Below are 115,343 nucleotides of genomic sequence, written 5' to 3'. Positions count from 1 at the left end.
TTATAGATTTAGTTCTCTGAAGCAGATAAGCTCTAATACAGCTTATGAGCGCCTTTTCACACAAGTACCACTTAATTAATTTATCCATTAATTGAAACAACGCTAAAGGTATTATTTGAATATTCGAGTATAGAAATACTGGAATTTTTTATTTCTTGTTCAATATTTCCTTTTTTCGAAAACTCATTTATTATAGTTTTTATTACAACGCCGTGAGTGACAAGTAAAATATTTTCGTTGTTACAACATTGAGATACGATTTCATTTAATCCGATCTCAATTCTTTTCCAGAATTCCGGATAATTCTCTGCATGTGAAAACGGATCTATTTTTTTTATGAAATTCATTACCTCTTCTAGGCTATGATTTTTATACAATGCAGTTGTATTATTACAACCACTATGTTGGAGTACTTTTTTATAAAAATCGTCTATATATTCTCCTTCAAAGCTACCAAAGAATACTTCTCTTAAATTGTTATTTTTGTGTATGTTCCTATTTTTGTTGTTTCTATTTTGTTCAAGGATTAATTTTGCAGTCTCTACTGTTCTTTCTAAATCACTTGTATATATATAGTGAAAAGGAACATTTTTTAGTCTTTTACCAGTCTTTGTTACTATTCTTTTGCCGTTTTCTGTTAGAGGACTATCAGTCCACCCCTGTAGCTTATTATACTTGTTTAAATAGGTTTCTCCATGTCTAACTAAAAACAATTTGATTTTTTTATTCATATGACCACCGTTCATAATGTAGTAAAAAAAGCATACTATTCTTCACATAAAAGGCAAAATAATGCTAATAAATTATTATTTTAAATCAAGCTAAAAATCAAGCCACCCAAGTATTCAGTGGCTTGATTTTATAATTATTGTTGTACTTTAACTAAAATCTTTGCTTGGCTCTTGTCGCTATCTAATAGTTTAAGACCGTCCTCCACGATTTGGTCTAAAGTAATTTTTTTAGTAACAACTTTTTTTACGTCAAGAACACCTGAAGCGATTAAAGCGATTACTTCAGGAAATATACTTCTATAAGCTAATGTGGAAGTAATGTTAGCTTCTTTAAAAGTCAATTGTAAAATATCTACTTTTACAGGTTCCGGAATGATAGAGAGCACCATTATCTCTCCACCTTTTTTCACTGATGATAATGCGTTTCCTAGCGTAATTTCAACACCTGCAGCTTCATATGCAACATCAACACCACCGTTAGATAATTTTAAAATTGTTTCTACGGCGTTTTCCTCAGCAGGATTGATTGTATGTGTAGCTCCCACCTCTTGCGCTTTAAGTAATCGCTCAGGAGACATATCGACCGCAAAAATATCAGTTGCACCTGCAGCTTTAGCAGCCATGATTGTTAACAATCCTATTGGTCCTACACCAAATACAGCAACTTTATCCCCTACTTTTAACTTGCTTTGCTTCACCGCATGCAAAGCAACGGCAGTCGGCTCAACAAGTGCACCTTCTTCAAGGGATACTTTTTCAGGGAGCTTGTGGAGCATATTCGGCATTAATACAACATATTCAGCAAACCCTCCGTTTGCATTTAATCCGATAAATCCAACGGAATTACATTTGTTATAATGATTCTCTTTACAATATTCACATTCTCCACAATAAATAAGCGGTTCAATTGCTACACGGTCACCAACCACAAAATCGGAAACTCCTTCCCCGACTTCTGTAATGACACCTGCAAATTCGTGCCCCAATGTAAGAGGCGCCATTTCACCTGAAACAGGATGAGGCTCATTCTGTTGAACACCTGCACCATGGTAAGCATGTAAATCACTTCCGCAAATACCTGCCCATTCAACTTTAACTTTAACCTTTCCAGGCTCAACTACAGGTTCATGTGTACTTTCAACACGCACGTCATACTTTCCGTACCATACTGCTGCTTTCATTGTGTAACATCCCCTTAGATTATTTATTTTTATAGTATGATTACACTAGGAAAAAATATTGAGTATAATATACCTATATACCTATTATAATATTGAAATATAGTTTAATAAATTTACTTTTAGTTATATTAATATAAGTTTAACTTAATGAAAGAGGGTATACGGATGAATATAGAACAATTAGTGCATATTGTAGAAGTTGCAAAAATGAAATCAATATCAAAAGCTTCGGAAACTCTCCATATTACTCAATCAGGGATTAGTCAGTCTATTTCTTCTCTAGAAAACGAATTAAATATTAAAATATTCAGGAGATCCCGAATAGGTACAGTACCTACTGAAGTTGGGAAGGAAATTATCCTTAAGGCTAATGACGTATTAAATAAAGTTAGAGAACTTAGAGAAGAAGCAGAAGGTCAACCAAATATAGTTACTGGTGAACTGCGTTTGGCAGGAATGCCAGGAGTAACACCTACACTTGTTAAAATAGCTGCTCAATTAAAAAGAAAATACAGAAATATTACAGTAGAAATTATTGAAAAAGGTTCCTTTGAAATTATGGAAGGATTTTTAGAGAATAATTTAGATGCAGGCTTTATAGCAATGAGCGAGAAAATGATTCAACAGAGGGTAGAATTTACTTTCGAATCAGTTATCGAAGGGAAGATCGTTCTTTGTGTTGGACGAGATTCCCCTCTTTCTAAAAAAAAATCGCTTACACCGGAAGAACTCAAAAATCAAACTTTTGTTTTATATCAAGACGATTATATAAATTGGTTTATACGTGACTTTTCTAATATTTATGGTGAGATTGATGTGCTATTTTCTACGAATAATGGAGATGCCATTGTTACTGCTCTTACAGAAGACATGGCAGTGACAATTGGACACGATTATTCATTTGCTAATCATCCGCTTGTCTTATCAGGAGAGCTTATTACGATTGATATTGAAAATTTTTCAGATCATGTTGTTTACTTTGGCTGGATCACCCAAAGTAATAGATCATTATCTTCAATTACTAAAGAAGCAATAGATAGATTTAACCAAGAATTATTTATTAATTATTTATACTAATGAAAGTATATTCGCTGTAGTATATATCTTGGCATCATACTTGTTTATTACGCCCTTTAAACGGCACCTGCTTGAGATCTGAATTCGATATTGTACCAGGCTCATGCCACCTTGATTCGTTTGCTATTTAATTGGATCTTGCTTTTTAAAAATCGTGTGTAAGGTTCGATGTCAAGATGTCATTGTAGCATAATTGGTACAGAAGGTAAGGATGTTTTAGCAATCCAATCCCGTAAGCTTGATGAAATTAACGACATCTTTCAATGGTACGAACCAAGAAAGAATGGTTATTGATGTGCGTTTAAAATAGTTATAAAGATTATTTAAAACTGGGCATGAAAGCGTAGGCTAAATCTTAATGCTTGAACAGGTAAAATGATTTGAAAGTTTAATGAACAATAAAAACCGACTAACCATGAAGGTAGTCGGTTTCATTATACGATCCATTGGATCGTGTTTCGATTAGGAGAGAAGCTTGTTGAAGCAAATCTCCTATAGTCTTAGAGCTTTAGTTCTCCCATTCGGATAAGCTCTACTACAGCTTGTGAGCGCCCCTTTACACCCAACTTTTGCATAGCATTTGAAATGTGGTTTCGGACGGTTTTCTCAGATATAAACAATTCCTGGGCAATTTCCTTTGTCGTTTTGTCCTGAACTAAGAGTTCAAATACTTCTCTCTCACGTTTTGTTAGTAATTGCTTTGGCTTGTAGTCGTTGTCCTTCAAATGTTAACCCCTCCTTGCTGTCATAGAGCTGCAGTATGAAGGGAATTATCTAGTCAATAATAGCTTATGAATCAAGAGGGAATCGGTGCGCACAAATGCTTGGTGAAAGTCATTTTCTTATCATTACTAGTAGATTAAAAAAAGCTTGTCAGGAGTCACGTGTTCCTATGCTCTTGAATAAATTACTCACAAAATGATCGTTTAAAAAATCAATTAGAATAGGGTTTGATCAATGCTTTAGCATTTACATCGGGATTGAATGTAACTTTATAGAAGAAAAACAATTTTTTTGTCTAAATTTGTGATAAAATATGCCTGTAGAGAGACTATGGGAGGTAGTGTGTTGGAAAACAATTTATCTAACGATGTTATAGCGACACTTGAAAAGCGACTTCGTCATATATCAGGGCAAATTAAACAAAACGGACGGAAAATCTTAAATAATTATCCAATTACTTCTCCTCAATTCATTGCACTTCAATGGCTGGTGGAAGAAGGGGAGTTAACGATAGGAGAGTTATCCAATAAAATTGGATTAGCTTTTAGTACCACGACAGATTTAGTTGATCGTATGGAAAAGAATGAATTAGTTGTCCGATTAAAAGATTTGAATGACCGACGAATCGTTCGGATACAAGTTTTGGAAAAAGGAAATAGTATTATAAAAGAGGTTATTGCAAAGCGTCAGGAATTTTTAGGAGAAGTACTGGAAAGTTTTTCAGAAAAACAAACGGAGCAATTAGATGAGCTGCTTCAAATGCTACACGAAGAGATGAAACATATACAACAGAAATAAAACAGAAGAAGAGGCGATTTAATTTGAAGCGGGCAATTGGAGTAATTGACTCCGGAGTAGGTGGATTAACAGTAGCGCACGAGCTTATGCGACAGCTTCCTAAAGAAAGACTAATTTACTTAGGAGACACATTACGCTGTCCTTATGGCCCTAGGTCAAAGAAAGAAATCGTTCAATTCACTTGGGAAATGGTTGATTTTCTCCTTGAAAAAGAAATAAAAATGCTAGTTATTGCTTGTAATACAGCGACGGCTTATACATTGGAAGAATTACAAAAGCAACTAAATATTCCGGTAATTGGTGTGATTCAGCCAGGCGCACGTGCAGCCATTAAAGTAACTAAAAATAATCGCATTGGTATAATTGGAACAGAAGGAACTATTCGTAGTCGTGCATACGCACAAGCATTAACAAGAATAAACGAACATATCATGGTAACTCCGTTAGCTTGCCCTTTATTTGTGCCAATGGTTGAACAAGGTATTTTAGCTGGTCAGCAGGCGTATGATATCGTTGAAAAAAGCCTAATCCCACTTAGGTCGAGTGAAATCGATACGTTGATTCTCGGCTGCACGCATTATCCATTAATTAAAGATATTATTCAGGAAGTATTAGGCTCTGAAGTTTCGCTCATTTCTTCAAGTGAAGAAACAGCAAGGGAAACGAGTATAATTCTTGAATGGAATCATTTATTAAATGATTCAGAAGAAGCACCAAAGCATCAATTTTACACAACCGGCGAATTAGACATATTCACTAAAATAACAGAAGAAATTTTTCATTCTAAAATCGAAAACTTACAAACCGTAATGATCGAAAAAGCGGTAATTTGTTAAACGGGAGCTTAGCTATATGTGGCTCCTGTTTGTTTTTAATTGATATAAAGAAAAGTTAAAAAACTCTCTTTTGACGAGAGTTCTTCTCGTAAATGATCGTCCATTAAAAGGAATGATTTATAAATAGTCGTTTTTCTCGTCAAGATTTATCTTCTCATTCTTCGCAAATTTGGTCTAATTTTACGATGGGCTCGTATATATAATAGTACAAACCATCGTAGGAGGGAATGACATGAAAAAGCGCGGAATATTGCTTTTGTTCCTAATTGGTATCGTTTCAGTTTTACTGACGGGATGCTTTAAAGGGGAGCAATCCATGGAAGAAATTGATCCACCGCAAAATGCAGAAGAAGTAGATAATATGGAGGAAGCAAATCAAACAAAGAAAACAAAAGAAGATGAAAAGGAAACGGATGATGAAGGAAAAACAGAAACAGTTGCCCGTCAGCTGTATTTAATGGATGTAAATGGGATGGTAGCACCTCAGACATTAGATTTACCTATACCGGATTCAAAAGAGGTAGCAAAGCAAGTATTAGAATATCTAGTAAAGGGAGGACCAGTAACCTCATTGCTTCCAAATGGATTTCAGGCTGTACTTCCAGAGGGAACAGAGATTCTTGGATTGCGCTTAGAAAAAGATGGAACAATGATTGTGGACGTTTCGGAAGACTTTAAAAATTATAAGGCAGAAGACGAGACGAAAATTCTCGAAGCAATGACCTTTACCTTAACTCAATTTGAAAATGTAGATCGAATTAAATTATGGATAAATGGTCATCCTCAAAGCGAGATGCCTGTGAATGGAACACCACTTACGGATGGTTACTCCCGAGCAAATGGAATTAATGTATTGAAAACAGATACCGTTGATTTAATTAATAGCAAGCCTGTCACGATGTACTACCCTGCTGAACATAACGAAAATCGATACTATGTTCCAATGACACAGCATGTCGATGTAACAGGGAAAGATATGTATCAAGCAATTGTCGAAGCGATGCTTGATGGACCTGGATACACAACAAATACGGTCCATGTGTTTAATACAGAAGCAGAACTAATTTCAGAACCAGTGTTAAGTGATGGTGTGCTTCAATTAAAATTTAATCAGCAAATTTTAAAGGATAAAGATAAAGCGGTGATTTCTGATGAAGTCATTGAAACAATTGTCCGGACCCTGACAGAACAACAACTAGTTGATGCGGTTGACATTAAAGTGGACAACATTGACAAACTTGTAAATGAAAATGGAGAAGCATATGAGGAACCGGTGTCTAAAAAATCATTTATTCCAAGTGAAAAATTATAAAGGAAATAGAGGCTGACTGCCTCTTCTTTTTTTTTAGGAAATTGTCTTGGAAATTTTTAAGATTATAGGGCGGAAAGGGTTTTGTTGGATGGATTTTTTTCGGCAATCGGACAAAAATATGGTAAGCTAGATGATGAAAATGTTAGGAGGAAGCGTTATGCGTAGTCAACAACGAAACAACAATAGTTTAAGACCAATTTCAATAACGACTAATTTTGTAAAACACCCAGAAGGCTCTGTCCTAATTCAGGTAGGAGATACAAAGGTTATTTGCAATGCAAGTATAGAAGATCGAGTGCCGCCTTTTTTACGAGGACAAGGTAAAGGCTGGATAACTGCAGAGTATTCTATGCTCCCTCGTGCTACCTCACAACGAAATATTAGAGAATCCTCAAAAGGGAAAGTTAGTGGGCGTACGATGGAGATTCAGCGATTGATCGGAAGGGCGCTTCGTTCTGTTGTGAACTTAGATATTATTGGTGAGCGAACAGTTTGGGTGGATTGTGATGTCATTCAAGCAGATGGTGGTACGAGAACCGCATCCATTACAGGTGCCTTTGTTGCTGTTGTGCTTGCTTTTGGAAAACTACTTAATGAGGGGAAAATAACGAAGATGCCTGTAACAGATTTTCTAGCTGCTATTTCGGTAGGTGTTCTTCCAGAAGGTACAGAAGTGCTAGATCTTGATTATGTAGAAGACTCGCAGGCATGTGTTGATATGAATATTGTTATGACTGGTGTGGGAGAGTTTGTTGAAATTCAAGGTACAGGTGAAGAAGCTACCTTTACATATAAGCAACTACAAGCAATGCTTCAGCTTGCAGAGGAAGGCATGAACGAAATTTTCACAATTCAAAAAGAAGCGGTAGGAGAATTAGCATCATATATTGCAAAGGGAAATGGTGATCCATCATGAAGTATGTTGTAATTGCTACAAAAAATAAAGGAAAAGTGATGGAATTCAATCAATTTTTTTCGGAATATGGCATAGATGTGAAGTCTTTATTGGATATGCCAAGTGTACCGGATATTGCAGAAACAGGTAGCACATTTCAGGAAAACGCAGCATTAAAGGCGGAAGAAATCGCTGCTAAATTAGGACAAGCGGTTCTAGCAGATGATTCAGGGCTTATCATTGATGCACTTGATGGCAGACCGGGAATCTTTTCAGCAAGATATGCAGGAGAGCCGAAAAACGATCAAGCCAACCTAGAAAAAGTGTTAAAAGAACTTGAAGGGGTGAGCTTGGAAAAACGGACTGCCCGTTTCATTTGTGTACTTGCTATAAGTGTACCAGGCAAGCAAACCGTTTTTCGTACAGGGTATTGTGAAGGGAAAATCGCCTTGGCTCCACAAGGAGAAAACGGCTTTGGCTACGATCCTATTTTTATTCCTGATGGATATGAAAAAACAATGGCCGAGCTCTCACCGGAAGAGAAGAATTCCATTAGTCATCGAAAAAATGCGATAGACCAGTTGGAAGATTGGGTACAATCACTTGTAAAGGAGGGATAGCTTGAATCAAGCACTGATTATTAGTGATAGTCATGGTATGACAAAAGAAGTGGATACGATTAAAAAAAGACATTCACTCGATCTAATGATTCACTGTGGAGACTCTGAATTAGACATGGATGCACCTATATTGGATAATTTTATTAAAGTAGGTGGGAACTGTGACTTTGATAGTCGGTATCCGAATGATCAATTTTTTACAGTTGGTGGGCTTTCCTTCTTTGTAACCCATGGCCATCTGTATGGAGTCAAAGAAGGATTGACTAGAATTTCTTATAAAGCAGATGAAATGGGCGCACAAGTTATTTGTTTTGGTCATACACATGTAGCTGGAGCCATTAAACAAGGGAATCAGCTTTTTATTAACCCTGGTAGTATTCGTCTTCCAAGGAGAAGGCAGGAAAGAACCTATGCAATCATCGAGTGGGATGAAGGGTTTCAGCATGTACAAGTATCCTTTTATGATATGGATGGTTCACTCGTTCCAGAAATGACTTATCAAACAACATTAAATGGAAATTAATAAACATCATGTCAGTGATTTATGGAAAAAGGATTCTGTTTATAGTTACAGGATCCTTTTCAAGTGTATAAACGAATGTAAATTTTGTTGTTGACAAAAAAAATCAAAGTGCATATAATAAATCTTGTGACCAAAAATGGTACATACATTTTACGGATTACAATGCGGGTGTAGTTTAGTGGTAAAACCTCAGCCACGAGCAAAGTATCCACCGAATAATCGACGAGTTGTTCCGAAGCATTTCCATCACTGAGTTAGCTAGCAGATGCAGGGACATGAATAGAGCGTTACAATTAAATAGGATTCAAAACATTATTATTAATGCGGGTGTAGTTTAGTGGTAAAACCTCAGCCTTCCAAGCTGATGTCGAGGGTTCGATTCCCTTCACCCGCTCCAATATGTCCCAGTAGCTCAGCTGGATAGAGCAACAGCCTTCTAAGCTGTGGGTCGCAGGTTCGAATCCTGCCTGGGACGTTAAACCAAACCTTTATGAACTTCGAGTTCATAAAGGTTTTTGTTTTATGCTGTTCTGATAAAAAATTTTCACACCACTTATACCCATTGGCAATCATGATAGTAATAAAAGTGATGGAGGAATATATAGAGTTGCATCAAAAATTTGATGTGGAAATTGGTACTTCGTTTAATATCACATGAAAAATAAGGGAGCGTTTAGCTCCCTCTTATTTTAAGGATGCGCTTTAGTTAAGGCTGAATTGTTGAGGGCTTACTAGTGGATAGTGAGATGTGAAATAAAAATAACTTAAAAATTAATATCCGTAACCTCCGCCGTAACCACCACCTACAAAGGCAGCACCTACGATAACTAAAAGAATGAAGAGAACAACAATTAAAGCAAAACCAGACCCAGCTCCGTATCCATAACCAGCACTCATACAAACACCTCCTTCCCTTTGATACAACATCCTATGAGAAATGTGTAAGTTCGTGTTGGCAGTTGTCATCATTATAAAAATTATCTGGTTTGCCTCGTGAAATTTAAAGGAGGGTTTCTATTAAAGAAGTCATTTTGATTTTCTTTCTGCCTTCATTACATATTTAATTCTGCAACGAGTAGTCAAAATTCGTAAAAAACAATTAGTGGATAATCACAGGAGAAACATAATAAAAGAAGTTACTTATTTCCCTCATTTGTTGGACTATTTTCAACCCTTCCCTTACTTGCTTTCGTAGTAACTAATCAACACTGTACCAATTATTATAGAAATAAGTCCGCCCAAACTAGAGGTTATTAGAGAAGATTCTTCTGGATAATACATTTTAAATAACTAATTATTACAATATAGATCCATCCAACTAAACGGATTATGGTTTATTTATTCATTTGGATGCATCCTCATGTTAGAAAAAAATGTGATGAAAGTAATAGCATGCGAATTAGTCCACTTATTTATTTGTCGAGATCATTCTTTACAAAGGGCGTGTTTTTAAGCTGCTCCTCTTGAATCTCTAGCTTTATTTTAATAGCGTTTAAATCTTTTAAAATAGCACGTGTATTAAACCAAGCCGCAATTGCCGCAATTGCCGCAATCATGGCTGCTAGCATCAAAGCATTAATTAAAATTACCAAAATATAACACCTCTTTTTACATGTAATTGTACCATATTTAATTAGCAAGCTTTCATATACGATGAAAAAATATAATTTCGAATTCAAAGCAAAAATGAAAAAAATGTGATAATATAAATATATTACGTTGATTCTTGAAAACAATTTACATATTTGCATATGATCTAAAGCTAGAGCGCTTGGAATGTTTAATGAGAAACCGAAATAAATGGTCTCTCATTTTTTATCTTTATCGTCATCTTTTTCTACATTTGAATATAAAATGTTTCACAGTAGCTGGAAGCGGGAATGTATACATTATGTTTTTTTACTTAACAATAAGAAGTGAAGGAGGGGAAATATGAAAAATGATACAGAAAATATCATCCTCTTTCCAAAATGGAGAGAGATACTAGAAGAAAAAGGCTTAAAAGCTTTAAAAGAAAAGCGTTATGAAGAAGCCTTAGAAGCGTTTGAAGAGCTCCTTGACTATGATGTTCAAGGTCATGAAATTATTATTGGGAAGCTCTTATGCTTGATGGAATTAGGAAAACATACGGAAGCCCAGCTTCTCTGTGAAGATGCAATGCATCAAAAGGACGATCATTATTTTCATTATGTACATATATATTTAACTATTTTATTTCAAACAAACCAATATGAATTGTTAATGGAGCAGGTCGAGCATGAACTTAAAGATAGAACACTTCCAGAAATCATGCGAGAACAGTTTCAACAGCTTTACACGATGAGTGAAAAAATGAAAGATGATATTCATATAGAAAAATCAAGCACGTACATAGATGATTTAATGGAAGCAATTGAAGCTAATGATTATAAAACACAATGGCGAACGATTAAGAAGCTGCAGGCACTTGGAGTAGTTCCAGCTTCAAAAGTTGTTGATTTACTGCATAAAGATGGAATGCATCCAGTGATTCAAACAGCTATTTTTCAATGGCTTCAAGCTGAAAAGTATCCTTATTTAGTCCATATACATAAGCTAGGAATGGAATTAGATGTGAAACCTATCGACATACCCGAAATTGAAGTACACCTAACAGTGAAGCAAGTGCTCTTTATAATAAGTAAATTGGAACAGTCGAATCCAACTCTCTATGAATTAATAGTTAGACTTCTTTATCGATATTTGTATGTGAAATATCCTTTTTTTCCTGCAAATGAAGATACACCACAAATAGCTAAGGCATTGGAAATATTAGGAGAGCAATATTTTATGGGGAAAGTGGAAGAAGAAATAAATCTAGATGATAGAACGCAAAAATATATAGAAGAAATTACAATATGCGAAAAACTATATTTAAGCATTATAGAAGACTAGGAAATCTTAACGATAAATGCTTGAAAGGCTTGTCAATTATGTTATAATGAAATGGTTGTAAATTTGAGTCTGCAGTGAAGATCCTTGAATGATATACAATGGATAAGAAGCGTATCATATTGGAGGCTTTTTTTCGATATGTATACATAGTGTTATTGCAGTAATCCTTGATGTTTAGCGCCATACCAAATCAGATTAGCTGATGACATGTGCAGCTGTTTATCGAAATAATAGTGTTGGAGGGAAATAGTTATGTCAGTAAAATGGGATAAAAAAGAAGGAAATGAAGGTGTTTTAACTTTTGAAGTTAGCGCCGAAGATTTTGAAGGTGCTTTGGATAAAGCATTTAAAAAAGTTGTGAAAAAAGTTCAAGTACCTGGATTCCGTAAAGGAAAGATTCCACGTAATATGTTTGAAAAGCGTTTTGGTGCAGAATCATTGTATCAAGATGCAATTGATATCGTTCTACCAGAAGCATACACGAAAGCTGTAGACGAAGCTGGAATTGAACCAGTCGACCAACCAGAAATCGATATTGATGATATCGAACGTGGAAAGAGTCTTGTATTCACAGCAACAGTAACAGTAAAGCCAGAAGTAAAGCTTGGTGATTATAAAGATCTTGAAGTAGAAAAACAAGATGTTACTGTGACAGATGAAGATGTAGACCATGAGCTAGAGCATCAACGTGAACGCTTTGCGGAGCTTGTTGTAAAAGAAGAAGGTGCTGTAGAACAAGGTGATACGGTAGTAATCGATTTTGAAGGGTTTATTGATGGAGAAGCTTTTGAGGGTGGAAAAGGTGAAAACCATTCATTAGAAATTGGTTCTGGTCAGTTTATCCCAGGCTTCGAAGATCAGCTTGTTGGTAAAACAGCTGGGGAAGATACTGAAGTGCAATTAACATTCCCAGAAGATTATCATGCAGAAGAATTTGCAGGTAAAGAAGCTACCTTCAAAGTGAAAATCCATGAAATCAAAATGAAAGAATTACCAGAGCTTGATGATGAATTTGCTAAAGATGTTGATGAGAACGTTGAATCGCTTGAAGAATTAAAGAGCAAGAAAAAAGAAGAGCTAGAAGCACAGAAGAAGCAAAATGCTGAAAATGCAACGCGCGAAACGTTAATTGAAAAAGCTACAGACAATGCTGAAGTAGAAATTCCTGAAGCAATGGTCGATACAGAGCTTGACCGTATGATGAAGGAGTTTGAACAACGCCTTCAAATGCAAGGGATGACAATGGATATGTATTTCCAGTTCTCAGGTCAAGATGAAGCGGCTTTAAAAGAGCAAATGAAAGACGATGCACAAAAACGTGTGAAAACAAATCTTGTACTTGAAGCAATTGCTGCAACTGAAAAGCTAGAAGCTTCTGAAGAAGATATAGATGCAGAGCTAGAAAAGATGGCAGGCATGTATAGTGTGGAAAAAGATCAGCTAGTTCAAATGCTTGGTGGTAATACGAATATGCTTAAAGAAGATCTTAAAGTTCAAAAATCAATTGAATTTTTAGTTGAGCATAGCAAAACTGTTTAATACGAATAAGTTTAGATTAAGTTGGAAATGGTAATGATAACAAGGTGCGAGTGAATCGCACCTTGTTTTGCACTATAAAACGTAAATGTGAATACGTTTGGCAACATTTTTCTCCATAAGTACATAGGATAATTTGTAGAATGAAAAACGAAATGGAATTATCCACCACGTCATACAATAAACAATACGGATGATTTGACTTTTGAAAAAACTCCTCCATAATAAAAACATAAAATAATAATTGAAAAGGATATAGAAACAAAATACACAGCTTTAAGAAGTATTTTGTTTTGTTTTCCATTTTTGTTTTGATATGATTACATTAAGCTATTCTAAATTGTTGGTTAAATGAAGATACACATTAGGGGTGAAAAGCGAATGTTTAAGTTTAATGAAGAAAAAGGACAATTAAAATGTTCATTTTGTGGAAAAAGCCAAGAACAGGTTCGTAAGCTAGTTGCTGGTCCAGGCGTTTATATATGTGATGAATGTATTGAGCTCTGTACAGAAATCGTAGAAGAAGAACTCGGAACAGAAGAAGAATCGGAATTTAAAGAAGTTCCAAAGCCAAAGGAAATTTGCGAAATTCTTGATGATTACGTTATTGGTCAAGAAAAAGCAAAGAAAAACTTATCTGTTGCTGTTTATAACCATTATAAGCGTATCAATTCAGTTAAGAATTCAGAAGATGTTGAGCTATCTAAAAGTAATATCGCAATGATTGGACCGACAGGAAGTGGGAAAACACTTCTCGCACAAACGCTTGCTCGGATTTTGAATGTTCCTTTTGCGATGGCTGATGCAACGTCATTGACAGAAGCTGGTTATGTAGGGGAGGATGTAGAAAATATTCTCTTAAAGCTTATTCAAGCTGCTGATTATGATGTTGAAAAAGCAGAAAAAGGAATTATTTACATTGATGAAATTGATAAAGTTGCGCGCAAGTCAGAAAATCCATCTATTACGCGAGATGTTTCTGGTGAAGGTGTACAGCAAGCTTTATTAAAAATATTAGAGGGAACGGTTGCAAGTGTGCCGCCTCAAGGTGGTCGAAAGCATCCACATCAAGAATTCATTCAGATTGATACAACAAATGTGCTCTTTATCTGTGGTGGTGCATTTGACGGTATCGAACAAATTATTAAGCGTCGTCTTGGTAAAAAAGTGATTGGTTTTGGAGCAAACACAGAAAACCAAGAAATGGACAAAGGCAAGCTTCTTTCAAAAGTATTACCGGAAGACCTTTTACGTTTCGGTCTTATTCCAGAATTTATTGGAAGATTGCCGGTAATTGGTAGCTTAGAGCCGCTAGATGAGGAAGCATTGGTAGAAATTTTAACAAAACCAAAAAATGCTTTAGTAAAACAATATGTAAAGCTATTTCAAATGGATGATGTTGAACTTGAATTTGAAGACGAAGCACTTGTTGAAATTGCTAAAAAGGCAATTGAACGAAAAACTGGTGCCAGAGGACTTCGGTCCATCATCGAAAGCATCATGCTCGATGTGATGTTTGAGCTTCCTTCACGAGATGATATTGAAAAATGTATTATTACGAAAGAAACAGTTACAGAGGAAGATGGAAGTCCGAAGCTTGTATTTAATGATGGAACCGTACAAAAAGGTAACGAAAAATTGCCAAAGGAAAGTGCATAATCGAATAAATATCGATTTTGGCATATGAGGACTGACTTGGCTTACTGAATCCTTCTAACTACAAGATGGAAGGCTATGTAACCCCTAGTCAGTCTTTTTCGTTATCTAAGATTATAGGATGATCAATCACGTCGAGATCTCTTAATGCAGAGTTTAGGAATAGCAACGAAGGTTATACTACGGATTAGATGCAACACCTGTTTTACTTTTGATACAATCGATTATACATACAGTCATGGAGGTACAATTATGCATAAAGATTCTAACCGTCTTCCTCTTCTTCCATTGCGAGGATTACTCGTTTTTCCAACGATGGTACTCCATTTAGATGTAGGACGAGATAAGTCAATTGCTGCTTTAGAAAAAGCAATGATGGAGGATCAGCGAATTTTCCTTGCTGCCCAAAAAAAAGTGAGCGTCGACGATCCGAAAAAAGAAGACATCTATCACGTTGGAACAATAGCAAAGGTTAATCAAATGTTAAAGCTCCCAAACGGTACAATTCGAGTACTCGTTGAAGGCTTGAATAGAGGGTCAATTGTTCAATATGTAGACGATGATGATTCGTTTTTAGTAGATATAGAAATAATGGAAGATATCGATGGAGATCCACATGAAGAGGAGGCGTTAATGCGTTCTCTATTAAGTCAATTTGAACAATATTTAAAGCTATCTCGAAAAATCACGCAGGAAACATTTGCAACTGTTTCAGATATTGAAGAACCAGGTAGACTTGCAGATATTGTAACATCACATCTTCCTTTAAAGCTGAAAGAAAAGCAAGAGCTGCTTGAAACGATCGCTATTGTTGAACGACTTCAAAAGCTAATAAAACTAATATCAAATGAACAAAAAGTTCTGGATTTAGAGAAGAAGATTGGACAACAAGTAAAAAGCTCAATTGAAAAAACACAAAAAGAATACTATTTACGGGAACAGCTTAAAGCAATACAAAATGAGCTAGGTGAAAAGGATGGCAAGAGTGGGGAAATCACCCAGTTAAGAGAGCGTATTGCACAATCTAATATGCCTGAACGCATATTAGAGGTTGCGTATAAAGAGCTTGAACGGTACGAAAGAATCCCACAAAGCTCCGGAGAGAGCGCTGTTATTCGCAATTATCTTGATTGGCTATTAGCATTGCCTTGGACTGAAAAGACAAAAGATAATATCCATATTGACCGTGCAAAAAAGATATTAGATAAGGATCATTATGGATTGGATAAAGTTAAAGAACGCATATTAGAATATTTGGCCGTACAAAAGCTAACGAATGCGATTAAAGGTCCAATTCTTTGTCTGGTAGGTCCTCCAGGTGTTGGAAAAACATCCTTAGCGAAATCGATTGCTTCATCAATTGAACGGAATTTCGTCCGCATTTCCCTTGGTGGTGTTCGAGATGAGGCAGAAATAAGAGGGCATCGAAGAACCTATATAGGAGCGATGCCAGGTAGAATAATTCAAGGTATGAAAAAAGCGAAGACGGTAAATCCAGTCTTTTTACTTGATGAAATTGATAAGATGGCGAACGATTTTCGCGGAGATCCTGCCTCTGCCATGCTAGAAGTATTAGATCCAGAGCAAAATAATAATTTTAGCGATCATTTTATTGAGGAGACATATGATCTTTCAAATGTGTTATTTATCGCTACAGCGAATTATGTAAATAACATTCCTCGCCCCTTATTGGATCGCATGGAGCTTATTTCTATTTCAGGATACACGGAAGTAGAAAAACTTCATATTGCCAAAGAGCATTTACTTCCAAAGCAGTTAAAAGAAAATGGCTTGAAAAAAGGTAATTTACAAATTAGAGACGAAGCGATTGTTGAATTAGTTCGAACGTATACGAGAGAAGCGGGGGTTCGTAATTTAGAAAGACAGATTGCTACCTTATGTAGAAAAGCCGCTAAGATTATTATCTCAGAGGATAAGAAACGAATTATTGTTACGAAAAAAACGTTAGAAGATTTGCTTGGAAAGCCTATTTACCGTTATGGTCAAATGGAGAAGGAAGATCAGATTGGAACAGCTACTGGCTTGGCATACACTGCTGCAGGAGGAGACACGCTTTCGATTGAAGTCTCTCATTACCCTGGAAAAGGGAAGCTCATTCTTACTGGTAAGCTTGGCGAAGTAATGCGTGAATCAGCTCAAGCTGCATTTAGCTATATTCGTTCTAGAGCAGAAGAGCTCAACGTGGACCCTGATTTTCATGAGAAATATGATATTCATATCCATGTGCCAGAAGGAGCAACACCAAAGGATGGTCCTTCTGCGGGAATTACGATGGCGACAGCACTTGTTTCTGCGCTAAGTGGACGAGCGGTTCGTAAGGATGTTGGAATGACAGGAGAAATAACCTTGCGTGGTCGAGTGCTCCCAATCGGAGGATTAAAAGAAAAATCGATGAGTGCACATCGAGCTGGGATTACAACAATTATTATTCCAAAAGAAAACGAGCGCGATATCGATGACATTCCAGCTAGTGTTCAGAACGATTTAACCTTTATTCCTGTGGATCATTTAGATGCCGTATTAAAACATGCATTGGTGGGGGAAAAATCATGAAAATAACAAGTGCAGAAATTATTATTAGTGCGGTTAGTCAAAAACAATATCCGAATGATCGCTTACCTGAAATCGCTTTAGCGGGTCGATCAAATGTTGGGAAATCCTCTTTTATTAATAAATTGATTACCCGCAAAAATCTTGCCAGAACATCATCAAAGCCAGGGAAAACACAGACGTTAAATTTTTATAAAATTAATGAACAATTTTATTTTGTAGATGTTCCTGGCTATGGCTATGCAAAGGTTTCTAAAAAGGAACGTGAAAAATGGGGCCATATGATGGAGGAATATTTCCAATTAAGAGAAACGTTAAAGGCTGTAGTACTTATTACAGACATACGCCATTCTCCTACTCGAGATGATATTCAAATGTATGAATTTGTGAAATACTTTGATCTTCCAGTAATTGTAGTTGGAACGAAGCTAGATAAAATTCCTAAAAATAAAAAAGCAAGTCATCTAAAGCGACTCATTAACGAGATGGGGATTCAAAAAGGAGATCCAGTCGTGTTATTTTCAGCTGAAACGGGAGAAGGAAAAGATGAGGCTTGGGGGCTAATCAAGCACTATTTATCTATTTCATAGGTATTCGTTATAAAATATGAATGATTAATTCTATAAAGCACGGCTCCTTCCATCGATAGTGGGAAGAGCTGTGCTTTTTGGTGATTCTATTCTACGAGTTCAGGTGTATCCGAGAGTAAATTGCACGATAATTAAGTATATTAGAGATATTATATCGACATCACGTATAAACTAGCTATAGGCATTAATATCAGAAAATACCAAATTAGTTAATTGGAAAGACTATTGCTATAATTTTTATAGACACATAATTTGTGTCTTTCGTTTTCAAAATATATGAAAAGATGGACAAGGAAAGGAAGAATTTCGATTGAAAAAACTGAATTTTTTGATACTTATCGCTTTATTTACGATTCTCCTGACGGCTTGTGGAGAGGAAAAAGACAAAGAGACAAGTGCGGAACAAGGTGAAAGTGATTATAATCTTGTGAAGGAAGGAAGCTTTACATTTGCTGCATCTGGTGAGTTTAAGCCGTTTAGCTATGTTGAAGCAGACGGTAAAATGACTGGGTTTGATATTGAAGTTGGCAATGCCATTGCAGAAGAGCTAGGACTTGATCCTGTTCAAAAAAGATATAAATTTTCTGCCATTGTAGAAGGTGTGAAAACAGGAAGGTTCGATGCTGCAGTTGCGAGTCATACGATTACACCTGAACGCTCCGAAAATGTCGATTTTTCCACCCCATATTATTATTCCGGTGCCCAAATCTTCGTTAGACCAGACAGTGACCTAGAGAAGTTGGACGATTTAGAAGGTCTAGAAATCGGACTATCTAAAGGCTCTACATATACCGAATATGCAGAGCAAGTAACAGATAATATTAAAACCTATGATAGTGATGTAGTAGCCCTTCAGGCATTAGAAAAAGGACATCATGATGCAGTTATTACCGATTTCCTGACAGGAAAAGAGGCAATCGCAAGTGGATTGAAAATAGAAGGAAAAGATTTAATTGAAAGAAGTGAACAAGCAGTTGCGGTCTCTAAAGATAATCCCGAGCTTCTAAAAGCAGTGAATGATGCACTAGAAACACTTCGAGAAGACGGAACACTGAAATCACTTAGTGAAAAATACTTTGATGCAGATATAACCGAAGAACCGAAATAAAGTTGTTCGTATATGAAAAAGTGGATACTGCCCTTTATCCAAGTGATGAAGGGCTATTTTAAACGGTTACTAGAATGATAACTATTCTCGGTATATCGTTGTTTAATTCATAGATACAGTAGGAGATGAATAATGTGTTTGAAGATTTTATTAGCTATTTTGGCCATTTATGGCAAACCTTTATTGACAGTAAGTGGCTATTTTTAGAAGCCACCCTTTTAACATTAAAATTGACTGCAATTTCTATTTTTATTGCTATTTTTATCGGATTATTATTTGCCTTGCTAAAGATCACTAAAATTAAGCTGTTTGTTTGGTTGGCAAATACGTATATCTTTGTCGTGCGAGGGACACCACTTATTGTGCAAATTTTTATATTCTATTATGGTTTATCCTATGGTCCATTGCAAATAAGTGGATTTTGGTCTGCGGTTCTAGGATTAGCATTCCATAACGGGGCATATATCGCAGAAATATTTCGAGGCTCCATTCAATCGATTGGTAACGGGCAAACAGAGGCAGGTCGTTCAATAGGAATGACAAGCTGGCAAACGATGAAGCGTATTGTATTGCCGCAAGCTTTTCGGCGCGCACTTCCCCCTCTTGGTAACCAATTTATAATCGGTTTAAAGGATTCCTCTTTGGCAGCATTTGTTGGATTAGCTGAGATATTTAATGTGTCAACAACAATGGGGTCAAATACGTTTGATTTTATGACCTGGCTATTAATTAGTGCAATCTATTATTTGCTTTTAGTTTTCCTATTAACGTTATTAGTAAGTTATACAGAGAAGAAACTAGCTGTAAGTGATTAAGGAGGACCTGGAAATGGAAAAGCAGAAGGAAATGATTCGCGTAGAAAAGCTGAATAAATATTTTGGTGATTTACACGTTTTAAAGGATATTAATCTAACCGTAGGAGAAAGTGATGTCGTTGTTTTAATCGGGGCTAGTGGATCTGGAAAAAGTACGTTACTTCGCTGCTTAAATTTTTTAGAGATTAAAACGAGTGGAACAATCCAAATCGAAGAAGAAACGGTTGAGCCTACCAAAACAAATTTAAATAAGATTCGTCAAAGGGTTGGGATGGTTTTTCAGCATTTTAATTTATTCCCACATAAAACCGTACTTCAGAATGTTATAGAAGGACCTATTCAAGTAAACAAAGTACCAAAAGCAACTGCGATTCAAGAAGGAAAGGAACTCTTGGAAAAGGTTGGCTTGTCTGATAAAGCCAATGTATATCCTTCTAAACTATCTGGTGGACAAAAACAGCGCGTTGCGATTGCAAGATCATTAGCAATGAAGCCGGATATTATGCTGTTTGATGAACCAACATCAGCGTTAGACCCTGAGTTAGTAGGAGAAGTGCTCACAACGATGAAGGAACTTGCCAATGAAGGAATGACTATGGTGGTTGTAACGCATGAGATGGGGTTTGCTCGTGAGGTAGGAGATTGGGTTGTGTATATGCATGATGGAAAAATTATTGAATATGGAAAACCAAACGAGTTATTTGATCAACCGAAAGAAGAAAGAACGCAAGAATTTCTAGGCTCTATTCTTTAAAATGAAATAAATCAAGCTCTTTAGCTTGATTTATTTCTTTTTTAATAAGTAAAGACCGACTATAATAAGTGCAATTGGCCAATATAACTCTATATAGGAAATGAGATCATATATCCAGTGAAACCATGCAGGTAGTTGGATTGAAAAAATAATCAAAAGAGACAAACCAACTAAAATAGCGCCAGGTAATAATCCCTCTTTCGTTTTGAAAAAACGCACGAAGAATGCAAGCCCAACAATTAATGGAAAGACAGCCCAATGATCAATCCAGAATGGGTAATGCTGAACCCCGTGAAAGTGAATACCGATTCCTAATAAAATTGTTCCAGGAAACAGATTATTATAATCTCTTGTTGAATAGCCATGCACTAAAAAGGCTATTCCCAAAATAATTAAAAGTGTTGGCCATGAATAGAAATCGGTAAATATTGGAATCTTTAATTGTCTCAGCAAGTAATAAACGCCAATGCCAATTAGCACATATGCTACAAAAATTTGCTGTTTTTTCATCGTATCCCCCGCTTAACTCCCTTTTAATAAGGTTTTCTTGCTTCCACAAACTGGTTGTGGTAGAGTTCCATTTAGAGTGTTATATACGATTAATCGTACCATATTGTTTCAATTTCTGTTCACATAATTTACATAGTGGACACAGTTGTTATGTTATAATTTATATAAATAAGTATTAGCATGCGATAAGGATGGTCTTGAACCTCTTCAAGATTTATTGGAGGAGATTAGGTGCATATTATAAAAGTGGGATTCAATCATAAAATAGCTCCAGTTGAAATAAGAGAAAAGATGACTTTTCCAGAAAACGAGCTTGCGAATGCAATAACTTCCTTGAATAACGAAAAAAGCGTATTGGAAAATGTTATTGTCTCTACTTGTAACCGTACGGAAATTTTTGCAGTTGTAGATCAGCTTCATACAGGTCGCTATTATATTAAGTCATTTTTAGAAAAATGGTTTCAAATGGAAAAGGAAAGCTTTGTCTCCTATTTACACATTGAAGAAAACGAGCATGCAATAGAGCATCTTTTTCAACTAGTTGCTGGACTCGATTCTATGGTTCTAGGAGAAACCCAAATTCTAGGACAAGTACGTGATGCCTTTTTAACTGCTCAACAAGCACAGGCAACAGGTACCATTTTTAATGAGTTATTTAAACAGGCGATTAGCTTCGCGAAGCGTGCGCATAGTGAAACAGCGATTGGAGAAAATGCAGTTTCCGTTAGCTATGCAGCGGTGGAGCTTGCGAAGAAAATCTTTGGCAAAATTCACGAAATGCATGTTGTTATTTTAGGTGCTGGAAAAATGGGAGAGTTGGCGGCAAAGAACTTACATGGATCTGGTGTGCATCGTATTACAGTTGTAAATCGCACGCTATCAAAGGCAGAAGAACTTGCCAAGACCTTTCATGGAAAAGCTGCTGCCATCACAGATTTGCAGCAAATATTAATCGATGCAGATATATTAATTAGCTCTACTGGATCAGATTCTGTTGTACTGTCAAAGGAAGAATTAGCACCAGTACAAAAAAAGCGGAAAGGCCGGCCACTATTTTTAGTGGATATAGCTGTTCCAAGGGACATTGATCCAACGATAGGTAGTTTAGACAATGTGTTTTTATACGATATCGATGATCTGCAGCATATTGTCGATGAAAATTTGGCCGCACGAGAAGCTGCAGCGATAAAGATAAAATCAATGATCGGTTTGGAATTAGAAGTGTTTAATAATTGGTTAACAACATTAGGGGTCGTTCCAGTTATTTCAGCATTACGGCAAAAGGCATTGACAATACAAGCAGAAACAATGAAGAGTATTGAACGCAAAATGCCTGACCTTACAGAACGTGAGAAGAAAGTGTTAAGCAAGCATACGAAAAGTATTATTAATCAATTGCTAAAAGATCCAATAACGCAGGCAAAGGAGCTTGCTGGAAAGGACGATCCTGAACAAGCCTTAGCTTTGTTTATTAATATTTTTGGAATTGAAAAAGAGGTTGCAGCAGAGAAAAATAAACACACAAAAAAAAATGAAAAAATGATTGAATCCAATCCGAATTCATCCTTTTCTTCTCTTGAAAGAATGCCAACGAATTAATGAAGAAAGGATTCTGTGAGTGGTTGTTATGAAGCTTGCATATGAAATGGTTATTGCGATATATGGCCTTAGCTTGATAGGTTATTTTATTGACTTTATTCAACATAACCGGAAGGTAAATCGAATTGCCTTCTGGTTACTTTGTATGGTTTGGATTATTCAAGCCGTTTTTTTATTTAGTGTGTTGATCAAAGAACAGCGCTTTCCTATTCAAACATTAACGGATAGTTTATTTTTTTATAGCTGGACACTTGTAACGTTTTCTTTAATTATTAATAAATTCTTCAGAATGCATTTTATTGTTTTGTTTACCAACTTATTCGGTTTCTTTATGCTGCTTCTCTATATTCTTTCGAGCGCAAAGCAAACGATGGGAAGTGGTGGAGTAGAATTAGTAAATGAAATTCTGGTGACGCATATTACACTTGCGGTCATCTCCTACAGTTTTTTTACATTATCGTTTATTTTTTCTTTGATATACATCATGCAATATCGTTTTTTAAAAAAGAAAAAAGGGTTAAAATGGATACGGAAGCTAGGCGATCTAAATCAGATGGATGATTATTCCTATAAATCTGTAACGATTGGTGTACCATTACTTTTGATTGGCCTCACCCTTGGAATTGTCTGGGCTCATGTATCAAATGATGAATTTTATTGGTTTGATATAAAGACGATTGGTTCTATTTTTCTTTTATTTGTGTATGCGGGTTATTTATTTTTACGTTTGGTTCGTGGTTATCAGGGGAAGACGATTGCCTTATATAATTCAGCAGCTTTCTTAATTTTACTAATTAATTTCTTTTTATTTAGCTTACTATCCAACTTTCACTTTTAATAAGGGGGCATTAATGTGCGAAAAATAATCGTTGGTACAAGAAAAAGTAATTTAGCAGTAACGCAAACAAATTGGGTAATTGATCAATTAAAAAAAGCTGGGGTTAACAATCCGTTTGAAGTAAAGAAGATTGTTACGAAAGGGGATAAAATTCTAGATGTTACGTTATCGAAGGTAGGCGGAAAAGGATTGTTTGTCAAAGAAATAGAACAAGCAATGTATGAAAAGGAGATTGATTTTGCAGTACATAGTATGAAGGATATGCCTGCTCTTATGCCAGAAGGTCTTATTATTTCCACCATTCCTGTTAGAGAAGATCATCGTGATGCGTTTATTTCAAACAACGATGTCCCCTTAAGGGAGCTTCCTGAAGGAGCAATTGTTGGGACGAGTAGTCTACGCAGAGGTGCACAGCTTCTTGCGTATCGACCTGATTTAGAGATTAAGTGGATTCGCGGAAATATTGAAACAAGAATTCGCAAATTAAAAGAAGAGGATTATGATGCCATTATTTTAGCTGTTTCAGGCTTAAAACGAGTGGGGTTAAGTGAATCATTGATTACGGAATACTTGGCACCTGAAATTTGTGTGCCAGCAGTAGGACAAGGCGCACTTGCTATTGAATGCCGGGAAGACGATAAAGAACTCATTGAGCTTCTCCGGGTTATTCATGATGAGGAAACTTGTAGAACAGTAACAGCCGAGCGGACCTTCCTGCATTTATTGGAGGGCGGCTGTCAAGTTCCAATTGGCGGGTATGCGTTTTTGGATAAGGATGAAATCGTATTAACAGCATTAGTTGGTACACCCGATGGAAAAACAATCTTAAAAGAGACCGTACGAGGAAATGATCCTGAAAAAGTGGGGCAAGAAGCTGCAGAGAAACTTATTGAACAAGGCGCAAAAACAATTGTAGAAAAGGTAAAAGCGGAGCTCGATAACGAATGACAGCTTTGCTAAAAGGAAAAAATATTTTAGTAACTCGTGAACGAAACCAAGCAAAGGAATTTTCTGCGAAGATAAAGCAGTGTGGTGGAAGCTCTTTTGAAGTACCTTTACTTTCAATCGAGTGTAAGGAAGATGCTTCTGTAAAACATTATCTCAATCAATTGCACGTATATAAATGGATTTTCTTTACAAGTGCGAATGGGGTTGATTGTTTTATCAAACTAGCTTTAATTCACGGTGTTTCGATTGATGCTTTAAAAACACTAAAAGTGGCAGTAGTCGGACATAAAACGGAGGAAGCAATACAAAGATATGGTATAACAGCTGATTTTATTCCTTCTGTGTATGATGCAGAGCATATGGCAACCGAGTTTTTGCAGAAGAAAGAGTGGACAGGACGTATACTGTTAGTTCGTGGCAACCGTTCGAGATTTGTATTACCACACGAGTTTTCGCATGCAGGAATCGCTTTTGACAATATAGAAGTATATGATACGACGATAAACACTCGTGTGAAGTCTGAGTTGAATCAACTATTACAAGATGTGCATTTCGACTTTCTTACTTTTACAAGTCCTTCTACGATTGATGCATTTATACAAATGATTGATTTAGACATGGAACAGTTCCGAGAACAACAATGTGTTTGTATTGGCACAACAACAGCAAAACAAGCAAAGGCTGTAGGATTTAAGCAAATATTAATACCAAAGGAATTTACTATAGAAGGCATGATAGCTTGTATGAATGATTACTTGAATGAAAGGATAGATTCTAATGAGTGAAACGATGGACTTTAAACGACATCGCAGACTAAGATCCTCTAATGCGATGCGAGCAATGGTACGAGAAAATACTGTAACAGCGGACGACTTTATCTATCCGTTATTTATTGTAGAAGGAACGAATAAAAAGAAGGAAGTTCCTTCGATGCCAGGTGTATACCATTTATCATTAGATTTGTTACCACAAGAAGTAAAAGAAATAGAGGCATTAGGAATAAACGCAATTATCTTATTTGGGGTACCAAATGAAAAGGACGAAGTTGGTACTGGTGCATATGCAGAAGAAGGGATTGTACAGCGAGCAACGCGTGTTGTAAAAGAAACAAGTCCTGAAATGCTAGTTGTTGCAGATACCTGTCTTTGTGAATATACATCCCATGGGCATTGTGGTGTTATTCATAATCATGATGTGGATAATGATGCTTCATTAGAATTGCTAGCAAAAACGGCTGTATCACAGGCGAAAGCGGGTGCAGATATTATTGCCCCGTCAAATATGATGGATGGGTTTGTTCAAGTTATACGACATGCATTGGATAAAGCAGGATTTAAGCATATTCCAATAATGTCTTATGCTGTTAAATACGCTTCTGCTTTTTATGGTCCATTTCGCGATGCAGCAGAAAGCACGCCGCAATTCGGAGATCGGAAGACATATCAGATGGATCCAGCTAATCGACGGGAAGCTTTGCGAGAAGCTACTTCAGACGTAGAGGAAGGCGCAGACTTTCTAATTATTAAGCCTGGTTTATCTTATTTAGATATTGTTCGCGATGTAAGGAACGATACGAATGTTCCGATTGTTGCTTACAACGTAAGTGGAGAATATTCGATGATTAAAGCAGCTGCTCAAAACGGATGGGTTGATGAGAAAGCATTAGTAATCGAAATGCTAACATCGATGAAGCGTGCTGGGGCAGATTTAATCATCACTTATTTTGCAAAAGATGTAGCGACATGGCTAACAGATAAATGATCTAAATATTGGGAGGGTATATTGTGAAGAGCTTTCAACAATCAATCAATGCGTACGAAAAAGCAGTAGATCTAATGCCTGGCGGGGTTAATTCTCCAGTGCGTGCTTTTAAATCAGTAGGAATGGCGCCTGTTTTTATGGATCATGGAAAAGGTTCAAAGATTTATGATATAGATGGTAATGAATATATTGACTATGTATTAAGCTGGGGACCATTAATTCTAGGACATGCCGATGAGCGTGTTGTACAAAAGCTAAAGGAAGTTGCTGAGAAGGGGACAAGCTTTGGAGCACCAACTACTTTGGAAAACGAAATAGCATCCCTTGTAATTGAACGCGTTCCATCTATTGAGATGATTCGCATGGTTAATTCAGGAACAGAAGCCACGATGAGTGCGTTACGATTAGCAAGAGGCTATACGGGAAGAGACAAAATCTTGAAATTCCAAGGGTGTTATCATGGGCATGGGGATTCATTACTTATTAAAGCAGGTTCTGGTGTGGCAACGCTTGGCTTGCCAGACAGTCCAGGAGTGCCACAATCAGTAGCAAGTCAAACGATTACTGTTCCATACAATGACATCGAGAGTGTAAAACTTGCTTTTGATAATTTTGGTTCAGAAATTGCAGCAGTAATTGTAGAACCGGTTGCTGGAAATATGGGTGTTGTTCCACCAACTGAAAACTTTCTCACCGGCTTAAGGGAGATTACCGAACAAAATGGAACATTACTCATTTTTGATGAAGTAATGACCGGCTTTAGAGTAGGCTATCATTGTGCACAAGGTTATTTTGGTGTCACGCCTGATCTTACGTGTTTAGGTAAAGTAATTGGAGGAGGACTTCCAGTAGGAGCTTATGGTGGTAAACGGGAAATAATGGAGAACATCGCGCCAACGGGAACGATTTACCAAGCTGGTACGCTCTCAGGAAATCCTCTGGCAATGACTGCTGGGTATGAAACATTAAAGGCATTAGAACATGCTTCATATGAAGAAATTAATTTAAAAGTCGATCGTTTAGTTGAAGGGTATCAACAAGCGGCTGCGAAATACGGTATTTCACTCCAAGTAAATCGTGCAGGCTCTATGGTTGGGATCTTTTTTGCAGATAACCCAGTTGTAAACTATGAAACAGCTGCAGCCTCTAATCTTGATTATTTTGGACAATATTATCGTTCCATGATTGAAGAAGGCGTATTTCTGCCGCCTTCTCAGTTTGAAGGTTTGTTTATGTCAACAGCTCATACCGATGAGGATATCGAGCGAACGATTAAAGCAGTTAATAAGACTTTCGCAAAACTAGCGAAATAAAGGAATAAACGAGTAGAGTAAAGCTGTTCAGAAACCGATATTACCCTTGGTATCTGGACAGCTATTTTTTGCTTTCTCTTTTGAAAAAGTAATTTTGGAAGGAACGAGGATGTTGAATTATTCCATATGATGTAACTGAGAAGAATTTTTTGAAAAAGAGATGGCTGTTATTTTCTCGTGATTCATGATAATGATTTTTTGTTCTAAAGCATATCCCCTTCAACTAGGTCATATAGATAAATAAGACAACGGGAGTAAAAATGATTTACATATGCTGAAGGGAGGAAGTCACTTGTCTAATGATCAAGCTATCTTTAGCTTTGAGTTAAACGAAACACTTTATTTTCAAAGAGGACAGGAAGTTGCAGAAATTGTTGGTATTTCATTAGATCCAGAAATATTAATCCAAACGTTTAATGAGTATATTTCTATACGTGGAGTTGTTGAACTACAAGGTGAATATAGAATGGAACCAATGTTTCAAGAAGCGGACGAATATGATGAAGTAGATGATTACGCTGTAAAACGATATGTAGAGAGAGTAGAAGAACAAGCGAATGATTTAGCTGTTTTCGCGCACCGCTTTCCCGTAGAGATTTCTGTGCCAACGTATCGTGTGGAGGATATTGAAAATGTAACAGTAAATATTGCAAGCTTTGATTATGAGATGCCGGATTATACGCAGTTAAGATTACAAGCTACAATTGATATTCATGGAATTAGTGATCGTGCGGATTTAAACACAACAGATACAGCGAAACAACAAGAAGCGGATCGTTTTTCAAAAGAAGAAAATGAAGAAGCCTTTTATATTGATATAAAAAAATCAGAGGAATCAGCATCATCGAGTTATGAATCTGAGTCTTCAACAAAGCATGATGAATCAAGCGAAAGTTCATCTTCTTCAAGTAATGCTGTCGAGTCAACTTCTGAAGAAGAATCAGGGCGTTGGAAAAAGAAGAAAACGCAAACATTAGCAGAGTTCTTTGGAAAGACGGAAGAAGTAGAATCATCATCGTCGGAATCAAGTGGGCAAATGTCATCTGAGGAGTCTTCAATGGAATCGTCATCTTCATGGTATGAGTCATCACGTGAAGCGCACAAGCATAGTGAGAAAGGAAAGGGGAGAAATAAAAGTAGTGTGCCAGATGAATCTATCGAAAGCAGTAGTGCGAGTAGATTTGCTGATTTAAGCTATCTTTCTGATATGATTCGAAATGATGAAGAACGGTATGCTAAAATGCGTCTATGTATTGTGCAAGAAAATGACACACTGGAAAGCATTGCAGAACGTTATCAAACGACTTCAATGCATATCGCTAAAAAGAATAGTTTAGAAGCGGACAGTGTGCAAGCTGGTCAGCTATTATATATTCCCATTCGAAAAAGGGAACGCTAAATAAAGTAGAATATGAAAAGAAAACTAATATTGTATGTATATACCCCTTGCCTATTAGGTCAAGGGGTAAATGAGTGAAATAGGGTGGTGACATATGGAAGCAATTAGAGAAGCATTGTTACATTATGGTATTGCCCCAATGGAGATCGATCAACGAACAAGTCGCATGTTTCGTATTTTTGATGGGAACAAGAGCTATGCATTAAAAAAAAGCAAGCTAAATGCTAATTCTCTTAAAAACTGGGAACATATATATCATTATGGGTATGCCAATGGATTATCCACTATTTTGCCCGTCTATTTAACAAAGGATCGTTCATTATTCGTAAAGATAAATGGTGACTATTACTATTTATCTCCATGGATACAGACGCGATATTTACGTAGTCGTCCAAAGGAAGTGTATCAAGCAATCGGAAAACTTCATTCAGCAACAAAACAGACGAAACCTTATTCTAAAGATGATTCCAAAGATAATATGCTGCAGGATTTTCGACAGTATGCAGCTTATTGCGTTACCTCCCAAAAAAAATTACTGTCAACTGTTGAGAAATTTGAGGCTTCTCATTTTATGTCCCCGTTTGAGCTTCAAGTGTGCACGCATTATCGTGATATGGAACGCTTATTTTTCTGGCTTCAAAAACGTATTGATCAATATCTTGAGGAACAACAAGAAAGGGACGATTACGTATATAGTATTATTCATGGTAACCTGCATAAGGATCATATCTTACAAGGAGAACAGCTTCAATTCATTAATTGGGAGCAAAGTCGATTGGAGCATCCTACGATAGACATTGCGACCTATATTCAAAGCCAAACAACGTATTATGATACAGATAATGATGAATTAATTTCCCATTTTCAATATTATACAGAAGAAAATCCATTAGCAAAACAAGATAAATATTTATTAGCGCTTTATTTATTACACCCTACTTCATATTTGCAATTGGTAGAGGATGATGTGAAGCAACGCTCTTCAGAAAGTATGATTTCACGTGTGCAGAAGCTAGAGAAAGTGTACCGACAGTTGCTTTTTGGCATTCAGTGGAATGAACAATTGGATGAAGAACTTATGCATCAAGATTTAGAAGAAATGGAAAGCTAAATCCATTCCAAGTAAAATGCGATAAATAAGCCGACAAGCAAACCAAGCAAGAACACATCTAATGTTGTCGGAAAAAATAATGTTCGGATTAATTGATAGATTAAAATTGGCAATGTACATGTTTCAATGACGATGAGACATTTTAATATCCAAGGTGGAAGGCGATAACGATAAAACCTAGCCATTGGAAGCTCCTCCCCTCACTGATTTTTATTGTTTTAATATGATATGTATGAAGCAGGCTTTTTCGTGAAAGAATAAAAAAGATATTGTAAATAAATCTATGTGTATTTTTATAAAGCCCCTTTAAAAATCCAGTTGCTTTTTTAGTCAGCATTCGATATGATAAATTAATAAGTGAAATGTAATGATAGGGAGTAGTACAATACGATGTCCTACAGAGAGGGGAACAGATGCTGGAAGTTTCCTAGGAAAAAGTCGGTTGGAAAGTCGCCCTTGATACAGCTGCTTTGAAATGATGAAGGAATTGTTCTTCACCAAATTAGAGGTAGCCGGACACAAGCGTCCGTTATCAAATTGAGTGTACAAAAATGTTTTATGTTTTTGTAAACAAAGGTGGTACCGCGGAGAAGCCCAAGTCTTTTCGTCCTTTATTTTTAAAGGATGAGAAGGCTTTTTTATTTTAATAATTGTACATTTCATTCAATAAATCATTTTAGGAGGAGAACGGATATGCAAGATGAAAAAAATAATACCTTACCATCCAAATATGACCCGAAAGAGGTAGAAAATGGCCGCTATCAATTTTGGCTAGACGGAAAATATTTTGAAGCAACAGGAGATAAGGAAAAAGAGCCATTTACGATTGTGATTCCCCCACCAAATGTAACAGGGAAGCTTCATCTTGGGCATGCATGGGATACAGCAATGCAGGATACAATTGCACGTATGAAAAGAATGCAAGGCTATGATGTACTATGGTTACCTGGTATGGACCATGCCGGAATAGCTACACAAGCAAAGGTAGAAGCTAAATTGAGAGAGCAAGGGAAAAGCCGCTACGATTTAGGGCGCGATAAATTCTTAGAAACGGTTTGGGAATGGAAGGAAGAATACGCGCAATTCATTCGCACGCAATGGGAAAAGCTTGGACTTGGACTTGATTATTCCAGAGAACGCTTTACGATGGATGAAGGATTATCAAATGCAGTACGAGAAGTGTTCGTCACCCTATATGAAAAAGGACTAATCTATCGTGGCGAGTATATTATCAATTGGGATCCAGCAACAAAAACAGCGCTATCCGATATTGAAGTAATATATGAGGAAGTACAAGGAAAGTTTTATCATATGCACTATCCAATTAAAGATAGTGACGAGACGATTGAAATTGCAACAACAAGGCCAGAGACAATGCTTGGAGATACAGCTGTAGCAGTTCATCCAAAAGATGAGCGTTACCAGCATTTAATTGGGAAGAAAGTAATCCTACCTATCGTTGGTCGAGAAATCGAAATTGTTGCAGATGATTATGTAGACATGGAGTTTGGTTCTGGTGCAGTAAAAATCACTCCTGCTCATGATCCGAACGATTTTGAAATTGGCAATCGTCATCAGCTTGCTCGTGTGCTTGTCATGCATGAAGATGGTACGATGAACAATAATGCGGGAAAATATGAAGGACTTGACCGTTTTGAATGTAGAAAGCAAATTGTCAAAGATCTTCAAAAAAGTGGTGTTCTATTTAAAATAGAAGATCATGTTCATCAGGTTGGTCATTCTGAACGTAGTGGGGCCGTTGTAGAGCCTTATTTGTCTACACAGTGGTTTGTTAAAATGCAACCATTAGCCCTTGAAGCGTTAGCTATGCAGAATACTGAAGACAAGGTGAATTTTGTTCCTGAACGCTTCGAGCGAACTTATTTTAATTGGATGGATAATATACGAGATTGGTGTATTTCCCGTCAGCTTTGGTGGGGACATCGAATACCAGCTTGGTATCACAAGGAAACTGGTGAAGTTTTTGTTGGCAGAGAAGCCCCAGAAGATATCGAGAATTGGCAGCAGGATGATGATGTACTTGATACATGGTTTTCATCGGCATTATGGCCATTTTCCACGATGGGCTGGCCAAATGAAGATGCACCAGATTTCAAACGACATTTTCCGACAGATGTGCTTGTGACAGGATACGATATTATCTTTTTCTGGGTAGCACGCATGATCTTTCAATCAAAGGAATTTACTGGGAAGAAACCATTTAAAGATGTTCTATTACATGGATTGATTCGTGATTCGGAAGGTAGAAAGATGAGTAAGTCGTTAGGAAATGGCGTCGATCCAATGGATGTCATTGATAAATACGGTGCAGACTCGTTACGATATTTTCTCCTTACCGGATCAACTCCAGGTCAGGACTTACGTTTTTATTGGGAAAAGGTAGAATCTACGTGGAACTTTGCCAATAAAGTATGGAACGCATCACGATTTTCTTTAATGAATATGGAAGGATTCTCTTATGAAGATATTGATCTTTCAGGAGAGCTTTCGCTGGCAGATAAGTGGATTCTTACACGATTAAATGAAACCATTGAGCATGTGACGAAGAACGCAACAAAGTATGATTTTGGAGAGGCGGGTCGTCAGCTTTATAACTTCATTTGGGATGAGTTATGTGATTGGTATATCGAAATGGCTAAAATTTCGTTATATGGAGAAGATGAAACAAGTAAGCAAACAACACGGTCTGTTCTGGCATATGTACTGGATCAAACAATGCGAATGCTTCATCCGTTTATGCCTTTTATTACAGAAGAAATTTGGCAACAGCTTCCACATGAAGGCGAATCAATTACCGTAGCTGGTTGGCCACAGGTGAAAGAAGAATTTCATGATCCCAAGGCTGCAGATGAAATGAGGCGTCTTGTTTCCATTATTAAATCAGTTCGTAATATTCGTTCTGAGGTTGATACACCAATGTCACGGGAGATCTCATTGCTTATCCAAGCAGAAAATGATGCTGTCGTTTCCGAGTTAGAAAGTGAACGTCATTATTTAGAACGATTCTGTAATACAGCTGAACTTAGCATTGCTACATCTATCGAAGCGCCAGAAAAAGCAATGACTGCGGTTGTTACCGGTGCAGAGTTATTTTTACCGTTAGAAGGCTTAATTGATTTCGGAAAAGAAATCGAACGGTTAGAAAAAGAGCTTGATAAATGGACGAAAGAAGTGGATCGCGTGCAGAAAAAGCTTGCCAATGCAGGCTTTGTTAAAAAAGCACCTGCTGCAGTTGTAGAAGAAGAAAGACAAAAGGAAAAAGATTATGTAGAAAAACAAGCAAAGGTAAAAGCTCGTTTGGATGAGCTTCGTAAGTAAAATAGTAGGGAAGGGACTTTGACCTTCTTCATTCCATCAGAAAATCGCCCTCGTTATTAGAATAAACGATTAGGGGCGATTTTTTTGTGTTTTAAATTTGCTTATCCATGGTGCGCTTTATAAAGGATAGATAGGTACGCAAAATATTAACATCACTAACAGCACTTAATGTTCTGGAGCCGACAACATCTTCAATTTCATTAAATAATAATTCGTCATTTTTACCAATTAAAAAGTCAATACCGACCATGCCAAAATCGAAGTGTGAAATAATTGGATTAATCATTGCGATTTCTTCTCTAGATAACGTGTACAAGCTAGCAGTACCGCCCAGCTTGTAATTCGCGCGAAAATCTAGACTGCTTTCTCGAAGAACGGCACCGATTATGTCTTTTCCTACAATAAAGACGCGTAAATCCTTTCCTTTCTGTACATTCGTTTGTTGAATGATCCATTCTTTTCCAACTAACGTCTTTAACTGCTGATCCCATTCAGCGATATTCTTTATTAAATAAACGTGCCTTCCACCTCGTCCAGCAACTTCTTTTATTACAAAAGGAAAGGGCATCGGAGGTTTTTCCTTTTGTAACATCTCCTTGGATACAAAGAAGGTATCAACCATAGGAATGCCGAGCTTACTAATCTCAAAATGGGTTAATCCTTTATGATTAGCTATTTTAGCGACCTTAGCAGAGTTGAAAACAGTGACTCCAAGTGATTCAAGAAATTCATTTAATAACGGTTCAACTGTACGAACAATAGCGATATCTGGAAGTTCTACACGTGTAGAATCAATAAATAATGCGCGTTCATTTTCAACTACACCAATTTGCATTGTTTCACGCAATACAAGGGTCAATTGAATATCCTGTTTTTTAGCTTCTTCTTTAAACCACTCGATATAAGCGTGATTATCAGCTGCATCCATTTTTTTATAAATTAGCCAAGCAGTATACATATAAATCTATCTCCTTAATGGGATATCGTTTCGAAAATATATTCCATGATTTTATCCGCTACATTAACACCGGTACAATCTAATAAATTGCGGATATGGGCATTCGAGTTAATTTCACATATGTAAGAAGCATCCTCTTTGCCAAATAATAAATCAACCCCTGCAAAATCCGCTCCGATTGCCTGTGAGCTTGCAATCGCTAGCTGCTTTTCCTTTTCACTAGGTGTATAAGGTTCCATCACGCCTCCAGCAGTAATGTTTGCTCGGAAGTCATCTTTAGCTATCCGCTTCATTGCAGCGACTACGCGATTTCCAACTACCTGTAAACGAATATCCTTGCCATAGCTTGTGGAAATAAATTCCTGAAACACAAAAGGTATTGTTTGCAACTGCTCCGTAATCTGTTCTAGCGCTCTCATCGATTCAATCAAGTATACTTGCTCTCCAAAAGAACCAAATGCCTCTTTGACAACCATTGGGAAGCCAAGCTGTTGTACAATAGTATCAAGCTTGAAGAAAGCTTTAGCATCATGCTGCAGAAATGCTTTTGGTGCAATGATTGTTTTCGGGATAGGGAGATTTTTGCTCGCTAACGCTTGATATGTAGCAATTTTATCATCACTCATTGCAATGGTTTGAGCACGATTAAACACTCGAATGCCGAGTAGCTCTAATTGCTTTGCTAGATAAATATCCTTATCTGTAAAAATAACATAATCTGGTTTTTCTAATGCTGCTTTTTGAAGTAGTTTGCTTTCTTTTCCATCAAGGAAGACAGAAAGATCATTATTTTTGATGATATAGGCCAAGCTTCCTTTCTTTTCTGCAGCTTGTTGTAGCATTTCGGCATAATCCTTGAATTTATTTCCACGTAAGTTTCCATTATATATTATCCATCCTGTTGGCTTCATTGTTAACTTCCTTTCTATATTTCTGCTCATCATAAATTTTAGGCTATATAACTCGAATGATTGAGCAGTTAACCTTTTTAAAGTGATTATGCTATACTTTCTTACATATTGAATGAAAAGAGTGACGATAATGCGTATGAATATTGATCAATTATCACAGTTTCTAAGACAAAGAGAAACACTTGGTATAAAACCTGGACTTGAAAGAGTGAATCGTTTATTAGCCTTGGTCGGAAATCCACAAAATAAGCTAGCTGCTGTTCACATTGCTGGTACAAATGGGAAAGGTTCAACTTTGCAATATATAAATGGAGCGCTACTTGCCAATGGCTACCAGGTTGGTATGTTTACTTCACCAAGTATGGAGGGACTTACCGGTCATATTTTACATAATGGTACCCCTATTTCAGAAACAACATTTTTATTTTTATTTGAGACATTATATCCAGCTATTCAAACGCTAGATAGAGAAAACATGCATCCTACCGTTTTTGAAATCATTACTGCTATGGCAATGCTGTATTTTGCAGATCACGTTGATTTAGCATTAATAGAAGCAGGAATGGGTGGAAGGGAAGATACGACAAATTGTTTTACTCCCGTGCTTTCCATTATAACAAATATTGCATTTGATCATACGGCTTTTCTTGGAGATTCGCTTGCGGAGATAGCTAGTCATAAAGCAGGAATTATTAAAACAAATAGACCTGTAATTACAGGAGAAATAAATGAGGAGGCTCTGCAAGTAATTGAAAACGAAGCGAATCAAAAGCAAGCGTCAATTTTCAGAATGGATAAAGAGTTTTCTTATTCGAATATAACGCAAGACGAACAGGAGCTGCGATTTTTCTGGGAATGTGAAAGTACGAGTACGTTAAAAACTACCGTAACAATTAAAAAGGGGGCATTTTATCAAGTGAATAATGCTTCCTTGGCATTAATGGCTTTGAAGCAATTACAAGCTTCCGGCATTCGCTTAGACTGGGATAACGCTGTGCAATCCTTTCATGAGTCATGTCTAAATGGAAGGTTTGAACATGTCTCTTGCAACCCGGATATTATAATAGATGGCGCCCATAATCCTGCGGGAATGCAAGCTTTCCTTCAAACTGTGGAAAGGCAATATGCTGCTACACCAAAGTGTCTGTTGTTTGCAGGATTCCGAGACAAGAATCTCCATGCGATGATTTCTGCCGCGCTTCCTTATTTTGATGAGATTACAATAACAACATTTGACCACAAACGAGCCGCATCATTGAGCGAATTACAAGAAGTTGTAAACGATCCCAAGATTCGATTTGTGGAAAATTGGCAGGAAGCGATTAACATCAATAACCCTCATGTCACACAATTTATTTGTGGTTCGTTGTATTTTATTAAAATAGTCAGAGAATTCTTGGTAAATAAATAGGACTTATGATATAGTTAAGTTATCATAAAGTTATGAACATTAGGTATAAAGTAATGTTTAAATAAGGATTCTAGGAAAGAGGGTAGCTGAAATGGTAGATAAATGGAAAATAAGTGCACTTTGGTTTGCTTGGCTTCTTTTTTGGCCGGCAATATTATGGGTTTCCTACCATTTCTATTTTATAAATTTGCAAGGTAATATCACTGATATTGCTTTATTTACATTTTTTATTATTGTTGTTGCCTTTTTTCCTTTAACAATTAATAGTGTTCCCATCTTTTTTATTAATGGAATTAGTATTGCTGTATTTCTAGCGTTTGGCTTATTCGTAGAAATTATCGTCACCTTAATTGCTGTTTTATTTGTTATTTTAAAGGTAGGTATTAAGAGGAAGGTCATATATCGTATACCATTGAATATGCTTCTGTTTAGTGCCGGTTCTTTACTTGCTGCCTCTGTTTATCAACTTTTAGGTGGTACGTATGCGCAATCTCAATATCAAAGTTATACTGAAATGATCGCGATTATCGTTTACGCCGTCATTATCGTTGCGTTTAACCATCTTTTTAGTTATCTAGTTCGGCGTTTTTTTTATCGGCAATCCGCACGTTTTTTTGACCGTGGTTTAAAGTGGGAGTTGTTTTCATTTCTACTAGTTATTCCTACTGGCTTCGCGCTTTATATACTTTATGAAGCGATTGGAATACGGGCCTTATTGTTCATTGGGATACCGTATATTAGCATATCCGTCATTTTGAAATTGCTATACTTTTATAAAGAAATAAACTATTACTTGAAGCGAACAGGAGATATTGGGCATCGGTTAGCGCGAAGGCTTGAAGAAAGAGAAGTATATGACGTGTTTCTTCGGGAAATCAAATCGGTACTCCCTTATGATACGGCTTATATTTATTTAGTTTCTAAGGATGAAGCTATGAAACTTGTTACATTTTCGCACAATGACCTTATGGAAGCTAGTGAAGCATTATCCCCGGATATGAAGGAGACATTTAGTAAGAAAACAATGGAAATGAAGCTTCCCTTAGTCTATCAATCAGAGAAGGATTGGAAAAATGAGGATATTCAAATATTTCCGTCTCATACGCAAAGTGTGTTATCAATGCCTATTCAATATGAAAAAGAAGTAATTGGTGTGTTTACCTGTATATCAACAAAAGAAAAAGAATATGAAAGCATGCATGTTAGAATTGCAGATATTTTATCAAACTATTTAGGAGTTGCTATTGAAAATGCTAAAAATTATGAAGTGACAAAAACGAGAAGCGAAAGAGATGCGCTTACGAAGCTATTCAATTATCGATATATGGAAAATGTTATGAAGCATAAAATTGAGGCAAGTTATTCGACTGATACTGGGAACGAATTTTCATTATTGCTTGTTGATTTGGATCACTTTAAACTGATTAACGATTCATACGGACACGAGGCAGGAAATGAAGTGCTTTGTCAAATTAGTAATCTACTAACAGCACATATCGATGCAAATGGAATTGTCGGGCGATATGGTGGAGAAGAATTTATGATTTTGTTATTAAATACAAAATCGAATGAAGCGATAAATATAGGTGAAACGGTACGAAAAACAATCGAGGCGACCCCTTTTTCTATTCAAAACCATTTGTTACCAGCAAAGAAGCCTTTAACAATTCAAGTTACTGCTAGTATTGGAGTTTCTAGTTTTCCATATCATGGTTTGATAGTAAGTGATCTTGTTCGACATGCAGATCGTGCACTTTATATTGGCGCAAAGAAGAAAGGTCGAAATCGTGTAGCATTTCTTTCGCACGATACGGAAGAGAATGTGTTCTGAACAAATCTTTTAAGAAGCGTGACAAATAGTGAGAAATTCCAAGAATGATTAGAATTTATGAAGAATAAAAAGGATACGAGTTTGACAATATTCCCCTTACTTTTTATATGCCCTATGCTAGAGTGAACTTTAAGACAAGCTAGGAAGTGAGGGGACTATAATGAATAGAAAAAAACCAGTAGTCGTAAAACTAAATCAAAAAGATGTTTTAAAAAATGCCAAAAATACGTTTGCTAAATTTCAAGGCGAATCGGATTCTACTGAAAATAATAAAGAGGTTCCGTCTTATATAAGAAAAAGCAGCAATAGAAAGCATCCCCCAAAAAAGAGAGCAAATAATAAAATCGTAAAACCTTTTTTGTTATCCGCGATATCTGCAGTAGCTGTAGGATTATTGCTAGGGTTTATTATGTTAAATATGTTCGGAAATATGGGAGAAAAACCATCAGCTGTCGAACAGCCGGCAGCGCTAACATCTGATTCAGATAATAAATCAAGAGATTCACAAAAAAAAGCAGTGAATCTAATAGATGCTAGCTTTGGTGAGATGAACGCATTTGTATTACAGGGTGGCGTCTTTTCTCAACAAGAAAATGCTGATGTGGTAAGAAAGCAATTTGAAAAATCGGGTTACCCAGCAATTAGCTGGAAAAAAGATACAAATTTTTATGTGCTTGTAGGCTTGGCAACGACGAAACAGGAGGCAAAAACGGTCGCAGACAGTATGAAAGAAAACGGATTTGAAACGTATATAAAAGCGTGGCAGGTTGAAGAAAAGGTACTGCAATTAACGACAGATGAAGACCAATGGCTGCAGTCCTTTTTCGAACATTGGGAGCAAACCGCTGCCTCTATTACTGATGATAATGTGAGTGTAGATAATTGGAATGCACTAATGGAACAGCAATTGAATAAGGGCTCTAAGCTGATATCATTACAGGAAAAAATCCAAGCTAAACAAGATAAGCTGAGTAAGCTTGATCAAAAAGGGTGGCAAGCATTTTTATTAGAACTTTGGAAGGAGTATGCTTCTATCCGTTCATCTTAATAATTGGCAGGTTACGAAATGACTTTTAGTTTATAGATAATGTTTTCTAGTAATAAAATGATTTCTCTAATAGGAAATCTATTTTTTTTTGCATTTTTAAATCGTACAACCATAATATCGGAGGTTGTCTGTCTTTCATTCCTTCGCTATGCTCGAGTTATCTTAAGAAAGGAGGGAATTAAATGAAAGCAGCTTCTATTATGATTAAAGATGTACCAAAAGAAGATCGACCGAGAGAAAGGTTCTTGAAATATGGACCGGATCATCTTAACAACCAAGAGTTACTTGCCATATTGCTTGGAAGTGGTACAAAGGAAGAATCTGTCATGACACTTGCGAATCGTGTACTCATGCATTTTGAAGGAATCAAGCTCCTTCAAAATGCAACGATTGAAGAATTAACAGCAATCAAAGGTATCGGAAGTGCAAAGGGGATTTTACTATTGTCTGCTTTAGAGCTAGGAAAGCGATTAAATCAATATAAGCCGATTGAACGTTATGTAATCCGTTCTCCTGAGGATGGGGCAAACTATGTGATGGAAGAACTACGTAGTTTAACACAGGAGCATTTTGTTGCTTTATTTTTAAATACGAAAAACCAAATTATTCATCAACAAACGATTTTCATCGGCAGCCTCAACGCCTCGATTGTACATCCACGCGAAGTATATCGTGAAGCAGTCAAACGATCCGCCGCATCAATTATTGTTGCCCATAATCACCCTTCCGGCGTGCGCCTGCAAGGTGCATAATTTTAGCGGTTTCATAAGAAATCTAGAACTCCTTACGATGTTCTATGGTCAGCATCTTACTTTACGAGGAAACTCTAATAGGGAACGAAGCATGATGTGAAAAGGGGAATAGACGATAAAGCTATCTATATCGATTCAGTTCTTCAGACCAAGTGATGTACGGTAAAAGCTATACTGCTTGAATCCTAGGCGAATGAGCGATGGGTGCGCCATTATCTACGATAGCTAACAGGTAATGAGGATAAAATGGAGACGTATCGTCTGAGCGTCCATGAAAGCTTTTGCTTTCTCATCCATAGTAAGGTTTATCCTTCAATTCTCTAATAGAGTAAACCGTCAAAAGGGATACCTAACCATCACGCAACTAAAATTATGGATAATGCAGGGATTACCTAAGTGCGAGTATTATAACATTTGTAGCATTGTTTTATGAACACTCCATAAGGTAACGGAGTCTCCATAGTACTCAACGTTTGCTTGTAATGAGTTTAGCATGGGGAAGGGAGACAGGCTGATGAGAACTTTAACTAGAAAGGAGTCATGAACATGGCAAAGAATCCATTTCACCAGTTAAACGTTATAAGGGAAGCCTCTCGAAAAGGTTACATCATTACAGATTGTTATCGTCTCATGTATCACAAGGCATTGTGGCTGAAAGTACACGAAAATTTATATGGAATAAAAGAGAGTAGCAAACGTTTTGATTTTCCATACATGCTGAAAATAGATGGACTCATTGAAAAATTAAAGGCTGGAATATTTCGCTTTAGTGCTGTAAATAATTGTGTGAAGTTAAAAGTGAACAAAAAAACAGCTGTCCTTAATGAAGTGATGTGGGAAAACGAGCTTGTAGGAGAAGGAATTCGCATCATACTAACAAATGTATATGATCCACTATTCTCGGAGCATGCACATGGAAGTAGAAGCGGCAGCGGAAGACATACAGCACTTTCTAGCATTAAAAACAATTGGAAAGAATTAAATTGGTGCTTGAAAGGGGAAATAACAGCTTTGCACGACCATTTGACCCCAGCAAAAGTGGTTCAAAGTATTGCAAAAAAAATCAATGATCGACGCTTTCTTCTTCTTATCCACAATGCAGTAGCAAATGGTGTGCTAAAGCAATCCAAAGCACCTGCAAATTTCGGTAGATCAATATATAATAAGAAACTCTACCTATTGCTAACCGACATTTTCCTAAGACAGTTCGATTGTTTTATTGAGAATCAATTTCTTAAAAGGGAAATGAAACAGTCAAACAACGCTCTGGAAATGGAATATGTGCGTTATCATAATCATTTTGTTATTGGTATTGCTGCTCATAAATACTTTTCCAAAAACACGAGCGAAACTATTCATCATTATTTAGAGAAGAAGCTTTGTATTCCTGCTAATTTACAGATCATTCATTTCGATAAATCCATTCCTTTTCTTGGTTTTCATCTTCGCCGTGAACAGAATAAAGGTCAAATGAAAAAACAACATCCGATAAAAAAGAAAAACACCACTCAAAGCATACGTTTAGAAATCCCGCAAAAGAAATTGCAGGAAGCCGCTAATAAACACAACTATGGAGATCTCATGCGGTATAAATGCACGCATCGCCCCAACCTCATCAACAAGTCAGAAGTCACCATCCTGCGCATGTATAATAAAGAATTATATGAAATAGCAGCCTATTATAGGTTGGCCGATAACTTCCATCAGTTAGATGGCTTCTTTTACTTTGCTCAATGCAGCTTTATTAAAACACTAGCTCATAAAAGGAGAACTACCTTTAGAAAGGTTATCTTAAGTACGAAAAGACATAGACAGGGAGCTATATGTATTGTAAGCAAGGATAAAGCGGGAAATAAATTAACTCACTCTTTTATAAAACGAAATAAATTATCTTTCGAATGAAGTGTAATACATGTTGGGAAGACGTATTGTAAGTAATGGACTTTGCACATTGTAAACAAAAATGAAATGTTTTAATTAGAGTGATCGGTATTTAGATACATGAAATGGATGGACAACGCTTCAGATAATAAATAATCGATGTACACATAAACTAAAAAGAGAGGTATCACTTGTTTCATCAGCTGGCGAGCCGTATACGCTGAAAGGTGTACGTACGGTTCTGAGGGGGGAGCAGTGGAACCTGCTTTAGCGATTAAGCAAGGCACATAGCTTCTACCCTACGACCCCACTCCATCTCAAGAAGATATTCACGTAACGCGACGTTTGGTTGATTCTGGAAAGATTATTGGAATTGAATTGTTAGATCATTTAATAATAGGAGATCGTAAATTTATATCATTAAAAGAAAAAGGATACCTATAAGTACTATCAATTTTATTACTTTTTTCGTATAATTAAATAGACAATCAAAATTAGGCGCCATTTTCGAATCGAGTTGAAATTGGCGCTTCTTAAGATTAGGATACAATAAGCGTATTTTTTAACAAAGTAGTACGTTTCAATAGCTTTTAAAAACGAATTAACCACCATTATTGAGGGAAGTAAAGTCGATTATAAAAAGCTACCCAATTTAGAGTTTATATATTTTGATGCAACTGGAGAGGAAGATTTTTTTGGGCAAATTTAGTTTTTCACAAGACCTAGGAATTGATCTAGGTACGGCAAATACACTTGTATTTGTGAAAGGAAAAGGTGTTGTAGTAAGAGAGCCATCTGTAGTGGCTAAAAATATTGAATCAAACGAAATTGAAGCAGTTGGTAGTTCTGCTCGAAATATGATTGGAAGAACACCAGGTAATATTTCTGTTATCCGCCCAATGAAGGATGGCGTAATCGCAGATTATGATACAACAGCTATTATGATGAAATATTATATTAATAAGGCAATGCGAAAGCGTTCGTTTTTTGCGAAAAAACCGAGTGTCATGATTTGTGTACCTTCAGGAATTACGATGGTTGAAGAAAGGGCAGTTATTGATGCTACAAAGCAAGCAGGAGCAAAGGATGCGTTTCCGATTGCAGAACCATTCGCAGCAGCAATTGGGGCAGGCTTACCAGTATGGGAACCTACTGGTAGTATGATTGTGGACATTGGTGGAGGAACGACTGAAGTCGCAGTAATTTCCTTAGGAGGAATTGTTACTAGTCAATCGATTCGAACAGCTGGTGACGATATGGACGAAGCAATTATCCAATATATTCGTAAAACGTATAATTTGATGATTGGAGAACGATCAGCAGAATCGATAAAAATGGAAATCGGTGCTGCGGGAGAAGTTTTAGAGGATGAAACAATCGAAATTCGTGGGCGAGATTTATTAACAGGTCTACCTAAAACAATAAGTATTACTGCTTCCGAAATCTCTACCGCATTACAAGATACAATTACAGCAATTATAGAATCTGTAAAAGCAACATTAGAAACAACACCACCTGAGCTTGCAGCGGATATTATGGATCGAGGAATCGTATTGTCTGGTGGTGGAGCGCTGTTGAAAAACTTAGATCGTGTAATTAGTCAAGAAACTAAGATGCCTGTGTTTGTCACTGAGAATCCATTAGAAAGCGTAGCAATAGGTACGGGTAAATCATTGGAATACATTCAGCATTTTCGGTCACATCCTAATGTATCCACACGCCCTACCATAGAATAGGTAGGTGTTTCGATGTCATTTTTTCGAAAAAAACGATTGTTTATTCTTTTAATGGGTTTTATCGTTCTTGTTGTTTTGATAGGCTTTTCCATGCAAAAACGCGGAGGACTAACTACGCCGGAGCAATTTATTAATGACGCAGTAGGATGGACACAAAGTGTTATTCAAGCACCTGTTAAACTAATTTCCTCTTTGATATCGAATATTGATGATATTAAAAATACGTATGATGAAAACCAATTATTGAAAGAAAAATTAGCTCAATATAAATCGTTGATTTATGAAGTGCAAGAGTTAAAGCAAGAGAATGAAGAATTAAGAAAAACAATTGATAAAACGAAATCCATTCGTGATTATAATCCAATTCAAGCAATTGTTATCTCACGTTCTCCTGAGCAATGGATGGATAAGGTAACAATTAATAAAGGAAAGCAGGATGGTGTAAAAGAAAACATGGCGGTCATCACGGCGGATGGAATGGTAGGTAAAATTAAAAAAGCATCTCAGTTCACATCTACGGTTCAACTGCTTACAGGTTTTGACCAATTTAACCGGATTTCAGCTACCATACCACGAAAAGATAACAAAAATATCGTTGGGATGATTGAGGAATTTGATGCAGAGAGCAACTCTCTTCTATTCCGGATTATTGAGGAATCAGATAAGGATATTAAAAAAGGTGAGATGGTTATATCCTCTGGAATGGGTGGGGTTTTTCCTTCCGGATTAGTTATCGGGACTGTGAAAGAGGTTATTCCTGATCAATACGGTCTAACACAGACAGCGCTTGTTCAACCAGCAGCGAATATGTATGAAATTGATAATGTAATTGTTGTTGATAGACAGCTTGTTGAAAAGAAAGAAAAGACAGAGAAAGAAGAGGATAAATAATGAAACGCTTATATATCCCTCTTATTCTGTTTTTGTTGTTAGTGTTAGAAGGCGTTGCGTTAGATTTTTTACCAACAACATTCTTTCACGCACATCTAATGGTTGTCCCACATTGGGTTTTGTTATTTTTAATATGTGTTGCAATGTTCTATGAACGAGAGAATGTGCATATTGCTACATTTTATGCTGTATTATTCGGAATGTTAATCGACATTGTGTATACAGATGTATTAGGTGTATATATGTTCATTTATGGAGTAGCAGTATATATTGTTCGTAGTTTAACAAAATATTTACATGCGAATTTTTATGTTGCTATCTTGTTCACGATTTTAATTGTTGGCATTGCAGACACAGCCATTTATATTATTTACACTGTTATTGGCATTACAGATATACAGTGGGACACATATGTGATTTATCGCCTATCTCCTTCTATAATAGCCAATATAATCTTTATGTGCTTGTTGTATCCGCTGGTAGTAAAACGGTTAAAAGTAGAGTAAATAGAAAACCTTTTAAAATGGTGTAAAGGATTGGTTAATAGCTCTGCTAGGATGAGGAATGATGAGGTGAATGCATGTTGCATGAAAAGAAGCAATTAATAACAATAAAGGGAACAAGAGAAGGTCTAACTTTCGTAATCGATGATTCCTGTTCATTTGAAGAGGCATATATTGAACTAGGTGAAAAGATGTCCATAAGCTTAAATCAAAAAGAAGAACCAATTGTACCGGTAGTTGTAAGATTAGGTAATCGTTATATACATAGCGAACAAAAAGAAAAAATTAAAAATTTAATCGAAGCGCAAAATCGATTTTCGGTCCAATCCTTTGAATCTGATGTAATAAGTAAGCAGGACGCGCTTTTATGGCAAGAAAATAGTACAATTAAAGTGGAAAATTGCATCGTTCGATCTGGACAAGTTTTAGAAGTGACAGGAGATTTGCTGTTAATCGGTGATGTTAACCCTGGTGGGAAGATAATGGCTACTGGAAATATATATATTCTTGGTAGTTTACAAGGAATTGGACATGCAGGTACGCTTGGAGATCGAAATGCAATTATTGCTGCATCTTATATGAAACCATCCCAGCTTAGAATTGCAGATTATATAAGTCGAGCACCAGATTATGAGTCAGAAGGTGTATTTATGGAATGTGGCTTCATTGATGAGAAACAAGATAAAATCATCATTGACCGACTTAGTGTGCTGTCGCATCGATTAAAAACGCTTAGCGGGTTCGAAAGGAGAATAAAAAATGGGTGAGGCTATTGTCATTACTTCTGGTAAGGGTGGGGTTGGAAAAACAACCACTACCGCAAATATTGGAACCGCTCTTGCATTATTGGACAAGAAGGTTTGTTTGATTGACACAGATATTGGTCTTCGTAATTTAGATGTAATTATGGGGTTAGAAAATCGGATTATCTATGATATTGTTGATGTTATTCAAGATCGATGCAAATTAAAGCAGGCATTAATTAAAGATAAACGATTTGATTTTCTATCACTTTTGCCAGCCGCACAGACTAGTGATAAATCTGCAGTAACAACAGATGGAATGAAAAAAATTGTTGCCGAATTAAAGCAAGAATATGATTATATTCTTATTGATTGTCCTGCTGGCATAGAACAAGGATTTCAAAACGCGGTGGCAGGAGCAGATAAAGCAATTGTTGTTACGACCCCAGAAAAATCGAGTGTTCGCGATGCTGATAGAATTATAGGCTTACTAGAAAAAGAAGAAATGGAACCACCTACCCTCATCATTAATCGTATTCGTAATCATATGATGAAGAATGGAGATATGCTTGATATTGATGAAATTGTACAAATTCTCTCGATTGATATCATCGGGATTGTAATGGACGATGATGAAGTAATTAAGGCTTCTAACCAAGGGGAACCTATTGCGATGCAGCCAAAGTCAAAAGCGTCGCTTAGCTATCGAAATATTGCGAGAAGAGTTCTAGGTGAAACTGTGCCACTTCAATCATTAGATACAGATGCAGGTATGTTTAGCAAAATGAAGAAGTTTTTTGGTATTCGATCATAGATTTATACTCATTCAAATGCTATTCTGTCTGAAAGCTTTTTCAAGCTATTCGGATGTAGAATAGCATTTTTTTATCTATCATACCGTTGTAAATACGCTAAAAGATTCATATCTCCTTTCTTCTTTTCATACACTTAGACAAAAGCGTAAAGAGGGATTGAGGCGAATGAACAGAGGGGTACAAAAAGTAAGGAAATCCATTACAAAGCGGAAAAAAATACGCAATTGGGAGCCATCTCCAAGAAGAACCGCCAATAATAGAAAAATCGTTTCTCCGATACCACAAGATGAAGAGAAGCACGGGTATTATAAAAGCTTTGTTGACAATACAGAACTGGGAAACCGAAGAAGTCAGCTTGTTACAGGGGTTGTGTTAAAGGGAATATTATCTGTCATGCTTTTTTTTGCAGTTGCCTTGTTGTGGCAAACTGATTCGGTACGTTTTTCTTCTCTTCAAAGCTGGACAAGCTATGCATTGACCGAAGAATTTCCATTTGCAAAAGTTAATCAATGGTATCGCACAACCTTTGGTAGCCCAATGGGGATTTCCCCTCAACAACAGCTTGTCAATTCAGGCGATAACCCACTTGCATCACAAGTAAGTGGGAATGTAAAAGAAACCTTTCAAGTAAATGGCAAGGGAATCCGAATTGCTCCAGAAAAATCCACAAATATATCATCGTTACGTGATGGTATTGTTATATTTGCTGGCCAAGATCGAAAAACAAATAAAACTGTCATCGTTCAACATGCAGACGATAGTAAGTCTATATATGGGAATTTAAGTAGTATAGATGTTCATTTATATCAATCGGTGGTTGCAAACCAACGAATAGGAAATTTTAAACCAACCGTAGGAAATGATTCGGTTTATATCGCAATCGAGAAAGACAAGCAATATATCGATCCGATTCAGGTGATAAAAGTTGATGACAGTCCGTAATATGCTTCCACCTATTCGTATTCATCCAATCCTCTATGTATTTATAGTAATATCGTTTGTTACGGGAACATTTATACAGCTGTTTATTATTCTTTCTATCGTTTTCATTCATGAAGCAGGACATTTTTTTGCAGCAAGATGGTTTCAATGGCGAGTCTCAGAGATTAAGCTATGGGTTTTTGGAGGTGTCATGCGAACGGACGAGCACAGTAATCGCCCATTGTATGAAGACATCATCGTGACAATCGCTGGTCCGTTACAGCATATTTTTATTTTCTTAGTTTGCGTTATGTGCACTTATTATCAACTTCTTTCACCGACAGTAGTAGAAATGATATTATTTTATAATGGAGTTATTTTACTATTTAACTTACTTCCAATCTGGCCATTAGATGGTGGCAAGCTTATTTTTTTTGTGTGTAGTCATTTTTTTGCTTACCGAAAAGCGCATCAGCTTATTGTTCAACTATCACTGTTATTATGTATGATTATGATGGTTGTAATTCTATTTGTTCTTCCGTTTAATTTAAGTGCATTTTTAGTATTTATCTTCTTATTTGTGGAAAATAAAACCGAATGGAAGCAACGTTTCTATGTGTTTATGCGATTTTTGATAAATCGTTATGAAGAGGATGCTTCTATTCATCGTGTTTTACCTATATCAGTAAACCATCAAGAAAATTTAATGGATGTTTTTCAGCAGTTTAAAAGAGGAAAAAAGCATTCCATCTACATCAACTATCCAAATAAGCGCCGAAAGATGATTGATGAAATGGATTGTTTAAGGTGTTACTTTCATGAAAAGGCACATGATAAAACAATCGGAGAGATAGCGAAGTATTTATAGAAATATTAAGAGGTTGGCTTGACACAACTATGTTTTTTATGATAACATCAATACGTTATTCATCGTAGCACCAGTGCTACAACCGCACAGATCAGGTGATAAACCATTGTGGTACCTGCATGGCGAGTCTTAGTTTATCAGGGAGGTGCAAACATGTACGCAATTATTGAAACAGGTGGCAAGCAAGTAAAGGTAGAAGAAGGTCAAGTAATTTACGTTGAAAAAGTTGCAGCTGATGAAAATGAATCAGTAACTTTTGACAAAGTGTTATTTGTTGGTGGAGATGATGTAAAAGTCGGTGCTCCATTTGTTGAAGGTGCAACTGTAACTGCTAAAGTAGAAAAACATGGCCGTCAAAAGAAGGTTATGGTTTACAAATTTAAGCCAAAGAAAAATTACCATCGCAAACAAGGTCATCGTCAGCCTTACACAAAGCTAATCATTGACAAGATTAATCTTTAAGTTTTGAGTGAAATAAATGATACATGTATCGATATTTCGTAAAGACAACCAAATAAGAGGCTTCGAGCTTTCAGGACATGCAGATAGTGGACCATACGGATATGATTTAGTTTGTGCTGCTGTATCTGCGGTTTCATTTGGTGCTGCAAATGCAGTTGAAGAGCTTTGTAACATTGATGAAAAAGATATAAAGGTTAAACAAGGCGGCAAAGGTGGATTTCTCCATATCATGCTCCCTATTGACCTAGATGATGATACTGCGAAGAAGGCTTCCTTATTACTGGAAGGTATGGTAGTTTCATTGAAAACAATCGAAAAAGAATATAGTAAGTATATAAAAATAAAGAATTAGGAGGTGACTCGGATGCTACGTTTAGACTTGCAGTTTTTTGCAACGAAAAAAGGTGTTGGTAGTACAAGAAACGGACGTGATTCTGAATCAAAGCGTCTTGGTGCGAAACGCGCAGATGGACAATTTGTAACTGGTGGATCCATTCTTTATCGTCAACGCGGAACGAAAATCTACCCAGGCGAGAATGTTGGACGTGGTGGTGATGACACACTTTTTGCTAAAATCGATGGTGTTGTTAAATTTGAGCGATATGGTCGCGATCGTAAAAAAGTAAGTGTTTATCCAGTTGCCAAAGAAGCTTAATATATCATAAAAAACTCCAGCCTTTCAATGGTTGGAGTTTTTTTATGGATCCGTTCGTATGGGTGAAGAATCCTTTTTAAGTTATTTTCGTATAAAGTGCCGTTCAACACAATTAATCGTAACTCATCATTGAATAGCATCTAAGATTACATGAAGTTATAGTTGTTTTCTGTTATAATTTTCTTCATAATGGAGGGAAAAAAATGGAGAGTAAAGATGTAATGATGTTACTCCGTCATATTCGACATGATGTGATGAATGATATGCAGGTTATCCAAGGCTATTTAAGTATGGGGAAATCTGATAAAGTACAATCTAAAATTACACGTGTGTTAGAACGATATGAAGAAGAACGGAAGCTGATGAATTTAAACACCCCTCATTTTGCACTTTGGTTAATCGGATTCAATGCAATGCATACGAATATTCGGTTAACGTATGAGATAGACGCCCAAGATATGAATCTTAATCGAATTGATAATGAGTTGGTTAAGCAATGTAATCAATTGTTTGAAGCGATTGAAGCATGTTGGGATCGAACACAGCTTCATGAGGCTGTGGTTCGTTTAAAAGGAGATAAGGTAAAACATAATATAGAGGTACAAATAGTTTTTGAACGTAAGACGGACTGTATTTCTGTACAAACATTGCTAGCAAACTATAATCAAGAAAACATTGGTTTGTTTGTGAATGAAGCAGGTAATGAATATCGATTTGTATTTAATAATTTGGATGTATAGGTGAGGTGAACAGCTATGTTTGTAGATCAGGTTAGTGTCTATGTAAAAGCCGGTGATGGAGGCAATGGTCTTGTCGCATATCGACGTGAGAAATATGTTCCAAAAGGCGGTCCGGCTGGAGGAGACGGCGGAAATGGTGGTGATGTCGTCTTTCAGGTTGATGAAGGTTTAAATACGCTAATGGATTTTCGTTATAATCGTCATTTTAAAGCAAAGCGTGGGGAAAATGGGATGAGTAAAAGCATGCATGGAAAAAATGCACACCCATTAATTATTCCTGTTCCACCAGGGACTACAGTTATTGATGAGGATACAAATGAGGTAATTGCTGATCTGACAACACATGGTCAAGAAGCAATTATTGCAAATGGAGGAAGAGGTGGTCGGGGAAATATCCGCTTTGCTACTCCAAGAAATCCCGCCCCTGATTTTGCCGAAAATGGAGAGCCAGGTCAAGAAAGAAATATTAAAGTAGAGCTAAAAGTAATTGCAGATGTTGGACTTGTAGGATTTCCGAGCGTTGGAAAGTCTACGTTTTTATCTGTTGTCAGTGCGGCAAAGCCGAAAATTGCGGATTATCATTTTACAACCTTGGCTCCTAACCTAGGTGTAGTAGAAACCGGCGATCAACGAAGCTTCGTTATGGCTGATCTACCTGGTCTTATTGAAGGTGCACATGAGGGTATTGGCCTTGGACACCAGTTTTTACGACATGTAGAACGGACGAGAGTAATTGTACATATCATTGATATGGCTGGAACAGAGGGAAGAGATCCCTATGAAGATTATGTTAAAATTAATCAAGAGCTAGAAGCGTATGATAAAAACTTACTTCAGCGCCCACAAGTAATTGCAGCGAATAAAATGGACATGCCTGGTGCAGATGAAAATTTAGTTCATTTTAAAGAGAAGCTGGAGAGTGACATTCCATTGTTCGCGATATCTGCAATAACAAAGAATGGGATTCGCGATCTTCTCTTTACTGTCGCCGATATGTTAGAGCAAATTCCAAAGCAAGAGCCTATTATCGATGATACAGAAGAAAAGGTTGTATATAAGTATGAGCGCCTAGAGGATGGATTCTCCATAACACGAGACCCAGATGGAGCTTATGTGCTTTCAGGTGTAAAGATTGAAAAATTATTTAAGATGACGGACTTTGCTAGAGATGAGGCTATTCAACGTTTTGCTAGACAAATGCGAGGTATGGGAGTAGATGATGCGCTACGCAAAAAAGGGGCAAAGGATGGAGATACGATCCGCCTGCTTGATTATGAATTTGAGTTTGTAGAATGATTATCTGCAATTGTAAAAGAGGGATACTGTGAAACGTCAGAGGGATGAATCGTTTTTTTTAGTACGAAGTGACGTGCTACCTGAATCAATGAAAAAAACAATTCAGGTAAAGGAAATGCTTGAACAAGGGAAGGCAAGTTCCGTCTATGAGGCAGTAAATAAGGTTGAACTATCAAGGAGCGCCTTTTATAAATATAAAGATACTGTCTTTCCTTTTCAGGCAATGGTGAAGGAAAAAATCATCACCCTATTTTTTCATTTAGAGGATCGATCTGGAACTTTATCGAAGCTTTTAAAATTAATTGCTGGGGCTGGATGTAACGTATTAACTATTCATCAAACAATCCCTATTTTTGGTAAGGCGAATGTTACCTTATCATTAGACGTTTCCATGATAAATGAAGACATAGAAAAAATGTTACATCGCCTAAAACAACTGGATTTCGTAACGCGAGTTGATATGCTTAGCTCAGGAGCATGAGCATGGTACATCGCACGATAATAATGGCAAGGTGTATAAAGGGAGAAGAGCAAGATGACGAAGCGAATAGGTTATTTAGGACCAAAAGGGACGTTTACAAAACTTGCAGTGGACGCAGCGTTCAATGGTGAAGATAAAAAAGCGTTTGACACTGTCCCCGCTTGTATTGATGCGGTTGATACCGGAGAAGTTGATATCGGTGTTGTTCCGCTGGAAAATGCAATTGAAGGTACTGTACATCTTACAGTGGATTATTTAGTCCATCAAGTAAGATTGCCAATTGTAGCAGAAATTGTTGTACCAATTCAACAACATTTAATATGCACACCTAACTTTAAAGGAACATTAAAAGATATTGAAGCGGTTTATTCGCATAGTCATGCGATTGCACAATGTCACCAATATATTCATCAAAATTTGCCAAACGCTGTATTACATGTTACTTCTTCCACTGGAAAAGCAGCGGAACTTGTATCCGTTAAAGAAGGAAACATCGCAGCGATAGGGAATAAGCTAGCAGCAAAAGAATATGGTTTATGTATTGTAAAAGAAAATATTCATGATTATCCAAATAACCATACACGATTTGCGGTGTTGACGAAAAATACGGAAGCCTTATCTATTCAACATCCTATTACAACAGAAAAAACGAGCTTACTTGTTACATTACCACGAGACTATGCAGGCGCATTACATCAAGTATTGTCTGCTTTTGCATGGAGGAAAATGAATCTATCTAAGATCGAATCTAGACCAATGAAGACTGGATTAGGAAATTACTTTTTTATTATTGATGTAGATGATCCATATGATGCTGTTCTTTTTCCAGGTGTTCAAGCAGAATTAGAAGCACTAGGTTGTAGTGTAACGATTTTGGGTACCTTTCCAGTTTATCATTTACAAGCAAACTCTTCTTCTTTATGAACGAATCTAATTTCACCTACTTCTTTTGAAGTGGGTGTTTTTTGATTTGCTTTTCAAAAGAATATGCATCACTTAAATAATCGTTCAACATTTATTGGGTGATTGCATATGTTGATATAGAGTTATTAGCCTACCTATCAGAAATGAAAGGAGTATCGAGGAAATGAAAATTCATATTGTGCAAAAAGGGGATACACTTTGGGATATCGCCCATAAATATGGCGTTAATTTTGAAGAATTAAAGCAGCTTAATTCCCAATTGTCGAGTCCAGACATGATTATGCCAGGAATGAAAATTAAGATCCCAAGCTCTGCAAAAACAGTTAAAAAAGAAGCATATCAACCTCCAAAAGCACAACAACCTTATAAAGAAATTTCACCAAAGCCAATGCCAGTTATCAAGGAGGACGATAAGATGAAAAAGAAAGAAGTGGTTAAGCCGATGCCAATGCCTCAGCCTCAAATGCCACCAGTACAAATGCATCCACAAATGATGCAAATGCCAATGATGGAACAAGAATTAACAAATTATACAACAATTAATCTCCCGCCATATCAAGAATCGAAGGAAGAAAAACCAGCAAAAACGAAGCCTGTGATGAAACCGGCTCCGCAGCCAATGCCTCAACCCACTCATTTAGTCCCGCTTTGCTGCTATGTTATGGATCCGTGTCATCCATCAGAACCGTTTGTTTTGATGGCGAATATGCAAGGAGGCTATCCTGGTCCTCAACAGCCAATGCCTCAGCAGTGGCAAGCACCACATATGGGTTGGGATATGGAATCCTCTAGTTCAAGTAGCTCTAGTACTAATATGCCAGTTAATCCAGCTAAAATGGGTTATTATGATGGCGGTGGGTACTATGGAGCAGATCCATATGCGGGAACATACTATGGTAATCCAGCGTTTCAGCAAGGCATTGCACCAGGATATCAAATGCCACCTGGTCCTGCTTACGGACAACAACCATATTCGCCAATGCCTAGTGCACCTTATCCAGCTTATCCAACACCACCTGGCTTTCCGATGTATCGTGATGAAGAGGATGAAGCAGGAAGTGAGTAATAGGTACAAAGGAGAGGAGATGACTCACCATCGTCTCTCTTCTTTTTTGCTCTCAGAAGGAGGTCTATCCGTACAATATGTACGAAAAATAAAACAACATGTATTTCACATCGAGACAGTAAATGAAAAAGAATATATTGTAAAGGCACATGCCAATAAGAAAAACGTTATGCAACAATGGGATTTCTTTCGGCAAGTAAGCAACCCACATATCGTTCCGTTTATTTTTTTCCCTAATGGGAAAAGAACAATATCCTTGCAGCCATTCACTTGGACGTTATCTCCATTTATACGGGGAAAAAAGCTACGCTATGCGAAAGCCTCTGATCGACAAGAAGCATTAGAGACAGTACAAAAGTTTCATGCTCAAGCTTCTGGCATCTTTATAGAAAAGCGCTTAAAACGTAGACTTTTGTTTGAAAGATGGTATGATAGGTTATTATCCTTTCAAAAGACAGCGCATTTGTTTGCTGAAAATGGCTATACAGCTTTGTATAAAGATATTGTAATAACTGCGGAGCACTTTTTTAAAAAAAATATGCGGTTTCCATGGAAAACAATGCAACAAGAAGCAGAGCAAAAAGGACAGTGGATTCATGGGGATGTTGCATCACATAACTTTATTCATACAAGGAAAACAACTTGTTTAATTGATTATGACTTACTGCAAGCTAGTCCACATATTTTTGACTTCATTCAACTTGGACAACGGTTTTTACCATTTTTAAATTGGGATCTATCTGCGTTAATTTCCTATCACATGGTGGATGAGGAGGCTATTCCAAAGTGGCTCTGTGCGATTGCGATTCCTAGTGATGTCATGCGAGAATGGATGTATTTTCTCCCGGAAGCAACAGATGATAAGCTGAAAACATACCTCGAAGAAATGGAGCAGGATTGGGAAGCACGTAAAAACTTTTTTAGAAAAACGGAAAAAATGGTAAAATCAATGTGATGGATGAAGAAATTATCCGATAATAATAAAGGAATTTTAGTTGCATACTGGAGGAATATTCATGAAAAAAACAGTGGAAAAATTAACAAGTTGGTTAAAAGATCAAGTCGATGGAGCAGGAATGAAAGGGTTAATCGTAGGTGTTAGTGGCGGTTTAGACTCGGCAGTGGTAGCTTATTTAATTAAGCGAGCATTCCCCGATAACTCCATTGGTGTTATTATGCCATTAAATAGTAATCCTTCTGGAATGGAGCATGCGCAGAAAGTTATTGATGGTTGCGGTATTGAAGGAGTAACGATTGATTTAACGGCTGCACACAAGCAATTGCTAGGAACAATTCAGGAGAAGCTTCAGGACAATATAATAGAACATAATCGTCGATTAGCAGATGCGAATTTACGTGCCCGCTTACGAATGAGTACATTATATACAGTTGCTACGAATTTTAATTATTTAGTTGTTGGAACAGATAATGCTGCGGAGTGGTATACCGGTTACTTTACAAAATATGGTGATGGTGGCGTTGATTTATTACCGCTAAAAGAGTTTACAAAAGGCGAAGTTCGCGAGCTTGCATCTTACTTAGGCGTTCCGGATGAAATTATTCAAAAGCAGCCAAGTGCCGATCTATGGGAAGGGCAAACAGATGAAGAAGAGATGGGGATTTCGTATGATACGATTGACGCTTTCTTACAAGGCAAACAAATATCACAGCAAGAAAGAACGGTTATTGAACGGATGCATCAACGTACGGAACATAAACGATCTCCATTACCATATTTTTCTCGGACAAATTAAATAGCTAGCACGATTAAATCAACCTCCCTTAACCAAACTAATCGTTAAGGGAGGTTTTGGTCATGCTGAAACTGCAAAGTATGATTTGGATGACGCTCGTAATCACCGTGTTAGTTGCATGTGACGGGGATACAAGTGTGAAGAAGACAAAAGAAAATGATAGCGAAGCAGCTCCTATACATTACGAAACTGAGCAAGAGCAACAAGAAAGGTTAGGCTCACATCAGTCTGATAAACATGAAAGAGACGCTTATCCACAACAAGAAGAGAAGTCGCTAAATGGAGGAGATCGGACAGGGTCATATACGGATAAGTACACGACTGAGGATGGAGTAAGAGTGGCGGACCACTTGATGAATATGAAAGAAGTAAAAGTTGCACAAGTTGCAATTACAAAGGATAAAGTAATCGTTGCTGTTCGATTAGCAGAAGGTGTTGATCCAACTATTCAAAAAAATATAGAGCGCGAGGTATCTAAATTTATCTCCGATAAACCCATTGTTATTTATACAGATGACAACCATTGGGATCGGATACGAAATATGAATTCACGTTTTAAGTAAACTTTGGATCATTGTTCCGTTCTTATACGTGGCGGGCTGTTCTTCTTTATGTAGACTAGAAGTTTTGATATAGTAGAAGTGGAAATTTGAAGAGAGGAGAATGTCCAGTGGCTGGTCATTCTAAGTGGAAAAATATTCAAAGAAGAAAGAATGCGCAGGATGCTAAAAAAGGAAAAGTATTTATGCGGCACGCAAAGATTATATACATTGCCGCTAAAGAAGGTGGCGGAGATATTGAAACAAATGCCGCTTTAAGAACGGCTGTTGAAAAAGCAAAAGCCGATAACATGCCAAACGATAATATAGAGCGGGCAATAAAAAAAGCAACAGGAACACTTGACGGAGTAAGCTATGAAGAGATCACTTATGAGGGCTATGGACCAGGTGGTGTAGCAGTCATCGTTCATGTGCTCACCGATAATCGGAATCGAACAGCAGCAGAAATCCGCCACGCGTTCAAGAAAAACGATGGCAACCTAGGGGAAAATGGAAGTGTTTCCTTTATGTTTGACCGAAAAGGATATATGTTGATATTAGATGAAGAACACAAGTATGAAGAAGATGATATTTCATTGGATGCAATTGAAGCTGGCGCAGATGATGTTGTTGTGGAGGATGGGGCCTATGAAATCCTAACAGCTCCTGAAGATTTTAAAGAAGTTCGCGAATTTATGGAAGCGAAAGGCTATGTATTAGAAGAAGCAGAGGTTACATTAATTCCGCAAACCTATACATCGGTATCAGAAGATCAGGAACAAAAAATGGATCAGCTTATAGATATGCTTGAAAATGATGAAGACGTACAGGATGTATATCATAACTTAAAAGAAAACGAATAGATAGATGTGGTTGGGACAAAAAGGTGTTTAACTGATAACAACCGAATGAAGCCGTATCCAAAGTATAGAAAACGGCAAGGCTATTTTAAGCTATAATGCAATTATTTGGATGTTGAGTGAGAAGCTACCGTTTTGTCCGAACCATTTTCTTTGTCGTCTCAATGGTTATAGTGGTTGGATTTTATACGGATATAAAGAAAATGTGATAAAATGAGGGAAGGTTTAAAAGAGGAGAATTGTAAATGATAGCATATGTAAAAGGAAAGTGTACTGCGATAGAGGATGAAGCAGTAATAGTAGAAATGGCTGGCATTGGGTATGAAATTATATGTGCCAACCCTTTTATTTTTCAAGCATCTTTAAATAAAGAGATACAAATTCAAACCTATTATCATGTTCGCGAAGATGCCCATCTATTGTACGGGTTTAAAAATAAAGATGAAAAATTTCTATTTACGAAATTAATTTCAGTTTCGGGTATTGGACCTAAAAGTGCGTTAGCGATGATGGCTACTGTTGATATTCCAGAATTTGTTGCTGCTGTTGAACGAGAAGATGACAAGTTCCTATCCCAATTTCCTGGCGTTGGTAAAAAAACAGCTCGACAAATTATTCTAGATTTAAAAGGAAAGCTAACGACTACATTTTCAATTAGTCAAGATCAAGGACATGCATCATCACCGCTTGTATCAACAGCGAAAGAATTTAATGAAGCAAAAGAAGCGCTACTTGCACTTGGATATACCGATAGGGAGATTAAAGCAATTATGCCACAGCTTCCGAAGGATCAAATACATAGCACGGATGAACTTGTTCGCAAAGCATTAGCTTTGTTAATGAAAAAGTAATAAAGGGGGGATATTATGGATGAACGGATGGTTACAGGTGAGTTGCAGGCGGAGGATTCTGTTGTAGAGCTTAGCCTCCGTCCTACAACTTTAACTCAGTATATCGGTCAGGACAAGGTAAAGGAAAACCTTGAAATATTTATTCAGGCCGCAAAAATGCGTGAAGAACCATTAGATCATGTATTATTATACGGTCCCCCAGGACTAGGGAAAACGACACTTGCTGCGATAATAGCCAATGAAATGGGCGTTCAGTTTCGATCAACTTCTGGACCCGCCATTGATCGTGCTGGAGATTTAGCAGCAATTCTATCGTCACTTGAACCAGGAGACGTTCTGTTTATTGATGAGGTGCATCGTTTACCAAGAACAGTGGAAGAAGTATTATATTCTGCCATGGAGGACTTTTTTATCGATATTGTGATTGGAACAGGGCCGAGTGCGCGTTCGGTTCGTATAGATTTGCCACCTTTCACGCTCGTTGGGGCAACTACACGTGCAGGGCTATTATCAGCTCCTTTGCGTGATCGATTTGGTGTGCTAAGCAGACTGGAATTTTATGAAAAGCAGCACCTTTGTGCGATTGTAGAGCGCACTGCAGAAATATTTGATACTGCGATTAAAGAAGATGCTGCAATGGAAGTAGCAAGAAGGTCTCGAGGTACACCACGAATAGCGAATCGCTTGTTAAAACGAATTCGTGATATATCACAAGTTAGCGGAGAAAAGGTAATTAGTATGGATACAACGATACGTGCTTTACATATGCTTCAGGTAGATGATGAGGGATTAGATCATATCGATCACAAGCTACTAAAGGGTATCATTGACGGTTTTCAAGGTGGACCTGTAGGATTAGAAACCATTGCAGCAACGATTGGCGAAGAATCTCAAACAATAGAAGATGTATATGAGCCTTATTTATTACAAATTGGTTTCATCCAACGTACACCACGTGGCAGAGTCGTTACACCGAAAGCATATGCACATTTTGGCTTGAAAGGGAATGATGAGGGATGAATCCAGGAAAATGGCTAATGATAACCGGAGTAATTCTTCTTATCATAGGTTTTGTTTGGACTTTTATAGGTCGGTTGCCAGGGGACATTAGCTTTAAAAAAGGAAACTTTTCCTTTTATTTTCCGATTATGACTTCGATTGTAGTCAGTATTATTTTGTCGCTTATTTTTTTTCTTATTGGTAAATTTCGTTAAGGACATGGAAGGAAGTTAGAGGTAAAAATGAATGTAGAAGATTTTGATTTTGAATTACCAGCTGAGTTAATCGCACAAACTCCACTTGCAGACAGAGCTTCTTCAAGGCTTCTCGTTCTGAACAAAGAGACAAAGCAAATAGAACATAAGCGATTCCCCAGTATAAAGGATTATTTAAAAAAGGGAGATTGTCTTGTGTTAAATGATACGAGAGTACTTCCTGCTCGTTTATATGGGATGAAAGAAGATACTGGTGCTAAAATAGAAATATTATTATTACATCAAGAAGAAAATGATCGTTGGGAAGTACTTGCAAAGCCGGCACGAAAAATTAAAGAAGGAACCGTATTAACGTTTGGTGATGGAAAACTAAAAGCAACATGCACGCGTATGTTAGAACATGGTGGACGTATTTTAGAATTTTCATATGAAGGAATTTTTTATGAAATATTAGACGAGCTCGGAGAAATGCCGTTACCTCCATATATCAAAGAACAATTACCAGAAAAAGAACGGTACCAAACCGTTTATGCAAAGGAGGAAGGCTCTGCTGCTGCTCCTACTGCTGGCCTTCACTTTACACAACAATTACTTCATGAAATTGAAGAAATGGGAGTAACCATTGTCTTTATTACGCTTCATGTTGGATTAGGGACCTTTCGACCAGTAAGTGTAGAAGATATCGAAGCACATGCGATGCATTCAGAATTTTATCATATGACAGCGGAAACCGCTGATACATTGAATAAAATCAAAGAAAATGGTGGTAGAATAATATCTGTAGGGACAACATCCACCCGTACATTAGAAACGATAGCAAGAGATAATCAAGGTCGTTTTAGAGCTACTAGTGGTTGGACGGACATTTTTATTTATCCACCCTTTCATTTTAAAGCAATCGACGGGTTAATTACTAATTTCCATTTGCCGAAATCAACCTTGGTAATGTTAGTTAGTGCGCTAGCAGGAAGAGAACCAGTCTTAACAGCATATCGACAAGCTGTCGAAGAACGCTATCGATTTTTCAGCTTTGGCGATGCAATGCTAATCATTTAGAAGAGGAACGATTAGAAATGACACCGATAAAATATGAATTAATTAAAACATGTAAACAAACGGGAGCGCGATTGGGGAAGGTAACGACACCACACGGTACCTTTGAAACTCCGATTTTTATGCCAGTAGGTACATTAGCAACGGTTAAAACAATGAGTCCAGATGATTTACATTCTATGAATGCTAAAATCATTCTTTCGAACACCTACCATTTATGGCTCCGCCCTGGAGAGGATATTGTACAAGAAGCTGGTGGCCTTCATAAATTTATGAATTGGGATGGCCCTATTTTAACGGATTCTGGGGGATTTCAGGTTTTTAGCTTAAGTGATATGCGTGAAATAAAAGAAGAAGGTGTTCACTTCCGAAATCATCTAAATGGAGAAAAGCTATTCCTTTCACCAGAGAAAGCAATGCACATTCAAAATGCGCTCGGATCAGATATTATGATGGCGTTTGATGAGTGTCCACCATATCCTGCTACTTACGAATATATGAAAAGCTCTGTAGAAAGAACTTCTCGATGGGCAGAGAGATGTTTAGAGGCTCACCAGCGCAAATCAGATCAAGGATTGTTCGGCATAATTCAAGGTGGAGAATATGAAGCACTTCGAAAACAAAGTGCATCTGATCTCATTTCCTTAGATTTTCCAGGCTATGCTATTGGAGGGTTATCTGTTGGCGAACCAAAAGAAGTAATGAATCGAGTGCTTGAATTTACAACTCCGTTAATGCCGAATGATAAGCCGCGGTACTTAATGGGAGTAGGATCACCAGATTCGTTGATTGATGGTGCGATTCGTGGTGTAGATATGTTTGATTGCGTGCTTCCGACCCGTATTGCACGAAATGGGACATGTATGACTTCTAATGGAAGACTAGTTGTTCGAAATGCAAAATACGCCCGTGATTTTACACCAATTGATGAAAATTGTGATTGTCATGTGTGCAAAAACTATTCACGTGCATATATTAGACACTTAATAAAATGCAATGAAACATTCGGTTTTAGACTTACTACTTATCATAACCTCTATTTTCTGTTAAAATTAATGGAGCAAGTACGAGAAGCTATACGCGAAGATCGACTTGGTGACTTTAAAGAAGCATTCTTTGAACAATATGGGTTAAATAAACCGAATGCGAAAAACTTTTAATGAAAGGAGTGAATTAAATGGAATTTTTAGGACCATTACTTCCGATTATCCTAATGTTTGTTATTTTTTACTTCTTGTTGATTCGTCCGCAACAAAAGCGACAAAAACAAGTAAGACAAATGCAGGATAGTCTTCAAAAAGGTGATTCTGTTGTAACAATTGGTGGTTTTCATGGTGTGATTCATTCAATCGATGAAAGCACTGTTGTGATTCAAGCTGGTGACGGTACAAAGCTTACATATGATCGTTCAGCAATTAGAGAAGTTACAACTGCATAATAATGTAAAAAGCGGCTGTCCAAATGACAGTCGCTTTCTTTTGCTTGCTATTTGTTTGCAGAGGTTAGCATGTTTACACCAAAAACGCCTCCGATAAGTGCTGCTAATACATAACCAGCATGATGAAGGGATTGCTCCATTGAAAATGCTTGCTGATAGCCTAAGTATTGCACGAGAAATGTAAATAAGGTAAATCCTAATCCAGTAAATGTCCCCATAAACCAGCCTTTTTCTTTTCCTTTCATTCCAGCAATAAAACCTCCAATAAATAATACAAGTAATCCAATTGATAACGTAATCCAAGAAAGTGTTGGTTCATTAAGCGAAGTAAAGCGCAGAATTGTTGCTAAAATAATGCTTGTAAAAAGAATGAGTGAAAATATTGCAGTCCAGCCGTACAAAAGTCCAATAAACTGTTGTCTCATGTTTTTCTCCCCCTATGATTGTCCTTTTATTACATCCTATTCGGAAACAAATTTTTTAGACGAGTTTCCTAAAAAATAACTATACCCACTTTTGGATAAAGGGAATTTGTTTTAATTCTTCTCTTGTAATAAAGCGCAGTGCAAATAGAAATAGTAAGTACATAAATGATAAAAGGATAAATATGAAACTAAGCAGAAATACATTTGCTTCTCCTTGTATAAAAATATTTCGGATAAGATTGCCAGATCCCCACGTAAGCAATAAAAGAAGAATCATTTTCCCTATATCGATGAATGGAATAGAAAATGATAGAATTTTATTCAAGGAAGCAAGGTGAAGTAGGGTTACAAGAATGACACCGATAGACATAGCAATTGCTACCCCCATAATTCCAAAATTTTCATTAGATGCTAATACGATTAAGATAACGAATTTAAATACATTTCCGATTAAGCTGTTCCACATTGCTGGTTTTGCTAAATCAAGCGCTTGTAATGCTGCTTGTAGTGGCGATTGAATGTAAAGCAATAGAAAAAAAGGAGCCATTAATACTAAGAACCTGCTAGCATTTGCTGTGCCGTACATTAGGCTTAAGATTTCATTTGAAAATAGGGTAAGAATGATAGTTGCAATTGCTCCTGATGCAAATGATATTCGAATTGCTTGATGTATGCGATAATGTATTAATTTATGGTTGGCCATCGCATCTGCTTCAGATATAGAAGGTACGAGCGCAATTGATAATGATTGTGTTATAAAAGTAGGTAGGAATAGTAATGGTAGAACATATCCTGTTAATTCACCATATTGCTTCGTTGCTAGCGTTGTTGAAATGCCTGATATTGCTAAGCATTGCGCGACAACAATTGGTTCTAAAAAATGAGATATCGATCCAATCATGCGACTGCCTGTACTAGGCAAAGCAATAGAGAACAATTCCTTTAATGTCTCCTTGCTTGTCTTTAAATAAGAAAAAAATCGATAGCGAATCTTAATGGTTTTCTTTCGCTTAAATTGATAAATCATGTATAATAGTGAAACAAATTCGCCAAGGATAACACTAAACATGGCACCAGCTGCCGCAAACTCAATACCATACGGTAAGAATAGATTTACAAATAACGCTACACATGAAATACGAACGATCTGCTCAATAACGAGCGAATAGCTTTGTGGCTTCATATTTTGTTTTCCTTGGAAATAACCTCGTAGAATAGAAGAGATGGCAACAATGGGAACGATTGGACTAATTGCTAGTAGTGGATAAAGTGTGCGTTCATCTGTTAATAAATGCTGTGCGATAAAAGGCGCACCAATCATCATAAGCCCTGTGAAAAACAAACTAGATATGCCGGTAACAATTAAGGAAACGATTAAAATTTGTTTTATTTTTGCTCGATCATTTCTTGCTTCTGCTTCTGCAATTCTTTTTGAAATGGCTACCGGAAGTCCAAGCTGTGTCAGCGTCATAATTAAGAATAGGGTTGGTAGTGCCATCATATAAAGGCCAACCCCCTCTTCTCCCATAAGGCGAGCTACAACAAGTCGGTTAATAAAGCCTAGAAACCGTGTGATCATCCCAGCAGCTATTAATATAAGTGTACCTTGTAAAAAAGTTTGTTTAGACACATCGACAACCTGCCTTCTCAAAAAAGAAATTTTCATATACAATGATATATATGCAATAGAGTGGGCCAAGCATGACAAGTTGTCAGATAGAAGGGATATTTTTGCAGGAGGGAACGTCTTGGAATTAATTCGCACAGTTGAGGATTGGAAACTAAAAATAGAACCAGCGCTTGCAAGCAAAGTGAGTGAATTGCAGTTAATGGGCTATAAAGAAGCGACAAATGAGAATGTTTGGGATTGTCTAAGACAGAAGGTTTGGAAGGGTAATCCTGAAAAAAGATTATATGAAGCAGTTCAGGACGTGTTTCACCTTAGCTCTAATATTTATATGAGTTATTTGACAGTTTCCGCATATCAGGATGAAAATGATTTATTTGCTTCAATCGCCGCTTTAACTGGTGAAGTACAAGCATAAATGAATGTATAATTCGAATTGTTGTTTAGTTGAGGGAGGAAATAACGAAATGAAAAACAGAGGCAGAATCATTGCCTTTTTTCTAATCGTTTTATTGTTCGCAGGAACGATTGGAACAACGGTAAAAGGAATTGTAAAAGATATTAACCTTGGACTCGATCTTCAAGGTGGCTTTGAAATTTTGTATGAAGTCGAACCAGTTGATAAAAGCCAGGAGACAAATAGAAAGCTATTGGAAGCAACGGTTCAAACCTTAAATGATCGTGTGAATCGACTTGGAATTAGTGAAGCGAGTATCGACATTGAAGGGGAGGATCGAATCCGTGTACAGCTTGCTGGTGTAGAAAACCAACAGCAGGCAAGGGAAATGCTGGCAACGTCTGCACGTTTATCTTTTCGCGATGTAGATGATAAACAGCTCTTAGATGGTTCTGATATTAAAGAAGGAAGTGCCAAACAGGATTTTCATCCAGATACAAATCAACCAATTGTAACGTTACAGTTGAAGGATGCTTCTAAATTTGCTGATGTTACGAGCAAAGTAAAAACAATGAATCCAAACCTGTTAGTCATATGGATGGATTATCAGGAAGGTGATTCTTTTACTGCGGAATCAGATAAAGAAGAGCCAAAATACATATCAGCTCCTTCAGTAAATCAAACCTTAAATACTACAAATGTCATGATTGAAGGTAATTTCACTGTAGATGAAGCGAAATATATGGCAGATATCATTAACTCAGGTTCATTACCTGTGAATATGAAGGAGCTTTATTCTACTTCAGTTGGGGCACAATTTGGTGAACAAGCATTAAATAAAACGGTTTTTGCAGGCTATATAGGCGTAGGACTTGTCTTTTTGTTTATGCTGTTCGTTTACCGTTTTCCGGGCTTGATTGCCACAATTAATTTAAGTATCTATATTTATCTTATTCTTCTTGTATTTACATTAATGAATGGGGTATTGACCCTACCAGGAATAGCTGCATTAATTCTAGGGGTTGGTATGGCAGTAGATGCGAACGTCATTACTTTTGAACGAATTAAAGAAGAAATCAGAGCTGGAAAATCTATTCCGGCAGCATTTAAAGCAGGTACAAAAAATTCATTGTCAACGATTTTTGATGCGAATATTACAACGCTTTTAGCGGCGATAATTTTGTTCGCGTTTGGAACAAGCTCTGTAAAGGGTTTTGCAACGATGCTAATTGTTTCCATTATACTAAGCTTCATTACCGCGGTATATGGAACACGATTACTTCTATTGCTATGGATTAAACAGCCTTTCTTTAAAAGGCGTCCAGCATGGTTTGGTGTTAAGCAAACCGACATTCGAGATATCGCCGAAAAAGAAGAAGAGGAAGCAACATTTAGGAATCGAAAAGTGAATGTAGTGCAGCACCGGAAAAAGTTTTTTATCGGTTCACTTATTATGGTGATTGTTGGAATTGTGTCCTTGCTTCTTTTCCAATTAAATCCTGGAATTGATTTTACGAGTGGCTCTCGTATTGAAGTGATGTCGGAAACTAGTTTAACAACAGAACAAGTTAAAGATAATCTCGATGAGCTAGGTATAAAAGCGAAGTCAATCGTTATATCTGGTGATAATAACGATCGGGCAGTTACCCGTTTTGATAAGGTGTTATCTGAAGATAAAATAAAGGAAGTTGAAAATTATTTTAGTGAGAAATATGGTGTTGCTCCAAGTGTGAGTGTCGTCTCACCAGTTGTAGGAGAAGAGCTGGTAAAGAATGCATTATACGCTGTTGGTATTGCGACAATAGGGATGATTTTATACGTGACGATGCGGTTTGAGTTTTATTTTGCAATTACCGCGATTATTGCATTGTTACACGACGCATTTTTCGTCCTTGTCGTCTTTAGTATCTTTAGAATAGAGTTTGACATAACCATTGTCGCTGCAATCCTCACGATTGTCGGATATTCGATTAACGATACAATTGTTACGTTTGATCGAATAAGAGAGAATTTAAGAAAGAAAAAACGTGTTAAATCTGCGAAAGAATTAGCTCGAATTGTGAATAACAGCTTAATACAAACCTTTACAAGAAGTATTAATACGTCATTTACAACGATGCTCGCAGTATTAGCATTTCTATTCTTAGGCGCACAATCAATTACAGGCTTTGCAATTGCACTAGCTGTTGGGTTATTAGTCGGAACATATTCTTCCTTATTCCTAGCTTCACAGCTGTGGTTAGTATGGAGAGGCAAGATGATCAAGGATAAGCCGGTCGATTTCACGAAAAAGAAGCGAGTTGATGGGCCACAAGTATAGTTTGAACAACGCCTAATCGTTATTTACATAACCTCCGTTGCAGGTAGCAAAGGAGGTTATGCTTATTTTTACAGCGAAGTGGGTAATAATTTAGTAGAGTAGATTGGAGGTTAACCTATGAAGGGACAAACGTATGTTGTATTTGCCATTGTGTTCATCATTATTATATCTATTTTTGCAGTAACCAATGTTTCACCAGTTAAAGTGAATTATTTATTTTGGACTGCAGAATCCCCACTGATATTAGTTATTTTATTTTCAGTTCTTATGGGGGTGCTCATAACTGCCACAGTAGGTATGGTAAAGGTTTTTCGTTTACAACGAGATATTAAAATACAAAGAACAGAAAATCAAAAATTGCATAGAACCTTGCTTGATAATGGACTTGAAGCGGAGAGCATTAACGAGCAGACCAACAAAGAATAGCTATCAATAAGCATAATTTCAAGAAAATGTATTTGCCGCCCCTGATCCTGTTTTGTATAATGAATAGGTCAGGGGTGAACGTATGTTACATAGTAAAACTAAATGGAAAATTAACGATCATATCGAGGAACATATGCATTGGAATGATATTAAAGCATCAGTTCCTCCGATCATAAAGGATTTGTTAATACAACGAGGGATAACGAACGAACAGGAAGCATTACAGTTTTTATCCCCAAATATAGATCAGTTGCATCATCCAGAAGGATTTGACGCAATAGAGAAAGCAGCAGCTCGGGTACACCAAGCAATAGAGAATAAAGAAAAAATTCTCGTTTTTGGTGATTATGATGCGGATGGAGTGAGCTCGACAACTGTTCTCTTACATGCATTAGAGGAGCTTGAAGCAAGCTGTGATTTCTATATACCGAATCGGTTTACAGAAGGCTATGGTCCAAATGAAGAAGCATTTCGTGTCGCTGCTCAAAATGGGTATTCATTAATTATTACGGTTGACACTGGAATTGCATCTGTTCATGAGGCAGAACTAGCTAATGAACTTGGAATTGATTTGATTATTACCGATCACCATGAACCACAAGAAACGTTGCCAAATGCCTTCGCAATTATTCACCCGAAGTGTTCGCCGAACTATCCATTTAAGGAGCTTGCTGGAGTTGGCGTTGCGTTTAAATTTGCACAGTATATACTAGGCTATTTCCCAGAACACTTATTGGATCTTGTTGCTATTGGGACAATCGCTGATCTTGTTCCATTAGTTGGAGAAAATCGTATATTTGCTTATTATGGGTTAAAAAAACTAGCAAATACAAAAAGAGCAGGCTTAATGGCGTTAAAGCAGCAATGTAAGCTTACAAATGAAGTGACTGAAGAGGACGTTGGTTTTTTAATAGGCCCACGCTTAAATGCTGTTGGAAGATTACAAGATGCTGATTTAGCAGTGGAACTACTTTTAGCAGATAATGAAGAAGTAGCTTTGGAGCTTGCTGAAAGGATTGATCAGTTAAATCAAAAGCGTCAGCAAATTGTATCAGAAATAGTAACCGAAGTGGAAGAAATGGTCGATCTTCAAACAACGACAGGCATTATTGTCATTGCTAATAAAGGCTGGAATGAAGGTGTCCTTGGTATCGTTGCATCTCGATTAGTACGAAAGTATGATCGACCTGCAATTGTACTTGCAATTAATGAGGAAACTGGAACAGCAAAAGGATCTGCCCGTAGTATTCCTGCGTTCGATTTGTTTCAAAATTGTATGAAAGTGAAAGATCTTTTTGTCCGATTTGGTGGGCATGCACAAGCAGCTGGGATGACCCTTGAATTGGACAAAGTGTCAGAGCTACGAACAGCATTAAATCATCTTGTTATGGACCAATTAACAGAAGAAGACTTTAAACAAGAATTAGAAATAAGTAAGCAGCTTGCAGTAACAGATATGAGTGAATCTCTCATTCAAGAAATAGGAAAGCTAGCACCATTTGGAATGGGAAATCCAAAACCACGATTTCTTATTCAACAGGTTCCGGTAGATGCTCGACAGCTAGGAAATAATAAGAAGCATTTAAAGCTTCAATTTAAACAAGCGGATACAGTAGTAGAAGGTATTGGTTTTGGACTAGGTGAATTATATTCGTTTATCACACCGAAAACAGAGGTGTCTGTTGCTGGCGAATTACGAATAAATGAGTGGAATGGGTTTAAGAAGCTGCAAATCGTGATGGAGGATATTCAAATTAATGATTGGCAATTGTTTGACCATCGCGGGAAGAAAAATGTAGATCTACAATCATTTAAAGGATTTGAATCAAGTGCGGTCCTAGCGAATGACATAGATAATGTAAGGAAGGACTTGGGATCCAATATTCCAGTTATCTCCTATGACTCTGATCTAGATGCTTTACAAAAAGTAAATACGCTATTTATTGTTGATCTTCCACCAGCGTTACCAATGCTTGGAGATTATCTCACGCAATTAAGTCCTGTTAACATCCATGTTTGTTTTCAATTGGAGGAAAGCATGTATATGGCTCGTTTTCCTTCGAGAGAGGACTTTAAATGGTACTATGCACAAATATGGAAACAAAAGACGATTGATTTAAAACAAGACATTCGAAAAATCATGGCTGCTAAGAAATGGACGAAGAATGATATTATTTTTATGTCAAAAGTGTTTTCTGAGCTTGAATTTGTTAAAATAGATAATGGTGTGGTGACATTTATGCCAACATCAAACAAAAAGGACTTACATGAATCATGGACCTACCACCAACGGTTAACTCGTGCGAAGGTGGAGGAAACACTTTATTATTCAACCTATGAGCAACTAAAAGATTGGGTAGGACAATTTATTGATTTGGAAGGTTCCAAGGAGGAAAAGGCAAATGGATTACAAGCAATACATTAAGATTGTTCAAGATTGGCCAAAGGAAGGCATCGAATTTAAAGATATAACTCCTTTAATGGATAATGGAAAAGCATTTAAATCTGCTGTAGATGAAATTGTTGAATTTGCGAAAGAAAAAGATATTGATCTTGTAGTAGGACCAGAGGCAAGAGGCTTTATTATAGGCTGTCCTGTTTCCTATGCATTGGAGGTTGGATTTGCCCCTGTACGTAAAGAAGGAAAGCTTCCAAGAGAAGTAATCAAAGTGGACTATGGCTTAGAGTATGGAGAAAATGTATTAACAATACATAAGGATGCAATTAAGCCTGGTCAGCGGGTATTAATTACAGATGATTTACTTGCAACTGGTGGGACGATTGAAGCGACTATTAACCTAGTTGAGCAGCTTGGTGGGGTAGTGGCAGGCTGTGCATTTTTAATTGAGCTTTCTTATTTAGACGGAATGGAAAAACTAAAAAACTATGAAGTACTTGCTTTAATGAAATACGAGTAATAGTGAAAAGTGTAATGCAAGGGTCTGGCGTGTTTTATCCTAAAATTCGTCAGACCCATTATATTCGTGGATTTTAATGTTTTTTACTTTACTTTTAGCGAAAAATTTTCGATACTATAAGGTATATTCTTTTTTTATTCTCTCCAACAAATTAGGTGATTGAATGGCTAACGATAACATATTAACAATAGATACGATTTTAGAAGAAGCAGGACAATATCTTGTGGAAGATGATATTGCATTTATTCGACGTGCTTATCTTTTTGCAAAAGATGCACATGCAGATCAATTCCGAAAATCAGGAGAAGCATATATTATTCATCCTGTGCAAGTAGCTGGAATACTTGTTGGACTGAAAATGGACCCAGTCACAATTGCCGGCGGTTTTTTACATGACGTTGTAGAGGACACGGAAGTAACGCTTGAGCAGCTTGAGGAAGTATTTAATCGTGAAGTTGCCATGCTTGTTGATGGTGTAACAAAGCTCGGAAAGATTAAATATAAGTCCAAGGAAGCACTACAAGCTGAAAATCACCGTAAAATGTTTGTAGCGATGGCAAAAGATATCCGTGTAATTTTAATAAAACTAGCAGATCGCTTGCATAACATGCGTACATTAAAGCATCTCCCCCCAGAAAAACAACGCCGAATTGCCAATGAAACGTTGGAAATATTCGCTCCCTTAGCGCACCGTCTAGGGATATCTACAATAAAGTGGGAGCTAGAGGATACGGCACTTCGATATTTAAATCCACAGCAATATTACCGCATCGTTCAATTAATGAAGCAAAAGCGTAATGAGCGTGAATCATATATTGAAGAGGTTATGAACGAAATTCAAAACCAATTAAAAGAAGTAAAGATTACGGCAGATATATCAGGAAGACCAAAGCATATTTATAGCATTTATCGAAAAATGGCGAAACAGAACAAACAGTTTAACGAAATTTATGATTTGTTAGCTGTTCGGGTTATGGTGAATAGTATTAAGGATTGTTATGCAGTATTAGGTATTATTCATACATGCTGGAAACCAATGCCTGGAAGATTCAAAGACTATATTGCGATGCCTAAGCCTAATCTTTACCAATCATTGCATACAACGGTTATTGGTCCAAAAGGAGACCCGTTAGAGGTTCAAATTCGAACGAATGATATGCACGAAATCGCAGAATATGGAATCGCTGCGCACTGGGCATATAAAGAAGGAAAACAAGTAAGTAAGGATAAAAAGTCATTCGAAGAAAAACTAACATGGTTCCGTGAAATTTTAGAATGGCAGAATGAAACCCATGATGCAGAAGAATTTATGGAATCGCTAAAATTGGATCTGTTTTCTGATATGGTCTATGTGTTCACACCTAAAGGAGATGTAATTGAGCTTCCTTCTGGGTCCATTCCGCTTGATTTTGCCTATCGAATTCATACTGAAATAGGGAATCAAACAATCGGAGCTAAAATAAATGGAAAGATGGAGCCACTAGATTATAAGTTGAAAAACGGCGATATTATTGAGGTTTTGACTTCAAAGCACTCTTACGGTCCTTCACAGGATTGGTTGAAGATTACGAAAACATCACAAGCAAAAAATAAAATAAAAGCGTTTTTTAAAAAACAGCGGCGAGACGAAAATATCTCTAAAGGGAAGGATTTAGTGGATAAGGAAATTCGTGCGCTTGGAATCGAGCCAAAAGAGGCTTTAACAAATGACAATATTCAACGTGTAAACGAAAAATTCAATTTTTCAAATGAAGAAGATATGTATGCAGCAGTTGGCTATCAAGGAATTACAGCTGCATTGATTGCTACTCGTTTAACGGAAAAAATAAGACGCTCAAAGCAGCAGGAACAGGATCTTGCGCAAACAATTGAAGAAGCAAAAAGTGAAGTAAAAGAAAAGAAAAAAGCGCATCGCGGTGATTCTGGAGTTAGGGTTGCGGGCATTGAAAATCTGTTAGTAAGACTTTCAAAATGCTGTAATCCAGTCCCTGGGGATGAAATTGTTGGTTATATTACGAAAGGAAGAGGCGTTTCTGTTCATCGGGCCGATTGTCCCAATGTGCAAACAGATGAAGCGAAAGAACGCTATTTGCATGTTGAGTGGGAAAGTCATCCGATGGACCAAAAGCAATACCATGTTGATCTTGAAATAACAGGATATGATCGCCGGGGGTTGCTTAACGAGGTGCTCCAATCTGTTAATGAAGCAAAAACAAATATAACGCATGTTAACGGAAGATCCGATCGAAATAAAATGGCAGTAATTCAAATAACAATTTTAATCCATAATACAGAGCATTTGCGCAAAATAGTAGAACGGCTAAAACAAATAAAAGATGTATATACGGTAACGCGAACCGTACAATAAACCCATTTGTTTTAAAAAGCAGATGAAAAATCATTGAAGGTGGAAGTTAGATGAAAGCAGTAATTCAACGAGCAAGTAATGCGTCAGTAACGGTTGACAATCAAATTATCGGGGCAATTGATAACGGGTATGTCATTCTCTTAGGTGTAACGCATGAAGATTCGATGGAGGATGTCGCATATCTCGTTCAAAAAATTGTTCATTTACGGATATTTGAAGATGAAGAAGGTAAAATGAACTGGTCTCTAAAGGATGTAAATGGCGCGGTGTTATCTGTTTCACAGTTTACATTGTATGCAGATACGCGCAAGGGACGCAGACCTAGTTTCGTTAAATCTGCTCGACCTGAAATGGCTGAAACACTTTATGAGCAATTTAATGACCAATTAAAAGCAGAAGGAATACATGTAGAAACTGGGGAGTTTGGTGCGATGATGGATGTACAGTTCACTAATGTTGGTCCTGTTACCATCATTATTGACTCGAAGGATAAATAACCTGTTATGGAAAGAACATTGAAGTAGGAATCATTTATAATATAGGTTGAACAAGAAAAAGGAACTATTTTTAGTTGATAGCTGCTAGAAATTAGAAAAGGCATAGTCGTAAAAATTGCGGCTATGCCTTTTTGATGTGAATACAATTTTAATTGAATCTCACCTGCTAAAATATCGTTCTAATCCACTTACAATTCCTTTTACGAGCTTTTTTTGATATGCGTTTGTTTGTAACAGCTGTTCCTTTTCAGGATTAGAAATAAAGCCAAGCTCTAGTAAAATTGCCGGTTTCAAATTTTGACGTAATACTTGAAAATCAGCAAATGCAGTGCCTCGATCCTTTGCTGTAGTTTCATTTATTAGTTCTTTTTGAACAAAGGAAGCTAACGCTTGGTTTTGCGTATGATAGAAATAGGTGCCTATCCCTGTAACAGAAGGAGCCTCGGGGAAGCTGTTATAATGGAGGCTAATAAACGCATCTGTATTCATGATATTAGAAAGGCTTGTCCTGCTTGCAAGCGAAATGTATTCATCCCTTGATCTCACAAGAATTACCTCTGCTCCAAGAGTCGTTAACTCTTGCGCTAATTCCTGTGCTGTTCGCATTGTCATGCTTTTTTCGATAGAGTCCTTTGCCCCTAACGCACCAACATCTCTTCCACCATGCCCCGCATCAATAATGATCACTTTATTTTTTAATCCTTTTGAAGAATGAAAACTAGTCTCCTCAACTAATGCTTTATGTAAATAACCTTCTCCGTTTTCACCTTTTACTTTTAACCATTCCTCTTGCTCGTCGATAACCTTCAATTTCGTTCCTTTATCAACAAAATAATTGATTTCCGATGTGGTAGATGGTGCTTCTCTAATTTGCGTATGGTCATAGATAACATTAATTTCATTTGATTGCATGTCTTGGTTAGTTGGAGCATTCGCTTTTTTCTCCGGTTGTATTGTTGTGTATTCTTTTGTGACCCAGCCTGTCTTTTCAGCAAGCTGAATTTCAATCCATTCACCATCTTCATTTAGGATGGTGTATTTCTCATTGGTATGTACTTTCGTTATGACTTCAAATTGCGTTCCAGGGCCTTCTCGGACATTGAGATGATCCGTCATTATGATGGCTTCATCGGCATAGACTGTTGTACTAAATAAGGAAGCAATTAAACCGATTAATAGCACTGACCACAAATTTATTTTACGAGCCATTGCACCACTCCTAAATTTTTTTCGAAACAAAATATTTCTCCCTTTATTTTAATAAAAACAATTGATTAAGGCAAAGCTAGATAGAAAAAGGGAGAGAATGAATATGCGATATCATGAAAAACAGTGGGCAACAAATGCAAACCAAGATATTTTTCAAGTTGATTTTCATCGGTTTATAGAGCTTTATGGAGATGCTACCCATATGGAAATTGCTGAAGAGCTTGGAATTTCTTTAGGTGAGGTAAAAGCATTAAAGAAAAAACTCAATCGTGCTTGACTTTATCCCCATTTCCAATTATTATAGTATTCATTCATAATTAAATAAACGAAAATATCCGATGATGGAAAAAGTAGTTGGTTGTCATTAGTCTAGAGAGAAAATGTCGTGGCTGAAAGCATTTTTACTTTATGCACCAATGAAGGACGTTCCTGAGGATCTATATTGAACCATTTAAAGTAGATATAGACGAGTTGCAGGCGTTAACTGTGTAAAAGAGGGTGCATTTTTTTCGTGCATCAATCAGGGTGGCAACGCGGGTAACTCCCGTCCCTTATATATTATATATAAGGGACGGGAGTTTTTTAATTGGTAGTATTTTTCTTGCCGCTTATTCGATAATCATTATTATTATTTATTACATTTATACAGAATGGATCAATTGGAGGGATTGAAATGATTATAAAGGCTCCTAGAGGAACTGCAGACATATTACCAATAGAAGCTAAAAGATGGCAATATGTAGAAGATCAAATTAAGAAGGTATGTGAAAGGTACCATTATGATGAAATTCGAACGCCAGTATTCGAACATACCGAAGTTTTTCAGCGTGGGGTAGGGGATTCTACGGATATTGTCCAAAAAGAAATGTACACCTTCGAGGATAGAGGTGGAAGAAGTCTCACGTTACGTCCAGAAGGAACTGCTGCTGTAACGAGAGCCTTTGTTCAAAATAAATTATATGGTGATCCGAGTCAGCCTGTGAAGCTATATTATTTTATGCCGATGTTTCGTTATGAAAGGCCACAACAGGGTAGGATGAGACAGTTAAATCAATTTGGTGTGGAAGTATTAGGAAGTGCCGACCCTGCCGTTGATGCAGAAGTCATTGATCTTGCTATGACCTGTTATCAAGAACTTGGCCTTCGTTCTTTAAAACTCGTTATAAATACGTTAGGGGATAAAGAAAGCAGAGCAGCATATCGCCAAGCATTAATTGATTATTTCGCACCTGTAAAAGAAGAACTGTGTCAGGATTGTCAGAGCCGATTAAATCAAAATCCGATGCGAGTCCTTGATTGTAAAACGGATCGTAATCATCCAGCAATGGAAAATGCCCCATCGATCTTGGATTATTTAAACGAAGAAAGTAAACAGTATTTCGAACAAGTAAAAACATACTTAACAATGATGGGGATTGCTTATGAGGTTGATCCAAATCTTGTGCGTGGACTTGATTATTATAATCATACAGCATTTGAAATTATGAGTGAGGCAGAAGGATTTGGCGCAATTACTACATTAGCCGGTGGTGGAAGATACAATGGTCTCGTGGAAGAGCTTGGAGGACCAAGTACTCCTGGTATCGGTTTTGGAATGGGAATAGAGCGCTTATTAATGGCTTTAGAAGCAGAGAAGAAGGATATTCCAGTAGACGAATCCTTGGATTGCTTCGTCGTTACAATGGGAGATGAAGCAGCTAAGCAGGCTGTATTGCTTGTTCATGAATTGCGTACACATGGAATTCAAGTCGATAAGGATTACCAAGGAAGAAAAGTGAAAGCACAGTTTAAAGCTGCAGATCGATATAAAGCAAAGTATGTACTCGTGCTTGGCGATGAAGAGTTAGAGATGCAAGTGATTAATTTAAAGGATATGGATACAGGGGATCAGATTCAAGTACCATTAACAGAATTAGCTGTTATTATGCAGGAAAAGCTTCAAGGAGGAAAATAAGATGAGTGAACGCGTATTTGCGGGGACATTGGGAATAGAGAATATTAGTAAAACAGTGCTTTTAAAAGGTTGGGTTCAAAAAAGAAGAGACCTAGGTGGACTGATCTTCATTGATCTACGTGACAAATCAGGAATTGTTCAGATCGTATTCAATCCTGAAGTTTCAAAGCAAGCACTAGAAATAGCCGAAATGGTTCGAACAGAGTTTGTAATAGAAGTAAGTGGAAATGTTGTTGCGCGCGATAATGCAACGGTTAATCCGCATATGCAAACAGGAAAAATTGAAGTTATAGCAACGGATATTACGGTCTTAAATAAATCAAAAAATCCTCCATTTCTAATTCAAGATGACACAGATGTATCTGAGGATTTACGATTAAAATATCGTTATATGGATTTACGAAGAAATGTTCTACAAGAAACATTTAAGCTAAGACATCAAGTTACCCAAGAAGTTCGTACGTTCCTAAATAACAATGCGTTTCTAGAAATGGAAACGCCGATATTAACAAAAAGCACACCAGAAGGAGCACGTGATTATCTTGTTCCAAGCAGGGTTCATCCTGGCGAGTTTTATGCGTTGCCGCAATCTCCACAGTTATTTAAGCAGTTAATCATGATGAGTGGATTTGAGCGCTATTATCAAATTGCCCGTTGTTTTCGGGATGAGGATCTTCGTGCAGATCGCCAGCCAGAATTCACACAAATTGATATTGAGACATCCTTTATGACAAGCGATGAAATCATGGAAATGACAGAAAAAATGATGCAGCAGGTTATGAAAAATGTAAAAGGAATTGATCTTACATTGCCATTACCTCGGATGAAGTATGATGATGCCATGGCAAGATTTGGTTCTGATAAGCCGGATACACGGTTTGCGATGGAATTAATTCATGTTTCGGATATCGTAGCACAGTCATCGTTTAAAGTATTTCAAAACGCGGTAGAAAATGGAGGGGAAGTAGCGCTTTTAAACGTAAAAGGTCAAGCTGCTAGCTTTTCTCGCAAGGATATTGATAAGTTAACAGATTATGTAAAAATATACGGTGCGCAAGGTCTTGCATGGCTCAAAGTAGAAGGATCAGAGTTAAAAGGCTCAATTGCAAAGTTCTTATCAGAAGAAGAAGCAATCGCGATAAAAGAAAAAGCAGAGGCAACGGATGGAGATTTATTGTTGTTTGTTGCAGATAAAACAGCAGTTGTCTACGATAGCCTTGGTGCACTTCGATTAAAGCTAGGAAAAGATTTGAATTTAATCGATCATTCGAAATTTAATTTTCTTTGGGTTACAGATTGGCCATTATTTGAATATGATGAAGAGGCAGGCAGATATTCAGCAGCACATCACCCGTTTACGATGCCAGCTGAAGATGATATGGATAAGTTAAGAAGCGCGCCACAAACAGTACGGGCTGTCGCATATGATCTTGTATTGAATGGTTATGAGCTCGGTGGCGGTTCTCTCCGTATTTATAAGAAAGAGCAACAGGATACAATGTTTGAAGTGCTTGGATTTACGAAAGAAGCTGCACGAGCACAATTTGGTTTCTTATTAGATGCATTAGAATATGGAGCTCCTCCTCATGGTGGTATCGCTTTAGGATTAGATCGTATTATCATGTTATTAGCAGGAAGATCTAACTTACGCGATACGATACTGTTCCCGAAAACAGCATCTGCTTCAGATCCATTAACAGAAGCACCAAGTAAGGTTAGTGAGGACCAGCTTGAGGATCTCTCGATAAGACTAGCTAAAGAAAATATGCTAAACCAATAAAAATGTTAGGAAACTGTAAATTTTGTAACTTATACTTCACATGTAGGGATATTGAAATACTGTTCTCGCTATGTTAAAATTAATTTACAATATTAAACAATTATTTTGTTGAAAAATCAATCCTGATATGTTCGTCTATTTCCATCGTTTTGACCGAACATTTCTATATTTGGGAGCTCCACTTGTTTTTATATGACGTGCAGGCCTCGATTGGGCACAAGAGGAAGCACAACATGTAAAACAGAGCACCCACCTGCCGAGAGCGGGATCAAAACAATACAGTAGACGGCATTATTGGGATTGATTTTACATAGCAGAACAATTATTAAGGGCTTCCCTTTCGTTTCTTCTTTAAACGATGGGAAGCCCTGTTTGTTAGTTACCTGAGCTTTGTGCTAATTGCTCTAAGTTACCGTTTTTATCCATTTTAAATGCAGGGGCTTGAAAGCTATCATGGTCATCAAGCACCGTCATTTTTCTAGCTCGATCCATAATTTGGACAAATACTTGATAGTCTTCTTGAATTGTTTGGAGTCGATACTCTGTTTCTTTTAGTTGGTTTTCAAGTGCATACACTTTGTTTTTGAGCTTCTCATTTTCTCGCTTTGTTTGTTCGAGCGTTATTTTTGATTGATTAGAAGCATAGTAATCTTTTTTTAGGTGAGTTAAAAAATGAATCACAGAGTCTAGTGAAATAGAACTTTCTTCTATCGGATTTTTCTCCGTGTTATCCAAATTCGCTGGCAATGCTAGCACTGGCTGTGTTTTACTCGTCTGCTTCCCATGTGTTTGCAACGCTCGTTTTTTCTCTTTTCGTTGTCTTTTGGCAAGATCAATGGCATTTTCATACTTTTTTCTAATCTCTGCATTCCAACGAAACCCGCAAGCTGCAGAAGTTCGGTTTAATTTATCTCCCACTTCTTCGAATGCATTTAATTGTGTACTTCCATCACGAATGTGACGCAAAACGGTTTCAGCTAATAGTAGGTCGTCTTCATGTGACCATGCATCTTGTCTTACTTTAGCCATTAAGTTTCAGCTCCCTTTCCATATCAGCATTTTATGTCTATGAATGTTGAATAAAAAGTCTTGTAGCCTTTCTTTTTATGGAATTAGACTTTTTCACCTAGACAAATGTTTATATTAGCTTTGCCGATAGAAGGGAGAATTATACTAGCTTCCTTGTAATTTTAAAGATACTTTAATGTGATTGATCATTTTTTAGTTTTTCATACACTTGTTTAAATGCTTTTTCAAATTTCCCGTTGCTTTTCGGATGATAATACTGTTTATGCTTTATCGTATCAGGCAAGTATTGCTGTTTCACCCACCCATTTTCCGCATTATGCGGATACTGATATTCTATTCCTCTGCCTAGTTCGGAAGCACCTTTATAGTGTGCGTCCTTTAAATGATTCGGAATATCTCCACTTTTACCTTTACGAATATCTGAAAGTGCGGCATCAAGCGCTTTATAAGCTGTATTAGATTTTGGTGATAAACACAATTCCACAATCGCAACAGCAAGGGGAATGCGTGCTTCCGGAAATCCAATTCGTTCAGCTGCTTGAACAGCAGCGACTGCCCGCGGACCTGCCTGTGGATTCGCAACACCAATATCCTCGTAGGCAGTAACAATCATTCTTCTTGCAATACTATCTAAATCTCCTGCTTCAATTAATCTTCCTAAATAGTGAAGTGCCGCATCTACATCACTACCACGAATAGATTTTTGAAATGCAGATAATACGTCATAGTGAGCGTCTCCGTCTTTATCATGTGAAAAGCTCTTTTTTTGCATGCATGTTTCGGCGATTTCAAGTGAAATATCGATTGAATCAAGCTCGTTTTTAGGTGTTGAATAGACAGCGAGCTCGAGACCATTTAATGCCGATCGCAAATCCCCATTCGATGCAAAAGCAAAGTGGTTAAGTGCATCTTCTGCTAAGTTAATATGGACATTACCTAATCCTTCTGTTACATTTTCCATTGCACGATAAAGTGCAAGCTTTACTTCTTCTGTTGTTAAAGGATGTAATTCAAATAAATGGCATCTGCTGCGTATTGCCGGATTAATCGAATGATACGGATTGCTCGTAGTACAACCGATTAGTGTAATTAAATTACTTTCTAGATGTGGTAGTAAAAAGTCCTGTTTTGCTTTGTCTAACCGATGTACTTCATCGAGAATTAAGACGAGGTGCCCGGTCATTTTCGCTTCTGCAACGATTATTTCCATATCTTTCTTTTTATCTACAACTGCATTTAGCATTTTAACAGGTAATTGAAGACTTTTTGCTAGGGCGGTTGCCATTGACGTTTTCCCTGTACCAGGCGGACCAAATAAGATCATTGATGCTAATCGTTCTGCTTGAACCATTCTGGATAATATTTTTCCTTCGCCAACAAGATGCTTTTGACCAATAATTTCTTTTATGTGGGAAGGGCGCATTCGATATGCTAATGGCTGTTGATTCATGTTAATCGTCCTTTACTAATAATAGAATGATAATTTAAGGTTAATCATGAAATGGATAAAATGCAAGATGGACATTGTTCATGATATAATATCATGTATTATAAATGTGAACGAATGATATGTACGCTAGTCATGTAATTGCGAATTCACGCATGCATATTGGAATAGAATTGTTTATTTAAATAGAGGTGTTTGAAATGAAGATATCTACAAAAGGACGATATGGATTAACGATTATGATCGCTTTGGCTAAAAATTACGGAGATGGTCCTACGCCTTTAAAGGCGATTGCTAAAGCACATCAGCTTTCGGAAAATTATTTAGAGCAACTTGCAACGCCACTTCGTAATGCAGGGTTAATTCAAAGTGTTCGTGGTGCTTATGGAGGCTATAAATTACCTTGTAAACCAGAAGAAATCAGTGCAGGTGATATTATTCGTGTTTTAGAAGGCCCAATCACTCCAGTAGAAGGAATTGAGGATGAAGAGCCTGCGAAGCAAGCACTTTGGCTTCGTATTCGAGATGCGGTAAAAGATGTTTTAGATAATACGACCTTAGAGGATTTAATCCGTCACGAGCTTGATGAGCCAAAGGAAGCGTACATGTTTTATATTTAGACGGAATGTTTTTTAAAGGAAGGAAAGGATAGAACATGGAAACAATTTATTTAGATCATGCTGCAACAACACCAATTGATCCAGCAGTCATAGAAGCGATGCTTCCATTAATGTCTGATGTTTTTGGGAACCCATCGAGTGTGCATTCCTATGGGAGGAAAGCGAGACAAAGCTTGGATGAAGCAAGAAGAACAATTGCTCAACGTATTCATGCACATGAAAAAGAAGTTACATTTACAAGTGGTGGAACAGAAGCCGACAATTTAGCTTTAATCGGTACTGCTCTTGCCAATAAGGATAGAGGAAAGCATATTATCACTACCGTTCAGGAGCACCATGCGACATTGCACACGGCTGAGTATTTAGAGCGTGAAGGATTCGAGGTAACGTATTTACCAGTTGATGAAAATGGTGTAATAAAAGTGGAGGACGTTCGTGAAGCACTTACGGCTGAAACGATTCTCGTATCGGTGATGTATGTTAACAATGAAACAGGAACAATTCAACCAATACAAGAAATTGGTGATTTATTAAAGGAGCATCAAGCTTATTTTCATACAGACGCAGTTCAGGCATTTGGACTGTTAGAAATAGATGTGAAGAAAATGGGGATTGACTTATTAACGGCCACCGCACATAAAATAAATGGTCCTAAAGGAATTGGTCTTTTATATGCTGGGAAGCATGTGAAGCTGCAGCCACTCGCTTATGGTGGAGAGCAAGAACGAAAAAGGCGCCCTGGAACGGAAAATGTAGCGAATGTGGTAGGATTTCAAAAAGCGGTAGAACTTCGCACGAACAAGGAAGCTGAATACCGAAATTTATACCAGGCATACAAGGAACTATTTATTCAAACGCTGCAAGAGGAAGGAATAGCCTTTGAAGTCAACGGGAAATTGGAAAATACCATTCCATCTATTATTAATATTAGCTTTCCACACATGAACGTGGAATCGTTGCTTGTTAATTTTGATTTAAATGGTGTTGCAGCATCAAGTGGCAGTGCATGTACAGCTGGATCAATTGAACCATCACATGTATTGGTTGCTATGTATGGAGCAAATAATGAACGTACAAAAAACGCCGTTCGGTTTAGCTTTGGATCGGCAAATACAAAGGAAAATGTAAAAGAAGCAGCCGAGCGAGTTGCAGGAATCGTGAAACGAATGATGAAGAATAGGTAGGTGTTACAGCATGAACGATAATCAGCATATTAGAGTAGTTGTTGGGATGAGTGGTGGTGTTGATTCATCAGTGGCGGCTCTCCTTCTTAAACAGCAAGGTTATGATGTGGTAGGAATATTTATGAAAAACTGGGATGACACAGATGAAAACGGGGTATGTACCGCAACTGAGGATTTTGACGATGTGGTACGTGTATGTAATCAGCTTGATATTCCGTATTATGCGGTTAATTTTGAAAAACAATATTGGGATAAGGTTTTCACTTATTTTCTAGATGAATATAAGGCAGGCAGAACACCAAATCCAGATGTTATGTGTAATAAAGAAATTAAATTTAAAGCATTTATGGATCATGCCATGTCGCTCGGTGCGGATTTTTTAGCAACCGGACATTATGCGCAAATTCGTGAACAGGATGGTAAGGTAGAAATGCTTCGTGGTGTCGATCAAAATAAGGATCAAACATACTTTTTAAATCAATTATCTGCCGATGTGCTTAAAAAAGTAATGTTTCCACTCGGACATCTTCCGAAAAAAGAAGTGAGAAAAATCGCGCTAGAGCACAATCTTGTTACAGCAACGAAAAAAGATAGTACAGGGATTTGCTTTATTGGTGAACGGAATTTTAAAGAGTTTTTAAGTAATTATTTACCAGCACAACCAGGAGAAATGCAAACCTTCGATGGTGTTGTAAAAGGCAAGCATGATGGGCTGATGTATTATACATTAGGTCAGCGTCAAGGATTAGGTATAGGCGGTCCAGGAGAGCCATGGTTCGTTGTTGGGAAAAACCTTCAAAAGAATATCCTTTATGTAGAGCAAGGATATACACATGATAGCTTGTATTCTGATGGATTAATTGCCACGGATGTGAATTGGATAAATCCAGTAGAATCGGCACCATCGTTTTCTTGCACCGCTAAATTTCGTTATCGACAAGCGGATAGTGAGGTAAAAGTAGAGGTATTAGAGGATGGCAATGTACGTGTAATATTTCGAGAGCAACAGCGTGCGATTACACCTGGACAAGCGGTTGTTTTTTACCAAGATGACGTGTGTCTAGGTGGAGGAACGATTGATAAAGTATTTAAAGATGGAAGCTTTTTAGATTACGTTGGTTAAGCCAATGATGGAAACGAAATTTTAACATGGATAAGGGAGTTTTTTCATGGATACTATCCAATTAGCGATTGAACAAATGAAGCATCATAATTATGAAGAAGCTGCACGTCTATTTAATGCATACATTGAAGCGCATCCAGATGATGCACTAGGATATATTAATTTCGGTAATTTATTGATGCATATTAATGATCAAGGCCGTGCACAACGATTTTATGAGCGGGCTTTAGAATTAGATCCACATGCAGCTACAGCCTTTTATGGGCTAGGAAATGTTTATTATGAACAATCTCTTTACCCGAAGGCACAAGAAAATTATCAAAAAGCGATTGAATTAGGACTTGAAGAAGGTGATGTGTATTATATGCTCGGTATGACCTTCCAAAAAGAGGAGCATTTTAAACTAGCATTGCCCTATTTTCTAAGAGCAACAGAGCTAGAAGAAGATCATATTGATAGTTTGTTCCAATATGGACTTGCGTTAGCACAAAGTAATCATCTAGCTGATGCGAAATCCGCGTTTGAACAAGTGTTAAATAAAGATCAAGAGCATAGTGATGCCCATTATAATTTAGGAGTAATTGCCTTGTACGAAGATGCTGTAAAGAAGGCACAGGAGCATTTTGAGCGTGCAATAGAAATACAACCAGATCATTTATTAGCAGCGAATGGGTTAAAGCGAGTTATGGAGTTTATGAATCAAGACATGTAGAAACGTGGGGTAGGACCATGGAGAACGAAATTCAAGCAGTAGAAAAAGAGTATATAAAAGGTGATCTCCTTTATACGATCTTTCAAAATGAGACCGAAAATTTTACGATTGCTAAAATTAGTGTTCGTGAAACGAATACAGCGTATCAGGAAAAAGAAATTGTTATCAAAGGGTATTTTTCATTACAGGAAAATACAAGCTATATGTTTTTCGGTCAGTTTGAACAACATCGTAAATTTGGTATGCAATACAATGTAGAATCTTACCAAACGATTATTCCCGATTCAAAAGAAGGGATCGTCGCTTACTTATCCAGCGACTTGTTTTACGGAATCGGAAAGAAAACAGCAACTCGTATCGTGGATAAGCTAGGAGCATCTGCTATTTCTAAAATTCTTCATGATCCAACCGTACTACAGGATATTCCAGGTTTAAAAAAGGAAAAAGCTGCGAATTTAGTGAAATCACTTCAGGAAAACCAAGGATTTGAACACGTAGCGGTCTATCTATCTAAATATAATATTGGACTTAAGATGGCACAGAAAATCTACCAAAATTACAAGGAAGATGCGATTGATATTTTAGAAAAGGACCCTTATCAATATGTATTTGATATTGATGGTTTTGGATTTCAAACGGCAGATGCGATTGCAAGACAAAATGGAATTGAGTTTACCCATTCAAATCGAATTGGTGCGGGTTGCTTGTATATCCTTCAGAAAAGTGTTCAAGAAGGGCATGTGTTTTTACCAGTAGACCATTGTATAAAAGAAATGAAAGAATTATTAAACCATCCATCTTATGCGCTACCTGACGAAGAAATAGAGAGCGGTATGGAAAGACTGAATCAAGAAAAGAAAATTATCATTCAGGATGGGCATGTATATATGCCTTCGCTTTATTATGCAGAGGATGGGTTCGTATCTAATTTAAAACGCATCATCGAAAACCCGATAGAAAAAGAAACAACGTTGGCAGAACTTATGACAATTATCGGCGAGATTGAGGAAGAAGAGATTCTTAGCTATGGCAAAGAGCAATTTGATGCAATCCAGCAAGCATTACATGCAAAAGTAATGATTTTAACTGGAGGGCCAGGAACAGGTAAAACGACTGTTGTCAAAGGAATCATAAAAGCCTATGCAGCCATTCACCAGCTTTCTGTAGATCCTTCTTCCTATGATAATAAGTCAGATTTTCCTTTCGTATTAACAGCACCAACAGGACGAGCGGCGAAAAGGCTGAATGAGTCAACTTCACTTCCCGCAAGAACGATTCATCGCTTGCTTGGTTGGGATGGGCATGAAGGGTTTGAAAAGAATGAGCATGAACCACTTCAAGGAAAACTCTTAATTATCGATGAGTTCTCAATGGTAGATATTTGGTTAGCCAATAGCTTATTTAAGGCCATTCCAGATGATATGCAAGTACTTCTTGTAGGGGACGAAGACCAGCTGCCATCTGTTGGCCCAGGTCAGGTGTTAGCAGATTTATTGGCAAGTGGCTGTATTCCGTTCGTTTCTTTACAAGAGGTGTATCGTCAAAAGGAAGGATCTCAAATTATTCAACTGGCACATCAAATCAAACAGGATCGTTGTACACAAGCATCCTTAAACAATGCACAGGATTTTAGCTTCCTCAATTGTCGAGATCACCATGTTGTAGATGTTGTCACGAGTGTCGTTTCGAAAGCGCTGGAAAAAGGATATGATATTAGAGATATTCAGGTGCTTGCTCCGATGTATCGTTCAGTAGCAGGTATACATGCCTTAAATAAAGCATTGCAACAGCTCATTAATCCAAAGACGAATCAAAGACGAGAGGTTAAAGCGCTGGAGGCGGTTTTTCGTGTAGGGGATAAGATTATCCAGCTTGTGAACCAACCGGAAGATAATGTCTATAATGGGGACATTGGAGAAGTAGTTGCTATTTTTACTGAGGATGAAAACGTAGACGGAGTAGAACAGCTTGTCATTTCATTTGACGGGAAAGAGGTTGTCTATGAACGTAAGGATTACGTAAATATCATGCATGCGTATTGTATTTCCATCCACAAATCACAAGGCAGTGAATTTCCAATCATTATCCTACCAGTCGTATCGTCCTATCATCGCATGCTTCGAAAAAACCTGCTTTATACAGGGATTACGAGAGCAAAGGAATCTATTATTATTTGTGGTGAAAAACAAGCATTTTTAAAAGGGGTACAAACATTGGACGTTCATCGCAGGTTTACTTCATTATCGGACCACCTGCAAGAAGCATTGACATCCACAAGTCTTCCATTAGCAGAAGCTGATGAGGAAGATGCCCTTTCACCATATGATTTTATGGACTAATATGTATACTTTTAAGTAAAGCGGGCAAGCATAACAGCAAAACCTTCTGTTTATAGGGGAGATTTTATGTTGATGCAATGTCCAAATTGTCAGAGCAAGGATTTAGGTAAAATCGGCTCACAGCAATTCTATTGCTGGTCCTGTTATATTGAAATAGCTATTGTAGGAACTGCCTTAACTGTTCATCAGGTGGAAGTAGATGGTTCATTAAGCTCACTTGATGATTTATTTAGTGATGAGGAGCGGCAAGTTCAGTGACATCGCCTAGTATAATTATTTTTCAACATACTAAGGAGATGTCATGATGCGTAAGGATATAAAACCACTTCCATATTTATATTGGATGATTTTTGGTATTATTTTGTTTCTCTTTTTATTTTTGCTCGTAAAACTATTTCCATTTTATCAAGCAGTGCTGTCCTTTCTTTGGAAATTATTTTCCCCTTTTTTAATTGCTTGCTTAATTGCGTATTTATTGTATCCGATTATCAAAAAGCTAGATAAAGTTAACGTACCAAAAACACTCTCCATCTTAAGTATTTATTTGTTGTTTTTTGGTGGAGGAGCGTATTTAGTGTATTTAATCTATCCTGTAACGGTCCAACAATTACGAGATTTAAATGCACATCTGCCTCAGCTTGTGCGTATGTATGAATCAATCATTTATCAAGTATATGAATCGACCTCTTTTTTACCAGAATCCGTTCATGATAAAATCGATCACATTATTCGTGATGCAGAAAAATACATTGAAAATTTGCTAGGTAAGCTAATTGGAGGCGTATCTAAAATATTTGATATGATCATCATGCTTACAGTTATTCCTGTTCTTGTTTTTTATTTTTTGAAGGATTACGATAAGCTAAAAGAGCGTGTGAAAGCTTATATTCCTAAAAAATACCGAAAACAGAGCAGTAGTGTCATTCATGCGATTGATGACAGTCTTGGAAACTATATTCGTGGTCAGCTTCTTGTATGTTTTTTTGTTGCGCTTGCTACGTATATTGCATTTCAATTCTTTGGAATGAAATACGCGCTATTACTAGCGATTATTATGGGGTTAACGAATATTATTCCTTATTTTGGACCGATTATTGGAGCTGCACCTGCTGTGGCGATTGCGCTCACTATATCGGGGAAGATGGTATTGTTCGTAGTAGGCACCGTTTTCGTGATTCAATTAATTGAAAGCAATCTTCTTGCTCCATACATTGTTGGAAAGAGTATTGATATTCATCCAGTTGCCATTATTTTTGCTTTGCTCTTAGGAGGACAATTAAGCGGAGTAATTGGTATGATTTTAGCTGTCCCGTTATTAACTATTTTAAAAGTAGTTGTTAGTCATATGATTATTTTTAGCCAGAACAATTGACATTTAAGATGAGATTCAATATAATAACGCATAATTGCTATATGTAAATATGTTGAAGGTAAAGAGTACATGGAGACTCAGGCTTACAAGAGAGGGATTTTCATTAGGCTGCAAGAAATCCTAGCCATTGAGCCATGGAAAGCTACACCGGAATGCGACTAATCCTCGCCGGTTTTACACCGTTATCATACTTGAGAGATGAACAGTAATTTGTTCATAACTAGGGTGGTACCGCGATTATCCTCGTCCCTGCATAAGAAGCAGCGACGAGTTTTTTGTTTGCAATTTTTTTACTATGAAAAACGGAGGAATAAAGATGAAACAATTAACATCAGCTCAAGTAAGGCAAATGTTCTTAGATTTTTTTGAGGAGAAAGGACATCGTATAGAGCCTAGCGCTTCACTTATACCAAAGGATGATCCAACGCTCCTGTGGATTAACAGTGGTGTAGCAACATTGAAAAAATATTTCGATGGCAGTGTAATCCCTGAAAATCCACGTTTAGTAAATGCACAAAAATCAATTCGTACAAATGATATTGAAAATGTTGGATATACCGCCCGTCATCATACATTCTTTGAGATGCTTGGAAACTTTTCAATCGGTGATTACTTCAAAAAAGAAGCGATTCATTGGGCTTGGGAGTTTCTAACTAGTCCGAAGTGGATTGGCTTTGATCAAGCGCTTTTATCTGTAACCGTGCATCCAGAAGATGATGAAGCATATGATATTTGGTTAAATGAAATCAAATTACCAAAAGAGCGAATTATTCGCTTGGAGGAAAATTTCTGGGATATTGGAGAAGGGCCAAGTGGACCAAATACCGAGATATTCTATGATCGTGGTGAAAAATATGGAAATGATCCTAATGATCCAGAATTATATCCTGGTGGTGAAAATGATCGCTATTTAGAAATTTGGAATCTTGTATTTTCACAATTTAATCATAATCCAGATGACACATATACTCCATTACCAAAGAAAAACATTGATACAGGGATGGGCTTAGAACGGATGGTTTCGGTAATTCAAGATGTTCCAACGAACTTTGAAACAGATTTATTCTTACCAATTATCCGTAAAACGGAAGAACTCGCAACTACTTCTTATGGGAAAAATCCAGAAAGTGATACTGCTTTTAAAGTGATTGCCGATCATATTCGGACGGTTGCTTTTGCTGTCGGAGATGGTGCCCTTCCATCGAATGAAGGAAGAGGCTATGTGCTAAGAAGATTATTACGAAGAGCAGTTCGTTTTGCAAAACAAATTGGCATCGAAAAGCCGTTCATGTATAAGCTCGTTGCGGTAGTTGGAAAAATCATGCATGACTATTATCCAGAGGTGGAAAAGCAACGTGCCTTTATTGAAAATGTAATTAAAGTTGAGGAAGAACGTTTTCATGAGACATTGCACGATGGCTTAGAAATTTTAACACGAATTTTAACAGAAGAAAAAGCAAAAAATAGTACTGTATTTCCTGGTGAAGAAGTATTCCGACTATATGATACGTATGGATTTCCAAAGGAATTGACTGAGGAATATGTAGCAGAGCATGGATTCACCATTGATGAAAAAGGGTTTAAAGCAAATATGGAAGCACAACGTGAACGTGCGCGTAATGCACGTCAGAAGGTGGATTCTATGCATGTTCAAGATAGTGTGCTTTCTGAGTTAGAAGTAGAAAGTAAATTTATTGGGTATGATGCTTTAGAAGGTGCTACCGAAATAGCTGCAATTTTAAAGGATAAAGATTATGTAGATGCTGCGAATGCGGATGATGCAGTATTTATCATTCTAAAAGAAACACCTTTCTATGCAGAAAGTGGCGGACAAATTGCGGATAAAGGTTGGATTTATACAGATACTGCTTCTGCATATGTGGAAGCTGTTAAGAAGTCACCAAAAGGGCAGCATATCCACCATGTAACGATAAAAGAAGGCACGCTTGAAGTTGGTCAGCGTGTAAAAGCGATTGTTGAATCAGATTTCCGTAATGCCGTTGTTAAAAACCATACTGCAACCCATTTACTTCACCAGGCATTAAAGGATGTGCTTGGCTCACATGTTAATCAAGCAGGATCTTTAGTAGAGCCAGATAGGCTACGATTTGATTTTTCTCATTTTGGTCCTGTTACAGCTGACGAGCTCCAAAAAGTAGAAGAGATTGTGAATGAGAGAATTTGGCAATCAATTCCTCTAACGATTGATTACAAGAAAATCGATGAAGCTAAAAAGCTAGGGGCAATGGCTCTATTTGGAGAAAAGTATGGCGATATTGTGCGTGTTGTTCAAATTGGTGATTATAGCTTAGAGCTTTGTGGTGGCTGTCATGTTCGTAATACGTCGGAGATTGGCTTATTTAAAATCGTCTCCGAAGGCGGAATTGGAGCTGGAACGCGAAGAGTAGAAGCTGTTACAAGTAAATTCGCGTATCAATTTTTAAATGAAAAGCGGTCAACGCTTCAACAAGCTGCAAGTCTGTTGAAAACAAAGGAAGAACAAGTTCCAACGCGTATTGAAGCGTTACATGATGAACTACGTGCATTACAAAAAGAAAACGAATCAATGAATGCGAAGCTTGCTAACGCAGAAGCAGCATCTATTATGGAAGAGATCGTTACAATTAAGACGATACCACTTTTAGCTCAAAAGGTAGCTGTAAAAGATATGAACCAGCTACGGACGATGTTAGATGAATTAAAACAAAAGATAAATTCTGGTGTCATATTACTAGCAGCAGAAAATGATGGAAAGGTTCAGCTTGCGGCTGGTGTTACAAAGGATTTAATCACACGTGGACTCCATGCTGGCAATTTGATTAAGGAAGCGGCTCGTCTTTGTGGCGGCGGCGGTGGTGGCCGACCAGATATGGCTCAAGCTGGTGGTAAGGATCCCGAGAAGATCGAGACTGCATTAGCATATGCACAAGATTATGTTGCGCAAGCGATCAAAAATGAGTAAGGCTTTCAGTGACGAAATGAAAATAATATAAAATTGATGCTAAACATGTTAGAATGTGTATAGTAGAGCAAAAATCGGAATGAGGTGTCACTATGAGCTCAATTGACAAAACAATGAAATTTAATTTTTCAGAAGAACCATTTGACAAGGACATTAAGCAAATTCTCTTTACGGTTCATGAAGCATTACAGGAGAAAGGTTATAATCCAATTAACCAAATCGTCGGCTATCTATTATCCGGTGATCCAGCCTACATCCCAAGATATAATGACGCAAGAAATCTCATTCGCAAGGTAGAACGAGATGAAGTAATTGAAGAGCTTGTGAAATATTATTTGGAACAGCAAAGGGAGAAATAGATGAAGCTTGTTGGATTAGACGTAGGATCGAAAACGATTGGTGTTGCTGTTAGTGATGAATTGGGCTGGACAGCGCAAGGCCTCACAACCATTCATTGGAATGAAGAAGATATCCAATCAGCAGATCTTGCACTTCAAAAAATTATAATGGAACATCGAATTGGTAAAGCTGTAATAGGACTACCTAAAAACATGAATGGAACAATTGGAGAGCGTGGAGAAGCCTCACAACGATTTGCAAAGCATGTAGAACAGGTTCATGGTATCCCAACTGAATTATGGGATGAACGACTAACAACAATGGCCGCTGAACGTGTGCTGCTAGCGGCAGATGTAAGCAGAAAAAAACGCAAAAAAGTAATTGACAAGATGGCTGCAATGATGATTTTACAAGGCTTTCTTGATCACCAACAAAAATAGGAGTGACACGATGTCATTAGAAGAAAAAGAACGTATCATAATTCCAGATGAAAACGGCGAGGAACATTTATTTGAGGTACTATTCACCTTTGATGTGGACGAAACAAAACAATCATATATTGCGGTTGCACCTGCTGAGCAAGCAAATGACGAGGAAGTTGAAGTTTATGCTTTCCGTTATGAAGAAAAAGAAGGCGATGACAATGATTTATCACTATTTCCAATTGAGTCTGATGATGAATGGGAAATGGTTGAAGAAATGATTAATACATTGGCCGAAGAAGAAAATCAATAATAAATTGTTGGCTGTTTCAACAGTGACAGGAGATCTCTTGCTTTGTTTTTAGATTTTTAAACAAAGACTGTCGCGTTGAGACAGCCATATCCTTTTTAAAAAAATAAATACATAAATAACGTATTATTATCAGGTATAGCATAACTCTCATTTTTTTAGTATAATATACCGGATGAGAGGGGTAGTCGTATGTCGAAGAAAAAAAAGACAAGCACTTATCGAGAAAACCTAAAAGCAAGAACAGAAGAAGCAAAGACGGTAAGAAAGATTGTAAGTATTATCCTTGTCTCCTTAATCTTAATTTTATTAATAGGTGGAATTTCAGGATATATGTACATAAAGTCAGCATTAAGTCCTGTTGATCCAAACAGTGAAAAAGGAATAAAAGTAGAGATTCCATTAGGGTCAAGTTCCTCTAGTATTGGCTCCATATTAGAAGAGAACGGAGTAATAAAGGATGGACGGATTTTTCGGTTTTATACAAAGTTTAAAAATGAATCAGACTTTCAAGCTGGTGACTATACATTTACAAAAGCAATGACTTTAGATCAAATCATTGAATCGTTAAAAAAAGGTCGAATTATAAAAGATCCCGTTTTTAAAGTAACGATTCCTGAAGGGAAATCAATCGATGAGATCGCTGAAATATATGCGGACAAGCTGTATTTTAAAAAAGAAGCATTTCTTGAAAAAGTAAATGATCCAAAATATATTGCTTATTTAATTGATACATATCCTGCTATTTTATCGGAGGATGTATTAAATCCAGAAATTAGGACACCATTAGAAGGTTATTTGTTTGCAGCAACGTATGATTTTTATGAGGAAGAACCGCCAATTGATACGATAGTAGAGACGATGCTGAATAAAACAAATGCGGTCGTTAATGCACACTTAGATGAGATCGGTGCGAAAGACTTAACCGTACACGAAGCACTTACGATGGCTTCGTTAGTAGAAAAAGAAGCGCAAACAGAAGATCAACGTCGTAAAATCGCGGGGATATTCTATAATCGACTTGATGTAGGAATGCGATTGCAAACAGACCCGACCGTTCTCTATGCATTAGGAAAGCATAAGGACAAAGTGTTATTAAAGGATCTTGAAGTTGATTCTCCATATAATACGTACCGAATAAAAGGGATTCCAATCGGTCCAATCTCGAATTTCTCGGAGAGCTCTTTACAAGCGGTGTTAAATCCAGAAAAAACAAAATTTAAGTACTTCTTACACGATGGGGAAGGTAATATATATTATGCTGAAACCCATGATGAACATTTAAAGTTAAAACAGCAGCATATTAAGTAAAGATCGGAAATGTGGGAGCTCGCTTTCACATTTCCCATTTTTACGTAAAAGTAAATGAAGCAAAGATATTAGTAAGTAAATGGGGTTTGAATATGAATGAAGCATTACACCATTATTTAAGAAGTCTGGTACCCTCTGCCGATGATTGGGTAAAGAAAATGCAGGAGACAGCGCATATTAATAGCGTTCCGATTATGGAGCCAGTCAGCATGGAGTTTCTATTACAACTCATTCGTCTAAAGAAACCAGCACGGATTTTAGAAATTGGTACTGCAATCGGGTATTCAGCATTACGCATGCTTGATGCTTGTCCAACCAGCCATATCGTTACCATTGAACGAGATAAAACACGCTATGATCAAGCTGTCGAATTTATCGCGAAAAGAAATAAAACAGAGCAGATTACAACTGTTTATGGAGATGCTTTAGAGAAAATCCATGACCTAACTGTTTCTCAAGAAGTGTTTGATTGTGTTTTTATTGATGCGGCAAAGGGACAATACCAACGTTTTTTTGAACTTGCGAGTCCGTTGCTTCAAAAGGGTGGTATGATTATCTCCGATAATGTATTGTTTAGAGGTCAAGTGGTGGAGCCAGAAATTGCACAGCCTCGACATCAACCAATGGTGAAAAAGCTTCGCAACTATAATGAGTGGCTCGCCCATCACCCAGACTATGTGACTACAATCGTTCCAATTGGAGATGGTGTAGCTATAAGTGTAAAAATAAGATAGTTTTTTGTTAGGTGCATAAATCGTATATAAAAAAGGAAATGTAATAGGATAGAAAGGGGATATTCCCGTGAAGGAGAAACCAGTTGTAATTGGTGTTGCCGGGGGAACTGGCAGTGGAAAGACGTCTGTTACCCGTTCAATTTGTAAGCGGTTTTCAGATAAAACAATTTTAGTAATCGAGCAAGATTATTATTATAAGGATCAAAGCCATCTTCCATTCGAGGAGCGTTTAAGCACAAATTATGATCATCCATTAGCATTTGATAATGATTTGTTAATTGATCACTTACAAGCACTATTAGCTGGGAAAATGATTGAAAAACCAGTTTATGATTATAAACTACATACACGATCTGATCGTGTGATACCTGTAGAGCCGAAGGAAGTAATCATTTTAGAAGGGATTCTTATTTTAGAAGATCCTCGATTAGTCGATCTAATGGACATTAAAGTATTTGTCGACACTGATGCAGATCTTCGTATTGTGCGTAGGCTATTACGGGATATTAAAGAGCGTGGCCGATCATTAGACTCGGTTATCGATCAATATATAAGTAGTGTACGACCTATGCATTTACAGTTTGTAGAGCCGACAAAGCGCTATGCAGATATCATTATTCCAGAGGGCGGCCAAAACCATGTAGCAGTAGACATTATGGCTACAAAAATCGAAACAATCCTTGCAAACAATAGAAAAAATAATTAAATAAAGTATTGAAAGTTTTGCTAAAATCTGCCATAGTAAGGGGTAGTATAGGTAAATAATGTATTGATCGAGCGCACACAAGTGCTGCTCGTTTTTATACTTACAAAAAAGGGATTCACTTATAACGCGTTTTCGCGTGAAGATAAAAAGGAGTGTTCTTAATGGCTACAGAGAAAAGTTTTTATATGACACTAGAGGGGAAAGAAAAGCTAGAGAAGGAATTACTTTATTTAAAAACGGAAAGAAGACAAGAAGTTGTCGAACGAATCAAGATTGCTCGTGATTTCGGCGACTTATCCGAGAACTCAGAGTATGATGCAGCAAAAGACGATCAAGCTTTTGTTGAATCTCGTATTGCACAAGTTGAGAAAATGATTCGTAATGCAGTTATTATTGAAAATGACAATAATGATCCTGACATTGTTGCATTAGGTAAATCGGTTACTTTTAAGGAGCTTCCAAACGGAGATGAAGAAACATATACGATAGTTGGAAGTGCAGAAGCAGATCCTTTTGAAGGCAAAATTTCAAATGATTCTCCAATGGCACAAAGCTTATTAGGACAAGAAATTGGTGCTGAGGTGTCTGTAATGACACCAGGGGGAGAAATTCAAGTTAAAATTACAAAGGTCGAATAGATAAAAGAGCGGTTAAAGGTACTCATCCCTGAAAGCTAGGGGAAAAGCACCGAACCGCTCTTTCTTAATTTAGTTTATAAACAGGATCAACATCTGTTGCAAAGAAATGGTACTTTTCAACTTCATCAACCATCCATTGCTTTTCTTTTTCATCAAATAAAACTAACATTTTTTGACCACGTCGATAAATTCGCTTTTCATTGTCTCTAAACGTTGCCCATAATTTATCTTTAGGCTCATGATACGAAAACATCGCATGCAATTTAAACATATATGCTTTACGATCCTCATTATATTCAGGAATAATCTCCCATGGAATATTAAATTGTGATTGCAACAATGTTCCCTGATAATTAGGCTTTTCCTTCTTTATAAATTTAATATCCTCTTGCACTTGCTTTTTTAGATTGTCTGTTGCATTTTTATGTAATACGGAGACGTCACGCTTGTTTAGGGCATCTGTGTAACTTAACATTACATCGTTAATAATGCCAATGACTTTTTCTCTTTCATCTTCTGTTATGACTGAATTCCTTGTAATTCGAGTATTAATAAAACCATCGGTAATTATCGCTTTCTCACTTTTAATTATTCCCCACGGTAGTTCTTTTTCTAAATGAACAGGGATATCCTCTCCTAATGGAAACGGGCCAATAGATTGTTTTCCACGTTTAATAATCATATCTGTCTTTTGATCATTTACATACAAGGTTGCTTCGTCTAGAAAAGTAGAATGTAAAGAAATTTCACTCACCTCTAAATTAACCTTATGTTCTAGCGCATTTTTATCTAATTGAAACAATTCGACTTTGTCTTTTTGTTCAGATTTTAGAAAAGAGCGTTCAAGAATGCCTTTGATCGTATATTCACCAGGCATATATGGACCGTATGTGATATAGTGTTCATCTTGATTAGGAGTAGTTTTTAATTTCTCATTATTAATGTAAAGATCAAGTTCGACTTCATTATTCCATTCAGATAGCCTTATAAAGGCAGGAATAACTTCAAATTGATAATCCGTAAAAGCTCCCCACTTTTTTCCTTTTTCTACTACATTTAACGTAGCAAATTGATGATTTGGGTTAATCTCTTTTCCTTTTTCGAGTGCGTTAGCTTGTTCTTCCAGTTGGGCAACTAAAACGTTAAGCCTATCTGGATTTTCCTTTAAAAAGGCAAGAAATTGTGCAGTGTTCTTTTCATCAATTTTTAAAGAATCGATAGAAGGAGTAAGCATCTTTAAAGCTGCTCCCACATTTTCCTCCTGTACCGCTTCTTTAAATGCGTCAATTTGAGCTTGGGGATCAAATGTTTCTTTCCCTATAAAAAAGAAAACAATGAATGCAGTAATCACTACAATAAATAAGGTACTCATCATATAATATCTTTTTCGTTTGTTTTTCTTTTTGGAATGCTGTTCATGTTGGGCGAAAAGATTGCTACCGCATTCAGGGCAATAGTGCTGCTCTTTCTGCTTAATTTCATGGCCACAATGATCGCATTTCATTTTATTCACTCCTTTTTAACAATGGTATGACAAGCGTAACATAACGACAGGAATATGTGATGCAACTTTATGACTGTTTCTATCTGCTAAATGATTTTAAGGTGCTACATCTCATAGCATGTGATAAAAAATGTGAAAAAACTGTAAATAACAGTAATGATACTATTTTAAAGGAAAAATATAGTAGCTTTTATTGTTACATTTATATTGCAAAACTTTTACTTTTACGTTACAAAACGTAAATAAAAATGACATGAATAAAAAGAACTAGTACATTGGGTTTGTTATTATACAATTAATTCCAATTAATTTTATTAATAGTATTTATCGAAAGATAGGAAAATTATGGTTAAAATATACGATTTTCATAAAAAGTTAGCGCAATTGAAGTTAAACTCGAACATTGAATTAAATTTACTGAATTAATGTTCGATATTTAACGGGGGTTAGATTTAGTGAACAAACATAATATCTAGAAAAAAATAATAACCCCGAAGTCATTTGGGTAATTATTCCTGTTTTGCTATTTAACTATTTATTTTTGTGACAAATCTAGTAACATCTATGATAGAAGATTTTTCCTTAAATACAGATTTTTTGATGGTGGTGGAACGAAATTGAAAATAATTCGAATTATCGTAGCGGATAGTAACAATGATTATTTAGAATCATTCGCTTCTTTTGTCAGGACGTCCACGGATCATTCTACGTATATGTTTACATATTTTTCGGATGCGCAATTATTACAAAGCTACATAGATAACGGCGAATCCATTGACATTGTATTAATTAGTCCTGATTTATATACGGCTGAAATGAAGCTTCCAGACGATGTTCTCATTGTATTATTAGAGGATGATGCGCTTTCGATGCGTACAGATTCTGTGTTGACTGTGTATCGTTATCAACGGTTAGGTCAACTTATTACAACCGTTATGGGTTATTATTATGAGCATAATGAAACGGCTGGAAGGCAATTTGTTAGAAGCAAGCATGCCAGTGTTATCTCTGTTTTTTCACCAATGGGTGGGGTTGGAAAAACAACGGTAGCAGTAAATTTATGTAAGCAGCTAGCTTTGAATGGGGAAAGGGTATTTTATCTTAATCTCGAAACGATTCCTTCAGGTAGTTTATTTTTCTCCTCTGAAGAAGACAATCCTTCATTGCAAATATTTTATTATGCAAAGCAGGAGACAGGACAGCTCTTATCGAAAATTGAGGCATTAAAAAAGTATGACCCTTATTCAATGGTAGATTATTTTGATATTGCGATTCAGGCGGCAGAAATGCTGGAGCTAAAGGAAATGGAAATAAAGCGACTTATTAATGGCATTGTTGATACAGGGGTATATGACTATATCATTATCGACTTGGATTCCTCTCTTCATGAAAGAAGTAAGGTCGCGCTTTTAGAAAGTGATCAGGTATTTTGGATTAATACAAATGATCATCAAAGTATGTTAAAAACAAAGGCCATACTTGCTGAAGAGGAACAGCTATTTGGTAAAGAAAATGTGCTTAAAGATAAGCTTTCCATTATCTTAAACAAATATAATGGGACCTCTCTCCTCGATCTAGGGGAAACGGAAATTACAATTGATGGTTATTTGCCATTTGTTGATGATTGGCTATCCATTCAATCTGGTGCTGAAATATTGCGAAATGATCTCTTTAATCAAGAAATGCAGCAAATTGTGTATCATTTGCTATTAAAGATGAAGGAAGGAGTTCAGGTTCGTGAAATTTGACAGTGCAGTAAAAGCGCTTATAAAGCAATTAAGAGAAACGCTTGATTTAATGCATTCAATATCAAATGAAGAGCTAAGAGAATATGTGGAAGCTGCTGTGTTTGATTATGCAAAGGAACACCAATTAAAATCCAATGAAATGAGCTATTTAGTTGAGCGAATTTACAATGCTTTTCGCGGCTATGATGTGCTTCAACCATTAATTGATGATTCGACAATAACAGAAATTATGGTAAATAATCATTTGGAAATCTTTATCGAGCGAAATGGTGTGACGTCACAGGTAGCTGTTGAATTTGAAAGTGAACAGAAATTAGAGGATATTATTCAAGCAATTGTATCACGCGTAAACCGAGTCGTGAATGAATCCTCTCCAATTGTTGATGCACGGCTACAGGATGGGTCACGTGTAAATGTCGTCTTACCTCCCATTTCTTTAAAGGGTCCAGTAATGACAATCCGTAAATTTCCGGATAAGCCTCTAACAATCGACGATTTAATTGAGAAGTCCTCTATTTCAGAGGAGGCTGCAAATTTTATTCAAAAGCTCGTCGTTTCTAAATACAATATTTTTATCGGCGGCGGAACAGGATCAGGTAAAACAACATTCTTGAATGTGTTGTCCAACTTTATTCCGAAGAATGAACGGATTATTACGATCGAAGATTCTGCAGAGCTGCAGCTTAAAAGTGTCCCCAATTTAGTAAGCTTGGAGACAAGAAATGCGAATACAGAAGGGAAAGGGGAAATTAGTATTCGAGACCTTATTCGTTCCTCCCTTCGGATGCGGCCAGATCGTATTATCGTTGGAGAAGTTCGTGGTGCGGAAGCGCTGGATATGCTGCAAGCGATGAATACGGGCCATGATGGGTCTTTATCTACTGGGCATGCCAACTCAACAAAAGATATGCTTAGTCGATTAGAGACGATGGTGTTAAGTGGTGCGGAGTTGCCTGTTACAGTAATTAGGAAACAAATTAGCTCAGCAATTGATATTATGATTCACTTGATGCGTCTACGAGATAATACAAGAAAGGTGGTAGCGATTAGTGAGGTGCTTGGAGTGGAAGATGGAGAGATTTTATTGAATCCGCTATTTGAATTTGTGGAAGAAGGAGAAAGGGAAAACGGGAAAATCATTGGCTCGCTTCGCCCAACAGGAAATCAAATTCAAAATAGGACGAAAGCACAGCTAGCAGGAATTTCTGTAGAACAATAATAAATGAGTTGGTGAAGCTATGACAGATATCGTAATTATGATTATATTAATAGCTTTAATCATTACCTATATTTATGTGGTAATGAAACGAAAGAAAAGGGAAAAAGAAATTCAAGATGGGCTAGATGGTATTTTAGAGGAATCTCAATCAGAGGTCGAGCAGCTGAAAAAACAGCACTTTATCCATCTTATTAAGGAAAAATCAGTGCGCGAAATCGAATCCCATTTAGTAGATTACTCGGTATACCATTTAAGTGTAAGAGAGTATGTTTTTTATGCAATCATTGCCTCTATCTTTTTATCCATTATTGGCTATTTATTTTATGAAAGTATCATCGCCTCCATCTTATTTGCTGCTGCTGGATTGCTCTATCCTAAAGTGCAAAAGAAAAAATTATTGGAGCAACGCAAAGAAAAGCTAAAAATGCAGTTTAAGGAAGCAATTGCTTCGCTTTCTTCTTCATTGGCGGCAGGTCGATCAATCGAAAACAGCTTTAAGGAAGTGGTTGCGGATTTATATTTACTTTATCCGGATCCAAATACATACATCATTCAAGAATTCGAAATTATTAATCGACGGGTAGAAAATGGCGAAACAATTGAAAATGCAATCCGAGACTTTAGTATGCGATCCGATATCGAGGATATTCAGAATTTTTCTAATGTATTTATTACATGTAAACGAACAGGCGGAAACCTTGTTGAAGTAATCCGTCGAACATCTGATATTATTAGCGAAAAAATTGATATCCAGCAAGAGGTTTCTGTAATGATTGCACAAAAGAAGTTCGAATCGAAAATTATGAGTCTAGCACCATTAGGCATGATCTTATTATTGAAATCTAGTGCAGGTGATTATTTAGCACCGATGTACGATTGGAGTAATAGTGGACCAATTATTATGACGATCTGTTTAGCTATCTTAGCTTTTGCTTATTGGTTAGGGCAACGAATAATGGATATAAAGGTGTGATAAAGCAAATGTATCTCTATATGATTCCTGCATTATCCTTAATGATCATTTATTTTGTGATCTCACGTAAGGTTGGTACGCGTTATGACTTTATTGTAGAAAGCTTTAAGGATCAATATCCGTTAATGTTTATGGCGCCTGTGTCCCTATTTCTAATCGATAAATTCAAAATAATGGAACGATTATACGGTCAAATTGTAAAAGTCCAGCAAAAGATGATTAGTCTTTATGGAAATCGAACGGCATTACAGCACACCAAGATATATATTGCCCAGTTAATATCGATCGCTCTTATTTGCTTGTTAGGCACCTTATTGTTTACTGCACTCGCTGAAGGAGATGTCACTATTTTTGTAGTCGGGTTAATCTTTACGTGTTTTATGCCTTTTGCCATGGTAAGTAAGCTATCCAATCAGGAAAAAGAACGTAAGGAAAAAATATTAATTGAATTACCTGAGGTAGTAAATAAATTAATTCTTTTAGTGAATGCTGGCGAAACAGTGCAGCAAGCCTTAGTAAAATGTGTAACAACGGCAAGTGACTTGAAATCACCTTTAATTATGGAACTATCCGAAACAGTTAACAAAATGGTAAGTAACGAACCATTTCATCAGGTTTTAAATGATTTGAGCAAGAAATGTGGGATACAGGAAATTTCCATATTTACGACGACCATATTATTAAACTATCGAAAAGGTGGAAATGATCTTATTTTAGCTTTACGCGAATTATCTCATGAATTATGGGAAAAGCGGAAAACGTTATCGAAAACAAAAGGAGAAGAAGCTTCATCAAAGCTTGTATTTCCACTAGTTCTAATTTTTATCGCAGTAATGATTATCGTGGGTTATCCTGCCCTTACGATTATGTAAGTCAGGTTTAAATAAAACACAACTATTAGGAGGAGAAAGAATGGAGAAGCTAAAAGGTTTTTTTACTGATTTCTGGAAGGATGAAGAAGGACTACAGACTTTAGAAATCATGTTAATTATTGCAGTTATTGTTTTTATTGCCCTAATGTTTAGAGAGAAAATCATTGCATGGGTAAATGCTTTGTTTAAGTTTGGAGACGAAAACATAGAAAATTTTAGTGGATAAGTAAGATAAATAAAAGGAAAGGGAGGTAACTTTAACATGCGTCATTACCATAGCTTTAAAAAAGAAGATGATGGGAGCTTTTCTCTTGAAGCAACGATCATTTTCCCAATCCTGTTAATCCTAATCCTTTTATTTATATTTTTTAGTCTCGTCATTTACGAAAAAGTAATTTTACAATATAAGGCAAATCAAATTGCTAGCCGAATGGCTCAAACGTGGTCGAGTAGTACGATGGATTTGCAAACAGGTGAAATGAACGAATCAGACTATGTTGTTAACAATGGCGATGGACTATATTGGAGAATCACATCGAATAATGGCTTTAATAAGTTTGGACTCCAATTAAGTGATAATGGCGTAGTTGCCCGTAAAAAAGGAAGAGAGAAAGATTACGCAGGTGATATTACCTTTGAAAATGGGCTATTCGTACAAAAAATCGAAGTATCCTTAAAAAAGGATCTCGCCCTTCCAGATGTCATTGCCAAAACACTAGGGGTTAGCAAAGTTGGTGCAACTGCAAGTCATCCTGTTGTTGATCAAACAGAAATGATTCGGAATACAGATTTCATCGTTTACGGCTTCAATAAATTTAAAAAGTATGCATCAGAATATATTCCTTTTTTTAATAAAAAGAAAGGAAATAAATAAGAGTTCATTGGGAGGGAGGATGGTTGTTTCGTATTTTAAAGAATTTATATCATCGGTTTTTGATTGATGAACGAGGTGCTGTTTCGATTTACCTTATTATCGTTACATTACTATTATTTTTATTTAACGCCGTGTTGATTGATTATGCACGGATAATCATCGCGGAAAGACAAACGGAAGAAGCAGCAAAAACCGCATTGCGGTCTACCTTATCATCCTATAATAGTGAATTGCAAAATAGAGGCTTATTTGCATTTTCTGGAGACCAAGCAGAGGCGAATTCTATTTTTAAAGAGGTCTTTCGCAAGAATCTCGAAACAGGGAAAGATAGTTTTAATTTTCTCGGCCTGCAGCCAGTAGAAGACGAATTGTCACTTGATTTAAATATGGAAAGAAGTCTCGCAAATAAAGATATCTTAAAATACCAGATTCTCGAGGAAATGAAGTATAAAGCACCTATCGAGGTTGGAGAAGCATTGATAAGGGATTTCTTAACAGTTGCCGAGCATGTTGAGGAAGCTTCTGATTATGCAAAAATAGCAAAAAAGGTTAATAAGAAAGCAAAGGAACGTGAAGAATTACTTGATGAAGTAGAAACATTACTTACTGATGCGAAAGCATTATTAGAAAAAATGGAAGGTAATATTCAACATAATACAAGCTCTTCTTACCCAGAAGTAACTAATATATCCGATATTCTCCAATGGCACAATAAATATATCGAAGACTTAAAGGCTATTAAAGAATATGAAGACAAACAAAACGACAACAATAATGGGAATGACGACAACAAGAAGGATAAGGAAAAAGAAGAGGAAGAAAAGAAGGAAATCGAGAAGAAACGAAAAAACACCAAGCAATTTAAGGCGAACGCCCTTGCACTGCTAGATGAATTAATTACCACCTCGAAATCAGCAGTACTGAAATTAGAAGAGGCTTTACCATTAATTGAAGAAGCAGAAGAATTAAATGATGAGATTGAATCAACTATAAATAAACACAAGGAAGAAGGAAGCTCTAGCGATTATGAAAATGCGAAACAAGTAAGTAAAGAGCTAGAAAATAGTAATACAGAAGAAAATCTAGAAGGCACCTTAGATGATTATATTTTAGATAAAGCATTGTTTACCGAGCTAAAGGAAGAAGTTACAGAAGCTATTCAATCCTTGAAAAAGGAAAGTGGCGATATCCAAACAAATGCACTTATCCCAAAGCTAGAACGTGATTTCAAAGGAGCAGTTGAGCAAGATTTCGAAGGATCCAACAAAAAGGGAAGCATCGTAAACCATGTAAAGCACGCTAAGCAATATCATAAGGATGCATTAGAAAGCACAACTAATGCATATGATATCTTGAAAAATAATGAAGGACGCAAAAAATATAAAGAGAACGAAGAAGAAATTGAAAAAGAAGAAGAAAAAGCAGATGAAGATATGGAAGAAACAAAAAACAAGATGGATGATATTCAAGAAGCGATTGATAATGCTGCAGGTGCGGCCTCTGACATGGAAAAGTATGCGAGCTTACGAGAGAAAGTAACGAAATATGGAGAAGCCATTGAAGCAAATAATGAAGAATTTGTGATGGAAGATCGAGACGATACTGCGGACCAAGCGTTAGGCTTTGTTGATAAGCTTTTCAAAAATATTGGAGATACGTTAATCAATGCAAGAGATGAAGTGTACATCAATGAATACATTTTAATGCGTTTTAAGAGCCATGATTTTTCAATGAATGGCGTGGAAGCAAATCTATTCGAAAATAATCAGGTTGAATATATTATTTATGGCTTACACGCACATGGTGCAAATTATTACGCCGCATTATCAGAAATTTTCGCTGTACGCTTTGCAATCAATCTTGCAGCGGGTTTTTTACAACCTAAAGCAAAAGGGTTTGGTCCATTCATTTGGGCATATGCATTGGGGTATGCGTTTGGAAGAACCGCAGCAGATATGAACAATATTATAAAAGGTAAACAAGTAAAATTATTCCCTGTTAATCTATCAAAAAAAGGAATAATGCCAAAGATGGATTATAGGGATCACTTACGTCTTTTTCTATTTACGCATTTAGAAGGTGCAAAATTTGAAAGGCTTATGGGTGTACTGGATGATGAGACAAGTACAGATTTAACCGAAAGTTCAACATATGTATCCGCGAACGCTACTGCGACTGTGAAGCTATGGTTTTTGCCAGGTGTTATGAAAATAATTGAAAGCACAAATACGATTGGTGGGAGAGTAGAAGGTAATCGGTTCTTTATCGAAAAAGAAATTAACTTATCTTATTAAAAACATACAGAAGGTGGAATTGACAATGAAAAGGACAGTTAAGTTATGGATGCTCGTATTGGTTGTAATCGTTACGCTTGTAGCATGTAACAACGAAGAAAAAAATACAGATGATGAAAATGAGAATCCAAAACAAGAAGAAAAGCAACAGGAAACAGAAGGTGCAGACGACCAAAATAAAAGTGATGAGAAAGAAGAAACTGAAACAAGCGGAAAAAAGAATATAAAAGTAGAAGATCAATTAGATTTAAAGATTGGTGATACAGGAACATTTGATACAACAATAGGCACGTACGAAATGACAGTAGAAAAAGCTAAGCTAGTTGGACCTAAATTAGATGATGTTGAAACTGAATTAGACAATCTTATCCTCTTAGATATTAGAATAAAAAATATTTCAAATGAGGTAATAACTGTGGATGACATAATGCTTTCCATGGAAGTAACCGATGATTTAGAAGGTTCAGGATTTTTTGATTCATCGAATGCATTTGATAGTGTGGAAGAATTTACAGGTATTATAAAACCAGGAGAAGAGAGAACTGGTCAATTTATAACCGAAGTTTATAACTCAGAAACATATTATTTTCGAGAAGATCCTGGAAATGTAGCTGCGGGAGGAAGTAACCAAGTAATCTGGAATATGCCTGCTGATGAAGTGAAGTAATTGAAAATAACAGCAGAACTATAAAATAGTTCCGCTCAAATCCAACTTTTATAAATGTAAGGTGGAAATATGGATGAAAAAGATGGTGACGCTCATTGTCTTTATGCTTTTCCTAGCTGTAAGTTTAATAGCATGTAACAATGAAGAAAAAAATACAGATGATGAAAATAAGGATAATCAAGAGGAAAAGCAACAGGAAACAGAAGAAAAAGATGATCAAAATAAAAGCTATGAGAAAGAAGAAACTAAGACAAGTGGGAAAAAGAACATTAAAGTAGAAGACCAATTAGATTTAAAGATCGGCGATACAGGCACATTTGATACAACATTAGGAACATATGAAATGACAGTAGAGTCTGCCAAACTAGTTGGACCTGAATTTGAAGGAATTGAATCACGACTAGATAATTTTATATTGGTAGATCTTAAAATTAAAAACACATCAAATGAGACTCTTCAAGTAGAAGATTTAATGATGTCCATGCAAGTTACGGAATATTTAGATGGATCTGGTTTTACTGATTCATCTAAACTCTTCGAGAACCTAAAGACGTTTTCAGGAAGTATTAATCCAGGTGAAGAAATGCATGGTCAGTTTATAGCAGAAATATATGAATCTGAAACATATTATTTTCGAGAGAACCCTGGAACCGTTGCAGGGGGAGGAAGTAACCAAGTAATCTGGAATATGCCTGCTGAAGAGGTGAAGTAGAACGAGAAAAGGGTGGAGCCGCTCTGGTATAACCCGGCGGGAAAAAAGTTAGGTGGGAAATATAAATGAGAAAGATGATTATGCTCATGGTAATTATGGTCTCTGTAATGCTTGCAGCATGTAACGAAGAGCACAATGACGTAGATGAAAATGATGCTAACGGAGATAAACATCAAGAGAAAGAGGAAAAAGAGGAAACTACCAATTCAGATGGAGAGAAGACTAAAGTGGAAGATCAGCTGGACTTAGCTATTGGCGATACAGGTACCTTTGATACTACAATTGGCATATATGAAGTAACAGTCGAATCCGCTGAACTCGTTGGTCCTGAATTAGAAGGAATTGAAACAGAGTTAGATGATTTTTTATTACTGGATATGTCAATTAAAAACATCGGGGAGAAACCACTATCTTTAGAAGATGTAATTGTTTCATTAGATGTAACAAAAGACTTGGATAAATCTGGTTTTCATGATTCTTCGGAGGCTTTTGAAAGTGTATCAACATTTTCAGGCAAAATAGAATCTGGCGAAACAATAGGTGGCCAGTTTATTGCACAGGTTTACAAATCAGATATTTATTATTTTCGAGAGAACCCGGGAACCGTTGCAGCAGGTGGAAGTAATCAAGTGATTTGGAATATTCCTGTGGAAGAACTGAAGTAAACCAATAATAGAATGAAAGATTTTCAGTAAACATACTAGTCCTTTATTACAATTTAGGCGGGATATTAATGAGTAAAATGCTGAGATTGATAGCTTGTATACTTTTTATAGTTGTAATGCTTACAGCATGTAATAACGAAACGGAAGATGAAGCGAATGAAAATCAAGCAACTTCCCAAAAGCAACATGAGAAAGAAGAAAAAGATGAAACCACCAATTCAGATGGAGAAAAGAACACAAAGGTAGAAGATCAATTAGATTTAAAAATCGGCGATACAGGAACATTTGACACAACAATAGGTACATATGAGATGACATTGCATACTGCGGAATTAAAAGGCGCTGAATTAGATGGAGTTACTAGCCAATTAGATGCATTTATTCTTTTAAATATCGCCATCCATAATACTAGTCAAAAGGATCTTAGTATTGAAGATATCATCATGTCTATGGAAGTGACAGATAATTTAGAACAAACTGGTTCACTTGATGGTGCAGGAGCTTTTGAAAGTATAGAAGAATTTACAGGTGTTATAAAACCAGGAGAAGAAAAAACAGGTCAATTCATTGCTGAAGTATTTGAAGCAGATAAGTATTACTTTCGAGAAGATCCAGGGAATGTTGCAGCAGGTGGAAGTAATCAAGTGATTTGGAATATTCCTATTTCAGAGGTTGAATAACGTGTATGTCAAAGAAACAGGTATAACGATAAAGATATACATGAGAGGGGGAGCATTATGAAACATTTATTTCGAAAAGAAGATGGCAGTATTACGTTAGAAGCTGCAATGGTTCTTCCCTTTTTTATGCTATTTATCGTTTTTCTTGCCATGCTAATCCGGCTTGCCGTAGCTGATATGGCGTTATACAAAGCAGCGTCAGAAACGAGTGAAATACTTGTTTCCTATGCTTATCCAGCAGACGTTGTAAAAAGTACAGCAACTGACTTTATTAATAATAAAATCCAATCAATTGAAAGAGAGCATGATGTAAACCTTTCCGAAGCAATGAATTGGGCGAATGAAGGTATGAAGTTTTACGGGATTGATATTAGTACATCAATCGAAAATTACTTCGAAAGCTTGGCACCAAGCAAACTAGATCCAATTATGCAGGAAAAGTTTAAGCAGGCAACAGGAAATTGGAATTTCTTCAATCCCGAAAATGTAAAGGTTACGAAAGTTGAACTTCCGGGACTAGTTGGAGGAAGTGGGAAATTCCTTGAAATAAATGTTCAATATAAATTTGATTTATCTGTTCCATTCGTTGAAAAGACAATTCTCTTAAAGAAGACATCCTATGAACGATTATGGAATGGCTCTTAACCAGTAAAAATTAGTTACTAATGAACGGAGGAATCTAATGCTCCAGGTTCAAGATTATTTATTGTTCGTGTTTTTAATCATTGCATTTCTAATCGATATCAAGCACCATAAAATCCCTAACTGGCTTTCATTAAGCGGTATGCTTGTAGGAATTTTATACCATCTCGTAACAAACGGATTGGATGGATTGATTTTTTCTTTTTTCGGCTTACTTGTCGCTGGTGCTATTTTTATGCTTCTTTATCTATTTAAAGCAATTGGAGCTGGGGATGTTAAATTATTTGCTGCAATAGGGGCAATAGTAGGTGTGCAACTCGTTCTTTATATGATGATGTATTCCATCATTGTAGCAGGTCTTATTGCCATTGTTATCTTACTATTCACGAAAACATTTTTACAAAAAATAACGAGTGCTTTTTTTCATATCATAGGTTCTATTCTATCGAAGGATTTACAAGGGTTAGAAGAATTTAAAACGACGAAAAGCACCAGATTTCCATTTATGTATGCAGTGCTACCTGCAGTTGCAATCACCTATTACTATTCTTTTTGGGCAGTGTGAAGATGAAGAAGAGCTAGCATGAAGGAGGATGAAACATGGGTTCAATTTATAATTTGACATATGAGCTAAAGTATCAAAACGGACACAGCATTGTTTTTACTGAATATGATCAGAAATCGCTCACACCAGTCCATATAAATACGGTGCAGTTAAAAATGATGCAGTCAAACAATATCCCACATTTTTTACCATTATCCATTGAAAATATGAATATGACGACAAAACTCCATTATGATATTACTTCCAAGCAAAGAATTCTTTCCTATTTCCGTAGTTCTGGCGCTTCCATGAACGACTATTATCACGTGTTCTTAACGCTTATCAAAACGCTAGAAAACTGTGGTGCTTACATGCTGAACCAGGATAACTTTATTTTAGATACAGATTTTATTTATATCGGAAGCCAAGCGGAAGATATATCGCTTGTGTACCTCCCGATAAAAGGTGTAACGAAAGAGACTTCTATAAATGACGATATGAAAAAATTATTAACCGATATCGCTGGAGAAGTAGAAGGACTGCAAGGCAACGAATTTAAAAGTATTTTAAGTTATATAAAAAATCCATCCTTTAGTTTAGGTGGGTTAAAGAAGCTATTGCTCGAATTAATTTCATTACGATCTAATGTGAATGGATTCAACGCGGAAACTAGCTTTGGTTATGGGGCACAGTCTGTAACGATGCAAGAGCAAGCCGTTAACCAATCAAGAAATATCCCAAACAACAATCATCAAGTGGAGAGGGAAGTGAAATCAGATACGAAAGTGCAGGAGGAATTCAATACGGCACAAAAAAAGAAAGCTAAACTTCCTCCGCTTTCTTCGCGTTCAAAGGTATATTTATTTGCAGCAACGATGCTTGCCATTGCAATAATTTGGAAGCTGTATGAGATACGTTCTACTTCTACTATGTTCACAGTAAGTAGTGGATTAAGTGCACTTGTATTAATTCTTGTTTACGTATATTGGAAAATATGGCGTCCTGGAGTGAAGCCAATACCAGCTGTGGAAACAGATGAAAATGAGCAAGATAAAGCGATACCACATCAGAAGCGACCGGTACGTCAGGATCATGCTACTCCTGTTCAACGTCCCAAACCGCCTATTAATCAGCCATATGGTGGAGAGCAAATAGAGCAAGATAAGCAATCATTGCGTGTAAATCATGCTGCATTTAAAGCACATCAAACAGTGGCAGCAGGTAATATGGATACGACATTATTAGAAGAAGATGCAGATGATACGGTTTTACTAGAAGAAAATATGCGGATAGCACAAGAAGAACCTGTCCATGACCATATGCCTTTGTTAACTCGAACATCGGAAAATGAGGAACCAAGTCAAATTAAAATCAATGCAACGAATTTTTTAATTGGTCGTAATAAAGATACTGTGAATTATGTAGAGGATGCACTAGGTGTATCAAGAGTCCATGCGGAGATTATTAAGATTGATTCAATGAGCTATGGTTTAAAAGATTTAGGATCTAAAAATGGTTCTACGATTAATGGAAATGCGATGGTACCTTTTAAAGTATATGCACTAAATGAAAATGACGAATTTACGTTAGGAAAAGCAACATACACTTTTAATTGGAGTAAAAATGAATGAATACAAACTGGCAAACAGGAATCGCAACGCATAAAGGTACAAAAAAAGAGAAAAATGAAGATGCTTTTTTCTCTCGTATTTCTACCGATTCGAAAGGGAATGAAGCAGCCGTTTTTGTCGTAGCAGATGGAATGGGTGGGTATGAGATAGGAGAAAAGGCGAGTCAAATCGCCATCCATGTGTTGGAGAAATGGTGGGATAGAAAGGTACCAAAGCTACTAAAAAGGAAACATGCGTTAGAGCGTATTGTAAAAGATGCAGAAAAGGAATTACTACAAATTAATAAGATGATTATAGCTACAAGTGAGCATCTTGGAAAAAAGATGGGAACAACCGTCTCTATACTCGTCTTATATAAAGGAAAATATGGTGTTGTGCATATCGGGGACAGCCGAATCTATCAAATGAAGGGCTGGACGTTTGGTCTGCAACAATATTTTCAACGAATGGAGAATAGCGAGCTTATGGACAAGCACGATCCACTGCATACCGAGCTATTGGAAACAAATCCAGAGCTAAGACAGCTTACGGTTGATCATACGTGGGTGGAAGAACAGATTCACTTAGGTAATTTATCCGAGGATGAAGCATTTCAGCATCCGAAACGAAATGTTCTCCTGCAATGTCTTGGTATTGAATCATCAATAAATCCGTATAGCTTTATTGGCGATTATCAATCAAGTGACTTGTTCTTAGTATGCAGTGATGGATTTCATTCGTTATTTGAGCAGGAAGAAATAAAAAATATGCTAATGAACTTAGAAAAGGAATATGCCAATCTGCAAGCAATGTGTGATTATTTAATAAACTTTTCTAATTTTTCACATGCACAGGACAATATTACATTAATGCTTATTCGCCATCTTTATGTGGACAAGACTTTTGAAAAGAAAAAGCAGTCACTTTTTTCATTTTTGAACTAGTAGTAAGCGTGGCGGGGAGAAAACGATGAATAAACATGGAATTCAAATTAATGAGCAGGATCGATTAAATGACAAATATATTGTTTTAAAACACATTGCTTCTGGTGGGATGTCAGAAGTGTATCTTGTTGAGGAAATAAATAATCCAGCTCAGAAATGGGCGGTAAAGGTTTCCAACATGGAAAACCAACTCGCACGAAAATTAGTGGATGAAACAAAGCTATTAAGTGAGTTACATCACGCGAACCTCCCTGCCATCGTTGACTTTTTCCAAACGGAGGCTTACTTTTTTTTAGTTATGGAATATGTTCCAGGTAACGTATTAACGCATTATATTGAATCGGAAGCCGACCAATTAGAATTAGAGCAAATAATACATATCGGTATCCAGCTTTGTGATGTGCTCCATTATTTACATACACGAGAATCACCTATTATATATCGAGATTTAAAGCCTGGAAATGTCATTGTCAAGGATGATGGATCGATCACATTAATTGATTTCGGTATAGCGAGAAAATTTAATGAACGACGAATTGCGGATACAGTTCGCATCGGAACGGTAGGATTTGCTGCACCAGAACAATTTGAAAAAAAACAAACCGATCATCGCACAGATCTATTTTCTTTAGGAGCACTTTTATATTATTTAATATCGAATGGGAAATACGTCTATGTCGCACAACAACCGATTGGAAATTATCATAAGCGGCTTCCCCATAGTCTTGTAAAATGTGTGGAAAATCTGACCGCGTTAAATCCAGATGATCGATTACAGGATGCGAGAGAAGCGAAAGTACTTCTTTTAAAGGCAAGGGAAGAATGGGATAAAAGAATATCCCAACAGGGCCGATGGCAAAAGCACAGCTATTTATTAGTGCTTATTCTTTCCATTGTGATGATAGGCTACTTTATTATTAGCTTTATTCTATAATGCGAATGATTTTTATTAAACAGGTTGCAGGTCAAGTTGGAAGGGGAGATAAGATGCCTAATAAATATGCGTTACCATATGGAACGATATCAGAAACAAAGGATACGATATTATATGAAATTCCTAAAGCAATGACGAATTTATTGGAGCCGGAGCAATTAGAGGAATTGAAGCGAAGCGATTCCTTGTTTTTCGAGTGTCATCATTATTCTGTAGATGAGAAATTCGTTCGTCTACATTATAAGCGAGTAGAAGGTTATCAGCATTTAAATGACCTAAATGAGCTTTCGGATAAGCTTCGCAACAAAATTGCTGCGAATTTAATCCAATGTGAAAAATTTATTGGCTCACAATATACACTATTGCTGCACCCGAACAATATTTATGTGAATGAAGAAGGGAAAGTGAAATTTGCGCACCGTGGAATCCGCTCTGTTTTACCGCCACAAGCAGCTTCTGAAGAAGGGTTATTAGAAGAAATAAAATACCTTTTATACTTTCTTTACTCAAATAAGAGCTTTGAAGAATTGCAGCACGTCGATTTATATAAACTATCGTTTAAATATCCAGTGATAAAAGATATTCAAGCAGCTTCTATCATTCAAGACCTAGTGCCAATTGTTCGTGATAAGAATAAATTTCACCTAAGCAAACATGCGGATTATCAAAAAATTTCAAAAAGGAAAAAGAAACTATCGGCTTTATCCGCTATTTTGATTGGAATATTATGTGGAATGCTATTACTCTATGTTTTTCAAGTGGTTCCGCAAAGTAAAGCAACAGCCACTTTACAGTTGGACTATGATCAACATCAAGTAGCATTCGAGCAAGAAAAGGAACGCATGCAGCAACAAATAGATGAAGGAAAACTTATTGCTGATGGCTATCGTTTCGCATGGAAAGGAAAAGAGGCGCAAGCGATAGATGTTTTTGAACAAGTTGTTTCACCAAACAAAGCAGTGCAAGAGACGCTTACGGATTTATACTTTCGTTCAAATACGATTGAGCATTTATTAAAAGCTTCTGATATCTCTCCAGAACAACATGAGTTAATTGTTCAAAAGCTAGTGGCATATAATAATAAGCAAGCAAATGATGCTATTTTAATGATGAAGTCGGACAAGGAAGCTGTCCTTATCGAGCAAGCGTGGCTTAAGAATGATTATGACCGTGTACTTGCTTTATTTCCAACCCTTTCCGATAATAACCGAGCAAAGCTTCTTGCCGCGCAAAGTTTCCTGCAAGTAGAAAGGATAAATGAAGCCAAGAAGCTTGCCAAGCAATTAAGGGATAAAGGGCTTCAAATCGCAGTGCTTCAAAAAGAAATCGAACTCGTAAAAGCGAATAAAGAACTGACGAAAGAAGAAAAGGAAAAACAATTAAAAAAGCTAGATGATGAAATAAAAGCGTTAGATAAATAAAGGGAAGCATTGGAAAATTCTTTTTCATTTTGTTGGGATTCTCGTATTTTATTTGATACATCTAATGCATATACGCCGTACACTGATAGACACAGATCGAGCTCCTTTATGTGCGTACATTTTAATTTTGGAGCTACACTCTTCAAACACAATTATAGAAAGCATCTATGATTGTGTTTTTTGATATAAAATTTTAATTTATCCTTAATCGATGAGGCATAACAAATATGATACTATAATAGAGTATAGATAGAGGAGGGTATGATGGTGAATGATTATGAAAAGTATAGTAGAGTAAATAAGTATGAAAAGCGTAGAAAAAATACAAAATCAATTTCAATATTGATGTCTACTGGTGCTATTCTCGTCGTTGTGTTAATCGGAATATGGCTTTTTGGTGGAGGAGAAGACGAAGCAGAAAAAAATTCAGGAGAGAATACGTCTGCTGATATTAAAATAACGGATGAGGAACAAACAAATAAAGATGAATCAGAAAGTGAACAAGCGAATACAGAACAAAGTGAAGAAAATAACGAAACAGATGAAACGAGCGAACAAAATGCCGCTAATCAAGATGTTGAAAAAGAACAAGTGGAACCATCTGATGATAATGTACAAGAAGCGTATGTTGCGGATTGGGAGCCTATCGGAACAGAACAAGAAGGTCCACATACGACAGTTTTTGAAACAGATTCACTCGATTGGAAGGAAATGGAGAAGGCTGCTAGTATCGCTACAGAGATAAATGAAGATGAAATGAATACGATTTGGATTGAAAATGGTGGAGATCAAAAAGCAATTGCCACTATTTCAGATGCAACAAATAGTCAATTTTATCGTGTGTATATTTCATGGGTGGATGGTCAAGGGTGGCAGCCTACTAAAGTGGAAGTATTAAAGGAAAACGATAAAACTTAAGGTCAGAAAGATGAATGGAGCTTCTAGGAGGAAACAAGATGACAATTGGAATTATTGGTGCAATGGATGAAGAAATAGCATTACTTGCGAAAAATATGACAAATAAAGTGGAAGAAAAAATAGCAAATTGTTTATTTTTAACAGGAACGCTGGAGAACAAAGAAGTTGTTCTATTGAAATCAGGAATTGGTAAAGTGAATGCAGCAATGGCTACAACGATTATGCATGAACGTTATGCGCCTTCTCATGTTATTAACACGGGTTCAGCTGGGGGATTTGCAGAACAGCTGGAGGTAGGAGATATCGTCATTTCCTCTCATGTTGTACATCATGATGTGGATGTAACGGCATTCGACTATAAGATTGGACAAGTACCAGGTATGCCAGCTTTTTATCAAGCAGATAGCTCCTTAGTAGAGCAAGCAGTAAAGGCAGTTAGGCAATTAGATGTAAATGCGATGGAAGGATTAATAGGTAGTGCAGATACATTTATGAACGATCCGGAGCGAGTAGCAATCGCACGTGCTAATTTTCCGGAAATGATTGCAGCGGAAATGGAGGCAGCTGCGATTGCACAGGTTTGTCACCAGTACAATAAGAAGTTTGTCGTAATTCGCGCACTATCTGATATTGCTGGAAAAGAATCTGCATTATCCTTTGATGAATTTCTTGGAAAAGCGGCTAAAAATGCAGCGATTCTTATCATGACGTTGTTAAAGAAAATAACTGAATAGGTTTGTTAGATGAAATGCGTTATAAAGAAAAAACATAGGGAGTGTAAACTGAACTGTGTAAGTAGGAGAGCGTACGGCTCTTGCTTCGCAGTTCAGTTTTTTTATTGTAAGATAAAAATATAGCGATTGGGAGGTTATTCTATTGACCAAGTCAAAGCGA

The 115,343-nt window shown here is 36.8% G+C and carries 113 protein-coding genes, 2 tRNA genes, 1 other RNA gene, 1 pseudogene and 4 other annotated features; of the genes and pseudogenes, 102 read left to right on the top strand and 15 right to left on the bottom strand.

Going from position 1 to position 115,343, the window contains the following annotated elements; translation table 11 throughout:
* Nucleotides 1-80: 80 nt before the first annotated feature.
* Nucleotides 81-731 carry a histidine phosphatase family protein gene (locus QBK89_RS04170; protein ID WP_284139763.1) on the bottom strand — a complete coding sequence of 217 codons (651 nt, stop codon included), beginning with the start codon at nt 729-731 and terminating at the stop codon, nt 81-83.
* A gap of 134 nt (nt 732-865) precedes the next feature.
* Nucleotides 866-1,912: a 2,3-butanediol dehydrogenase gene (locus tag QBK89_RS04165; protein WP_284139762.1), complete on the bottom strand. Its 1,047-nt coding sequence runs from the start codon at nt 1,910-1,912 to the stop codon at nt 866-868.
* A 165-nt stretch (nt 1,913-2,077) separates the two neighbouring features.
* Between QBK89_RS04165 and QBK89_RS04160 the strand changes: the two genes are divergently transcribed.
* On the top strand, nt 2,078-2,989 hold the full coding sequence (locus tag QBK89_RS04160) for a LysR family transcriptional regulator (protein WP_284139761.1): 912 nt from the start codon (nt 2,078-2,080) through the stop codon (nt 2,987-2,989).
* Between the two features lie 500 nt (nt 2,990-3,489).
* Here QBK89_RS04160 and QBK89_RS04155 read toward each other — a convergent pair whose 3' ends face one another.
* Complete coding sequence (locus QBK89_RS04155) at nt 3,490-3,714, bottom strand: helix-turn-helix domain-containing protein (protein WP_284139760.1); 225 nt, start codon at nt 3,712-3,714, stop codon at nt 3,490-3,492.
* Between the two features lie 328 nt (nt 3,715-4,042).
* On the opposite strand from QBK89_RS04155, the gene QBK89_RS04150 reads away from it, so the two are divergent.
* The 8 genes from QBK89_RS04150 (at nt 4,043) to QBK89_RS04115 (ending at nt 9,171) form a co-directional block, all read left to right on the top strand.
* Nucleotides 4,043-4,510, top strand: a complete 468-nt coding sequence (locus QBK89_RS04150; RefSeq protein ID WP_443089749.1) for a MarR family winged helix-turn-helix transcriptional regulator — start codon at nt 4,043-4,045, stop codon at nt 4,508-4,510.
* Nucleotides 4,511-4,533: 23 nt separating this feature from the next.
* Nucleotides 4,534-5,346, top strand: coding sequence for a glutamate racemase (racE, locus tag QBK89_RS04145; protein ID WP_284139758.1), 813 nt, complete (start codon nt 4,534-4,536; stop codon nt 5,344-5,346).
* A gap of 232 nt (nt 5,347-5,578) precedes the next feature.
* Nucleotides 5,579-6,658: a GerMN domain-containing protein gene (locus tag QBK89_RS04140; RefSeq protein ID WP_284139757.1), complete on the top strand. Its 1,080-nt coding sequence runs from the start codon at nt 5,579-5,581 to the stop codon at nt 6,656-6,658.
* 157 nt (nt 6,659-6,815) lie between these two features.
* Nucleotides 6,816-7,574 carry a ribonuclease PH gene (rph, locus tag QBK89_RS04135; protein ID WP_284139756.1) on the top strand — a complete coding sequence of 253 codons (759 nt, stop codon included), beginning with the start codon at nt 6,816-6,818 and terminating at the stop codon, nt 7,572-7,574.
* The gene (locus tag QBK89_RS04130) at nt 7,571-8,173 is read left to right on the top strand and encodes an XTP/dITP diphosphatase (protein ID WP_284139755.1); all 603 of its coding nucleotides are present in this window, start codon (nt 7,571-7,573) and stop codon (nt 8,171-8,173) included. Before rph ends, QBK89_RS04130 begins: the two co-directional genes overlap by 4 nt.
* Before the next feature lies 1 nt (nt 8,174).
* Complete coding sequence (locus QBK89_RS04125; protein ID WP_284139754.1) at nt 8,175-8,696, top strand: metallophosphoesterase family protein; 522 nt, start codon at nt 8,175-8,177, stop codon at nt 8,694-8,696.
* Nucleotides 8,697-9,019: 323 nt separating this feature from the next.
* Nucleotides 9,020-9,093: transfer RNA gene (locus QBK89_RS04120), tRNA-Gly, on the top strand.
* A 4-nt stretch (nt 9,094-9,097) separates the two neighbouring features.
* Nucleotides 9,098-9,171: transfer RNA gene (locus QBK89_RS04115), tRNA-Arg, on the top strand.
* A 296-nt stretch (nt 9,172-9,467) separates the two neighbouring features.
* Here QBK89_RS04115 and QBK89_RS04110 read toward each other — a convergent pair.
* Together QBK89_RS04110 and QBK89_RS04105 are read right to left on the bottom strand one after the other, a co-directional pair.
* Nucleotides 9,468-9,593 carry a YjcZ family sporulation protein gene (locus QBK89_RS04110; protein ID WP_284139753.1) on the bottom strand — a complete coding sequence of 42 codons (126 nt, stop codon included), beginning with the start codon at nt 9,591-9,593 and terminating at the stop codon, nt 9,468-9,470.
* A gap of 515 nt (nt 9,594-10,108) precedes the next feature.
* Nucleotides 10,109-10,288 (bottom strand): hypothetical protein, encoded by a 180-nt coding sequence (locus QBK89_RS04105; RefSeq protein ID WP_284139752.1) that lies wholly within the window; start codon nt 10,286-10,288, stop codon nt 10,109-10,111.
* Nucleotides 10,289-10,628: 340 nt separating this feature from the next.
* Here QBK89_RS04105 and QBK89_RS04100 point away from each other — a divergent pair, with 340 nt between their 5' ends.
* From QBK89_RS04100 to QBK89_RS04065, 8 genes are all read left to right on the top strand, one after another.
* Nucleotides 10,629-11,609, top strand: coding sequence for a tetratricopeptide repeat protein (locus tag QBK89_RS04100; RefSeq protein WP_284139751.1), 981 nt, complete (start codon nt 10,629-10,631; stop codon nt 11,607-11,609).
* Nucleotides 11,610-11,861: 252 nt separating this feature from the next.
* Nucleotides 11,862-13,148, top strand: coding sequence for a trigger factor (gene tig / locus QBK89_RS04095; RefSeq protein WP_284139750.1), 1,287 nt, complete (start codon nt 11,862-11,864; stop codon nt 13,146-13,148).
* Between the two features lie 378 nt (nt 13,149-13,526).
* Complete coding sequence (gene clpX / locus QBK89_RS04090) at nt 13,527-14,804, top strand: ATP-dependent protease ATP-binding subunit ClpX (RefSeq protein WP_284139749.1); 1,278 nt, start codon at nt 13,527-13,529, stop codon at nt 14,802-14,804.
* Nucleotides 14,805-15,053: 249 nt separating this feature from the next.
* Nucleotides 15,054-17,375 (top strand): endopeptidase La, encoded by a 2,322-nt coding sequence (gene lon, locus QBK89_RS04085; RefSeq protein WP_284139748.1) that lies wholly within the window; start codon nt 15,054-15,056, stop codon nt 17,373-17,375.
* Nucleotides 17,372-17,962 carry a ribosome biogenesis GTP-binding protein YihA/YsxC gene (gene yihA, locus QBK89_RS04080; RefSeq protein WP_284139747.1) on the top strand — a complete coding sequence of 197 codons (591 nt, stop codon included), beginning with the start codon at nt 17,372-17,374 and terminating at the stop codon, nt 17,960-17,962. The genes lon and yihA overlap by 4 nt, the downstream gene beginning before the upstream one ends.
* Before the next feature lie 310 nt (nt 17,963-18,272).
* Complete coding sequence (locus QBK89_RS04075; protein ID WP_284139746.1) at nt 18,273-19,070, top strand: transporter substrate-binding domain-containing protein; 798 nt, start codon at nt 18,273-18,275, stop codon at nt 19,068-19,070.
* Nucleotides 19,071-19,219: 149 nt separating this feature from the next.
* Complete coding sequence (locus QBK89_RS04070) at nt 19,220-19,885, top strand: amino acid ABC transporter permease (RefSeq protein WP_443089751.1); 666 nt, start codon at nt 19,220-19,222, stop codon at nt 19,883-19,885.
* Between the two features lie 13 nt (nt 19,886-19,898).
* The gene (locus QBK89_RS04065) at nt 19,899-20,639 is read left to right on the top strand and encodes an amino acid ABC transporter ATP-binding protein (RefSeq protein WP_284139744.1); all 741 of its coding nucleotides are present in this window, start codon (nt 19,899-19,901) and stop codon (nt 20,637-20,639) included.
* A gap of 30 nt (nt 20,640-20,669) precedes the next feature.
* Here QBK89_RS04065 and QBK89_RS04060 read toward each other — a convergent pair whose 3' ends face one another.
* Nucleotides 20,670-21,149, bottom strand: coding sequence for a LiaI-LiaF-like domain-containing protein (locus QBK89_RS04060; protein WP_284139743.1), 480 nt, complete (start codon nt 21,147-21,149; stop codon nt 20,670-20,672).
* 231 nt (nt 21,150-21,380) lie between these two features.
* Between QBK89_RS04060 and hemA the strand changes: the two genes are divergently transcribed.
* The 8 genes from hemA (at nt 21,381) to QBK89_RS04020 (ending at nt 30,118) form a co-directional block, all read left to right on the top strand.
* Complete coding sequence (gene hemA / locus QBK89_RS04055; protein WP_284139742.1) at nt 21,381-22,748, top strand: glutamyl-tRNA reductase; 1,368 nt, start codon at nt 21,381-21,383, stop codon at nt 22,746-22,748.
* Between the two features lie 28 nt (nt 22,749-22,776).
* Nucleotides 22,777-23,586: a cytochrome C assembly family protein gene (locus QBK89_RS04050; RefSeq protein ID WP_330948659.1), complete on the top strand. Its 810-nt coding sequence runs from the start codon at nt 22,777-22,779 to the stop codon at nt 23,584-23,586.
* 15 nt (nt 23,587-23,601) lie between these two features.
* Nucleotides 23,602-24,534 carry a hydroxymethylbilane synthase gene (hemC, locus tag QBK89_RS04045; RefSeq protein WP_284139740.1) on the top strand — a complete coding sequence of 311 codons (933 nt, stop codon included), beginning with the start codon at nt 23,602-23,604 and terminating at the stop codon, nt 24,532-24,534.
* Nucleotides 24,531-25,319, top strand: a complete 789-nt coding sequence (locus QBK89_RS04040; protein ID WP_284139739.1) for a uroporphyrinogen-III synthase — start codon at nt 24,531-24,533, stop codon at nt 25,317-25,319. The genes hemC and QBK89_RS04040 overlap by 4 nt, the downstream gene beginning before the upstream one ends.
* Nucleotides 25,312-26,295 carry a porphobilinogen synthase gene (gene hemB, locus QBK89_RS04035; protein WP_284139738.1) on the top strand — a complete coding sequence of 328 codons (984 nt, stop codon included), beginning with the start codon at nt 25,312-25,314 and terminating at the stop codon, nt 26,293-26,295. The genes QBK89_RS04040 and hemB overlap by 8 nt, the downstream gene beginning before the upstream one ends.
* Before the next feature lie 23 nt (nt 26,296-26,318).
* Complete coding sequence (hemL, locus tag QBK89_RS04030; RefSeq protein ID WP_284139737.1) at nt 26,319-27,608, top strand: glutamate-1-semialdehyde 2,1-aminomutase; 1,290 nt, start codon at nt 26,319-26,321, stop codon at nt 27,606-27,608.
* A gap of 292 nt (nt 27,609-27,900) precedes the next feature.
* Entirely contained in the window at nt 27,901-29,007 is a 1,107-nt protein-coding gene (gene spoVID, locus QBK89_RS04025; RefSeq protein WP_284139736.1) for a stage VI sporulation protein D, read from the top strand.
* 94 nt (nt 29,008-29,101) lie between these two features.
* Nucleotides 29,102-30,118 (top strand): phosphotransferase, encoded by a 1,017-nt coding sequence (locus tag QBK89_RS04020; protein WP_284139735.1) that lies wholly within the window; start codon nt 29,102-29,104, stop codon nt 30,116-30,118.
* Here the strand turns inward: QBK89_RS04020 and QBK89_RS04015 are convergent.
* Nucleotides 30,115-30,303, bottom strand: coding sequence for a hypothetical protein (locus tag QBK89_RS04015; RefSeq protein WP_284139734.1), 189 nt, complete (start codon nt 30,301-30,303; stop codon nt 30,115-30,117). The genes QBK89_RS04020 and QBK89_RS04015 overlap by 4 nt on opposite strands.
* 173 nt (nt 30,304-30,476) lie before the next feature.
* Nucleotides 30,477-30,733 (top strand) — a binding site (T-box leader).
* 78 nt (nt 30,734-30,811) lie between these two features.
* On the opposite strand from QBK89_RS04015, the gene QBK89_RS04010 reads away from it, so the two are divergent.
* Nucleotides 30,812-33,457 (top strand): valine--tRNA ligase, encoded by a 2,646-nt coding sequence (locus QBK89_RS04010; RefSeq protein ID WP_284139733.1) that lies wholly within the window; start codon nt 30,812-30,814, stop codon nt 33,455-33,457.
* A gap of 91 nt (nt 33,458-33,548) precedes the next feature.
* On the opposite strand, the gene QBK89_RS04005 is transcribed toward QBK89_RS04010, so the two are convergent.
* Complete coding sequence (locus QBK89_RS04005) at nt 33,549-34,415, bottom strand: ATP-grasp domain-containing protein (RefSeq protein ID WP_284139732.1); 867 nt, start codon at nt 34,413-34,415, stop codon at nt 33,549-33,551.
* Between the two features lie 14 nt (nt 34,416-34,429).
* Nucleotides 34,430-35,326, bottom strand: coding sequence for an ATP-grasp domain-containing protein (locus tag QBK89_RS04000; protein WP_284139731.1), 897 nt, complete (start codon nt 35,324-35,326; stop codon nt 34,430-34,432).
* 130 nt (nt 35,327-35,456) lie between these two features.
* Here QBK89_RS04000 and QBK89_RS03995 point away from each other — a divergent pair, with 130 nt between their 5' ends.
* The 31 genes and pseudogenes from QBK89_RS03995 (at nt 35,457) to yajC (ending at nt 62,059) form a co-directional block, all read left to right on the top strand.
* Complete coding sequence (locus QBK89_RS03995; RefSeq protein WP_284139730.1) at nt 35,457-36,737, top strand: bifunctional folylpolyglutamate synthase/dihydrofolate synthase; 1,281 nt, start codon at nt 35,457-35,459, stop codon at nt 36,735-36,737.
* 91 nt (nt 36,738-36,828) lie between these two features.
* Entirely contained in the window at nt 36,829-38,568 is a 1,740-nt protein-coding gene (locus QBK89_RS03990; RefSeq protein WP_284139729.1) for a sensor domain-containing diguanylate cyclase, read from the top strand.
* A 160-nt stretch (nt 38,569-38,728) separates the two neighbouring features.
* Nucleotides 38,729-39,616 (top strand): SPOR domain-containing protein, encoded by an 888-nt coding sequence (locus tag QBK89_RS03985; RefSeq protein ID WP_284139728.1) that lies wholly within the window; start codon nt 38,729-38,731, stop codon nt 39,614-39,616.
* Nucleotides 39,617-39,798: 182 nt separating this feature from the next.
* Nucleotides 39,799-40,368: a RadC family protein gene (radC, locus tag QBK89_RS03980; RefSeq protein WP_284139727.1), complete on the top strand. Its 570-nt coding sequence runs from the start codon at nt 39,799-39,801 to the stop codon at nt 40,366-40,368.
* A 798-nt stretch (nt 40,369-41,166) separates the two neighbouring features.
* Nucleotides 41,167-42,270, top strand: a complete 1,104-nt coding sequence (locus QBK89_RS03975) for a group II intron reverse transcriptase/maturase (RefSeq protein WP_284139726.1) — start codon at nt 41,167-41,169, stop codon at nt 42,268-42,270.
* Nucleotides 42,271-42,552: 282 nt separating this feature from the next.
* Nucleotides 42,553-42,693 (top strand): annotated as a pseudogene (locus QBK89_RS03970) (JAB domain-containing protein); the annotation flags it as partial.
* Between the two features lie 251 nt (nt 42,694-42,944).
* Nucleotides 42,945-43,985, top strand: coding sequence for a rod shape-determining protein (locus QBK89_RS03965; protein ID WP_284139725.1), 1,041 nt, complete (start codon nt 42,945-42,947; stop codon nt 43,983-43,985).
* Nucleotides 43,986-43,997: 12 nt separating this feature from the next.
* On the top strand, nt 43,998-44,876 hold the full coding sequence (gene mreC, locus QBK89_RS03960; protein WP_284139724.1) for a rod shape-determining protein MreC: 879 nt from the start codon (nt 43,998-44,000) through the stop codon (nt 44,874-44,876).
* Nucleotides 44,876-45,382: a rod shape-determining protein MreD gene (gene mreD / locus QBK89_RS03955; RefSeq protein WP_284139723.1), complete on the top strand. Its 507-nt coding sequence runs from the start codon at nt 44,876-44,878 to the stop codon at nt 45,380-45,382. Before mreC ends, mreD begins: the two co-directional genes overlap by 1 nt.
* A 74-nt stretch (nt 45,383-45,456) precedes the next feature.
* On the top strand, nt 45,457-46,146 hold the full coding sequence (gene minC, locus QBK89_RS03950) for a septum site-determining protein MinC (protein ID WP_330948654.1): 690 nt from the start codon (nt 45,457-45,459) through the stop codon (nt 46,144-46,146).
* Nucleotides 46,139-46,936, top strand: coding sequence for a septum site-determining protein MinD (minD, locus tag QBK89_RS03945; RefSeq protein ID WP_284139722.1), 798 nt, complete (start codon nt 46,139-46,141; stop codon nt 46,934-46,936). The genes minC and minD overlap by 8 nt, the downstream gene beginning before the upstream one ends.
* A gap of 166 nt (nt 46,937-47,102) precedes the next feature.
* On the top strand, nt 47,103-47,879 hold the full coding sequence (locus QBK89_RS03940) for a M23 family metallopeptidase (protein ID WP_284139721.1): 777 nt from the start codon (nt 47,103-47,105) through the stop codon (nt 47,877-47,879).
* Complete coding sequence (locus QBK89_RS03935) at nt 47,866-48,726, top strand: M50 family metallopeptidase (RefSeq protein ID WP_284139720.1); 861 nt, start codon at nt 47,866-47,868, stop codon at nt 48,724-48,726. The genes QBK89_RS03940 and QBK89_RS03935 overlap by 14 nt, the downstream gene beginning before the upstream one ends.
* A 70-nt stretch (nt 48,727-48,796) precedes the next feature.
* Nucleotides 48,797-48,866, top strand: a sequence feature (ribosomal protein L21 leader region).
* Between the two features lie 13 nt (nt 48,867-48,879).
* Nucleotides 48,880-49,188 (top strand): 50S ribosomal protein L21, encoded by a 309-nt coding sequence (gene rplU / locus QBK89_RS03930; RefSeq protein ID WP_284139719.1) that lies wholly within the window; start codon nt 48,880-48,882, stop codon nt 49,186-49,188.
* 16 nt (nt 49,189-49,204) lie between these two features.
* A complete protein-coding gene (locus tag QBK89_RS03925; RefSeq protein WP_284139718.1) occupies nt 49,205-49,540 on the top strand; it encodes a ribosomal-processing cysteine protease Prp in 336 nt (111 codons plus the stop codon).
* A 12-nt stretch (nt 49,541-49,552) separates the two neighbouring features.
* On the top strand, nt 49,553-49,843 hold the full coding sequence (gene rpmA, locus QBK89_RS03920; RefSeq protein ID WP_284139717.1) for a 50S ribosomal protein L27: 291 nt from the start codon (nt 49,553-49,555) through the stop codon (nt 49,841-49,843).
* A 203-nt stretch (nt 49,844-50,046) separates the two neighbouring features.
* Nucleotides 50,047-50,583 carry a Spo0B domain-containing protein gene (locus tag QBK89_RS03915; RefSeq protein ID WP_284139716.1) on the top strand — a complete coding sequence of 179 codons (537 nt, stop codon included), beginning with the start codon at nt 50,047-50,049 and terminating at the stop codon, nt 50,581-50,583.
* A gap of 15 nt (nt 50,584-50,598) precedes the next feature.
* Nucleotides 50,599-51,879, top strand: a complete 1,281-nt coding sequence (obgE, locus tag QBK89_RS03910) for a GTPase ObgE (protein ID WP_284139715.1) — start codon at nt 50,599-50,601, stop codon at nt 51,877-51,879.
* A gap of 28 nt (nt 51,880-51,907) precedes the next feature.
* A complete protein-coding gene (locus tag QBK89_RS03905) occupies nt 51,908-52,360 on the top strand; it encodes an ACT domain-containing protein (RefSeq protein WP_284139714.1) in 453 nt (150 codons plus the stop codon).
* 54 nt (nt 52,361-52,414) lie between these two features.
* On the top strand, nt 52,415-53,284 hold the full coding sequence (pheA, locus tag QBK89_RS03900) for a prephenate dehydratase (protein ID WP_284139713.1): 870 nt from the start codon (nt 52,415-52,417) through the stop codon (nt 53,282-53,284).
* A 163-nt stretch (nt 53,285-53,447) separates the two neighbouring features.
* Nucleotides 53,448-54,350 (top strand): SafA/ExsA family spore coat assembly protein, encoded by a 903-nt coding sequence (safA, locus tag QBK89_RS03895; protein ID WP_284139712.1) that lies wholly within the window; start codon nt 53,448-53,450, stop codon nt 54,348-54,350.
* Nucleotides 54,343-55,305 carry a phosphotransferase gene (locus QBK89_RS03890; RefSeq protein ID WP_284139711.1) on the top strand — a complete coding sequence of 321 codons (963 nt, stop codon included), beginning with the start codon at nt 54,343-54,345 and terminating at the stop codon, nt 55,303-55,305. The genes safA and QBK89_RS03890 overlap by 8 nt, the downstream gene beginning before the upstream one ends.
* A gap of 61 nt (nt 55,306-55,366) precedes the next feature.
* Nucleotides 55,367-56,104 carry an NAD(+) synthase gene (gene nadE / locus QBK89_RS03885; RefSeq protein ID WP_284139710.1) on the top strand — a complete coding sequence of 246 codons (738 nt, stop codon included), beginning with the start codon at nt 55,367-55,369 and terminating at the stop codon, nt 56,102-56,104.
* A 62-nt stretch (nt 56,105-56,166) separates the two neighbouring features.
* On the top strand, nt 56,167-56,667 hold the full coding sequence (locus QBK89_RS03880; RefSeq protein ID WP_284139709.1) for a YhcN/YlaJ family sporulation lipoprotein: 501 nt from the start codon (nt 56,167-56,169) through the stop codon (nt 56,665-56,667).
* Between the two features lie 107 nt (nt 56,668-56,774).
* Nucleotides 56,775-57,506, top strand: a complete 732-nt coding sequence (locus QBK89_RS03875) for a YebC/PmpR family DNA-binding transcriptional regulator (protein ID WP_284139708.1) — start codon at nt 56,775-56,777, stop codon at nt 57,504-57,506.
* A 242-nt stretch (nt 57,507-57,748) separates the two neighbouring features.
* Nucleotides 57,749-58,354, top strand: a complete 606-nt coding sequence (gene ruvA, locus QBK89_RS03870; protein WP_284139707.1) for a Holliday junction branch migration protein RuvA — start codon at nt 57,749-57,751, stop codon at nt 58,352-58,354.
* Between the two features lie 15 nt (nt 58,355-58,369).
* On the top strand, nt 58,370-59,374 hold the full coding sequence (ruvB, locus tag QBK89_RS03865; protein WP_284139706.1) for a Holliday junction branch migration DNA helicase RuvB: 1,005 nt from the start codon (nt 58,370-58,372) through the stop codon (nt 59,372-59,374).
* Nucleotides 59,371-59,568, top strand: coding sequence for a DUF2905 domain-containing protein (locus tag QBK89_RS03860; RefSeq protein ID WP_284139705.1), 198 nt, complete (start codon nt 59,371-59,373; stop codon nt 59,566-59,568). The genes ruvB and QBK89_RS03860 overlap by 4 nt, the downstream gene beginning before the upstream one ends.
* A 27-nt stretch (nt 59,569-59,595) precedes the next feature.
* Nucleotides 59,596-60,624: a tRNA preQ1(34) S-adenosylmethionine ribosyltransferase-isomerase QueA gene (gene queA, locus QBK89_RS03855; RefSeq protein ID WP_284139704.1), complete on the top strand. Its 1,029-nt coding sequence runs from the start codon at nt 59,596-59,598 to the stop codon at nt 60,622-60,624.
* Between the two features lie 17 nt (nt 60,625-60,641).
* Nucleotides 60,642-61,781, top strand: a complete 1,140-nt coding sequence (gene tgt, locus QBK89_RS03850) for a tRNA guanosine(34) transglycosylase Tgt (protein ID WP_284139703.1) — start codon at nt 60,642-60,644, stop codon at nt 61,779-61,781.
* 17 nt (nt 61,782-61,798) lie between these two features.
* Nucleotides 61,799-62,059: a preprotein translocase subunit YajC gene (yajC, locus tag QBK89_RS03845; RefSeq protein WP_284139702.1), complete on the top strand. Its 261-nt coding sequence runs from the start codon at nt 61,799-61,801 to the stop codon at nt 62,057-62,059.
* A gap of 47 nt (nt 62,060-62,106) precedes the next feature.
* Here the strand turns inward: yajC and QBK89_RS03840 are convergent, their stop codons facing one another.
* Nucleotides 62,107-62,484: a TIGR04086 family membrane protein gene (locus tag QBK89_RS03840; protein WP_284139701.1), complete on the bottom strand. Its 378-nt coding sequence runs from the start codon at nt 62,482-62,484 to the stop codon at nt 62,107-62,109.
* A gap of 79 nt (nt 62,485-62,563) precedes the next feature.
* Nucleotides 62,564-64,114 (bottom strand): stage V sporulation protein B, encoded by a 1,551-nt coding sequence (gene spoVB, locus QBK89_RS03835; RefSeq protein WP_284139700.1) that lies wholly within the window; start codon nt 64,112-64,114, stop codon nt 62,564-62,566.
* Between the two features lie 118 nt (nt 64,115-64,232).
* On the opposite strand from spoVB, the gene QBK89_RS03830 reads away from it, so the two are divergent.
* From QBK89_RS03830 to dtd, 7 genes are all read left to right on the top strand, one after another.
* Nucleotides 64,233-64,529, top strand: a complete 297-nt coding sequence (locus tag QBK89_RS03830; RefSeq protein WP_284139699.1) for a post-transcriptional regulator — start codon at nt 64,233-64,235, stop codon at nt 64,527-64,529.
* A gap of 49 nt (nt 64,530-64,578) precedes the next feature.
* Complete coding sequence (gene secDF, locus QBK89_RS03825) at nt 64,579-66,828, top strand: protein translocase subunit SecDF (protein WP_284139698.1); 2,250 nt, start codon at nt 64,579-64,581, stop codon at nt 66,826-66,828.
* 117 nt (nt 66,829-66,945) lie between these two features.
* On the top strand, nt 66,946-67,254 hold the full coding sequence (locus QBK89_RS03820; protein ID WP_284139697.1) for a LapA family protein: 309 nt from the start codon (nt 66,946-66,948) through the stop codon (nt 67,252-67,254).
* Nucleotides 67,255-67,336: 82 nt separating this feature from the next.
* Nucleotides 67,337-69,679, top strand: a complete 2,343-nt coding sequence (recJ, locus tag QBK89_RS03815; protein ID WP_284139696.1) for a single-stranded-DNA-specific exonuclease RecJ — start codon at nt 67,337-67,339, stop codon at nt 69,677-69,679.
* On the top strand, nt 69,657-70,172 hold the full coding sequence (locus QBK89_RS03810) for an adenine phosphoribosyltransferase (RefSeq protein WP_284139695.1): 516 nt from the start codon (nt 69,657-69,659) through the stop codon (nt 70,170-70,172). The genes recJ and QBK89_RS03810 overlap by 23 nt, the downstream gene beginning before the upstream one ends.
* A 163-nt stretch (nt 70,173-70,335) precedes the next feature.
* Nucleotides 70,336-72,540: a RelA/SpoT family protein gene (locus QBK89_RS03805; RefSeq protein WP_284139694.1), complete on the top strand. Its 2,205-nt coding sequence runs from the start codon at nt 70,336-70,338 to the stop codon at nt 72,538-72,540.
* A gap of 50 nt (nt 72,541-72,590) precedes the next feature.
* The gene (gene dtd / locus QBK89_RS03800; protein ID WP_284139693.1) at nt 72,591-73,037 is read left to right on the top strand and encodes a D-aminoacyl-tRNA deacylase; all 447 of its coding nucleotides are present in this window, start codon (nt 72,591-72,593) and stop codon (nt 73,035-73,037) included.
* Nucleotides 73,038-73,196: 159 nt separating this feature from the next.
* On the opposite strand, the gene QBK89_RS03795 is transcribed toward dtd, so the two are convergent.
* Nucleotides 73,197-74,246, bottom strand: a complete 1,050-nt coding sequence (locus tag QBK89_RS03795; protein WP_284139692.1) for an N-acetylmuramoyl-L-alanine amidase family protein — start codon at nt 74,244-74,246, stop codon at nt 73,197-73,199.
* 103 nt (nt 74,247-74,349) lie between these two features.
* On the opposite strand from QBK89_RS03795, the gene QBK89_RS03790 reads away from it, so the two are divergent.
* The 4 genes from QBK89_RS03790 (at nt 74,350) to ssrS (ending at nt 78,285) form a co-directional block, all read left to right on the top strand.
* Complete coding sequence (locus QBK89_RS03790) at nt 74,350-74,523, top strand: sigma factor-like helix-turn-helix DNA-binding protein (protein WP_284139691.1); 174 nt, start codon at nt 74,350-74,352, stop codon at nt 74,521-74,523.
* A gap of 52 nt (nt 74,524-74,575) precedes the next feature.
* Nucleotides 74,576-74,801, top strand: a binding site (T-box leader).
* Nucleotides 74,802-74,919: 118 nt separating this feature from the next.
* Complete coding sequence (hisS, locus tag QBK89_RS03785; protein WP_284139690.1) at nt 74,920-76,200, top strand: histidine--tRNA ligase; 1,281 nt, start codon at nt 74,920-74,922, stop codon at nt 76,198-76,200.
* Between the two features lies 1 nt (nt 76,201).
* On the top strand, nt 76,202-77,980 hold the full coding sequence (aspS, locus tag QBK89_RS03780) for an aspartate--tRNA ligase (RefSeq protein WP_284139689.1): 1,779 nt from the start codon (nt 76,202-76,204) through the stop codon (nt 77,978-77,980).
* Nucleotides 77,981-78,096: 116 nt separating this feature from the next.
* Nucleotides 78,097-78,285, top strand: a non-coding RNA gene (gene ssrS, locus QBK89_RS03775) — 6S RNA.
* 70 nt (nt 78,286-78,355) lie between these two features.
* Here ssrS and QBK89_RS03770 read toward each other — a convergent pair.
* Nucleotides 78,356-79,009: an RsfA family transcriptional regulator gene (locus QBK89_RS03770; protein ID WP_284139688.1), complete on the bottom strand. Its 654-nt coding sequence runs from the start codon at nt 79,007-79,009 to the stop codon at nt 78,356-78,358.
* A 172-nt stretch (nt 79,010-79,181) separates the two neighbouring features.
* The gene (locus tag QBK89_RS03765; protein WP_284139687.1) at nt 79,182-80,459 is read right to left on the bottom strand and encodes a replication-associated recombination protein A; all 1,278 of its coding nucleotides are present in this window, start codon (nt 80,457-80,459) and stop codon (nt 79,182-79,184) included.
* 197 nt (nt 80,460-80,656) lie between these two features.
* Between QBK89_RS03765 and cymR the strand changes: the two genes are divergently transcribed.
* The 15 genes from cymR to greA all read left to right on the top strand — a co-directional run bounded on the left by cymR (nt 80,657) and on the right by greA (nt 95,228).
* Nucleotides 80,657-81,076 carry a cysteine metabolism transcriptional regulator CymR gene (cymR, locus tag QBK89_RS03760; RefSeq protein ID WP_284139686.1) on the top strand — a complete coding sequence of 140 codons (420 nt, stop codon included), beginning with the start codon at nt 80,657-80,659 and terminating at the stop codon, nt 81,074-81,076.
* Nucleotides 81,077-81,111: 35 nt separating this feature from the next.
* Entirely contained in the window at nt 81,112-82,260 is a 1,149-nt protein-coding gene (locus tag QBK89_RS03755) for a cysteine desulfurase family protein (protein WP_284139685.1), read from the top strand.
* A gap of 10 nt (nt 82,261-82,270) precedes the next feature.
* Nucleotides 82,271-83,383, top strand: a complete 1,113-nt coding sequence (mnmA, locus tag QBK89_RS03750) for a tRNA 2-thiouridine(34) synthase MnmA (protein ID WP_284139684.1) — start codon at nt 82,271-82,273, stop codon at nt 83,381-83,383.
* Between the two features lie 46 nt (nt 83,384-83,429).
* Nucleotides 83,430-84,095, top strand: coding sequence for a tetratricopeptide repeat protein (locus QBK89_RS03745; RefSeq protein ID WP_284139683.1), 666 nt, complete (start codon nt 83,430-83,432; stop codon nt 84,093-84,095).
* Nucleotides 84,096-84,112: 17 nt separating this feature from the next.
* Nucleotides 84,113-86,434: an SF1B family DNA helicase RecD2 gene (gene recD2 / locus QBK89_RS03740; protein ID WP_284139682.1), complete on the top strand. Its 2,322-nt coding sequence runs from the start codon at nt 84,113-84,115 to the stop codon at nt 86,432-86,434.
* A 72-nt stretch (nt 86,435-86,506) separates the two neighbouring features.
* Nucleotides 86,507-86,692 (top strand): hypothetical protein, encoded by a 186-nt coding sequence (locus QBK89_RS03735; RefSeq protein WP_284139886.1) that lies wholly within the window; start codon nt 86,507-86,509, stop codon nt 86,690-86,692.
* Nucleotides 86,693-86,735: 43 nt separating this feature from the next.
* The gene (locus QBK89_RS03730) at nt 86,736-87,806 is read left to right on the top strand and encodes an AI-2E family transporter (RefSeq protein ID WP_330948636.1); all 1,071 of its coding nucleotides are present in this window, start codon (nt 86,736-86,738) and stop codon (nt 87,804-87,806) included.
* A gap of 43 nt (nt 87,807-87,849) precedes the next feature.
* Nucleotides 87,850-88,060: a binding site (T-box leader), on the top strand.
* Between the two features lie 62 nt (nt 88,061-88,122).
* On the top strand, nt 88,123-90,768 hold the full coding sequence (alaS, locus tag QBK89_RS03725) for an alanine--tRNA ligase (RefSeq protein WP_284139681.1): 2,646 nt from the start codon (nt 88,123-88,125) through the stop codon (nt 90,766-90,768).
* 92 nt (nt 90,769-90,860) lie between these two features.
* Nucleotides 90,861-91,127 carry an IreB family regulatory phosphoprotein gene (locus QBK89_RS03720; RefSeq protein WP_284139680.1) on the top strand — a complete coding sequence of 89 codons (267 nt, stop codon included), beginning with the start codon at nt 90,861-90,863 and terminating at the stop codon, nt 91,125-91,127.
* Nucleotides 91,128-91,547 (top strand): Holliday junction resolvase RuvX, encoded by a 420-nt coding sequence (gene ruvX, locus QBK89_RS03715; protein WP_284139679.1) that lies wholly within the window; start codon nt 91,128-91,130, stop codon nt 91,545-91,547.
* 10 nt (nt 91,548-91,557) lie between these two features.
* Nucleotides 91,558-91,842 (top strand): DUF1292 domain-containing protein, encoded by a 285-nt coding sequence (locus QBK89_RS03710; RefSeq protein ID WP_284139678.1) that lies wholly within the window; start codon nt 91,558-91,560, stop codon nt 91,840-91,842.
* A 189-nt stretch (nt 91,843-92,031) separates the two neighbouring features.
* Complete coding sequence (gene mltG / locus QBK89_RS03705; protein WP_284139677.1) at nt 92,032-93,150, top strand: endolytic transglycosylase MltG; 1,119 nt, start codon at nt 92,032-92,034, stop codon at nt 93,148-93,150.
* Between the two features lie 92 nt (nt 93,151-93,242).
* Nucleotides 93,243-93,884 (top strand): O-methyltransferase, encoded by a 642-nt coding sequence (locus QBK89_RS03700; RefSeq protein WP_284139676.1) that lies wholly within the window; start codon nt 93,243-93,245, stop codon nt 93,882-93,884.
* Between the two features lie 67 nt (nt 93,885-93,951).
* Complete coding sequence (gene udk, locus QBK89_RS03695; protein WP_284139675.1) at nt 93,952-94,590, top strand: uridine kinase; 639 nt, start codon at nt 93,952-93,954, stop codon at nt 94,588-94,590.
* 161 nt (nt 94,591-94,751) lie between these two features.
* Nucleotides 94,752-95,228, top strand: a complete 477-nt coding sequence (gene greA, locus QBK89_RS03690; RefSeq protein WP_284139674.1) for a transcription elongation factor GreA — start codon at nt 94,752-94,754, stop codon at nt 95,226-95,228.
* A 64-nt stretch (nt 95,229-95,292) separates the two neighbouring features.
* On the opposite strand, the gene QBK89_RS03685 is transcribed toward greA, so the two are convergent.
* Nucleotides 95,293-96,732: a TcaA 3rd/4th domain-containing protein gene (locus tag QBK89_RS03685; protein WP_284139673.1), complete on the bottom strand. Its 1,440-nt coding sequence runs from the start codon at nt 96,730-96,732 to the stop codon at nt 95,293-95,295.
* A gap of 617 nt (nt 96,733-97,349) precedes the next feature.
* Here QBK89_RS03685 and QBK89_RS03680 point away from each other — a divergent pair.
* The 19 genes from QBK89_RS03680 to mtnN all read left to right on the top strand — a co-directional run bounded on the left by QBK89_RS03680 (nt 97,350) and on the right by mtnN (nt 115,183).
* Entirely contained in the window at nt 97,350-98,480 is a 1,131-nt protein-coding gene (locus tag QBK89_RS03680) for an AAA family ATPase (RefSeq protein ID WP_284139672.1), read from the top strand.
* 49 nt (nt 98,481-98,529) lie between these two features.
* A complete protein-coding gene (locus QBK89_RS03675) occupies nt 98,530-99,699 on the top strand; it encodes a TadA family conjugal transfer-associated ATPase (protein ID WP_284139884.1) in 1,170 nt (389 codons plus the stop codon).
* A 19-nt stretch (nt 99,700-99,718) separates the two neighbouring features.
* On the top strand, nt 99,719-100,672 hold the full coding sequence (locus tag QBK89_RS03670) for a type II secretion system F family protein (RefSeq protein ID WP_284139671.1): 954 nt from the start codon (nt 99,719-99,721) through the stop codon (nt 100,670-100,672).
* Nucleotides 100,669-101,544: a type II secretion system F family protein gene (locus QBK89_RS03665; protein ID WP_284139670.1), complete on the top strand. Its 876-nt coding sequence runs from the start codon at nt 100,669-100,671 to the stop codon at nt 101,542-101,544. Before QBK89_RS03670 ends, QBK89_RS03665 begins: the two co-directional genes overlap by 4 nt.
* A gap of 40 nt (nt 101,545-101,584) precedes the next feature.
* Nucleotides 101,585-101,770, top strand: coding sequence for a Flp1 family type IVb pilin (locus QBK89_RS03660; protein WP_284139669.1), 186 nt, complete (start codon nt 101,585-101,587; stop codon nt 101,768-101,770).
* 36 nt (nt 101,771-101,806) lie between these two features.
* The gene (locus QBK89_RS03655; protein ID WP_284139668.1) at nt 101,807-102,418 is read left to right on the top strand and encodes a TadE/TadG family type IV pilus assembly protein; all 612 of its coding nucleotides are present in this window, start codon (nt 101,807-101,809) and stop codon (nt 102,416-102,418) included.
* Between the two features lie 23 nt (nt 102,419-102,441).
* Entirely contained in the window at nt 102,442-104,712 is a 2,271-nt protein-coding gene (locus tag QBK89_RS03650; RefSeq protein WP_284139667.1) for a DUF5702 domain-containing protein, read from the top strand.
* A gap of 25 nt (nt 104,713-104,737) precedes the next feature.
* Nucleotides 104,738-105,379 (top strand): hypothetical protein, encoded by a 642-nt coding sequence (locus QBK89_RS03645; RefSeq protein ID WP_284139666.1) that lies wholly within the window; start codon nt 104,738-104,740, stop codon nt 105,377-105,379.
* Between the two features lie 73 nt (nt 105,380-105,452).
* The gene (locus tag QBK89_RS03640) at nt 105,453-106,091 is read left to right on the top strand and encodes a DUF4352 domain-containing protein (protein WP_284139665.1); all 639 of its coding nucleotides are present in this window, start codon (nt 105,453-105,455) and stop codon (nt 106,089-106,091) included.
* Nucleotides 106,092-106,156: 65 nt separating this feature from the next.
* A complete protein-coding gene (locus tag QBK89_RS03635) occupies nt 106,157-106,756 on the top strand; it encodes a hypothetical protein (RefSeq protein ID WP_284139664.1) in 600 nt (199 codons plus the stop codon).
* 68 nt (nt 106,757-106,824) lie between these two features.
* Nucleotides 106,825-107,436 (top strand): hypothetical protein, encoded by a 612-nt coding sequence (locus tag QBK89_RS03630; RefSeq protein ID WP_284139663.1) that lies wholly within the window; start codon nt 106,825-106,827, stop codon nt 107,434-107,436.
* Between the two features lie 57 nt (nt 107,437-107,493).
* Nucleotides 107,494-108,081 carry a TadE/TadG family type IV pilus assembly protein gene (locus QBK89_RS03625; protein ID WP_284139662.1) on the top strand — a complete coding sequence of 196 codons (588 nt, stop codon included), beginning with the start codon at nt 107,494-107,496 and terminating at the stop codon, nt 108,079-108,081.
* Between the two features lie 37 nt (nt 108,082-108,118).
* Nucleotides 108,119-108,643 carry an A24 family peptidase gene (locus tag QBK89_RS03620; RefSeq protein WP_284139661.1) on the top strand — a complete coding sequence of 175 codons (525 nt, stop codon included), beginning with the start codon at nt 108,119-108,121 and terminating at the stop codon, nt 108,641-108,643.
* Nucleotides 108,644-108,678: 35 nt separating this feature from the next.
* Nucleotides 108,679-110,253: a DUF6382 domain-containing protein gene (locus QBK89_RS03615; protein ID WP_284139660.1), complete on the top strand. Its 1,575-nt coding sequence runs from the start codon at nt 108,679-108,681 to the stop codon at nt 110,251-110,253.
* A complete protein-coding gene (locus QBK89_RS03610; protein ID WP_284139659.1) occupies nt 110,250-111,176 on the top strand; it encodes a PP2C family protein-serine/threonine phosphatase in 927 nt (308 codons plus the stop codon). Before QBK89_RS03615 ends, QBK89_RS03610 begins: the two co-directional genes overlap by 4 nt.
* Nucleotides 111,177-111,201: 25 nt before the next feature.
* Nucleotides 111,202-112,110, top strand: a complete 909-nt coding sequence (locus QBK89_RS03605; protein WP_284139658.1) for a serine/threonine protein kinase — start codon at nt 111,202-111,204, stop codon at nt 112,108-112,110.
* A gap of 53 nt (nt 112,111-112,163) precedes the next feature.
* Nucleotides 112,164-113,531, top strand: coding sequence for a type VII secretion protein EssB/YukC (locus QBK89_RS03600; RefSeq protein WP_284139657.1), 1,368 nt, complete (start codon nt 112,164-112,166; stop codon nt 113,529-113,531).
* 261 nt (nt 113,532-113,792) lie between these two features.
* Nucleotides 113,793-114,449: a YrrS family protein gene (locus QBK89_RS03595; protein ID WP_284139656.1), complete on the top strand. Its 657-nt coding sequence runs from the start codon at nt 113,793-113,795 to the stop codon at nt 114,447-114,449.
* Between the two features lie 38 nt (nt 114,450-114,487).
* Nucleotides 114,488-115,183: a 5'-methylthioadenosine/S-adenosylhomocysteine nucleosidase gene (gene mtnN / locus QBK89_RS03590; protein ID WP_284139655.1), complete on the top strand. Its 696-nt coding sequence runs from the start codon at nt 114,488-114,490 to the stop codon at nt 115,181-115,183.
* The last annotated feature ends 160 nt before the right edge of the window (nt 115,184-115,343 follow it).

Source organism: Virgibacillus sp. LDC-1 (assembly GCF_030137545.1).
Classification (GTDB): domain Bacteria; phylum Bacillota; class Bacilli; order Bacillales; family Amphibacillaceae; genus LDC-1.
This window is presented reverse-complemented; position numbering and strand designations above follow the sequence as displayed.

Excerpts from the sequence above, each read along its gene's own strand:
- QBK89_RS03710 (WP_284139678.1), top strand. The coding sequence starts at position 91,558 with ATGTCATTAGAAGAAAAAGAACGTATCATAATTCCAGATGAAAACGGC.
- clpX (WP_284139749.1), top strand. The coding sequence starts at position 13,527 with ATGTTTAAGTTTAATGAAGAAAAAGGACAATTAAAATGTTCATTTTGT.
- lon (WP_284139748.1), top strand. The coding sequence starts at position 15,054 with ATGCATAAAGATTCTAACCGTCTTCCTCTTCTTCCATTGCGAGGATTA.
- QBK89_RS03765 (WP_284139687.1), bottom strand. The coding sequence starts at position 80,459 with ATGAATCAACAGCCATTAGCATATCGAATGCGCCCTTCCCACATAAAA.
- radC (WP_284139727.1), top strand. The coding sequence starts at position 39,799 with ATGAAAGCAGCTTCTATTATGATTAAAGATGTACCAAAAGAAGATCGA.
- QBK89_RS03615 (WP_284139660.1), top strand. The coding sequence starts at position 108,679 with ATGGGTTCAATTTATAATTTGACATATGAGCTAAAGTATCAAAACGGA.
- hisS (WP_284139690.1), top strand. The coding sequence starts at position 74,920 with ATGATTATAAAGGCTCCTAGAGGAACTGCAGACATATTACCAATAGAA.
- ruvX (WP_284139679.1), top strand. The coding sequence starts at position 91,128 with ATGAAGCTTGTTGGATTAGACGTAGGATCGAAAACGATTGGTGTTGCT.
- rph (WP_284139756.1), top strand. The coding sequence starts at position 6,816 with ATGCGTAGTCAACAACGAAACAACAATAGTTTAAGACCAATTTCAATA.
- mreD (WP_284139723.1), top strand. The coding sequence starts at position 44,876 with ATGAAACGCTTATATATCCCTCTTATTCTGTTTTTGTTGTTAGTGTTA.
- QBK89_RS03840 (WP_284139701.1), bottom strand. The coding sequence starts at position 62,484 with ATGAGACAACAGTTTATTGGACTTTTGTACGGCTGGACTGCAATATTT.
- mltG (WP_284139677.1), top strand. The coding sequence starts at position 92,032 with ATGTCGAAGAAAAAAAAGACAAGCACTTATCGAGAAAACCTAAAAGCA.
- aspS (WP_284139689.1), top strand. The coding sequence starts at position 76,202 with ATGAGTGAACGCGTATTTGCGGGGACATTGGGAATAGAGAATATTAGT.
- QBK89_RS03915 (WP_284139716.1), top strand. The coding sequence starts at position 50,047 with ATGGAGAGTAAAGATGTAATGATGTTACTCCGTCATATTCGACATGAT.
- QBK89_RS04100 (WP_284139751.1), top strand. The coding sequence starts at position 10,629 with ATGAAAAATGATACAGAAAATATCATCCTCTTTCCAAAATGGAGAGAG.
- QBK89_RS03605 (WP_284139658.1), top strand. The coding sequence starts at position 111,202 with ATGAATAAACATGGAATTCAAATTAATGAGCAGGATCGATTAAATGAC.
- QBK89_RS03990 (WP_284139729.1), top strand. The coding sequence starts at position 36,829 with ATGGTAGATAAATGGAAAATAAGTGCACTTTGGTTTGCTTGGCTTCTT.
- QBK89_RS03670 (WP_284139671.1), top strand. The coding sequence starts at position 99,719 with ATGACAGATATCGTAATTATGATTATATTAATAGCTTTAATCATTACC.
- nadE (WP_284139710.1), top strand. The coding sequence starts at position 55,367 with ATGAAAAAAACAGTGGAAAAATTAACAAGTTGGTTAAAAGATCAAGTC.
- QBK89_RS03600 (WP_284139657.1), top strand. The coding sequence starts at position 112,164 with ATGCCTAATAAATATGCGTTACCATATGGAACGATATCAGAAACAAAG.
- obgE (WP_284139715.1), top strand. The coding sequence starts at position 50,599 with ATGTTTGTAGATCAGGTTAGTGTCTATGTAAAAGCCGGTGATGGAGGC.
- minC (WP_330948654.1), top strand. The coding sequence starts at position 45,457 with ATGTTGCATGAAAAGAAGCAATTAATAACAATAAAGGGAACAAGAGAA.
- QBK89_RS03635 (WP_284139664.1), top strand. The coding sequence starts at position 106,157 with ATGAGAAAGATGATTATGCTCATGGTAATTATGGTCTCTGTAATGCTT.
- recD2 (WP_284139682.1), top strand. The coding sequence starts at position 84,113 with ATGGAGAACGAAATTCAAGCAGTAGAAAAAGAGTATATAAAAGGTGAT.
- yajC (WP_284139702.1), top strand. The coding sequence starts at position 61,799 with ATGGAATTTTTAGGACCATTACTTCCGATTATCCTAATGTTTGTTATT.
- QBK89_RS03755 (WP_284139685.1), top strand. The coding sequence starts at position 81,112 with ATGGAAACAATTTATTTAGATCATGCTGCAACAACACCAATTGATCCA.
- QBK89_RS04060 (WP_284139743.1), bottom strand. The coding sequence starts at position 21,149 with ATGAAAAAACAGCAAATTTTTGTAGCATATGTGCTAATTGGCATTGGC.
- QBK89_RS03745 (WP_284139683.1), top strand. The coding sequence starts at position 83,430 with ATGGATACTATCCAATTAGCGATTGAACAAATGAAGCATCATAATTAT.
- ruvB (WP_284139706.1), top strand. The coding sequence starts at position 58,370 with ATGGATGAACGGATGGTTACAGGTGAGTTGCAGGCGGAGGATTCTGTT.
- QBK89_RS03995 (WP_284139730.1), top strand. The coding sequence starts at position 35,457 with ATGCGTATGAATATTGATCAATTATCACAGTTTCTAAGACAAAGAGAA.
- QBK89_RS03640 (WP_284139665.1), top strand. The coding sequence starts at position 105,453 with ATGAAAAAGATGGTGACGCTCATTGTCTTTATGCTTTTCCTAGCTGTA.
- QBK89_RS04065 (WP_284139744.1), top strand. The coding sequence starts at position 19,899 with ATGGAAAAGCAGAAGGAAATGATTCGCGTAGAAAAGCTGAATAAATAT.
- ruvA (WP_284139707.1), top strand. The coding sequence starts at position 57,749 with ATGATAGCATATGTAAAAGGAAAGTGTACTGCGATAGAGGATGAAGCA.
- QBK89_RS04040 (WP_284139739.1), top strand. The coding sequence starts at position 24,531 with ATGACAGCTTTGCTAAAAGGAAAAAATATTTTAGTAACTCGTGAACGA.
- QBK89_RS03940 (WP_284139721.1), top strand. The coding sequence starts at position 47,103 with ATGAACAGAGGGGTACAAAAAGTAAGGAAATCCATTACAAAGCGGAAA.
- QBK89_RS03730 (WP_330948636.1), top strand. The coding sequence starts at position 86,736 with ATGATGCGTAAGGATATAAAACCACTTCCATATTTATATTGGATGATT.
- QBK89_RS03860 (WP_284139705.1), top strand. The coding sequence starts at position 59,371 with ATGAATCCAGGAAAATGGCTAATGATAACCGGAGTAATTCTTCTTATC.
- QBK89_RS03625 (WP_284139662.1), top strand. The coding sequence starts at position 107,494 with ATGAAACATTTATTTCGAAAAGAAGATGGCAGTATTACGTTAGAAGCT.
- QBK89_RS03805 (WP_284139694.1), top strand. The coding sequence starts at position 70,336 with ATGGCTAACGATAACATATTAACAATAGATACGATTTTAGAAGAAGCA.
- secDF (WP_284139698.1), top strand. The coding sequence starts at position 64,579 with ATGAAAAACAGAGGCAGAATCATTGCCTTTTTTCTAATCGTTTTATTG.
- QBK89_RS03880 (WP_284139709.1), top strand. The coding sequence starts at position 56,167 with ATGCTGAAACTGCAAAGTATGATTTGGATGACGCTCGTAATCACCGTG.
- QBK89_RS03720 (WP_284139680.1), top strand. The coding sequence starts at position 90,861 with ATGAGCTCAATTGACAAAACAATGAAATTTAATTTTTCAGAAGAACCA.
- QBK89_RS04020 (WP_284139735.1), top strand. The coding sequence starts at position 29,102 with ATGGAAGCAATTAGAGAAGCATTGTTACATTATGGTATTGCCCCAATG.
- QBK89_RS03700 (WP_284139676.1), top strand. The coding sequence starts at position 93,243 with ATGAATGAAGCATTACACCATTATTTAAGAAGTCTGGTACCCTCTGCC.
- QBK89_RS03935 (WP_284139720.1), top strand. The coding sequence starts at position 47,866 with ATGACAGTCCGTAATATGCTTCCACCTATTCGTATTCATCCAATCCTC.
- cymR (WP_284139686.1), top strand. The coding sequence starts at position 80,657 with ATGAAGATATCTACAAAAGGACGATATGGATTAACGATTATGATCGCT.
- safA (WP_284139712.1), top strand. The coding sequence starts at position 53,448 with ATGAAAATTCATATTGTGCAAAAAGGGGATACACTTTGGGATATCGCC.
- tgt (WP_284139703.1), top strand. The coding sequence starts at position 60,642 with ATGACACCGATAAAATATGAATTAATTAAAACATGTAAACAAACGGGA.
- rplU (WP_284139719.1), top strand. The coding sequence starts at position 48,880 with ATGTACGCAATTATTGAAACAGGTGGCAAGCAAGTAAAGGTAGAAGAA.
- QBK89_RS04170 (WP_284139763.1), bottom strand. The coding sequence starts at position 731 with ATGAATAAAAAAATCAAATTGTTTTTAGTTAGACATGGAGAAACCTAT.
- QBK89_RS04150 (WP_443089749.1), top strand. The coding sequence starts at position 4,043 with ATGGGAGGTAGTGTGTTGGAAAACAATTTATCTAACGATGTTATAGCG.
- QBK89_RS03985 (WP_284139728.1), top strand. The coding sequence starts at position 38,729 with ATGAATAGAAAAAAACCAGTAGTCGTAAAACTAAATCAAAAAGATGTT.
- mreC (WP_284139724.1), top strand. The coding sequence starts at position 43,998 with ATGTCATTTTTTCGAAAAAAACGATTGTTTATTCTTTTAATGGGTTTT.
- QBK89_RS04160 (WP_284139761.1), top strand. The coding sequence starts at position 2,078 with ATGAATATAGAACAATTAGTGCATATTGTAGAAGTTGCAAAAATGAAA.
- QBK89_RS03610 (WP_284139659.1), top strand. The coding sequence starts at position 110,250 with ATGAATACAAACTGGCAAACAGGAATCGCAACGCATAAAGGTACAAAA.
- QBK89_RS03655 (WP_284139668.1), top strand. The coding sequence starts at position 101,807 with ATGCGTCATTACCATAGCTTTAAAAAAGAAGATGATGGGAGCTTTTCT.
- minD (WP_284139722.1), top strand. The coding sequence starts at position 46,139 with ATGGGTGAGGCTATTGTCATTACTTCTGGTAAGGGTGGGGTTGGAAAA.
- QBK89_RS03820 (WP_284139697.1), top strand. The coding sequence starts at position 66,946 with ATGAAGGGACAAACGTATGTTGTATTTGCCATTGTGTTCATCATTATT.
- QBK89_RS03620 (WP_284139661.1), top strand. The coding sequence starts at position 108,119 with ATGCTCCAGGTTCAAGATTATTTATTGTTCGTGTTTTTAATCATTGCA.
- yihA (WP_284139747.1), top strand. The coding sequence starts at position 17,372 with ATGAAAATAACAAGTGCAGAAATTATTATTAGTGCGGTTAGTCAAAAA.
- QBK89_RS04130 (WP_284139755.1), top strand. The coding sequence starts at position 7,571 with ATGAAGTATGTTGTAATTGCTACAAAAAATAAAGGAAAAGTGATGGAA.
- QBK89_RS03645 (WP_284139666.1), top strand. The coding sequence starts at position 104,738 with ATGAAAAGGACAGTTAAGTTATGGATGCTCGTATTGGTTGTAATCGTT.
- recJ (WP_284139696.1), top strand. The coding sequence starts at position 67,337 with ATGTTACATAGTAAAACTAAATGGAAAATTAACGATCATATCGAGGAA.
- QBK89_RS03810 (WP_284139695.1), top strand. The coding sequence starts at position 69,657 with ATGGATTACAAGCAATACATTAAGATTGTTCAAGATTGGCCAAAGGAA.
- QBK89_RS03630 (WP_284139663.1), top strand. The coding sequence starts at position 106,825 with ATGAGTAAAATGCTGAGATTGATAGCTTGTATACTTTTTATAGTTGTA.
- mtnN (WP_284139655.1), top strand. The coding sequence starts at position 114,488 with ATGACAATTGGAATTATTGGTGCAATGGATGAAGAAATAGCATTACTT.
- QBK89_RS04050 (WP_330948659.1), top strand. The coding sequence starts at position 22,777 with ATGAAGCTTGCATATGAAATGGTTATTGCGATATATGGCCTTAGCTTG.
- QBK89_RS03675 (WP_284139884.1), top strand. The coding sequence starts at position 98,530 with ATGCATTCAATATCAAATGAAGAGCTAAGAGAATATGTGGAAGCTGCT.
- QBK89_RS04015 (WP_284139734.1), bottom strand. The coding sequence starts at position 30,303 with ATGGCTAGGTTTTATCGTTATCGCCTTCCACCTTGGATATTAAAATGT.
- QBK89_RS04140 (WP_284139757.1), top strand. The coding sequence starts at position 5,579 with ATGAAAAAGCGCGGAATATTGCTTTTGTTCCTAATTGGTATCGTTTCA.
- tig (WP_284139750.1), top strand. The coding sequence starts at position 11,862 with ATGTCAGTAAAATGGGATAAAAAAGAAGGAAATGAAGGTGTTTTAACT.
- QBK89_RS03685 (WP_284139673.1), bottom strand. The coding sequence starts at position 96,732 with ATGAAATGCGATCATTGTGGCCATGAAATTAAGCAGAAAGAGCAGCAC.
- QBK89_RS04010 (WP_284139733.1), top strand. The coding sequence starts at position 30,812 with ATGCAAGATGAAAAAAATAATACCTTACCATCCAAATATGACCCGAAA.
- rpmA (WP_284139717.1), top strand. The coding sequence starts at position 49,553 with ATGCTACGTTTAGACTTGCAGTTTTTTGCAACGAAAAAAGGTGTTGGT.
- QBK89_RS04000 (WP_284139731.1), bottom strand. The coding sequence starts at position 35,326 with ATGAAGCCAACAGGATGGATAATATATAATGGAAACTTACGTGGAAAT.
- QBK89_RS03770 (WP_284139688.1), bottom strand. The coding sequence starts at position 79,009 with ATGGCTAAAGTAAGACAAGATGCATGGTCACATGAAGACGACCTACTA.
- dtd (WP_284139693.1), top strand. The coding sequence starts at position 72,591 with ATGAAAGCAGTAATTCAACGAGCAAGTAATGCGTCAGTAACGGTTGAC.
- pheA (WP_284139713.1), top strand. The coding sequence starts at position 52,415 with ATGACGAAGCGAATAGGTTATTTAGGACCAAAAGGGACGTTTACAAAA.
- mnmA (WP_284139684.1), top strand. The coding sequence starts at position 82,271 with ATGAACGATAATCAGCATATTAGAGTAGTTGTTGGGATGAGTGGTGGT.
- queA (WP_284139704.1), top strand. The coding sequence starts at position 59,596 with ATGAATGTAGAAGATTTTGATTTTGAATTACCAGCTGAGTTAATCGCA.
- hemB (WP_284139738.1), top strand. The coding sequence starts at position 25,312 with ATGAGTGAAACGATGGACTTTAAACGACATCGCAGACTAAGATCCTCT.
- QBK89_RS04110 (WP_284139753.1), bottom strand. The coding sequence starts at position 9,593 with ATGAGTGCTGGTTATGGATACGGAGCTGGGTCTGGTTTTGCTTTAATT.
- alaS (WP_284139681.1), top strand. The coding sequence starts at position 88,123 with ATGAAACAATTAACATCAGCTCAAGTAAGGCAAATGTTCTTAGATTTT.
- QBK89_RS03925 (WP_284139718.1), top strand. The coding sequence starts at position 49,205 with ATGATACATGTATCGATATTTCGTAAAGACAACCAAATAAGAGGCTTC.
- QBK89_RS03790 (WP_284139691.1), top strand. The coding sequence starts at position 74,350 with ATGCGATATCATGAAAAACAGTGGGCAACAAATGCAAACCAAGATATT.
- QBK89_RS03795 (WP_284139692.1), bottom strand. The coding sequence starts at position 74,246 with ATGGCTCGTAAAATAAATTTGTGGTCAGTGCTATTAATCGGTTTAATT.
- QBK89_RS03735 (WP_284139886.1), top strand. The coding sequence starts at position 86,507 with ATGCAATGTCCAAATTGTCAGAGCAAGGATTTAGGTAAAATCGGCTCA.
- QBK89_RS04005 (WP_284139732.1), bottom strand. The coding sequence starts at position 34,415 with ATGTATACTGCTTGGCTAATTTATAAAAAAATGGATGCAGCTGATAAT.
- QBK89_RS04165 (WP_284139762.1), bottom strand. The coding sequence starts at position 1,912 with ATGAAAGCAGCAGTATGGTACGGAAAGTATGACGTGCGTGTTGAAAGT.
- QBK89_RS03595 (WP_284139656.1), top strand. The coding sequence starts at position 113,793 with ATGATGGTGAATGATTATGAAAAGTATAGTAGAGTAAATAAGTATGAA.
- greA (WP_284139674.1), top strand. The coding sequence starts at position 94,752 with ATGGCTACAGAGAAAAGTTTTTATATGACACTAGAGGGGAAAGAAAAG.
- QBK89_RS03660 (WP_284139669.1), top strand. The coding sequence starts at position 101,585 with ATGGAGAAGCTAAAAGGTTTTTTTACTGATTTCTGGAAGGATGAAGAA.